The organism is Streptomyces sp. NPDC048415 (genome assembly GCF_040651675.1).
Lineage (GTDB): Bacteria > Actinomycetota > Actinomycetes > Streptomycetales > Streptomycetaceae > Streptomyces.
Genome location: NZ_JBEZKJ010000027.1, coordinates 7,188 through 95,580 on the forward strand (window position 1 = coordinate 7,188; position 88,393 = coordinate 95,580).

Annotated in this window: 79 protein-coding genes and 1 tRNA gene; 27 read left to right on the forward strand and 53 right to left on the reverse strand. The window is 70.5% G+C overall.

The window, feature by feature from the left end; translation table 11 throughout:
- Positions 1-90: 90 nt before the first annotated feature.
- On the reverse strand, positions 91-306 hold the full coding sequence (locus AB0D27_RS19545; protein WP_362509947.1) for a hypothetical protein: 216 nt from the start codon (positions 304-306) through the stop codon (positions 91-93).
- A 160-nt stretch (positions 307-466) separates the two neighbouring features.
- On the opposite strand from AB0D27_RS19545, the gene AB0D27_RS19550 reads away from it, so the two are divergent.
- Entirely contained in the window at positions 467-1,573 is a 1,107-nt protein-coding gene (locus tag AB0D27_RS19550) for a DUF5937 family protein (protein WP_362509950.1), read from the forward strand.
- Positions 1,574-1,577: 4 nt separating this feature from the next.
- Here AB0D27_RS19550 and AB0D27_RS19555 read toward each other — a convergent pair whose 3' ends face one another.
- The 3 genes from AB0D27_RS19555 to AB0D27_RS19565 are packed head-to-tail and all read right to left on the reverse strand — an operon-like array spanning position 1,578 to position 4,186.
- A complete protein-coding gene (locus AB0D27_RS19555) occupies positions 1,578-2,210 on the reverse strand; it encodes an AAA family ATPase (protein WP_362509953.1) in 633 nt (210 codons plus the stop codon).
- A 47-nt stretch (positions 2,211-2,257) separates the two neighbouring features.
- Entirely contained in the window at positions 2,258-2,929 is a 672-nt protein-coding gene (locus AB0D27_RS19560) for a response regulator transcription factor (RefSeq protein WP_362509956.1), read from the reverse strand.
- 51 nt (positions 2,930-2,980) lie between these two features.
- Positions 2,981-4,186 carry a sensor histidine kinase gene (locus AB0D27_RS19565; RefSeq protein ID WP_362509959.1) on the reverse strand — a complete coding sequence of 402 codons (1,206 nt, stop codon included), beginning with the start codon at positions 4,184-4,186 and terminating at the stop codon, positions 2,981-2,983.
- 118 nt (positions 4,187-4,304) lie between these two features.
- On the opposite strand from AB0D27_RS19565, the gene AB0D27_RS19570 reads away from it, so the two are divergent.
- A complete protein-coding gene (locus AB0D27_RS19570; protein ID WP_362509962.1) occupies positions 4,305-5,540 on the forward strand; it encodes an SAM-dependent methyltransferase in 1,236 nt (411 codons plus the stop codon).
- Here AB0D27_RS19570 and AB0D27_RS19575 read toward each other — a convergent pair.
- The gene (locus AB0D27_RS19575; protein ID WP_362509965.1) at positions 5,505-6,656 is read right to left on the reverse strand and encodes an NADH-quinone oxidoreductase subunit D; all 1,152 of its coding nucleotides are present in this window, start codon (positions 6,654-6,656) and stop codon (positions 5,505-5,507) included. The two genes, AB0D27_RS19570 and AB0D27_RS19575, sit on opposite strands and share 36 nt — an antisense overlap.
- Positions 6,657-6,687: 31 nt before the next feature.
- Here AB0D27_RS19575 and AB0D27_RS19580 point away from each other — a divergent pair, with 31 nt between their 5' ends.
- Positions 6,688-7,182, forward strand: coding sequence for a PH domain-containing protein (locus AB0D27_RS19580; protein ID WP_362509968.1), 495 nt, complete (start codon positions 6,688-6,690; stop codon positions 7,180-7,182).
- A gap of 32 nt (positions 7,183-7,214) precedes the next feature.
- Positions 7,215-8,513 carry a PH domain-containing protein gene (locus tag AB0D27_RS19585; protein WP_362509971.1) on the forward strand — a complete coding sequence of 433 codons (1,299 nt, stop codon included), beginning with the start codon at positions 7,215-7,217 and terminating at the stop codon, positions 8,511-8,513.
- Positions 8,514-8,555: 42 nt separating this feature from the next.
- On the opposite strand, the gene AB0D27_RS19590 is transcribed toward AB0D27_RS19585, so the two are convergent.
- The 4 genes from AB0D27_RS19590 to AB0D27_RS19605 form a co-directional block, all read right to left on the reverse strand.
- Entirely contained in the window at positions 8,556-10,079 is a 1,524-nt protein-coding gene (locus tag AB0D27_RS19590; protein ID WP_362509974.1) for a hypothetical protein, read from the reverse strand.
- A 140-nt stretch (positions 10,080-10,219) separates the two neighbouring features.
- Positions 10,220-11,182 (reverse strand): ABC transporter substrate-binding protein, encoded by a 963-nt coding sequence (locus AB0D27_RS19595; protein WP_362509977.1) that lies wholly within the window; start codon positions 11,180-11,182, stop codon positions 10,220-10,222.
- A gap of 32 nt (positions 11,183-11,214) precedes the next feature.
- Entirely contained in the window at positions 11,215-11,895 is a 681-nt protein-coding gene (locus tag AB0D27_RS19600; protein ID WP_362509980.1) for an ABC transporter permease, read from the reverse strand.
- Positions 11,892-12,614: an ABC transporter permease gene (locus tag AB0D27_RS19605; protein ID WP_362509983.1), complete on the reverse strand. Its 723-nt coding sequence runs from the start codon at positions 12,612-12,614 to the stop codon at positions 11,892-11,894. The genes AB0D27_RS19600 and AB0D27_RS19605 overlap by 4 nt, the downstream gene beginning before the upstream one ends.
- A 154-nt stretch (positions 12,615-12,768) precedes the next feature.
- Between AB0D27_RS19605 and AB0D27_RS19610 the strand changes: the two genes are divergently transcribed.
- Positions 12,769-13,929 carry a betaine/proline/choline family ABC transporter ATP-binding protein gene (locus AB0D27_RS19610; protein ID WP_362509986.1) on the forward strand — a complete coding sequence of 387 codons (1,161 nt, stop codon included), beginning with the start codon at positions 12,769-12,771 and terminating at the stop codon, positions 13,927-13,929.
- A gap of 190 nt (positions 13,930-14,119) precedes the next feature.
- Here the strand turns inward: AB0D27_RS19610 and AB0D27_RS19615 are convergent, their stop codons facing one another.
- Entirely contained in the window at positions 14,120-15,241 is a 1,122-nt protein-coding gene (locus tag AB0D27_RS19615) for an alpha/beta hydrolase-fold protein (protein ID WP_362509989.1), read from the reverse strand.
- Between the two features lie 225 nt (positions 15,242-15,466).
- Here AB0D27_RS19615 and AB0D27_RS19620 point away from each other — a divergent pair, with 225 nt between their 5' ends.
- The 6 genes from AB0D27_RS19620 to AB0D27_RS19645 all read left to right on the forward strand — a co-directional run bounded on the left by AB0D27_RS19620 (position 15,467) and on the right by AB0D27_RS19645 (position 20,685).
- Positions 15,467-17,272, forward strand: coding sequence for a phosphatidylglycerol lysyltransferase domain-containing protein (locus AB0D27_RS19620; protein ID WP_362509992.1), 1,806 nt, complete (start codon positions 15,467-15,469; stop codon positions 17,270-17,272).
- Between the two features lie 150 nt (positions 17,273-17,422).
- Positions 17,423-18,346, forward strand: coding sequence for a dihydropteroate synthase (gene folP / locus AB0D27_RS19625; protein WP_362509995.1), 924 nt, complete (start codon positions 17,423-17,425; stop codon positions 18,344-18,346).
- Positions 18,343-18,837: a nuclear transport factor 2 family protein gene (locus tag AB0D27_RS19630; protein ID WP_362509997.1), complete on the forward strand. Its 495-nt coding sequence runs from the start codon at positions 18,343-18,345 to the stop codon at positions 18,835-18,837. The genes folP and AB0D27_RS19630 overlap by 4 nt, the downstream gene beginning before the upstream one ends.
- Before the next feature lie 247 nt (positions 18,838-19,084).
- Entirely contained in the window at positions 19,085-19,444 is a 360-nt protein-coding gene (folB, locus tag AB0D27_RS19635; protein WP_362510000.1) for a dihydroneopterin aldolase, read from the forward strand.
- Positions 19,441-20,052 carry a 2-amino-4-hydroxy-6-hydroxymethyldihydropteridine diphosphokinase gene (gene folK / locus AB0D27_RS19640; protein ID WP_362510003.1) on the forward strand — a complete coding sequence of 204 codons (612 nt, stop codon included), beginning with the start codon at positions 19,441-19,443 and terminating at the stop codon, positions 20,050-20,052. Before folB ends, folK begins: the two co-directional genes overlap by 4 nt.
- 147 nt (positions 20,053-20,199) lie before the next feature.
- Positions 20,200-20,685 (forward strand): DUF3180 domain-containing protein, encoded by a 486-nt coding sequence (locus tag AB0D27_RS19645; RefSeq protein ID WP_362510005.1) that lies wholly within the window; start codon positions 20,200-20,202, stop codon positions 20,683-20,685.
- 66 nt (positions 20,686-20,751) lie between these two features.
- Here the strand turns inward: AB0D27_RS19645 and folE are convergent, their stop codons facing one another.
- The 6 genes from folE to dacB all read right to left on the reverse strand — a co-directional run bounded on the left by folE (position 20,752) and on the right by dacB (position 28,549).
- Positions 20,752-21,357: a GTP cyclohydrolase I FolE gene (gene folE, locus AB0D27_RS19650; RefSeq protein WP_362510008.1), complete on the reverse strand. Its 606-nt coding sequence runs from the start codon at positions 21,355-21,357 to the stop codon at positions 20,752-20,754.
- Positions 21,358-21,501: 144 nt separating this feature from the next.
- Positions 21,502-23,529, reverse strand: coding sequence for an ATP-dependent zinc metalloprotease FtsH (gene ftsH, locus AB0D27_RS19655; protein WP_362510151.1), 2,028 nt, complete (start codon positions 23,527-23,529; stop codon positions 21,502-21,504).
- Positions 23,530-23,718: 189 nt separating this feature from the next.
- Positions 23,719-24,279 carry a hypoxanthine phosphoribosyltransferase gene (gene hpt / locus AB0D27_RS19660; RefSeq protein ID WP_037762199.1) on the reverse strand — a complete coding sequence of 187 codons (561 nt, stop codon included), beginning with the start codon at positions 24,277-24,279 and terminating at the stop codon, positions 23,719-23,721.
- Positions 24,280-24,332: 53 nt separating this feature from the next.
- Positions 24,333-25,454: a tRNA lysidine(34) synthetase TilS gene (gene tilS, locus AB0D27_RS19665; protein ID WP_362510010.1), complete on the reverse strand. Its 1,122-nt coding sequence runs from the start codon at positions 25,452-25,454 to the stop codon at positions 24,333-24,335.
- Positions 25,455-25,647: 193 nt separating this feature from the next.
- Positions 25,648-26,772: a zinc-dependent metalloprotease gene (locus AB0D27_RS19670; protein WP_362510013.1), complete on the reverse strand. Its 1,125-nt coding sequence runs from the start codon at positions 26,770-26,772 to the stop codon at positions 25,648-25,650.
- A gap of 220 nt (positions 26,773-26,992) precedes the next feature.
- A complete protein-coding gene (gene dacB / locus AB0D27_RS19675) occupies positions 26,993-28,549 on the reverse strand; it encodes a D-alanyl-D-alanine carboxypeptidase/D-alanyl-D-alanine-endopeptidase (protein WP_362510016.1) in 1,557 nt (518 codons plus the stop codon).
- Between the two features lie 79 nt (positions 28,550-28,628).
- On the opposite strand from dacB, the gene AB0D27_RS19680 reads away from it, so the two are divergent.
- Both AB0D27_RS19680 and AB0D27_RS19685 read left to right on the forward strand, forming a co-directional pair.
- A complete protein-coding gene (locus AB0D27_RS19680) occupies positions 28,629-29,120 on the forward strand; it encodes an inorganic diphosphatase (RefSeq protein ID WP_168529311.1) in 492 nt (163 codons plus the stop codon).
- Between the two features lie 133 nt (positions 29,121-29,253).
- Positions 29,254-30,912, forward strand: coding sequence for a threonine/serine exporter family protein (locus AB0D27_RS19685; RefSeq protein WP_362510019.1), 1,659 nt, complete (start codon positions 29,254-29,256; stop codon positions 30,910-30,912).
- Positions 30,913-30,922: 10 nt separating this feature from the next.
- Here the strand turns inward: AB0D27_RS19685 and AB0D27_RS19690 are convergent, their stop codons facing one another.
- Positions 30,923-31,945 (reverse strand): VTT domain-containing protein, encoded by a 1,023-nt coding sequence (locus AB0D27_RS19690; protein WP_362510022.1) that lies wholly within the window; start codon positions 31,943-31,945, stop codon positions 30,923-30,925.
- Positions 31,946-32,084: 139 nt separating this feature from the next.
- On the opposite strand from AB0D27_RS19690, the gene AB0D27_RS19695 reads away from it, so the two are divergent.
- Positions 32,085-32,450 (forward strand): YbjQ family protein, encoded by a 366-nt coding sequence (locus tag AB0D27_RS19695; RefSeq protein ID WP_362510025.1) that lies wholly within the window; start codon positions 32,085-32,087, stop codon positions 32,448-32,450.
- An 18-nt stretch (positions 32,451-32,468) separates the two neighbouring features.
- On the opposite strand, the gene AB0D27_RS19700 is transcribed toward AB0D27_RS19695, so the two are convergent.
- The gene (locus AB0D27_RS19700) at positions 32,469-33,239 is read right to left on the reverse strand and encodes a MerR family transcriptional regulator (RefSeq protein ID WP_362510028.1); all 771 of its coding nucleotides are present in this window, start codon (positions 33,237-33,239) and stop codon (positions 32,469-32,471) included.
- A 108-nt stretch (positions 33,240-33,347) separates the two neighbouring features.
- Between AB0D27_RS19700 and AB0D27_RS19705 the strand changes: the two genes are divergently transcribed.
- Complete coding sequence (locus tag AB0D27_RS19705; protein ID WP_362510031.1) at positions 33,348-34,631, forward strand: ion channel protein; 1,284 nt, start codon at positions 33,348-33,350, stop codon at positions 34,629-34,631.
- 68 nt (positions 34,632-34,699) lie between these two features.
- Positions 34,700-36,112, forward strand: a complete 1,413-nt coding sequence (locus AB0D27_RS19710) for a glutamate decarboxylase (RefSeq protein ID WP_362510034.1) — start codon at positions 34,700-34,702, stop codon at positions 36,110-36,112.
- Positions 36,113-36,149: 37 nt separating this feature from the next.
- Here AB0D27_RS19710 and AB0D27_RS19715 read toward each other — a convergent pair whose 3' ends face one another.
- From AB0D27_RS19715 to AB0D27_RS19730, 4 genes are all read right to left on the reverse strand, one after another.
- Complete coding sequence (locus AB0D27_RS19715; RefSeq protein ID WP_362510037.1) at positions 36,150-36,791, reverse strand: PadR family transcriptional regulator; 642 nt, start codon at positions 36,789-36,791, stop codon at positions 36,150-36,152.
- Between the two features lie 24 nt (positions 36,792-36,815).
- Positions 36,816-37,355: a DinB family protein gene (locus AB0D27_RS19720; protein ID WP_362510040.1), complete on the reverse strand. Its 540-nt coding sequence runs from the start codon at positions 37,353-37,355 to the stop codon at positions 36,816-36,818.
- Between the two features lie 252 nt (positions 37,356-37,607).
- On the reverse strand, positions 37,608-39,068 hold the full coding sequence (locus tag AB0D27_RS19725) for an aldehyde dehydrogenase family protein (RefSeq protein WP_362510043.1): 1,461 nt from the start codon (positions 39,066-39,068) through the stop codon (positions 37,608-37,610).
- A 137-nt stretch (positions 39,069-39,205) separates the two neighbouring features.
- Positions 39,206-40,030: a helix-turn-helix transcriptional regulator gene (locus tag AB0D27_RS19730; RefSeq protein ID WP_362510154.1), complete on the reverse strand. Its 825-nt coding sequence runs from the start codon at positions 40,028-40,030 to the stop codon at positions 39,206-39,208.
- A 339-nt stretch (positions 40,031-40,369) separates the two neighbouring features.
- On the opposite strand from AB0D27_RS19730, the gene AB0D27_RS19735 reads away from it, so the two are divergent.
- Positions 40,370-40,888, forward strand: a complete 519-nt coding sequence (locus tag AB0D27_RS19735; protein WP_362510045.1) for an ATP-binding protein — start codon at positions 40,370-40,372, stop codon at positions 40,886-40,888.
- A 92-nt stretch (positions 40,889-40,980) separates the two neighbouring features.
- On the opposite strand, the gene AB0D27_RS19740 is transcribed toward AB0D27_RS19735, so the two are convergent.
- From AB0D27_RS19740 to rpmG, 8 genes are all read right to left on the reverse strand, one after another.
- A complete protein-coding gene (locus tag AB0D27_RS19740) occupies positions 40,981-41,265 on the reverse strand; it encodes a DUF397 domain-containing protein (RefSeq protein WP_362510048.1) in 285 nt (94 codons plus the stop codon).
- Between the two features lie 204 nt (positions 41,266-41,469).
- The gene (locus tag AB0D27_RS19745) at positions 41,470-41,931 is read right to left on the reverse strand and encodes an SRPBCC domain-containing protein (RefSeq protein WP_362510051.1); all 462 of its coding nucleotides are present in this window, start codon (positions 41,929-41,931) and stop codon (positions 41,470-41,472) included.
- Positions 41,928-42,290 carry a metalloregulator ArsR/SmtB family transcription factor gene (locus tag AB0D27_RS19750; protein WP_362510054.1) on the reverse strand — a complete coding sequence of 121 codons (363 nt, stop codon included), beginning with the start codon at positions 42,288-42,290 and terminating at the stop codon, positions 41,928-41,930. The genes AB0D27_RS19745 and AB0D27_RS19750 overlap by 4 nt, the downstream gene beginning before the upstream one ends.
- Before the next feature lie 110 nt (positions 42,291-42,400).
- Positions 42,401-42,787 (reverse strand): VOC family protein, encoded by a 387-nt coding sequence (locus AB0D27_RS19755; protein WP_362510057.1) that lies wholly within the window; start codon positions 42,785-42,787, stop codon positions 42,401-42,403.
- Positions 42,788-42,890: 103 nt separating this feature from the next.
- Positions 42,891-43,124 (reverse strand): 30S ribosomal protein S18, encoded by a 234-nt coding sequence (gene rpsR / locus AB0D27_RS19760; RefSeq protein ID WP_362510060.1) that lies wholly within the window; start codon positions 43,122-43,124, stop codon positions 42,891-42,893.
- Entirely contained in the window at positions 43,124-44,347 is a 1,224-nt protein-coding gene (locus AB0D27_RS19765; protein ID WP_362510063.1) for a GTP-binding protein, read from the reverse strand. The genes rpsR and AB0D27_RS19765 overlap by 1 nt, the downstream gene beginning before the upstream one ends.
- 2 nt (positions 44,348-44,349) lie before the next feature.
- The gene (locus tag AB0D27_RS19770; protein ID WP_362510066.1) at positions 44,350-44,598 is read right to left on the reverse strand and encodes a type B 50S ribosomal protein L31; all 249 of its coding nucleotides are present in this window, start codon (positions 44,596-44,598) and stop codon (positions 44,350-44,352) included.
- Positions 44,599-44,603: 5 nt separating this feature from the next.
- Positions 44,604-44,768, reverse strand: coding sequence for a 50S ribosomal protein L33 (gene rpmG, locus AB0D27_RS19775; RefSeq protein WP_030573688.1), 165 nt, complete (start codon positions 44,766-44,768; stop codon positions 44,604-44,606).
- A gap of 62 nt (positions 44,769-44,830) precedes the next feature.
- Here rpmG and rpmB point away from each other — a divergent pair, with 62 nt between their 5' ends.
- The 4 genes from rpmB to AB0D27_RS19795 all read left to right on the forward strand — a co-directional run bounded on the left by rpmB (position 44,831) and on the right by AB0D27_RS19795 (position 46,729).
- Positions 44,831-45,067, forward strand: coding sequence for a 50S ribosomal protein L28 (rpmB, locus tag AB0D27_RS19780; RefSeq protein ID WP_362510069.1), 237 nt, complete (start codon positions 44,831-44,833; stop codon positions 45,065-45,067).
- Positions 45,067-45,372: a 30S ribosomal protein S14 gene (gene rpsN / locus AB0D27_RS19785; protein WP_362510072.1), complete on the forward strand. Its 306-nt coding sequence runs from the start codon at positions 45,067-45,069 to the stop codon at positions 45,370-45,372. Before rpmB ends, rpsN begins: the two co-directional genes overlap by 1 nt.
- Positions 45,373-45,427: 55 nt before the next feature.
- Entirely contained in the window at positions 45,428-45,934 is a 507-nt protein-coding gene (locus tag AB0D27_RS19790; RefSeq protein ID WP_362510075.1) for a hypothetical protein, read from the forward strand.
- Positions 45,935-46,195: 261 nt separating this feature from the next.
- Positions 46,196-46,729 (forward strand): DUF4232 domain-containing protein, encoded by a 534-nt coding sequence (locus AB0D27_RS19795; RefSeq protein ID WP_362510077.1) that lies wholly within the window; start codon positions 46,196-46,198, stop codon positions 46,727-46,729.
- A 13-nt stretch (positions 46,730-46,742) separates the two neighbouring features.
- Here the strand turns inward: AB0D27_RS19795 and AB0D27_RS19800 are convergent, their stop codons facing one another.
- Positions 46,743-47,918 (reverse strand): DUF2786 domain-containing protein, encoded by a 1,176-nt coding sequence (locus tag AB0D27_RS19800; protein WP_362510079.1) that lies wholly within the window; start codon positions 47,916-47,918, stop codon positions 46,743-46,745.
- A gap of 553 nt (positions 47,919-48,471) precedes the next feature.
- Here AB0D27_RS19800 and AB0D27_RS19805 point away from each other — a divergent pair.
- Together AB0D27_RS19805 and AB0D27_RS19810 are read left to right on the forward strand one after the other, a co-directional pair.
- Positions 48,472-49,218: a Clp protease N-terminal domain-containing protein gene (locus AB0D27_RS19805; RefSeq protein ID WP_362510081.1), complete on the forward strand. Its 747-nt coding sequence runs from the start codon at positions 48,472-48,474 to the stop codon at positions 49,216-49,218.
- Between the two features lie 44 nt (positions 49,219-49,262).
- Positions 49,263-50,954, forward strand: a complete 1,692-nt coding sequence (locus AB0D27_RS19810) for a bifunctional 3'-5' exonuclease/DNA polymerase (RefSeq protein ID WP_362510083.1) — start codon at positions 49,263-49,265, stop codon at positions 50,952-50,954.
- A gap of 322 nt (positions 50,955-51,276) precedes the next feature.
- Here AB0D27_RS19810 and AB0D27_RS19815 read toward each other — a convergent pair whose 3' ends face one another.
- From AB0D27_RS19815 to bldG, 13 genes are all read right to left on the reverse strand, one after another.
- Positions 51,277-54,693: a BTAD domain-containing putative transcriptional regulator gene (locus tag AB0D27_RS19815; protein ID WP_362510086.1), complete on the reverse strand. Its 3,417-nt coding sequence runs from the start codon at positions 54,691-54,693 to the stop codon at positions 51,277-51,279.
- A 298-nt stretch (positions 54,694-54,991) separates the two neighbouring features.
- Positions 54,992-55,897 carry a glycosyltransferase gene (locus AB0D27_RS19820; RefSeq protein ID WP_362510089.1) on the reverse strand — a complete coding sequence of 302 codons (906 nt, stop codon included), beginning with the start codon at positions 55,895-55,897 and terminating at the stop codon, positions 54,992-54,994.
- A 327-nt stretch (positions 55,898-56,224) separates the two neighbouring features.
- A tRNA-Thr gene (locus tag AB0D27_RS19825) sits at positions 56,225-56,298 on the reverse strand.
- Between the two features lie 107 nt (positions 56,299-56,405).
- Positions 56,406-57,986, reverse strand: coding sequence for an alpha/beta hydrolase (locus tag AB0D27_RS19830; protein WP_362510092.1), 1,581 nt, complete (start codon positions 57,984-57,986; stop codon positions 56,406-56,408).
- Positions 57,987-58,091: 105 nt separating this feature from the next.
- Positions 58,092-59,297 (reverse strand): DNA polymerase III subunit delta', encoded by a 1,206-nt coding sequence (locus tag AB0D27_RS19835; protein ID WP_362510095.1) that lies wholly within the window; start codon positions 59,295-59,297, stop codon positions 58,092-58,094.
- A gap of 160 nt (positions 59,298-59,457) precedes the next feature.
- Complete coding sequence (gene tmk / locus AB0D27_RS19840; RefSeq protein WP_362510098.1) at positions 59,458-62,652, reverse strand: dTMP kinase; 3,195 nt, start codon at positions 62,650-62,652, stop codon at positions 59,458-59,460.
- Positions 62,653-62,754: 102 nt separating this feature from the next.
- Entirely contained in the window at positions 62,755-65,568 is a 2,814-nt protein-coding gene (topA, locus tag AB0D27_RS19845) for a type I DNA topoisomerase (protein WP_362510101.1), read from the reverse strand.
- 248 nt (positions 65,569-65,816) lie between these two features.
- Entirely contained in the window at positions 65,817-66,014 is a 198-nt protein-coding gene (locus AB0D27_RS19850) for a hypothetical protein (protein WP_362510103.1), read from the reverse strand.
- A 416-nt stretch (positions 66,015-66,430) separates the two neighbouring features.
- Positions 66,431-67,951, reverse strand: a complete 1,521-nt coding sequence (locus AB0D27_RS19855; RefSeq protein ID WP_362510106.1) for a class I SAM-dependent methyltransferase — start codon at positions 67,949-67,951, stop codon at positions 66,431-66,433.
- Between the two features lie 166 nt (positions 67,952-68,117).
- Positions 68,118-68,711 carry a small secreted protein gene (locus tag AB0D27_RS19860; protein ID WP_362510109.1) on the reverse strand — a complete coding sequence of 198 codons (594 nt, stop codon included), beginning with the start codon at positions 68,709-68,711 and terminating at the stop codon, positions 68,118-68,120.
- 229 nt (positions 68,712-68,940) lie between these two features.
- Positions 68,941-71,346 carry a sodium-translocating pyrophosphatase gene (locus AB0D27_RS19865; protein WP_362510112.1) on the reverse strand — a complete coding sequence of 802 codons (2,406 nt, stop codon included), beginning with the start codon at positions 71,344-71,346 and terminating at the stop codon, positions 68,941-68,943.
- 308 nt (positions 71,347-71,654) lie between these two features.
- Positions 71,655-72,086: an ATP-binding protein gene (locus tag AB0D27_RS19870; RefSeq protein ID WP_362510115.1), complete on the reverse strand. Its 432-nt coding sequence runs from the start codon at positions 72,084-72,086 to the stop codon at positions 71,655-71,657.
- Positions 72,087-72,189: 103 nt separating this feature from the next.
- Positions 72,190-72,543, reverse strand: a complete 354-nt coding sequence (bldG, locus tag AB0D27_RS19875) for an anti-sigma factor antagonist BldG (protein ID WP_037625427.1) — start codon at positions 72,541-72,543, stop codon at positions 72,190-72,192.
- A gap of 80 nt (positions 72,544-72,623) precedes the next feature.
- Here bldG and AB0D27_RS19880 point away from each other — a divergent pair, with 80 nt between their 5' ends.
- Complete coding sequence (locus tag AB0D27_RS19880) at positions 72,624-75,077, forward strand: DEAD/DEAH box helicase (protein ID WP_362510118.1); 2,454 nt, start codon at positions 72,624-72,626, stop codon at positions 75,075-75,077.
- Here AB0D27_RS19880 and AB0D27_RS19885 read toward each other — a convergent pair.
- The 7 genes from AB0D27_RS19885 to ssd form a co-directional block, all read right to left on the reverse strand.
- Positions 75,043-75,588, reverse strand: coding sequence for an Rv3654c family TadE-like protein (locus AB0D27_RS19885; RefSeq protein WP_362510120.1), 546 nt, complete (start codon positions 75,586-75,588; stop codon positions 75,043-75,045). The two genes, AB0D27_RS19880 and AB0D27_RS19885, sit on opposite strands and share 35 nt — an antisense overlap.
- Complete coding sequence (locus AB0D27_RS19890; RefSeq protein WP_362510123.1) at positions 75,585-75,956, reverse strand: TadE family type IV pilus minor pilin; 372 nt, start codon at positions 75,954-75,956, stop codon at positions 75,585-75,587. Before AB0D27_RS19890 ends, AB0D27_RS19885 begins: the two co-directional genes overlap by 4 nt.
- Before the next feature lie 220 nt (positions 75,957-76,176).
- On the reverse strand, positions 76,177-76,347 hold the full coding sequence (locus AB0D27_RS19895) for a DUF4244 domain-containing protein (protein WP_362510157.1): 171 nt from the start codon (positions 76,345-76,347) through the stop codon (positions 76,177-76,179).
- Positions 76,348-76,479: 132 nt separating this feature from the next.
- Positions 76,480-77,262: a type II secretion system F family protein gene (locus AB0D27_RS19900; RefSeq protein ID WP_362510126.1), complete on the reverse strand. Its 783-nt coding sequence runs from the start codon at positions 77,260-77,262 to the stop codon at positions 76,480-76,482.
- A complete protein-coding gene (locus AB0D27_RS19905) occupies positions 77,259-78,110 on the reverse strand; it encodes a type II secretion system F family protein (protein WP_362510160.1) in 852 nt (283 codons plus the stop codon). The genes AB0D27_RS19900 and AB0D27_RS19905 overlap by 4 nt, the downstream gene beginning before the upstream one ends.
- A gap of 14 nt (positions 78,111-78,124) precedes the next feature.
- Entirely contained in the window at positions 78,125-79,471 is a 1,347-nt protein-coding gene (locus AB0D27_RS19910; RefSeq protein WP_362510129.1) for a TadA family conjugal transfer-associated ATPase, read from the reverse strand.
- Entirely contained in the window at positions 79,468-80,562 is a 1,095-nt protein-coding gene (gene ssd / locus AB0D27_RS19915; protein WP_362510132.1) for a septum site-determining protein Ssd, read from the reverse strand. The genes AB0D27_RS19910 and ssd overlap by 4 nt, the downstream gene beginning before the upstream one ends.
- A 574-nt stretch (positions 80,563-81,136) precedes the next feature.
- On the opposite strand from ssd, the gene AB0D27_RS19920 reads away from it, so the two are divergent.
- On the forward strand, positions 81,137-81,970 hold the full coding sequence (locus AB0D27_RS19920; protein ID WP_362510135.1) for an HAD-IB family hydrolase: 834 nt from the start codon (positions 81,137-81,139) through the stop codon (positions 81,968-81,970).
- A 444-nt stretch (positions 81,971-82,414) separates the two neighbouring features.
- On the opposite strand, the gene AB0D27_RS19925 is transcribed toward AB0D27_RS19920, so the two are convergent.
- Complete coding sequence (locus AB0D27_RS19925; protein WP_362510138.1) at positions 82,415-83,239, reverse strand: oxidoreductase; 825 nt, start codon at positions 83,237-83,239, stop codon at positions 82,415-82,417.
- Between the two features lie 101 nt (positions 83,240-83,340).
- On the opposite strand from AB0D27_RS19925, the gene AB0D27_RS19930 reads away from it, so the two are divergent.
- On the forward strand, positions 83,341-84,321 hold the full coding sequence (locus AB0D27_RS19930) for an ATP-binding protein (protein ID WP_362510142.1): 981 nt from the start codon (positions 83,341-83,343) through the stop codon (positions 84,319-84,321).
- Between the two features lie 22 nt (positions 84,322-84,343).
- Here the strand turns inward: AB0D27_RS19930 and AB0D27_RS19935 are convergent, their stop codons facing one another.
- Positions 84,344-85,606 (reverse strand): hypothetical protein, encoded by a 1,263-nt coding sequence (locus AB0D27_RS19935; RefSeq protein WP_362510145.1) that lies wholly within the window; start codon positions 85,604-85,606, stop codon positions 84,344-84,346.
- Between the two features lie 334 nt (positions 85,607-85,940).
- On the opposite strand from AB0D27_RS19935, the gene AB0D27_RS19940 reads away from it, so the two are divergent.
- On the forward strand, positions 85,941-88,310 hold the full coding sequence (locus AB0D27_RS19940; protein WP_362510148.1) for a bifunctional SulP family inorganic anion transporter/carbonic anhydrase: 2,370 nt from the start codon (positions 85,941-85,943) through the stop codon (positions 88,308-88,310).
- Positions 88,311-88,393 lie beyond the last annotated feature (83 nt).

An 88,393-nucleotide genomic window follows, 5' to 3' on the forward strand; every position in this document is an offset into this window, starting at 1 on the left:
TACGTGGAGCGACTGCCCGGCTGAAGGACCCTCCCGGGCCGTACGGGACTTCGTTGGAGCGACTGCCCGGCTGAGGGCGCCTGGCGAGGGTCAGCAGCCGACGTGCGGCCGCCCGTGCAGCCACCGGGCCAGGGCCTCCCGTATCCGCCCATGGGCCGGGCGCCCGGCCACGACCGCCAGGAACTGCCGGTAGCCGCGCATCTCGCGCGCGAGCCGCCAGTCGTGCGTTCCGGGCGCGGGAGGGGCGGCCTCGCCGTGCTGCTGGGCCCGGTAGGTGTCGAGAAGGTACTGCTGGGTGATGCTCATGACGGTGCGCCTTTCGGGACGGGGAGGGGGTCCGAAGGCCTCGCGCGGTCTGCCCCGGTTCTGATCCCAGACTGCGCCCGCCGACGGCGGAAGTCGCCTCGATTGACGGCCGCTGTCAATCGGCGGCGGCGTTGTCAGTGGCGGAGTGCACCATGGGGACATGAGCGTGCACATCGACATCAGCGGGCTGCGACCGGAGCGGATCGCCGTCGTGCCGTCGCCCCTGGCCGAGCTCGGGATGGCGCTGCACGCCCTGGCCGAGCCGGGGCACCACCCCGGCCTGCAGGGCTGGGCGACCGGGGTGACCGCCCGCCTCGACCCCCATCTCGCGGACCGGATGTGCGAGGCCGACTTCCTGTGGCGCACGACGTTCTCGGACCTGTTCCTGCCCTGCGCGGGCATCCCGGGCGGGACCACGCTACCGGGCGCGACGCTCGCCGAGGACCTGGACCTGCTGGACAAGCTGACGGACGAGCAGTTCGTGGACGCCGCGCTGGAGTTCACCTGCGCGCTCCCGTACGGCACGCAGTGCCCGGACGTACTCTGCGACGTGGAGCTGCGCCAACGCGCCCTGGAGCTGGCCGCCGCACGCGGACCGCAGCAACTGCGTTTCAGCCGGCGACTGCTCGACGATCCGCCGCGCATCCGGGCCTGGCTGCGGGAATTCCTGGAGGACTGCGACGAGGCGTTCTTCGCCGACGCCTGGTCCCGGCTGCGCCATCAGCTCGCGGCGGACGCCCGCCACAAGACCGACCTTCTCCGACACAAAGGCGTGGCCGAGGCGCTGGCCTCGGTGTCCCCGGCGGTGGCGCTCGACGAGGCCGCCGGAAGGATCACCATCGACAAGCTGCGCCAAGGCCAGACCGCCATCGGGAACGGTGGTCTCCTGCTCATACCGACGATCCTCGGCTGGCCGCACCTATCGGTGCTGCACCGGCACGGCTGGCATCCGGTGGTCCACTACCCCGTCGGCTCCCCCGAACTCGCGGCACCGCCTTCGGTCGAGCAGCTGACCCTGCGGATGACGGCGCTGTCCCACCCTGTGCGCATGCAGCTCTGCCGGAACCTGGCCCGCAGCATGTACACCACGAGCGAGCTCGTACAGATCCACGGCATGACGGCGCCCGAGATATCCCGGCATCTGGGTGTGCTCAAGAAGGCGGCCCTCATCACCACGCGCCGCCGTGGCCGGTACGTCCTGCACCAGCTGGACGTCGCCGTGGTGGCCCGGCTGGGCAGCGACTTCCTGGAAGCGCTCCTCAGGTAGCCCGTCAGTCGAACCGGATGTGCCGCGCGCTCGTCCACACCCTGCGCAGCCGCCCCCACACCGCCCCGTCGCGGTTCGGCGTGAGCGTCAGGCCCGCCAGTACGGCGATCCGGTCCGCGGTCTTGGCCACCGTCGTGTGGTCGGTCCACAGGTGCTCGGCGAACTCCGGCTCCTTCAGCCGCTCCAGGCAGTGATCGAGCCGGCCCACAGCCCAGCTCTCCCTGCGCAGCGGGGCGTCCTTGCCGGCGACGTACTGAAGGAGGTGACCGAAGCCGCGCTCGCGCAGCCTCTTCAGCACGGTCTCGCGCTCGGCGAGGAGCGCGAAGTGCCGTACGTCATGGCGCAGTTCGCGCAGGCGCCCGACGGTCTCCTCGAAGTAGCCGGGATTCGTGACCGTCATGGGGGCGATGACCACGCCGTCGTGCTTGCTGAGGGCGAGGTCGAGCACCTCGACCACACCCTGCCGCCAGGACGCCAAGTCCTGGAAGTCGCCGCGCAGTTCGGGCGGCAGCATGCGGCGCAGACCGAAACCGGCGTGTTCCGGGTCGCAGACGACGCTGCCGGGCAGCCGTCGCTGGATCTCGTGTGCGGTCTGTGTCTTGCCGCCCCCGAAGGGGCCGTTGATCCACAGGAGCATGCGCAGACCCTAGTGGGCGCGGGTCACGCCCGCGGCACCCGGGGCCGTCAGCCGTGCCCGCCCGCCCGTACCAGCCCCGTCTCGTACGCGAGCACGACCACCTGCACCCGGTCCCGCAGGCCCAGCTTCGTCAGGATGCGCCCCACGTGCGTCTTCACGGTGGCCTCGGACAGAACCAGTCGTGCCGCGATCTCCCCGTTGGACAGTCCCTGCGCCACCAGCACCATGACCTCGCGCTCGCGGTCGGTGAGCCGCTCAAGCTCCTTGTGCTGGGGGTCCTTCCCGGCGTTGGGCAGCATCGGCGCGAAACGGTCGAGCAGGCGCCGGGTGGTGGACGGCGCGACCACGGCGTCACCGCTGTGCACGGAGCGGATGGCGGTGAGCAGCTCGCCGGGGGGCACGTCCTTGAGCATGAAGCCGGACGCGCCCGCCTTCAGGCCGGAGAAGGCGTACTCGTCGAGGTCGAAGGTGGTCAGGATCAGCACCTTCGGCGGGTTGGGGTCGGAACAGATACGGCGGGTCGTCTCCACGCCGTCCAGCTTCGGCATGCGTACGTCCATCAGGACCACGTCGACCGCCGTGGCGCGCAGCACCTGGAGGGCCTCGACGCCGTCGCCCGCCTCGGCCACGACCTCCATGTCCGGCTGGGCGGCGAGCACCATCCGGAAACCGGTGCGCAGCAGCACCTGGTCGTCGACGAGCATCACGCGGATCGCCATCGGGATCCTTTCATGGGGGTACGAATGTGCGAGTAGACGTATGTACAGGTGTCAGTGGGCCGGTTTGAGCGGCAGCAAGGCGCTGATGCGGAAGCCTCCACCGGGACGCGGCCCGGCGTCCAGAGTGCCGCCGACCATGCCGACGCGCTCGCGCATGCCGATCAGGCCGTGCCCCTGCCCGTCGGCGCCGCCCTCCTCGTACAGCTCATGGGGTGCGCCCTTGCCGTCGTCCTCCACGAGCAGTCCGAGGCCGTCGTCGAAGTAGACCAGGCGCACGCTCGCGCCCGTGTTCGGGCCCCCGTGCTTGCGCGTATTGGTGAGCGCCTCCTGCACGATGCGGTACGCCGTGAGTTCTACTCCGCTGGGGAGGGGGCGCGGGGTGCCCTCCACCTTGAAATCGACGGGGAGGCCGGAGGTGCGGCACTGCTCGATGAGGTCGTCGAGCTGCTCGACGTCGGGCTGCGGCACGTACTCGCCGCCCTCCTGGTGCTCGCCGGTGCGCAGCACGCCGAGCAGGCGGCGCATCTCGGCGAGGGCCTGGCGCCCTGTCCCCGAGATGGTCTCCAGGGCCTTCCTGGCCTGGTCAGGGGCGGCGTCCATGACGTACGCGGCGCCGTCGGCCTGGACGACCATCACCGAGACGTTGTGCGCGACGACGTCGTGCAGCTCGCGCGCGATCCGGGCGCGCTCGGCGGCGACCGCCACCTTGGCCTGCGCCTCGCGCTCCTTCTCCAGTCGGGCGGCGCGCTCCTCCAGCTGGGCGAGGTAGGCACGGCGGGTGCGCAGGGAGTCGCCGAGCACCCAGGCGAGCGCGAACGGGACGGTCTGGAAGACCGCTATCAGTACGACACCCAGCGCCCCGGCCTCCCTGTTGGGCCAGCGGATCTGCGAGAGCGTTCCCGCGCACAAACCACCGATCAACGCGAGCCGGGAGGCCCAGCGGGCGCCGTCCGCGGCGACGGTGTAGATGATCACCAGCAGCGCGAAGTCGGCGGTCATCACCTCGACGTCGACGACGATCTGGGCGAGGCCCGTCGCGGCGGACAGGATCAGCATCTTCTCGGGCATACGGCGGCGCAGCGCGACGACCACGCACAGGACCACGGCGATCGGGAACGCCTCGGCGAACGACCCGTGGTGGTCCGGGGCCCCGTTGACGCTCAGGATGTTCACGCCGGTGATCCCGAGCAGGACGACGGCCCAGAAGCTGTCGACCCACGTCGGGTGCCTGCGGAGAAAGTCATAGAGGCGCTGCACGTAACCCAGAGTAGGGAAGCGTGCAGTGTGCAGGGGTCAACCGGAGGATCGATCCGCGACCGGCGCTCGTACTCCCCAAGGTGGAGGCCTCCCGCTCCCTGACGCTTAGCCTGGCCCGGTGAGACGTGAGGCGACGGGCGAGTGGCGAGGTTGGCGCGAGGCGACCGAGGAGGCGCTGTACGGGCCCTCCGGCTTCTACCGCAGGCCCGAGGGGCCCGCAGGGCACTTCCGCACCTCGGTGCACGCCTCCCCGCTCTTCGCGCAGGCCGTGGCCCGGCTGCTGTGCCGCGTCGACGAGGCGCTCGGCCGCCCCGCCCCGCTCGACTTCGTCGACATGGCGGCGGGCCGCGGGGAACTGGTGACCGGCGTCATCGCCGCGCTCCCCGCCGGAGTGGCCTCCCGCGCGCGCGGGTACGCGGTCGAGCGCGCTGATCGGCCCGCCCACCTTGATCACCGGATCGAGTGGCTGACCGAGCCCCCGAAGGGGATCACGGGGCTGCTGTTCGCCAACGAGTGGCTGGACAACGTACCGGTGGATGTGGCCGAGGTGGACTCCGTCGGCGTACGACGTCGGGTGCTCGTCCGGGATGACGGGACCGAACGCCTAGGGGAACCCGTGGGGGAGGCGGACGCGGAGTGGCTGCGGAGGTGGTGGCCACTGCCGTCCGAGACGTCGGCCTCCGAAAGGCGGTCCTCGGAAGAACCGCCGCCCGACCAAAGGCGGTCCTCCGAAGAGCCACCGTCCGACCAAAGGCGACCCCCCGAAGAGCCACCGTCCTATCAAAGGCAACCGTCCGAAGAACCGCCGTCCGACGAAAGGCAGCGCTCCGAAGAACCACCGTCCGACGAAAGGCAACCGTCCGAAGAGCCGTTCTCCGAAGGAGCTCGCGCCGAAATCGGGCGCCCCAGGGACATCGCCTGGGCCTCCGCCGTGTCCGCCCTCGACCGTGGCCTCGCGGTCGCCGTCGACTACGCGCACGTCGCGGGCGGACGGCCGCCCTTCGGGACGCTCACCGGGTTCCGGGAGGGGCGGGAGACGGCGCCCGTGCCGGACGGGTCGTGCGACATCACCGCGCACGTGGCGCTCGACGCGTGCGCGCTGCCCGGAGGGCGCGTGATGACCCAGCGCGCCGCCCTGCGCGCTCTGGGAGTGAGCGGCGCACGCCCCCCGCTCACGCTCGCGTCCACGGATCCCACCGCCTACGTGCGCGCCCTCGCGAGCGCGGGCGCGGCGGCGGAACTCACCGCGCCCGGCGGGCTCGGCGACTTCGGCTGGCTGCTCCAGCCGGTTGGAATTCCAAACGCTTCTCTGGGAGGGCTACTTGTCGATGTCCCCGACCACGAAGAACAGTGACCCCAGGATCGCCACCATGTCCGCGACGAGTGTGCCCGGCAGCAGCTCGGCGAGCGCCTGGATGTTGTTGAACGAGGCGGAGCGAAGCTTCAGCCGGTACGGGGTCTTCTCGCCCTTGCTGACCAGGTAGTAGCCGTTGATGCCGAGGGGGTTCTCGGTCCAGGCGTATGTGTGGCCCTCGGGCGCCTTCAGGACCTTGGGCAGCCGCTGGTTGATCGGCCCCGGCGGCAGCTCCGCGAGCCGGTCGAGGCAGGCGTCGGCGAGTTCGAGCGCGTTGTGCGTCTGCTCCAGGAGGCACTCGAAGCGGGCCAGACAGTCGCCCTCCTGGCGCGTGACGACCTTCAGGGTGTCCTGGAGATCGCCGTACGCGAGGTACGGCTCGTCGCGGCGCAGGTCGAAGTCGACCCCGGAGGCGCGCGCGATGGGCCCGCTCACGCCGTAGGCGTGCACGGTCTCCGGCGCGAGGGCGCCCACGCCCCGCGTGCGCCCCCGGAAGATCTCGTTGCCGAGCACGAGGTCGTCGTACACACCCATCCGCGAGCGCAGGGCCGCGACAGAGGCACGCGCGCGCGTGGTCCACCCGGCCGGCAGGTCCTCCTTGAGGCCGCCGACCCGGTTGAACATGTAGTGCATGCGCCCGCCGGAGACCTCCTCCATGACGTGCTGGAGTTCCTCCCGCTCCGTGAAGGCGTAGAAGATCGGGGTGATCCCGCCCAGCTCGAGGGGGTACGAACCCAGGAACATCAGATGGTTGAGGACACGGTTCAGTTCCGCGAGCAGCGTGCGCGTCCACACCGCGCGCTGCGGGACCTCCATGCCGAGCATCCGCTCCACCGCGAGGACCACGCCCAGCTCGTTCGAGAAGGCGGACAGCCAGTCGTGGCGGTTGGCGAGCATGATGATCTGGCGGTAGTCGCGCGCCTCGAAGAGCTTCTCCGCGCCGCGGTGCATATAGCCGATGACCGGCTCCGCGTGCTGGATCCGCTCGCCGTCGAGCACGAGCCGCAGCCGCAGCACGCCGTGGGTGGACGGGTGCTGGGGCCCGATGTTGAGCACCATGTCGGTGCTCTCCGCGGCGCCGCCGATTCCGACCATGGTCTCCGTCGTAGGAGTCATGGGCACAGTCTCTCGTACGTACGCTTGCCGGATGGAGACGGGGACCATGAAAAACGCCGAGACGGAGCCGGTCTGGACCGGACTGCCTCCGGGGCTGCTCAGGATGCGACGGCTGTTGCTGGTGGTGTGGCTGGGGCTGCTGACGATCGGCGTGGGACTGCTGCTCGGGTTGCTCGCCGGGCCTGCATGGGCGGCCTTCGCGCTGCTTCCGCTCGCCCTGATGACCTGGGGATGGCGCATGCTCGGCCGCAACTGGCGCTCCTGGCGCTACGCCGAGCGCGCGGACGACCTGCTGATCAGCCGGGGTGTGCTGTGGCGCGAGGAGACCGTCGTGCCGTACGGCCGGATGCAACTGGTGGAGGTGACCTCCGGGCCCGTCGAGCGGCACTTCGGGCTCGCGAGCGTCCAGCTGCATACGGCGGCCGCCGCGACCGACGCCTGCATCCCGGGCCTGGACCCGGCCGAGGCGGAGCGACTGCGCGACCTGCTGACCGAGCTGGGCGAGGTCCGATCGGCGGGGCTGTGACGACGCCGTCGCCGGGCACTGAGAAGGCCGTAGTGGCGGAGAAGACGCTGGCAGAGCGGCGGCTGCACCCCGTGACGCCGTTCCGGCGGGCCTGGGCGCCCGTCGCGGTGATCGCCGGGTGGGCCATGCACGACCCCAACCAGGCGCAGGAGCAGCTGACCAGGCTCACGACGACCGCGCTGCTCATCGGGCTCGCCGTGATCGTCCCCTGCGCCACCCTCTACGGCTTTCTGAGCTGGTGGTTCACCCACTTCGCGGTGACCGACACCGAACTGCGGATCCGTACCGGTCTGTTGTTCCGCCGTACCGCGCACATCCGGCTCGACCGGCTCCAGGCCGTCGACATCACTCAGCCGCTGCTGGCGCGCGTCGCGGGCGTCGCCAAGCTGAAGCTGGACGTCATCGGGACGGACAAGAAGGACGAACTCGCATATGTGGGCGAGAGCGAGGCCCGCGCGCTGCGCGCCGAACTCCTCGCCCGCGCGGCCGGTTTCGCGCCGGAGACCGCCCGCGAGGTCGGCGAGGCCCCGGTGCGGCAGTTGCTCCACGTTCCCGCGCGCGTGCTGGCCGTCTCGCTGGTTCTCACCGGCGCCACCTGGGGCTCGCTGGCCGCCGCGCTCGTCGTACCGCCGCTGCTGTGGTTCGCCACCCACAGCGTGTGGACGGTCCTCGCGACCGGGGTACCGCTGCTCGGCGCGGCGGGCGCGAGCAGCGTGGGGCGCTTCGTCGGCGAGTACGACTGGACCGTGGGCGAATCGCCGGACGGACTCCGCATCGACCACGGGCTCCTCGACCGTACGCACGAGACGGTGCCGCCCGGGCGCGTGCAGACCGTACGGATCGTCGAACCGCTGCTGTGGCGGCGTCTCGGATGGGTGCGCGTCGAACTGGACGTGGCCGGGTCGTCGAACTCGGTGCTCGTGCCCGTCGCTCCACGCGAGGTCGCCGAGGCGGTGATCGCGGGGGTGCTGCCGGGGGTGACGGTGCCGTCGGCGTTGTCACGCCCGCCGCGGCGGGCCGGCTGGTGCCTGCCGGTCTGGTGGCGGGGGTACGGGCTCGCCGTCACCGACACCGTCTTCGCGGCGCGTCACGGGCTGCTGCGCCGCAACCTCTCGCTCGTGCCGCACGCCAAGGTGCAGAGCGTACGGCTGACGCAGGGGCCCTGGGAACGCTTCAAGAAGGTCGCCGACGTCCACGTGGACACGGGAGCGGGCAAGACCGTGACGGCGCGGCTGCGGGACGCCTCGGAGGCGGCGGCTCTTCTCGCGTCGCAGGCCGACCGCTCACGAACCGGGCGGCGGGAGGCGCGCCCGGATCGGTGGATGGCTTAGCGCCCGGTCGCCGGTGGCCGGAGCCCCCGAGTGGCGCCTCGTTCAGGAAACCGCGCTCCGTAGTACACCCACGTCGATCTGTTCCGTCTCGTCGTGCGCGGTCAGGTCGATGACCTGACCGACGCCGCGGGAACCCTCGTCCGCGGGCTTGAACCCGGCCTCCGCCTCTGCCTTGTGCAGGGCGAGCGCCTCTTGTCCCACGACGTCGGCGAGGTCCTCGTTCTGTACGGCCTCCAGCGCGGCGGCGGACGACTCCTTCTGCGTACCGAAGAAGTCGAACCCGCCCTCGACCGACGGCCGCCGCACGGGAGCCGCCGGTACGACGGCCACCGCGGTCGGCACGGTGAAGTGCCCGGAGGGCTTGGCGGGCTTGGCGGGCAGCGCGGGGCGGGAAGGCCGGGAGGGCTGGGAGGTCTGGGGGGGCTGGGAGGATTCGGAGGGCTGGGAGGACTCGGAGGGCTTCGCCTCGGCGGCCGCGCGCTCATGCTCGCCGACCGCCTCGGGCTTCCCCGGCGCCTCGCCCGCCTCCGCGACCGGGTCCGCGGACGGCCCCGCCTCGGCGGAACGACCCCTCGGAGGCACGCCGTTCACGGGCTCGTCCTTCACCGCGTCCGACTTCGCCGGATCGGCCGGCGCGGAGGTGTTCGTGGCCTGTGCGGCCGCCGAGGTGTTCGTGGCCTGTGCCGCCTCCACGGGCTCCGTCTCCGGAGCGCCGCTCGCGATTCGGCTGAGCGCCGCGTTGGCCCGCAGGAAGAGCGACGAACCGGTCGGGGAGAAAACCTCGGGAGACGCCGGAGCGTCCGCCGCCAAGGAGGTCGCTGCACCGGTAGAGGCCTCGGAAGGCTCGGAAGGTTCGAAAGGCTCGGAGTCGTCGGAAGGCTCCGAGTCGGTGACCGCCGCCCCGTCGGGCACCCCCGAAGAAGCCACCTCGGCCACATCCGGAGAAGCCACCGCTTCCGGAGAAGTCATCCCTTCCGGAGCCGGAGAAGTCATCCCTTCCGGAGAAGGCATCCCCTCCGAAGAAGACACCTCTTCCGAGGAAGACACCGCCTCCGGCGAGCCCACCGCTTCCGGAGCCGTACGCGCCGCCGGCAGCGCCCGAGTCGGCACCGCCGCCTCTATCGCGAGCTGCCGGCGCCCCTCCAGGGCGCTCGCCCGCTCGGTCTCCGCCGTGGCGTACCGCCGCAGCAGCGCCGCGTGTTCGTTGCGCAGGGCCGCCAACTCCGCGCGCTTGGCGCGCAGCTTGTGCTCGAGCTTCACGCGCAGCTCGCGCGACTCGTCGAGGTCGGTCTCCAGTTCGGCGACGCGCTCCTCGTGACGCCACTCGTCGCTCGCACGCGCGCGCGTGAGGTCCGCGACGCGTTTGCCCGCCGCCGTGTCCCAGCGGCGCATGACGACCGCGCCGACGATCGCCGTCACCGCGGCACCCGCGGCCAGCCCGCGGAGCACCAGCGGCTCCGTGAACAGCCAGGGCCCCACGGCGCAGACGAGCGAGACGCCTGCGATCGCCGAAGGAGGCAGCAGCCTGTGCAAGGGCGGGGAATGGCGGTGACGTCCACGTGGCATGGCCAGAAACTTACCGCGCGTAGGCGAATCTTGGTGGCTCGCCCGGTAAAAACACAGCCACCCCGTTGCCTTCACACCGCAACGGCCCCCGACAGGGCCCGTCGCTTGTCCCCAAGGCCCGCCACTTGCCCGACTTGCCGCTATTTGTTGATCAAACCCTTGGACTCCAGATACTGCTTGGCGACATCCGCCTCCTTCTGGCGCTCCGCGTCGACCTTCCGGTTGAGTTCCACAAGATCGTCAGTGGTGAGCGTGTCGGTGAGCTTCGTGAGCGCGTCGGCTATCTCCTGGCCGCCCGCGTCCTTCGCGTTCACCACGGGCAGGACGTTGTCCGCGTTCTGGAGACCCTTGTCGTCCTTCAGGAGGACGAGGCCGAAGTTCTTCAGCGTCGCGTCCGTGGTCGTCGTCAGCACCAACTGGTCCGTGCCGTTCTTGACCGCCTGCTTGGCCTGCGTCGTACCGACACCCTTGGGGTCGATTCCGGTGATGTCGATTCCGTACGTCTTCTTCAGACCCGGCGCGCAGAATGGCCGCGTCTCGCATTCGTCACCGGCCGCGATCTTGACCTTGAGGCCGGACTTCCCGAGATCCGAAAGCGTCTTGAGGTTGTGCTTCTTGGCGAATTCGGAGCTCACCGCGAACGCGTTCTGGTCGACCGCGTCTCCGGCCGGCAGCACCTTCAGGCCCTTCGGCTCGGCGAGCTTCTTCAGCGCGGCGACCGTGGCGTCGACATCGCTGGAGGCGACCGCCTTCGCGTTCGAGCCGTTCTGCTTCAGGTTGAGGAATTCCGCGAGTGTCGCCGCGTATTCGGGGACGACGTCGATGGCCCCCTTCTCCAGCTGCGGTTCGTAGATCTCGCGGTTCTCGACCGTCTTGATGGTCACGCTGTAACCCGCGTTGCTCAGCACCTGCTTGTAGAGCTCGCCGAGCACCTTCGCCTCGGTGAACCCGGCGGCGCCCACGACGAGTTTGCCCTTGCCGCCGCCCGACGCCTTGTCGGAGCCGTTGTTCTCCAGGCTGTCGCCGCCGCACGCGGCGAGCGTCGCCGTCAGCGCACCCACGGCCACCGCCGCGACCGTCATCCGACGTGTCCTGCTGTTCATCGCTACCCCAATCAAGACCAAGAAGTTGTACGTCAGCGCGCCGCGCCGGCGCGCCCGCGCATGGGGTCGAAGACCCGCCCCGCCATCACCAGCACGCCCTCCACGAGCAGGGCGAGCACCGCCACCAGTAAGGCGCCCGCGACCACCTGGGGCGTGTTCTGCAGGCTGAACCCGGCGGTGATGATCCGACCGAGCCCCCCTTCACCGGCCGATGCGGCGAGCGTCGCCGTGGCGATGATCTGGACGGTGGCGGACCGCACACCGGTCATGATCAGCGGGTAGGCGAGTGGCAGTTCGACCCGTCGGAACAGCTGGCCGCCGCTCATGCCCATGCCGCGCGCGGCCTCGACCACCGACCGGTCCACCTCACTCATCCCGATGTAGGCGTTGGTCAGCAGCGGCGGCACCGCGAACAGCGCCAGCGCGATGAGCGTCGGCAGATCCCCGTGCTCGCCGAGCGGTGTGAGCGTGAGCAGCACGAGCACGGCCAGCGTGGGCACGGCCCGCCCCACGTTGGAGAGGTTGACGGCGAGCGCGCCCCCCTTGCCGATGTGCCCGAGCCACAGCGCGAGCGGCAGGGCGATCAGACAGGAGACGGCCAGCGTGACCCCGCTGAAGTACAGGTGTTCCGCGAGCCGGTGCCAGACCCCCTTCTCCCCTTGCCAGTTGGCACCCGTCGTCAGCCAGTCGTACGCACCCGATATCGCGTTCACGCCGCTTCAGCCACCTTCGCGGAGGCCGGGCGCCGCCGTATTCGGGGGGTACGGGTCGCGCGCACCCAGGGGGTGAGCAGTCGCTGGAGTCCGAGCAGCAGCAGGTCGGCGACCAGGGCGAGCAGCACGCAGATGACGGACGCGGTGAGCACCTGCGCCTTGAAGTCGCTGTGCAGCCCGCTGACGATCAGGGTGCCGAGCCCGCCGTAGTCCACGATGTAGCCCACGGTCGTCAGCGCGACCGTCGAGACCGTGGCGATGCGCACGCCGGCGAGCACCGAGGGCAGCGCGAGCGGCAGTTCGACCTCCCACAGCAGCCGCGCGGGCCCGTATCCCATGCCGCGCGCGGCCTCGACGGCCTCCTCCGGGACGGCTTGCAGACCCGCGAGGACGTTTCGCACCAGGATCGTCAGCGAATACAGGACGAGACCGGTGATCACGAGTGAGGCGGAGAGCCCGAACAGGGGCAGCAGCAGCGAGAACATCGCGAGGGAGGGAATCGAGTAGAGGACCGTCGTCAGACCGAGGATCGGACCGGCGAAGCCGCGGTAGCGCCGGGCGAGCAACGCCAGCGGAAAGGCCACCACCACGCCGATCGCCACCGAGGCCGCCGTGATCCACACGTGCTGCACGGTCGCGTCGATCAGTTCCTGGCTGCGGGAGCGGACGTACTCCCCGCAGATCCAGTCGTTGGACACCAGACAGTTCTGCTCGCTCACCCGCCCCCACCTCCCCCGATGTCCCCGAAACGCATCCGCGAATGCGACTTGCTGGCGACCCTAACCCCCACCACTGACAATGGCCGAGAGTCGCCGTGAGGCCGAAACACTGCCTTCACACAACTCCTGCCGTACCCGGCCACAATGGGGAGCCATGATCCGGTTCGAGAACGTCACCAAGCGGTACGCCGACGGCACGACGGCCGTCGACGACCTGTCCTTCGAGGTCGCCGAGGGGGAGTTGGTCACACTGGTCGGGCCGTCCGGCTGCGGCAAGACCACCACGATGAAGATGGTGAACCGGCTCATCGAACCGTCGAGCGGCCGGATATTCCTGGACGGCGACGACATATCGGCGATCGATCCCGTGCAGCTCCGGCGGCGCATCGGCTATGTCATCCAGCAGGTCGGCCTCTTCCCGCACAAGACGGTCCTCGACAACACCGCGACCGTCCCCCACCTCCTCGGCGTCCGCCGCGCCAAGGCCCGCGAGCGGGCCGCGGAACTGCTCGACCTGGTGGGTCTGGACCCGTCGGTGTACGGCGACCGGTACCCCGAGCAGCTCTCCGGCGGTCAGCGCCAGCGCGTCGGCGTCGCCCGCGCGCTGGCCGCAGACCCGCCCGTGCTGCTGATGGACGAGCCGTTCGGCGCGGTCGACCCGGTGGTGCGCGGGCATCTGCAGAACGAGTTCCTGAGGCTCCAGCAGTCCGTGCGCAAGACCGTCCTGTTCGTCACGCACGACATCGAAGAGGCCGTACGGCTCGGCGACCGCATCGCCGTCTACGGGCAAGGACGTATCGAACAGTTCGACACCCCGTCGGCCGTCCTCGGCGCGCCCGCCACCGACTACGTGGCCGACTTCGTCGGCGCGGACCGCGGTCTGAAGCGGCTGTCCGTGACGCCCATCGAGGAGAGCGACCTCGAACAGCCTCCCGTGGTGCGTCTCGACGACGCGCTGCCCCACAAGCTCGACTCCCGCTGGGCCGTCGTCCTGGACGCGAACGGCGACCTGCACGGCTGGATCTCCGCCGAGCACGCGCGCGTGGGCGGTGGCACGGTCCGCGAGTACGCCCGGCGCATGGAGGCCTGGCTGCCCGTCGGGGCCTCCCTGAAGCAGGCGTTCTCGACGATGCTCCAGCACGACGCCGGCTGGATCGCCGTCATCGACAAGGAGAGCGAGGGCCGTTTCCTGGGCGTCCTCACCCCGGCCCGGCTGCACGAGGCGCTGCGCCGCTCGACGGCCGCGGACGCGCGGGACATCGCGCGCGCGGACGTGGACCTGGAGACGCTGGACACGGTGGTCAGCGGCCGCTGAAGCGTTTCTTTCCAAGCGCGACCCGGCCACCGAAGGGTCTCTTTCCCAGCGCGACCCGGCCACTGAAGGTCTCTTTCCAAGCGCGACCCGGCCGCTGAAATGTTCCCTCCAACCCGGTCGCGGAAGCGTTTGCCTCCAAGCCCAACCCGATCGCGGAAGCGTTTGCCTCCAAGCCCGGGCCGGGCCACCGTCACCGGTCGCTCAACCGCCCGCTGAGCCACTGCAGCGACGCCGGGATCTCCCGCCGCCATGTGTTGAAGTTGTGGCCGCCGCTGTCGAGGATGATCGATGAGATCCGAGTGCGTCCGTTGGACTTCACGAGGTCTATGAACTTCAGCGTGTCCTTGTAGTTGGCCTCGCCCACCTTGCTGCTGCTGACGAGCAGGGAGGTGTTGGGCGCGGGGTTGTTCTTCAGATACCACCGCAGATCGGAGCTGCTCTGCAGTTCCTTGTCACCCTGGAAGAGGTCGCCGGTGGTCCGGTCGATCGGCGCCTTGTAGTACGGCGACAGGCCCGCGCCGGCGGCGTACGCCTCGGGGTGGTGGACGGCGAGCTTCAACGCGCAGTAGCCGCCGGTGGAGTCGCCGATGATGCCCCAACTGCCGGGCTTTTTACCCACCCTGTAATGGGCCGATACGGCTTCGGGGAGGTCCTCGGCGAAGAACGACTCGGTCTGCGGGCCGCCGGGGATGTCCACGCACTCGGTGTCCCGCGGGGGCGCGACGGTCGGCCGCATCATGACGAGGATCATCGGCTGCATCTTCCCGTCCTTGACGAGCCTGTTGGCCGTCTGCGGGTAGTGCAGGCCCTTGATGAGCGCCTCGGCGGTGCCCGGGTAGCCGGTGAGAACGGTGGTGGCCGGGAAAGTGCGGGTGCGGTACTGCGGCTGGAAGTACTCCGGAGGCAGATAGACGTACGCCGGTGTGGCGATGTGCGTCGTACGGCCGACGATGTCGACCTTCTGGATCTGGCCGCCGATCTGCGGCCGGGAGCCGCCCGACACCTTCACCTGCTGCGTGTCGACCACCTGGAGGGGGCCGCCACCCGCGCCGTTGTGGTCGACGACCACGCCCTGGCCGCTCTCCTGGCCGAAGAGGTCCGCCCAACTGGCGTAGAACCCGAACGCCTGGTTGGCGGTGAGGCCGATCGTGGCGAAGAGGGCCACCTGGGTGGCCAGCAACAGCCCGACCCGTCCGCTGACGGCCCGCCAGTTGCGCCGCGCCAGCCGTGGCCACCACCACACCGTGCCGACGAACAGCAGCACGGCGAGCAAGACCGCCAGTACCAGCACCTTGTTGCTCGTGAGACCCATGAGCTGTTCCTGCCTGCGCTTTCTGTCCCCGGCCTGCGCCACTCCTTCGCGAGCGCTTGCCCCGAACTTTCCTTGCCTTTTGAACCGGCTTTCCGGAAGGGAGTGAACCTGTCTCCCCAAGACACCGTCCTAGAGGGCGCAATGTCGCCGGATGCCGGAATGGCACCGGATTCAAGGTCTCTCGCAGAACTACGGGATGCGATGTCTGTCAGGATAGATGGGGAATTGTCGGGCGAGGTTCCGGGCCGAACAGGGGTGATGCGGCGCATACTCCGCGGGCCGCGCCCCGAGGCCGTCCCCGCCCTGGTCGCCAGGGCCTGCACGCTCGTAGGACTCCTGGACATCGCGGCGGGTGTCTTCCCGCGCTTCCGGCGCAGCCGTATGCACGCCATCGCCGAGGTCCTGCCCGGCGCGCTCGGCCCGTTCGCCGCCGCGCTGTCGCTCAGCGCGGGCGTGCTCCTGTTGCTGCTGGCTCACGGGCTGCGCCGCCGCAAACGCCGGGCGTGGCGCGCCGCCGTCGTCCTGCTGCCGGCAGGTGCCGTCGCGCAGTTCGCGTACCGCCACTCGCTCATCGGCGTCGTCATCTCCGCGGCGCTGCTCGCGCCGCTGCTTCGCCACCGGAGTGAGTTCGCGGCACTGCCCGATCCGCGCAGCCGATGGCGCGCGTTGGCCAACTTCGTTCTCATGGGCGCCGGTTCCCTCGTCCTCGGGCTCGTGATCGTGAGCGTCCACGAGAACCGCATGGTCGGCGACCCGAGTCTGGCCGACCGCATCACCCACGTCCTGTACGGCCTGTTCGGCTTCGAAGGACCCGTCGACTACACCGGGCCCACCTCCTGGACGGTCGCCTTCTCGCTCGGCGCGCTCGGCCTGCTGACCGCCGTCACCACGATCTATCTGGCCTTCCGCCCCGAACACCCCGCCGCCCGCCTCACCGAGGACGACGAGACCCGGCTGCGCGCCCTGCTGGACAGGCACGGCGGCCGCGACTCGCTCGGCCACTTCGCGCTCCGCCGCGACAAGGCTGTCGTCTTCTCGCCGAGCGGCAAGGCGGCCGTCACCTACCGCGTCGTCTCCGGAGTGATGCTCGCCAGTGGCGACCCCATTGGCGACGTCGAGGCCTGGCCCGGCGCGATCGAGCGCTTCATGGACGAGGCCAAGGCCCACTCCTGGACACCCGCCGTCATGGGCTGCTCCGAGACGGGCGGCGAGGTGTGGACCCGCGAGACCGGCCTCGACGCCCTCGAGCTGGGTGACGAGGCGGTGGTGGACGTCGGGGATTTCTCCCTGGCCGGGCGCGCGATGCGAAATGTGCGTCAGATGGTGAAACGCATCGAGCGCGCTGGTTACGAGACGCGGGTACGGCGCATCCGTGACCTCGGCGAGGGGGAACTGGACCGCATACGTCGCGCCGCCGAGGACTGGCGCGGCACGGACACCGAGCGCGGCTTCTCCATGGCGCTCGGGCGCATCGGTGACCCGGCCGACAGCGACTGTCTGATCGCCACCGCCCACAAGGCCGACGCGGAACCGGGAGCGTACGGCGACCTCAAGGCCGTACTCCACTTCGTTCCGTGGGGCACGGACGGTGTGTCGCTGGACCTCATGCGCCGCGACCGCTCGGCGGACCCCGGCATGAACGAACTCCTCATCGTGGCCGCGCTCGAGGCGTCCCCCCGCCTCGGCATCAAGCGGATCTCGCTGAACTTCGCGATGTTCCGCTCGGCGCTCGCCCGCGGCGAGAAGATCGGCGCCGGACCCGTGCTGCGCGCCTGGCGGGGCCTGCTGGTCTTCCTGTCCCGCTGGTTCCAGATCGAGTCGCTGTACAAGTTCAACGCCAAGTTCCGCCCGCGCTGGGAGCCCCGCTTCGTCGTCTACGGCTCCTCCCGCGACCTCCCGCGCATCGGCTTCGCCGCCATGCAGGCGGAGGGCTTCGTGAACCTCGCCCTGCCCCGCCTGCTGCGCCGCCGAACCCCGGCTCCGCGCCCCTGCGCGCACGCCGTGGCGGAGCGCGGGGTCAGAGCCGCGTAGGCCCCCGTGGACAGGCCTGAGCGAGGGCCCGACCCGCCCAGCCCTGGGCCCTCGCTCAGGCCGCGCACGGACGCGTGAGCGAATCACTCGGACCGGAGCGGGTCCCCCCGCGGGCGAATCGGCCTCCTCCCGGAGGCCTAGGCTGGACGTATGAGCAATGAGCGCGGGCGCGGCCGAGTCACGGGACTGCCGACGTGGGACCGCTGCGCGGTCATGGGGGTCGTCAACGTGACCCCCGATTCCTTCTCCGACGGAGGCCGCTGGTTCGACACGACGGCCGCGGTCAAGCACGGACTCGGCCTGGTCAGCGAGGGCGCGGACCTCGTCGACGTGGGCGGCGAGTCGACCCGCCCCGGCGCCACCCGCGTCGATGAGGCGGAAGAGCTCAAACGCGTCATCCCCGTCGTCCGCGGCCTCGCCTCCGAAGGCGTCACCGTCTCCGTCGACACCATGCGCGCGAGCGTCGCCGAACGGTCGCTCGCCGCGGGCGCCGCCCTGGTCAACGACGTCAGCGGCGGTCTTGCCGACCCGGCGATGATCCCGGCCGTCGCGGCCGCCGGCGCCCCCTTCGTGGTGATGCACTGGCGCGGCTTCCTGCGGGGCGGGAACGTGAAGGGTACGTACACGGACGTCGTCTCCGAAGTCGTCGACGAGCTGCACGCACGCGTGGAGGCCGTTCTGGCGGGCGGCATCGCCCCCGACCGCATCGTCGTCGACCCCGGGCTCGGCTTCTCCAAGGACCCCGAGCACGACCTCACGCTCCTCGCCCACCTCGACCGCCTGCGCACACTCGGCCACCCCCTGCTTGTCGCCGCGTCCCGCAAGCGGTTCCTGGGCCGCGTGCTGGCCGGCCCGGAGGGCGCCCCGCCGCCCGCCCGCGAGCGGGACGCCGCGACCGCCGCCGTCTCCGCGCTCGCAGCCCACCAGGGCGCCTGGGCGGTTCGCGTCCACGAGGTACGGGCCACGGCCGACGCCGTACGGGTCGCCCGGGCCGTGGAAGGAGCCCGCGCGGCCGGAACAACAACAAAGGGAGCCCGCGCCGCCGGAGCCACGGCCGCCGAGGGAGCCCGGTGAGCGCCCCCCGCACCGACGTCGAGCAGGTCGAACTCGCCAACACCGCCTTCTACGAGGCGATGGAACGTGGCGACTTCGAAGAGCTGTCCTCGCTGTGGCTCGCGCCGCTGGACACGGCCGACGACGACATCGAGGGCAAGGGGGCGGTGGTCTCCTGCGTCCACCCCGGCTGGCCGGTCCTCAACGGCCGCGGCGAGGTGCTGCGCTCGTACGCGCTGATCATGGCGAACACCGAGTACATCCAGTTCTTCCTCACCGACGTGCATGTCTCCGTGACCGGCGACACAGCACTGGTCACCTGTACCGAGAACATCCTCAGCGGCGGCCCCGCCCCCGACGACAGCGACGAGCTCGGCCCGCTCGTCGGCCAGCTGGTCGTCGCCACGAATGTGTTCCGCCGCACATCCGACGGCTGGAAGCTCTGGTCGCACCACGCCTCCCCCGTCCTCGCCGAATCCGGCGAGGAAGAGGACGAGGACACCCCCGGTTGAGTGGGTAGGCGGCCCACAGGGACCAAGAAGTGGTTGGAATCACGTGCCCCGGGGTAGGGGCGGCTACCAGCCCGTGAGCCGCCGTGTTCCCCAGGGGAAACGCCCGGTGAAGCCTCGTGACCTTCACCCGGGCGCGTGCCCCGTGGGCGAGCTCTGTCAGTGCCCGCAGGTAGATTCGTTCGAGGCTGGTGTGCCGACCGCACTCGGTACGCACCGACCCCTACCGACGATTGCAGGAGTGATTCGCGTGGATCGTGTCGCGCTGCGCGGCCTCAAGGCCCGCGGGCACCACGGTGTCTTCCAGAAGGAACGCGAGGAGGGCCAGACCTTCATCGTGGACCTGACGCTGGGTCTGGACACCCGACCGGCCGCGGCCGACGACGACCTGGCGAAGACCGTGCACTACGGCATCGTGGCGGAAGAGGTCGTCGCCGTCGTCGAGGGTGAGCCCGTCGACCTCATCGAGACGCTCGCCGAGCGCATCGCTCAGGCATGTCTGAAGCACGACGGGGTCCAGGAGGTCGAGGTCTGCGTCCACAAACCGGACGCGCCGATCACGGTCCCCTTCGACGACGTGACCGTCACGATCACCCGGAGCCGAGTATGACCGCCTTCTACACCGAGGGTCACAGCGACCCGACCGTACAGCCGGTGCCCGCCTTCGTGGTCGAGCAGGTGGACGCCGCCGACACGACTCTGCAGAACCCCAAGCGCGCGGTCATCTCCCTCGGCTCGAACCTGGGCAACCGCCTGGAGACGCTCCAGGGCGCCATCGACGCCCTGGAGGACACCCCGGGCGTCCGCATCAAAGCGGTCTCCCCCGTCTACGAGACCGAGCCCTGGGGCGTCGAACCGGGCAGCCAGCCGACGTACTTCAACGCGGTCGTGATCCTCAAGACCACCCTGCCCCCCTCCTCACTGCTGGAGCGGGCGCACGCGGTCGAGGAGGCCTTCCACCGCGTACGGGACGAGCGCTGGGGCCCGCGCACGATCGACGTGGACATCGTGGCGTACGCCGATGTCCTTTCCGACGACCCGGTCCTGACCCTCCCTCACCCGCGCGCCCACGAGCGGGCCTTCGTCCTCGCCCCCTGGCACGACGTGGAACCCGAGGCGCAGCTCCCCGGCCGCGGCGCCGTCGCCCAGCTGCTCACGACGCTCACCCGAGACGGTGTCGCGCCCCGAGCCGACCTGGAACTCAGGCTGCCCGAGTAGTCGTTAAGGTCAAGACGACCACAGGCCGGACAACCGTCCAACGGCGGGCTACCGAAGGGGCAACGTGGCTGCGTCTTCCCGGGGGGCAACCCCCGGCCCCCGGCCGGAAAGCCGTGGGCCGGGACAGGCAAGCGCGAGGGGAATCAAGTGAAAGAGCTGCGGATCAGGACGCTGACTGCCGTGTTCGTCGTGGCCGGTCTGCTGTCGTGGGCGGGCGCCCGCCTGTGGAACGCGGTGGGCACGCTTCCCCGTGTCCCCCTGGCCGCCCCCATCGTGCTCGCCCTGATCGCGGTCGTCCTCCTCGCGACGGCCCTCTCGCTGCGCGCCCGTCTCAAGGCCCAGCGCGAGCGACGCCCCGGCGCCAAGGGTGTGGATCCCCTGATGGCCGCCCGCGCGCTCGTCTTCGGCCAGGCGAGCGCCCTGGTCGCCGCCCTGGTCGCCGGCATGTACGGCGGCACCGGCGCGTTCCTGCTCGAATCCCTCGACATCCCCGCCCGCCGCGACCAGGCCATCTACGCCGGACTCTCCGTCGTCGCCGGCATCGGCGTCATAGCGGCCGCCTTCTTCCTGGAACGCGTCTGCAAGCTCCCGGAGGACGAGGACGACCACAGCGGGGCGGCTCCGGCGGCGTAGGCGCGCTCCGGCGCCCATAAGGGCCCCCGCGCCGCTTGAGCGTCAGCGTCAGCGTCAGCGTCAGCGTCAGCGGGCCATGATGAGGCTCATCGCCTCGTTGCGCGTCGCCGCGTCGCGCAGCTGGCCGCGGACCGCCGACGTGATGGTCTTCGCGCCGGGCTTGCGGATGCCGCGCATCGACATGCACATGTGCTCGCACTCCACGACCACGATCACGCCACGCGGCTCCAGGATCTCCATCAACGAGTCGGCGATCTGCGTCGTCAGCCGCTCCTGCACCTGCGGACGGCGGGCGTAGACGTCGACGAGCCGGGCCAGCTTGGACAGACCGGTGATCTTGCCACTGGTGGCGGGGATGTAGCCGACGTGCGCGACGCCGCGGAAGGGCACCAGATGGTGTTCACAGGTCGAGAACACCTCGATGTCCTTCACCAGGACCATCTCGTCGTGCCCCAGGTCGAACGTCGTGGTGAGCACGTCCTCGGGCTCCTGCCACAGCCCCGCGAATATCTCCTTGTACGCCCGGGCCACCCGTCCCGGCGTCTCGCGCAGACCCTCGCGGTCCGGGTCCTCGCCGACCGCGATGAGGAGCTCTCGTACGGCGTTCTCCGCGCGCTTCTCGTCGAATTCGCCGATCGTGCCCTCGCCGTCCAGCGTCACGGGGTCGGTCATCTGGTCCTCGTTCCTGTGGATCTCGCGCGTGCCGGTCGACGCGTCCAAAACATGCGGGCAGACGAAAAGCCGCGCCCCCCAGGCTAAAACCTGGGGGGCGCGGCATTCATTCCGGGCCTGGTGGAGGCCACCGGGAGCCAGGAATCAGCTCTCGGTGCGGTCCTCCGGGGCCGCCTCCGTCGCCGGGACGGACTCCGTCGCGTTGGCGATGGCCGGTGTCGAGCCATTCGCCCCGTTCGTCAGTGACAGCTCCTTGGGGGAGAGCACCGGCGGGCGGGTGGACGGGGTGCGCCGCGAGGAGCCGGTCCACGCGGGGCGGGCCGGGCGCTTGACGATCGGAGCGAAGACCTCAGCGATCTGCTCCTTGCTCAGCGTCTCCTTCTCCAGCAGCTGGAGCACCAGCGCGTCGAGGACGTCGCGGTTCTCGACCAGGATTTCCCAGGCCTCGTTGTGCGCGTTCTCGATGAGCTTCTTGACCTCTTCGTCGACGAGCGCGGCAACCTCTTCCGAGTAGTCGCGCGGGTGCGACATCTCCCGGCCCAGGAAGGGCTCGGTGTTGTCGCCGCCGAACTTGATCGCGCCGAGACGCTCGGTCATGCCGTACTGCGTGACCATCGCGCGGGCCGTTGCGGTGGCCTTCTCGATGTCGTTCGCAGCGCCCGTGGTGGGGTCGTGGAAGACAAGCTCCTCGGCCGCACGCCCGCCCAGCATGTACGCGAGCTGGTCCAGCATCTCGTTGCGCGTGGTCGAGTACCTGTCCTCGTCGGGCAGGACCATCGTGTAGCCGAGGGCACGGCCGCGCGACAGGATCGTGATCTTGTGGACCGGGTCCGAGTTCGGAGATGCCGCCGCGACCAAGGCGTGACCGCCCTCGTGGTACGCGGTGATCTTCTTCTCCTTGTCGGACATGATCCGGGTCCGCTTCTGCGGGCCCGCGACCACACGGTCGATCGCCTCGTCCAGCATGTTGTTGTCGACCAGCTTGCCGTTGCTGCGCGCGGTGAGCAGCGCCGCTTCGTTCAGCACGTTCGCCAGGTCCGCGCCGGTGAAGCCCGGCGTGCGGCGGGCGACGGCCGACAGGTCGACGTCCGGAGCGACCGGCTTGCCCTTCTGGTGAACCTTGAGGATCTCCAGACGGCCCTGCATGTCCGGACGGTCGACCGCGATCTGGCGGTCGAAGCGGCCGGGGCGCAGAAGGGCCGGGTCGAGGATGTCGGGCCGGTTCGTGGCGGCGATCAGGATGACGCCGCCCTTCACGTCGAAGCCGTCCATCTCGACGAGCAGCTGGTTGAGCGTCTGCTCGCGCTCGTCGTGCCCGCCGCCGAGGCCGGCGCCGCGGTGGCGGCCGACCGCGTCGATCTCGTCGACGAAGACGATCGCCGGAGCGTTCGCCTTGGCCTGCTCGAAGAGGTCACGGACCCGGGAGGCACCGACACCGACGAACATCTCGACGAAGTCGGAACCCGAGATCGAGTAGAAGGGGACGCCGGCCTCACCCGCGACAGCGCGCGCGAGCAGCGTCTTACCCGTACCAGGAGGCCCGTACAGGAGCACGCCCTTGGGGATCTTCGCCCCGACGGCCTGGAACTTCGCCGGCTCCTGGAGGAACTCCTTGATCTCCTGGAGCTCCTCGACCGCCTCGTCCGAGCCCGCGACGTCCGAGAACGTCGTCTTCGGGGTGTCCTTGGTGATGAGCTTCGCCTTGGACTTCCCGAAGTTCATGACTCGGGAGCCGCCGCCCTGCATCTGATTCATCAGGAACAGGAAGACGACGACGATGAGGACGAAGGGGAGCAGAGACAGCAGGATGCCGACGAACGGGTTCTGCTTGGACGGCGAAACCGTGTAGCCGTCCGGAATCTGCTTGTTCTGGTACTTGTCCTGCAGAGTGTTGGCCAGGTTCACGCCCTGGTCGCCGATGTAGCTCGCCTGGATCTTTGAGCTGCCGCCGACCTTCTCGCCGTTCTTGAGCGAGACCTTGATGATCTGCTCGTCGCCGGTGGTGATCTTGGCCGACTCGACCTTGTTGTCATTGATCGCCTGGACGACCTGGCCGGTGTCCACCGTCTTGTAGCCGCCGGACGAACCGACGACCTGCATCAACACGACCACGGCAAGGACGGCCAGCACGATCCACATGACCGGCCCACGGAAGTATCGCTTCACGTCCATCCATACGGAGCGGTGCCGCCCCGTCCCTCCTGCCATAGTGAGTTTGATAAAGACTGTTCTTCGGACGGTACCCCAGCATTGTCACCCGAAGCCGCAGGGGACCGCTGGCAATCCCGTCCACGCATGCTCCAACGGCGCGAAACCCGCTGGGGTTCCCGATCCGTCTTACGGAGTCCGGTACCCGGGGGTTCAGCCGCCGTAGACGTGGGGCGCGAGCGTACCGACGAACGGGAGGTTGCGGTACTTCTCGGCATAGTCCAGGCCGTACCCGATGACGAATTCGTTCGGGATGTCGAAGCCGACCCACTCCACGTCGATCGCGACCTTGGCCGCCTCAGGCTTGCGCAAGAGCGTGCACACCTTGAGAGAGGCGGGCTCGCGGGAGCCGAGGTTGGAAATCAGCCAGGACAGGGTCAGCCCGGAGTCGATGATGTCCTCGACGACGAGGACATGCTTGCCCTTGATGTCGGTGTCGAGGTCCTTGAGGATCCGCACCACACCGGAGGACTGCGTGCCGGCGCCGTACGAGGACACCGCCATCCAGTCCATGGTGACGGGGGTGGACAGCGCACGCGCGAGGTCCGCCATGACCATCACGGCGCCCTTGAGGACTCCGACGATCAGCAGATCCTTGCCCGCGTACTCCGCGTCGATCTTCGCGGCCAGCTCAGCCAGCTTCGCGTCGATCTCTTCCTTGGTGATGAGCACCGACTTGAGGTCGGTGCCCATGTCTTTCGCGTCCACCCGCATCACTTTCGGTCGTCCCACCGGCTACCCGTTCCCTCCCCGGAGGGGGGTGGGATTCAGCCTTGCCGAATCACCAGTCTGCCACCCTGGCGCTGAGCGACGACTTTGCCCGGGAGATTGATGGCCCCCTGGCCGCGCCAACCGGTGATCAGCCGGTCGACTTCCTCGATGTGACGGGCGAACAGCGAACCGGCCGGGGCGCCCGCCTCGATGGCGGCGCGGCGCAGGATGCGGCGGCGTACAGCGGGCGGCAGGGCGTAGAGCTTCGCGCACTCCAAGAGACCGGCCGCATCCCGTACGGAGGCCTCGGCCTGGCGGGCCCAGGCGTCCAGGGCGTCGGCGTCGTCGCGGGAGAGCTGGGCCGTACGCGCGAGGGCCCCGACGACGCCCTTGCCGAGGGCCTTCTCCAGGGCGGGCAGACCCTCGTGACGCAGCCGCGAGCGGGTGTAGGCCGGGTCGGTGTTGTGCGGGTCGTCCCAGACGGGCAGCGACTGCACCATGCAGGCCTTGCGTGCGGTCTGCCGGTCCAGGTGCAGGAACGGGCGGCGGTAACGGCCGTCGGCCCCCGAGACCGCGGCCATTCCGGACAGGGAGCGGATGCCCGAGCCGCGGGCGAGGCCGAGCAGGACCGTCTCGGCCTGATCGTCGCGGGTGTGGCCGAGGAGGACGGCGGTGGCGCCATGGCGCTCGGCGGCGGCGTCCAGGGCGGCGTACCGGGCGTCGCGGGCCGCGGCCTCGGGCCCGCCGTCGCGGCCGACGGTGACGGCGATGCACTCGGCCGGGGTCAGCCCCAGCTCGGTGAGGCGCAGCATGACTTCGTCGGCGCGCAGATCGGAGCCGGGCTGCAGACCGTGGTCGACGGTGATGCCACCGGCGCGGATGCCGAGTTTGGGGGCTTCGAAGGCGAGGGCGGAGGCGAGCGCCATGGAGTCGGCGCCGCCGGAGCACGCGACGAGCACGAGCGGCGTCGACGGCTGCTCGTGCGGGGGCTGGGCGGGGTTGGGTGTGCGCCGCGTACCGGGGGCGGGCACGCGCTCCGCGCCCGGGGTGGCGGGGCGCGCAGCGCCTGAGGCGGGCGCGCGCCGGGTGTCGGGGGCGGGCGGGTGCTCGGTGAGGATGTCGTGGAGTACGCGGCGAACCGCCAGGCGTATCGCCGCGACCGCAGGATGGGGACCCATGTCCGGTTCCCTTCATGAAGTTTTCGGGGGGTGAGCCCGAGGTTCGGTCACTCAGAGTGTGTAGATGGTGACAGAACCGGGCCGTTCCCCGAGCATTGCACGCCTACCCATGGCTCACGGTCCCTCGGACGGGTGATTGGAGGGGCGTTCGCCTGCCGTCGGCCGGATTCGTTTCACGACCCTCGCGCAGGGTTCACGACTCCGCCTTGCGGTGCACCCGCGCGACCCAGTCCGCCGGTTTGGCGATCTCCGTCTTGGTCGGGAGGGTGTTCGGGGAGGTCCACACACGGTTGAACCCGTCCATGCCGACCTGGTCGACGACGGCTCGTACGAACCGCTCGCCGTCCCTGTACTGCCTCAGTTTGGCGTCCAAACCGAGCAGCTTGCGCAGGGCCATGTCCAGGCGGGAAGCGCCCTTGGCGCGGCGCTGCTGGAACTTCTCGCGGATCTCGCCCACGGACGGGACGACGGCGGGACCCACTCCGTCCATCACGAAGTCCGCGTGGCCCTCCAGGAGCGACATCACGGCGGTCAGCCGGCCGAGGATCTCCCGCTGCGCGGGCGTCTGCACGATTTCCACCAGGGAACGGCCGCCGTCGTCCTCCTCGGTGTCGGGGCGTCCGCCCGCGAGTGACTGGGCGGCCTCCCGGATGCGCTCCAGGACGGTCATGGGGTCGACCTCGGTCTCCCCCAAGAAAGACTGGATTTCGCCCTCCAAGTGGTCGCGCAGCCAGGGCACGGCGGTGAACTGGGTACGGTGCGTCTCCTCGTGGAGGCACACCCACAGGCGGAAGTCGTGGGGCTGTACGTCGAGTTCGCGCTCCACGTGCACGATGTTCGGGGCGACCAGCAGGAGCCTGCCGCCGCCGTTCTCTCCGGCCGGGAGTTCGCGGGTCGCGGGGGCAAAGGTCTCGTACTGTCCGAGGACCCGCGACGACAGGAACGACAGCAGCATGCCCAGCTCCACGCCGGTGACCTTGCCGCCGACGGCGCCGAGGACGGCTCCGCCCGGGCTGCTGCCCCGCCGCTCGTGCATCTTGTCCAGGAGTGGCTTGAGGATCTCCCGGAACCCGGCGACGTTGGCCCGCACCCAGCCGGGGCGGTCGACGACGAGTACGGGGGTGTCGTGCACGATGTCCTCGCCCATACGAGTAAAGCCCCGGACGTGCTCCTCCGAGGCTTTCGCGTGCCGGCGCAGTTCCGCGACGACGGCGCGGGCCTCGTCGCGGCTCACTTCGGGGCCCGGCCGCACGAGCCGGGTCGCGGTCGCTACCGCGAGATTCCAGTCGACCATCTCGGCACCACCGATGCTCGTCATGCGTCAACCGTACGTGAGCGTGTCCGGCTGCGGTTAGGGGTACGGCTCGCTGGGCGCCCCTGCCGAGGGGCCGACGGTGCCTTTGGTGCCCTTGGGGTGCCGTCGCTTTGGTTCGCACCCGGCGCTGGTGGCTGTGCCCACCCTCCCCCATCGCCCCGCGGGACGACTGCCCGCAGCGGTAGCGGCTGCGGTCCGCCGTCCTCGCGCCCCACTGGACGAACTACCTGCACCCGCACGTCGCCAGGGCTGTTGCCGTGTGGTCCAAGGCCGTGCGGGCCTCCAGGGCGTTCGGGGGATGGGTCTCGTCGGAGGTCAGGAAGGCGAAGGCGAGGAGGCGGCCGTCGGTGTCGACGACCGTGCCGGCGAGGGTGTTGACGCCGGTCAGGGTGCCGGTCTTGGCGCGGACGACACCGGTGGCGGAGGGGTCGTCGGTGTAGCGGGCGCTGAGGGTGCCGGTGAAGCCCGCGATGGGCAGGCCGGTCAGGACCGTACGGAGTTCGGGGTGGGCCGGGTCGCCGGACCTGGCCAGCAGCGCGGTGAGCAGGTCGGCCGACAGCCGGTCGGCGCGGTTGAGGCCGCTGCCGTCCGCGAAGTCGGCGCCGCCCAGCGGGAGTCCGAGCTTCTTCAGCTGCGCGGGGATCGCCTTCGCGCCACCGTCGAAGCTCGGCTGCTCGCCCGAGGCGAGGGCGACCTGGCGGGCCAGGGCCTCCGCGATGTCGTTGTCGCTGTTGGTCAGCATCCGCTCGACCAGGGCGGACAGGGGCGGCGAGGAGACCGAGGCGAGGGCCTGGGAGCGACTGGTCGCCTTCGAGGGGCCGGGGGACGTCGTCTTGATGCCCTGGCCCTGGAGCAGGCCCGCGAACTTGCGGGCCGCGTCGGCCGCCGGATCCCGAACGCGCTCGACCGGTCCGCTGATGGAGTCGTCGGGGCGGGCCTCGTCGACCATCAGGGCGGTGACCTGCGCGAGATTGCCGTTGTTTCCGATGGGGTGCGTCGCGGGACCGGCGTACAGCGAGGTGTCGTACGAGAGCGTCACCTGGTCCATGTGACGGGCCTTCAGGGCGGTCGCCGTGTCGGCGGCGAGGGTCCGCAGGCTCGCCCAGCCCTGGGGGTCCTTATGGGCCGTCAGCGTCGGGTCGCCGCCGCCGACGAGCACGACTTCCCCCGTGTCGGGCTCCAGGACCGTACGCGTCTGGATGCGGTGGTCGGGGCCCGGCGCCGAGAGGGCGGCGACCGCGGTGGCGATCTTCGTGGTGGAGGCCGGGATCTGGACCTCGTCGGCACCCTTGCCGTACAGCCGCTTGCCGGTGGCCACGTCGACGACGACAGCGGTGCGCCGGGCGCCGAGGACGGCGTTGTCCAGGAGCGGGTCAAGGACGTCCGCGAGGGCCTTCTCGGCGGGCGCGGGCATCCTGCCCGAGGAGCCGCCGAGCCGGGGCAGTACGGAGGCCGCACTGGGCGCGGGCTGGGGTGACTTGCGGGACGTATCGGACGTATGGCCGTGATCTATGCCACCCTCACCCTCCCGCGATGCGGCCCAGTCGCGCTCCGCCGTACGCTGACCGGAGGAGTCCCAGGGACCGGCCGCGGCCACCGCCCCGGCCGCGAGCGCCAGGCCCACGGTGGCGGCGACGGCCGTGAGCTGCGGGATCGTGAACTGCACGGGGCGCGGCCGCACGGCTTGAGTGATCCGCGTCACATGCGGTTTCGCCGTCCGCGCGATCCGCAGCACATGCGGTCTCGCGGCCCGCCAAGCCCTCAGCTCTGGCACGACCACCAGCCCCTTTCGCGATCACACACCTGCGTGAGGGACACTTAATCACCAGAACTATGTGTTGATCATGGAGGAGCCACCGGTGGAGTTCGACGTCACGATCGAGATTCCGAAGGGTTCGCGGAACAAGTACGAGGTGGACCACGAGACCGGTCGGATCCGCCTGGACCGTCGACTCTTCACCTCGACCAGCTACCCGGCCGACTACGGCTTCGTCGAGAACACCCTCGGCGAGGACGGCGACCCGCTGGACGCCCTGGTCATCCTGGACGAGCCGACCTTCCCCGGCTGCCTCATCCAGTGCCGCACGATCGGCATGTTCCGCATGACCGACGAGGCCGGCGGCGACGACAAGCTGCTGTGCGTCCCCGCGCACGACCCGCGTGTGGAGCACCTGCGGGACATCCACCACGTGTCGGAGTTCGACCGCCTGGAGATCCAGCACTTCTTCGAGGTCTACAAGGACCTGGAGCCCGGTAAGTCCGTCGAGGGCGCCAACTGGGTGGGCCGTACGGAGGCCGAGGCCGAGATCGAGCGTTCCTACAAGCGCCTCAAGGAGCAGGGCGGTCACTGACCACCCCGTCTTCCGTTCGGGCCGCGCGATCCTGAAGGGGTCGCGCGGTCCGTTCGTGTATCCGTACGCATACTGAGGCATACGGAAGGTACGTACGAGACACGCACGCACGCGAGAGGCTGGGCACGAGCTGGTGGCGGAGCCGGAGGCGGTAGACCGCAAGCCGCAGTCGGACGAGGCGAGGAGTGCCTTCAGCCCGCCTGCCGGTGTGGCGGCGCCAGGGCCCCCGGCGGTCGACGACGAGTCGTCGACGACGTCCGAGTTCGCACTCCCCAAGGGGCTCGACGTGCCGCAGCCGGCCACGGCCGAGTCCGAGGGATCGGCGTTCAGCACGCCGCGCACGTACAGCGCGAAGCACGCCCCGCCCGCCTTCACACCGCCCGCCGGCATCCCCGCGGTGAACCTGACCAAGGACGCACCCTGGCAGGACCGGATGCGCACGATGCTGCGCATGCCGGTGACCGAGCGGCCCGCGCCCGAACCGGTCCACAAGGAGGACGAGTCGGGGCCCGCCGTCCCGCGCGTGCTCGACCTCACGTTGCGTATCGGCGAGTTGCTGCTCGCGGGCGGTGAGGGCGCCGAGGACGTGGAGGCGGCGATGTTCGCCGTGTGCCGCTCCTACGGCCTGGACCGCTGTGAGCCGAACGTCACCTTCACCCTGCTGTCCATCTCGCACCAGCCGTCCCTGGTGGAGGATCCGGTGACGGCGTCGCGGACCGTACGCCGCCGGGTCACCGACTACACGCGGCTCGCGGCCGTGTTCCGGCTCGTCGACGACCTGAGCGACCCGGAGAACGCGATCTCCCTCGAAGAGGCCTACCGGCGGCTCGCCGAGATGCGGCGCAACCGGCACCCGTATCCGGGCTGGGTACTGACCGCCGCCAGTGGACTGCTCGCGGGCGCGGCCTCCGTACTCGTCGGCGGTGACGCCATCGTGTTCGTCGCGGCGGCGCTCGGCGCGATGCTGGGCGACCGGCTCGCCTGGCTGTGCGCCGGGCGTGGGCTGCCGGAGTTCTACCAGTTCACGATGGCCGCGATGCCGCCCGCCGCGATCGGCGTCGCACTCACGGTGGCACACGTCGACGTGAAGGCCTCCGCGGTGATCACCGGTGGGCTGTTCGCGCTGCTGCCCGGGCGGGCGCTCGTGGCGGGCGTGCAGGACGGACTGACCGGCTTCTACATCACCGCGTCCGCGCGCCTGCTCGAAGTCATGTACTTCTTTGTGGGCATCGTCGTCGGCGTCCTGGTAGTGCTCTATTTCGGCGTGAAACTGGGCGCCCAGCTCAACCCGGACACGGCGCTGAACATCTCCGATCGGCCCCTGCTCCAGATCGCCGCGTCCATGCTGCTGTCGCTCACCTTCGCGATCCTGCTCCAGCAGGAACGGGCCACCGTGCTCCCGGTGACCCTCAACGGGGGCGTGGCCTGGTCGGTGTACGGGGCGATGCACTACGCGGGCGGGATCTCACCAGTGGCCTCGACGGCCGTCGCCGCGGGCCTGGTTGGCCTGTTCGGGCAGCTGCTGTCGCGCTACCGGTTCGCCTCCGCGCTGCCGTACACGACGGCCGCGATCGGGCCCCTGCTGCCAGGGTCGGCCACCTACTTCGGGCTGCTGTCGATCGCCCAGAACGAGGTCGACAAAGGGCTGGTGTCCCTCACCAAGGCCGCGGCCCTCGCCATGGCCATCGCGATCGGCGTGAACCTGGGGTCGGAGATCTCGCGGCTGTTCCTGAGAGTGCCGGGCGCGAGTGCGGCGGGGCGCCGCGCGGCCAAGCGGACGCGCGGATTCTGAGGCCCCCGCGTCAGCTCTGCGGGTAGCCCTGGCCCTGGCCGTACGGCTGCTGCGGATAGCCCTGGGGGTACGGCTGCTGGGGGTACTGCTGACCGTGGGGCTCGCCTTGCGGGTAGGCCTGGCCCTGGTCGTAGCCCTGCTCGTAGCTCTGGTCGTAACCCTGGGTGTAGCCCTGGTCCGAGCCGTACTGCTGCTGGTACGGCTCTTGGTACTGCTGCTGGTAGGGCTCCTGGTACTGCTGCTGGGGGTAGCCCTGATCCTGGTTGCCGTACGGCTGGCCCTGGTGCCCGTACGGCTGGTCCTGGCCCTGCTGGATCGGGGGGACGCGCAGCGGCCGTGTGGCGTCGTCCATGACCGGCGGGGCGGCCTGGGTGCGGGGCTGGGCCTGGGCGGGCTCCTGCGGGGGGTTCTTCTTGGCCTTGGAGCGGGCCCTCAGGAACTCGATGGCGATCGGGACCACCGAGACGAGGACGATCAGGATCAGGATCGCCTCGATGTTCTTGTGGACGAAGTCGATGTTGCCCAGCCAGGAGCCGAGCAGCGTGACGCCCGCGCCCCACAGGACGCCACCGATGACGTTGAAGGTGATGAACGAGCGGTACTTCATGCCGCTGACACCGGCGATGATCGGTGTGAACGTGCGCACGATGGGCACGAAGCGGGCCAGGACCAGGGACTTGGGCCCGTACTTCTCGAAGAACTCGTGGGCCTTGACCACGTTCTCCTGCTTGAAGAGGCGAGAGTCCGGCCGGTTGAAGAGCGAAGGGCCGACCTTCTTACCGAAGAGGTAACCCGCCTGGTCGCCGAGGATCGCGGCAAGGCAGATCAGCCCAATGGCCGCCCACAGGGGAAAGTCCATCGCGCCCGTGGTGATCAGCAGGCCGCAGGTGAACAGCAGCGAGTCACCCGGCAGGAAGAAGCCGATGAGCAGGCCGGACTCGGCGAAGACGATGAGGAGCAGGCCCCAGATGCCGAAGTTGTCCAGGAGCGCGTTCGGATCCAGCCAGCTTGGACCGAGGGCGAGCGTCGTCACGGTTCCGGGCTCCTGAGGATTGAGGAAGGTACGGCGGTACGGATCGGCCGGCCAAAGCTATCAACGCAATGTGTCCTCGCCAGGTTCCACCGGTGTCTCCAGGATGCACTGTGCGCCGGCTGGGACAAAGCTGTGATCCATGGGCATCGAAGAATACGGCGGCGGCCAGGGACCTCAGTCGGACGTCCTGGTCGTGACGACGAACGACGTACCCGGCCACCGCGTCCAGCAGGTCATCGGCGAGGTCTTCGGCCTCACCGTGCGCTCCCGCCACCTGGGCAGCCAGATCGGCGCGGGCCTGAAGTCGATGATCGGCGGGGAGCTCAAGGGGCTCACCAAGACGCTGGTACAGACACGCAACCAGGCCATGGAGCGGCTCGTCGAGCAGGCACGCGCGCGTGGCGCCAACGCCGTGCTGATGTTCCGCTTCGATGTGACGGAGGCGGCGGACGTGGGCACGGAGGTGTGCGCGTACGGCACTGCGGTGGTCCTGGCCCGGGAGTAGGCGCCCGGGCCAGGGGACTTACGAGGTGTGCCGGGCGGCGTTCGCGGTGATCGCCTCCCTGAGGTGCTCGGCGAGGCCCGGCCGCATGGAGTCGTAGAACTCCTTGAAGCGCTCGTCGGACACATACATCCCGCCGAGGCACTGGTGGAGCTCGTACGCACACTCGTAGAACCACTTGCAGATGTGCTGCCGGTGCTCCTCGGCCATGTCCATGGCCCGTTCGCCGGTCGGCGGCTCGCCGGTGGCCATCAGGGCGTCGTAGCGCTCGCCCCATGAGGCCATCTCGTCCTGCATGCGCTTCCAGTCGTCCTTGGTGTAGCGGGCGGTACGGCGCTGCGACTCGGCGTACGCCTCCGTGCCGCCCCAGCGCTGCTCCGCTTCCTCGGTGTACTGCTCGGGGTCCTTGTCCCCGAAGACCTCGAACTTCTCCTCGGGCGTGAGGTTGATGCCCATCGTGCGTGCCTCCATGGCGTGCTCCACGGCCGCGGCCATCTTCTGCAGCTTCTCGATCCGGGCGGTCAGCAGTTCGTGTTGGCGGCGCAGGTGCGCGCGCGGGTCTGCCTTTCCGGTGGCCTGATCGTCGAGCAGGGCCGCGACCTCGTCGAGCGGAAAGCCGAGTTCCCGGTAGAACAGGATCTGCTGCAGCCGGTCGAGGTCGGCGTCGCTGTAGCGCCGGTGGCCCGCGTGGCTGCGCTCGCTGGGCACCAGCAGCCCGATCTCGTCGTAGTGGTGCAGCGTGCGCACCGTGACACCGGCGAAACCGGCGACCTGGCCCACTGAGTAGCTCACTTCCGCTCCCTTGTCGGTACGCGCTTCACGATGGGCCCTCACGCGACGTGAGGTGCAAGTCCGAATCCTCGGGATGTTGCGCCCGTTATGCCCGCTTATGGTGAGCCCGTGGCCCAGGACACCGCGCAGCAGACATCCGCCTCCCCGGCGAGCCCCGCGCGAGCCCTGCTGCCGCTGATCCTCCCCGCTCTCGTCGTCGGCGTGGTGGCGAGCCTGCTCTTCCTCGGCGTGAGCGCGCTGGCCGAGCAGCTCCAGGACGTGCTCTGGCAGCACCTTCCCGACGCGCTGGGCGTGGGCCGGTACTCCGTGCTGTGGATGATCGTCGTCCTCACCGCCACCGGCGTGCTGGTCGGGCTCGTGGTGTGGAGGGCGCCAGGACACGCGGGGCCCGACCCGGCGACCCTGGGGCTCGCGGCCGCCCCGATGCCGCCCGCCGTGCTGCCGGGCCTGCTGGTCGCGACCGCGCTGATGCTGGCCGGCGGTCCGAGCCTCGGGCCGGAGAACCCGATCATCGCCACCAACGTCGCGCTCGCTTTCTGGCTGGGACGCAGGTTCGCGCCACGGCTGCCGGGCGGGCTGTGGGCGGCACTGGCCGAGGCGGCCACGATCGGCGCGCTGTTCGGGACGCCGGTCGCGGCGGCGCTGCTCATCTCCGAGGCGCTCGCGGGCCAGCAGCTGAAGGGGCTGCTGTGGGACAACCTCTTCGGGCCGCTCACGGCCGCCGCCGCGGGCGCCATGACCACCACTCTGGTGGCCCATCCCACGTTCGACCTGCATCTGCCCGCGCTGGGCCGGCCCGGCTGGAGCGATCTCCTGGCCGCGCTGGTGATCGCGTCCGCGGCCGCGCTGTTCGGCATGGTCGCGGTCTGTGCCTTCCCGTACGTCCACGCCGCCTTCTCGCGCCTGCGGCACCCCATGGTGGCGCTTCCGGTCGGCGGACTGGTTCTCGGCCTGCTGGGCGCCCTGGGCGGCCATCTCACGCTCTTCAAGGGCCTGGGCGAGGTCGCGGAGCTGGCGCGGCATCCCGACGGCTGGTCGGCCGGGCAGTTCGCCACGATGACCGTGGTGAAGCTGGCGGCGCTGCTCGTCGCCGCGTCCTGCGGTTTCCGCGGCGGCCGGATCTTCCCGTCCGTCTTCATCGGCGCCGCCTTCGGCCTGTTCGCCCACGCGCTGGTTCCCGCCGTCCAACCCGCGCTGGGCGTGTCCGCGGGCGTGCTGGGCATGCTCCTTGCCATCACCCGGCAGGGCTGGGTGAGCCTGTTCACGGCCGCCGTTCTGGTGGCCTCGCCCGCGATCCTCGCCCTGCTGTGCATCGCCTCGCTGCCGGCCTGGCTGCTGGTGACCGGCCGGCCGCAAATGCAACTGCGCGAAGACGGAACCCCGATCCGGTGAACCGCCGGGACGCTCTGATCCGATGAGGCAGTAGGACGCCCCGCCCTTCCGACCCGATGGGAGACCACATGCCGCTCCACCAAGGCCAAGAGAAGCCCGACGAGCACCCCATGTCCGTCAACCCGTTCTTCGGGGAGACCAATCCGGTCAGCGGCATGGTCGAGGCCCCGCCCAAACACCGGCTCCCCGAGGGGCCGCTGCCGCCCACGACCGCGTATCAACTCGTCCACGACGAGCTGATGCTGGACGGGAACGCGCGGCTGAATCTCGCCACCTTCGTCACCACCTGGATGGAGCCGCAGGCCGACGTCCTGATGAGCGAGTGCCGGGACAAGAACATGATTGACAAGGATGAGTACCCGCGCACGGCCGAGCTGGAGCGGCGCTGCGTGGCGATGCTCGCCAACTTGTGGAACGCGCCGAACCCGTCCGCTGTGGTGGGCTGTTCGACCACCGGCTCCAGCGAAGCCTGCATGCTCGCCGGCATGGCGCTGAAGCGACGCTGGACACGGCGGAACGCGGACCGCTACCCCTCCAAAGACGCCCGCCCGAACCTGGTGATGGGCATCAATGTCCAGGTCTGCTGGGAGAAGTTCTGCAACTTCTGGGAGGTCGAGGCCCGCCAAGTCCCCATGGAGGGCGACCGTTTCCACCTGGACCCGCAGGCGGCGGCCGAGCTGTGCGACGAGAACACGATCGGGGTCGTCGGCATCCTCGGCTCCACCTTCGACGGGTCGTACGAGCCGATCGCCGACCTGTGCGCGGCGCTCGACGAGCTCCAGGAGCAGACGGGCCTCGACGTCCCCGTCCATGTCGACGGCGCCTCCGGAGCGATGGTCGCGCCCTTCCTCGACGAGGACCTGGTCTGGGACTTCCGGCTGCCGAGGGTGTCGTCGATCAACACCTCGGGGCACAAGTACGGCCTGGTCTACCCCGGTGTCGGCTGGGCGCTGTGGCGGTCGCCGACGGAACTGCCCGAGGAACTCGTCTTCCGGGTCAACTATTTGGGCGGCGACATGCCGACCTTCGCGCTCAACTTCTCCCGTCCCGGGGCCCAGGTCGTGGCGCAGTACTACACGTTCCTGCGCCTGGGTCGCGCGGGATACCGCGCCGTGCAGCAAACCACCCGCGACGTGGCCCGCGGGCTCGCCGAGCACGTCGAGGCGCTGGGCGACTTCAGACTCCTCACCCGCGGCGACGAACTGCCGGTCTTCGCCTTCACGACGGCGCCCGAGGTGACCGCGTACGACGTCTTCGAGGTCTCCCGGCGCATGCGGGAACGGGGCTGGCTGTTGCCCGCGTACACCTTCCCGCCCCACCGCGAGGACCTGTCGGTGCTGCGCGTGGTCTGCCGCAACGGCTTCTCGAACGACCTCTCCGACCTCTTCGTCGAAGACCTCAGCCGGATGCTCCCCGAACTCCGGCGACAGCAAAGCCCGATGACGCGAGACAGGGAGGTGGCGACCAGCTTCCACCACTAGGGAGCGCTGAAGAAGCCGAGGCCTCCGGCGATCTCGGTCAGCCCCGGTCCCCTGGATGAGGTGTTCCCGTCGCGTACGGGTTGTTCTCGCCCTCCTTGAGGACGCCGACGAAGGGCTCGCCCTCCCCCGCGAACGTGTAGGCGCCGTTCTCGATGCGGGCGATCAGGCCGCGCGTCCACTCGGCGTCGGCATCGGCGGAGTGGACCCAGAGGTTCATGATCTCGCCGATGTGACCGAGCTGTTCCGGGCCGTTCTCGGGCACGTAGTGCTCAGTCACGGCGGACCGCCACTCCTCGATCTTCCGGATCCGCTCCTTCAGGAGCGCCACCGCCTCATCCCTCGGCAGGTCGACGATGAAGCCGATGCCCGCCGACTGGACGTCCATCTTCTGGTCGTACGAGGTCAGCGACTCACGCAACAGCGCCAGGAACTCCTCGGTGCCCTTGTCCGTGATCTCGTACTCGGTGCGCGGCGGACCGCCGGCCGTGGAGGGCGCGATCTCGTGGGCGTGCAGCAGTCCCTGTTTCGCCATGTGCTTGAGGGCGTGGTAGATCGAGCCGGGCTTGGCGTTGGACCACTCGTGCGCGCCCCAGTACTCCAGGTCGTTGCGCACCTGGTAGCCGTGGGCCCGCCCGTGCTGGCGGACGGCACCCAGCACCAGGAGACGGATCGCTGACATGCGGTCCAGGCTATTGCCCCGGCCTCAGCCCGCCTGCTCCCGGGCCACCAGCTCGAAGGCGGTCGCGCCGTCCAGGGACTCGCGGATGATGTCGGCGTGGCCCGCGTGCCGCGCGGTCTCGCGGATCAGATGCAGCGCCAGCCAGCGCATCGAGACCCGCTCCTGCGGCGGGAACCAGGGGTCGTTCGGGAGCGCGAAGCTGTCGTCGAGGCTGGGCACCGAGCGGAAGAACGCCTCCGTCTCGGCGGCGACCTTCTCCCAGTGCTCGAGCTGCGACTCGACGGTCTCGCCGTCGACCAGCACGAAACACTCGTGCCAGTTCGCCTCGTCGCGCTGCACGGTCGGCGGTTCGCCCTTGGCCCGCGCGATCCACCCCTGCTCGGTCTCCGCGACATGCTTGAGCAGCCCCGACAGCGACAGCTCACTCGCACTGGGACGCGACGCCGCCTGCTCCTCGGTCAGCCCCAGCACCGCCCGGCGGATGCCGCCGCGCTGTTCCTCGAGGAAGGACAGCAGCGCCCCGCGCTCGTCGCCCTGAGCCTCCGCCGCAACGTGAGTAACCATGACCGGCCGCCTTTCATCGGGTCCTCTTGCCTGACACCGACGAAGCTACGGGGCCTTGCGGTCAGCTTCTGTCCGCAAGGAGTCTGTCCGCAAGGAGTCGGGCCGCCAACCGGACCGGAGAAGCGGCGCGGCACGGCGGTAGGAACGCTGCCCCCTCACTCGGGCGAGCGACGCCGCGGTCGGGCCGGGAACAGCATGAGCGCGCGGCGCGGCGCAGCAGGCGGTACGGGCACCCGCCCGCAGCGAGGGAACTCAGAACGGGAAGAAGCTTCGTCCGTGCTGGACCGAGATCCACTTCTGGGTGGTGAAGGCGTCGACGGTCGTTTCGCCGTTCAGGCGGCCGATGCCGGAGTGCTTCTCGCCGCCGAAGGGGACGAGGGGCTCGTCGTGAACGGTGCCGTCGTTGACGTGAAACATGCCGGTGTCGATCTGCTTGGCGAAGTTCACGCCGCGCTCGATGTCGCCGCTGTGGACGGCGCCGCTCAGGCCGTACGGGGTGTCGTTGACAAGGCGGACCGCCTCCTCCTCGCCGTCGAAGGGGACGAGGAAGACGACCGGGCCGAAGATCTCCTGCTGGAGCAGGGAGGAGTCGGCGGGGACGCCGGTCAGGACGGAGGGCTCGACCAGGTTGTCGGTCGTCGTGCCGTGGACGAGGGCGGTGGCGCCCTCCGCGATCGCCTGGTCGACGACGCCCGAAATCGCGTCGGCCTGCGAGGAGTTGATGACCGGGCCGATGATGGTCCGGGGGTCGCTGGGGTCGCCGGTCTTCAGCGTCTTGACCTTGGCGACGAACTTCTCGGTGAACTCGGCCTCGACCGACCGGTCCACGAGCACACGGTTGGCGGCCATGCAGACCTGGCCCTGGTGGACGTACCGGCTGAAGACCGCCGCGTCGACCGCGTAGTCGATGTCGGCGTCGTCCAGGACCACCAGCGCGCTGTTGCCGCCGAGTTCGAGGACGGAGCGCTTGAAGTGCGTGGCGCAGACGGTGGCGACATGACGGCCGACCTTGTCCGAGCCGGTGAAGGAGATGACCTTCGGGACCGGGTGCTCGATGAAGGCGTCGCCGATCTCGGCGATGTCGGTGACGACCACGTTCAGCAGGCCGCCGGGCAGGCCCGCCTCCTCCAAGACCTTGGCGACCAGCGTGCCGCCGACGATCGGGGTGTTCTGGTGCGGCTTGAGCACCACACCGTTGCCGAGCGCGAGGGCGGGCGCGACGGACTTGATCGACAGCAGGAAGGGGAAGTTGAAGGGGGAGATGACGCCCACGACGCCCACCGGGACGCGGTAGAGGCGGTTCTCCTTGCCGTCGATCGGCGAGGGGATGATCCTGCCCTCGGGGCGCAGCGCCAGCTGGACCGACTCGCGCAGGAACTCCTTGGCGAGGTGCAGTTCGAAGGCGGCCTTCAGGCGCGTTCCGCCGAGCTCGGCGATGATCACCTCGGTGATCTCCGCCTCGCGCTCCTCGATGACGCGCAGGGCCTTCTCGAAGACCGCGCGACGGGCGTACGCGTTGGTCGCGCCCCATTTCTTCTGGGCGCGCTCGGCCGCGCGGTAGGCCTGATCGACCTCGTCCACCGTGGCTATGGTGATCGACGCCAGCTTCTCGCCGTCGTACGGGTTGAAGTCGATGATGTCCCAGGACCCGGTGCCCGGACGCCACTCGCCGTCGATGTACTGCTGGGCCAGGTCGGTGAAGTAGGACGACATGTGCTCCCTCAATCCCTGTGCTGCCGAAGCAGACATCGCTGCCGAAACAGGCATCCGATCACGGTCTGATCACGCGTCATCGTACTTGTGTTTCAAGGGAGTTGGAGTAGGCCTCTGGAGAGAGCGCAGAGGCGCTTTCAGGACAGCTGGAGCAGCCCCCGGAGCAGGTCGCGGCTCTCCGACAAACCCGGACTGTCCTGCTGCAACTGCTTCAGCGCGCTCTCGTACTGGGTGACGTCCTCGCGCTTGTCGAGGTAGAGCGCGCTGGAGAGCTGTTCCAGGTAGACGACGTCCGACAGGTCGGACTCCGGGAAGCTCAGGATGGTGAAGGAGCCGCTCTCGCCGGAATGGCCGCCGAAGCTGAAGGGCATGACCTGAAGTCGTACGTTCGGACGCTCCGACACCTCGATCAGATGCTGGAGTTGGCCCCGCATGACCTCGCGGTCGCCGTACGGACGGCGCAGGGCGGCCTCGTCGAGGACGATGTGGAACTCCGGGGCGTTCTCCGAGACGAGGTACTTCTGCCGCTCAAGGCGCAGCGCCACGCGCCGGTCGATGTCGGCGGCGGAGGCGCCCTTCATGCCGCGCGCGACGACCGCGTGCGCGTACGCCTCCGTCTGCAACAGGCCGTGCACGAACTGCACTTCGTAGACCCGGATCAGGTGGGCCGCGCCCTCGAGGCCGACATAGGTCGGGAACCAGCTGGGCAGGACGTCGGAGTAACTGTGCCACCAGCCCGCGACGTTGGCCTCTTTCGCGAGCGAGACCAGGGACGTGCGCTCGGCCTCGTCATTGATGCCGTAGAGCGTCAGCAGGTCCTCGACGTCACGCGTCTTGAAGCTCACCCGTCCCAACTCCATGCGGCTGATCTTCGATTCGGAGGCACGGATCGAGTAGCCGGCCGCTTCCCGGGTGATTCCGCGCGCCTCCCGCAGACGCCGGAGATGCGACCCCAGCAGCATCCGCCGCACCACCGAGCCGCTCGTCGACTCCCCAGCGCTCACGTTCTCCGCCTCCCCAACCGTCTTCAAGGGCCGAAGTCTGCCACTAAAACACTTCAAGCAGTACTCGTTCAGTTACGGAAACGGAAAGTAGCCAACGGAGCCGCACAGGAAAACAGCGGCAGACGGGCAACAAGAGGGAAGAAGGTGACAGAAGAAATGAGCAAGAAGTGGTAGAGGAAGGTCCAATTCGGGCGCGTGCACGTGCATCTGCCCTTGCATCTGCTGTACGCATTCGGAACCATGGTCCCCGCGCCACCGCTGCATCGCAACGACCGCGAACACCCGGGAGTGCCTCGCATGGGAACGAATGGATCGACCATGCTCGAACCCTTACGGCAGGGGCTTCCGCCACTCGATCCCGCGGCCGTGTCCAACGCCGCTTCCTGCGCCCTGCCCGCCCGCTACGAAGCGGTGCGCGAGGCACGGCAGTTCACCCGCAGAACGCTGGACCAGTGGGACATCGGCGAGCGTTTCGACGACGTCTGCCTGGTGGTCTCCGAGCTCGTCACCAACGCGCTGCGACACGCGCTGCCCTCGGACACGCCCCGCAAGGACGATCAAGGGCCGCCCGTACGGCTGCACTTGATGCGGTGGACCTCACGTCTGGTGTGCGCGGTGCGCGACCCCAGCCACGACAGCCCGGTCGCGGGCGACTCGGACGACTTCTCGGCGGAGTCGGGCCGCGGCCTCTTCCTGGTCGACTCGTTCGCCGACAGTTGGGGCTGGCACCCGCTCGCCGGAACCCTCAGCGGCAAGGTCGTCTGGGCGCTGTTCCGGCTGCCTCAGCCGGGCCCGGCCGCGGCAACGGCCGAATGACGAACCGCGGCGCTTTTTGGCGCCGCGGTTCTACGCGCGTTACGTGGCGTTGAACAGTCCTCGCGCTCGGTCACGCGGCCCGGCGAGTGTGCTCAGCTCGCTATCAGGTGGTCGAACTCGCCGTCCTTGATGCCCAGCAGCATCGCCTCGATCTCGGCGCGCGTATAGACGAGCGCCGGCCCCTCGGGGAACCGCGAGTTCCGTACGGCCACGTCGCCGCCGGGCAGCCGCGCGAACTCCACGCAGGAGCCCTGCGAGTTGCTGTGTCGGCTCTTCTGCCAGGCCACCCCGTCCAGCGCGGTCGCGGCCATGCCGTTGTACACGTCATCAGCCCTGCCGTTGTACACGTCATCCACGTCGTACACGTCGTGGTCCACAGGTCGCTCCCCGGTCGTGCAGTGGCTGAAGTGGCCATAGATGCAGTGGTCAACTGACCCGGATCATAGCTCTGTTCATGTGCAGATGCATGGGCAGATGCACGTGCACGCGGGGTGGTCCTGCGGTTACAGCTTTTACCTGCGTTTGACTACCGGCTGTCCCTCACCTGACTACGGCCTGCTGCTCAACGGGCCGCAGTCGGTCTACAGCCGGTCCAGCGCCTGCCCCAGAGATCGCAGAACATGCGACCTCCAGCCCCCGTCCATGATCTTCCGCGCCATCATCTGTGCGGGATCGTCCGGATCGAATCCCTCGTGTACTAGGAACAGACGCGTACCGCGGCCCTCGTGTTCCAACGTCCACGTAATGGTCCAGTCCGCAGGACGGCCGGGATCGGCGTCGGCCCACCGGACGCGCAGCATCCGTTCCGCCTCGTAGGCGAGAACGCGCACCTCAACGGTGCCGGAGAAGTTCGAGTTGGGGCGGGGCACGGACGTCAGCAGATACCGGTGGCCGACTTCGAGCCGGAAGTCCTCCGAGCCCGGCATCTGCCACTGGGCGAGCAACTCGGGCTCGGTGAGGGCGCGCCAGACCTTGGCGGGCGGGTGCGGGAGGAACTGATCGACGCGGAGGGTGGTCAGGTCATCCTCTGGAACGGAGTTCATGTCTCGGCATCGTCGGGCATGCGGTCCAGGAGATCGCCGAGGCCCTTGAGCCTGTCGCGCCAGAACCGCTCATACGGATGGAGCCAGTCCTGGACGTCGGCGAGCGGGGCGGCCTCCAGGCGGTAGATGCGCTGTCGCCCGGCACGCTCCTCGGAGACGAGCCCGGCGTCCCGCAATACCCGGAGATGTTCCGAGAGGCTGGGCCGTCGCATGGCGAAGTGGTCGGCCAGGGCCTGGACGGGCTGGGGCCCCTGCTCGCGCAGCAGCCGCAGCACTTCGCGGCGGGTGGCGTTGGCGAGCGCGGCGAAGATCTGGTCCTCGCGAGCCCCGGTGCCGGTCCCGGTCCCGGTAGCAGTCATGGCGCGCTCAGAAGCCTTCCTTCTCCGTGGTCATTCCGTGGCCGTCTTCGTGGTCATTTCCGTGGCCGTCTTCGTGGCCGTCTCCGTGGCCGTCTCGGTCTTTTCCATGGTCATTCCGTGGTCTTTTCCGCGGCCTTTTCCGTGATCAGCATCAGACCGTTGCCGTCCGGGTCGCGGAACGAGGCCATGCGGCCCCATGGAAGGTCGTCGGGGCCTTCCACCGCGACACCCGCGGCCGCGAGCCGCGCACAGTCGGCGTCGACATCGGTCGTGACCAACATGATCCCCCGACTCTCTCCCGGCACGAAACCGCCCATGCCCGGACCCGAGAGCGTGAAGACGGTCTGCGCCCCCTTGGGCGCGACCTGGAGCCAGCGCCCGGGCGGCATGTCCAGGTCGGCGGTGACCTCGAAGCCGAGGACGTCCGCGTAGAAACGCAGGGCGCGGTCCTGGTCGGCGACGGGGAGGGTGACGAAGGAGGCGTGGGTGATGTTCATGCGTAAGACAATAGGTAGGAGCTTCCCTACGAGTCAAGCGTAGGGAAACTCCTACCTATCAGGAGTTTCTCAGCGGTCGGCGGCGCTCAGCTGCTGCCGATGTTCAGCGACTGGAGTACGGCAGCAGCGCCATCTCCCGCGCGTTCTTGATCGCGCGCGACAGCATCCGCTGCTGCTGAGCCGTCACCCGCGTCACCCGACGGCTACGGATCTTGCCCCGGTCGGAGGTGAACTTCCGCAGCAGGTCGGTGTCCTTGTAGTCGATGTACATGATCCCGTCGCGATCCAGCGGATTGGGGCGGGAGGTGACCGGCTTGCGGTCGGTCTTGCGAGGCATCAGGCGTCCAGAAGGGTGTCGAAGGCGGGCGGGAGCAGCTCCCAGGCGGCGCGCCCTGCGGCGTACTCGGTGTCGGTCAACAGGCATGCCTCCAGGAGCAGTTCGAGCCCCTCGCGGTCGAGCCCGGGCGAGGTGAAGACTAGGTGCTGACAGCAGTCGCCGTGCTCGGGGTGCCAGTCGAGCGCCGCGGCGGCGCGGCGCACCGGCGGGACCATCTCCCACGCCGCGTCCGGTAGCGAGGCGAGCCAGGGGCCCGCGTTCTCCACACACAGCGCTCCCCCGGCCGCGTCCCAGTGCAGCAGCGTGTCCGGCCGGTCGGCGAGCCAGAACCGCCCACGGCTGCGCGCGGCGGCGCAGGTCAGGTCCTCCAGCGCCGCGTACAGCCGCTCCGGGTGGAACGGACGGCGCCGGTGCCATACGAGGGTGGAGACGCCGTGCGCGTCGGCCTCGGCCGGCAACAGCGCGCAGGCCGGGTGCTGGGCAGCGGCGGCAGCTTCCACGTCGAACCCGGCGAGCGCGGCTTCGGCCAGCGGCGAGCGTGCCAAACCTGGACAGTCGATGGGGACTTGACGGGCCGTTGGGTGCAGCTGGGCGAGCAGGGCGCGGTCCTCGTCGTCTGCCTCAGCCGAGTCGGCCACGGCGAGGACGGGGGCGTACTCCAGCTGGCGGGCGAAGGTGTCGGCGACCGTACGCTGGTCGGTGGCGGCGGCGGCGAGGCCTCCGTCGGTGAGGTCGTCGCCATTGCCGAGGTACGGGAGCAGCAGCGCCGGGTCGACGGCGGTGATGACGCCGGTCAGTGTCAGGCCGCTCGCCGCCACGACCTCGGCCATGGCCTTGGGCTCGACGGAATCCCACAGTTCGACCACCGCGAGCCGGGTGAGTCCCGCGTCCGCCAGGCGTCGCAGTTCCGGCACCAGGTCCTCGCGCAGGGCGCAGCACGCGCAGTCGTTGACCAGAGGGGTCTCGCCGGCGGACAGGATGCCGGTGCGGTCGCGGATCGTGCGGACGACCGTGCCGTAGGCGGCGGTCGCCGGGTGGTGGGGGGCCGTCGGCGGGTGGGGGGCCGTCGGCGGGTGGGGGGCCGTCGGCGGGTCTCGATGGACCGTCGCCAGGTCGTGGTGGAGCGCGACGCTGCCCGGGACGGCCGTGAGCAGGTGCTCGACGGCCGCCCTACGGGCGTCGGCGTGCAGTCCGCCGACGATCGCGACGGAGAGGTCGGGCACGGTCAGCTCCGCTTTCCGTACCGGCGCTCGAAGCGCTCCACGCGCCCGGCCGTGTCCAGGACGCGCGCGTTGCCCGTGTGGAAGGGGTGACTGACGTTCGAGATTTCGATGTCGACGACCGGGTAGGTGTGGCCGTCCTCCCACTCGATCCTCTTGTCGCTGGTCATGGTCGAGCGGGTGAGGAAGGCATGGTTCGCGGCGCGGTCCCGGAAGACGACCGGGCCGTACGCCGGGTGGATTCCCTCGCGCATGGCGGTCAGCGCTCCTCTCGGAAGTCGACGTGGCGGCCCGCGACCGGGTCGTACTTGCGCAGGGTCATCCGGTCCGGGTCGTTGCGGCGGTTCTTGCGGGTGACGTACGTGTAGCCGGTCCCGGCCGTGGACCGGAGCTTGATGACCGGCCGGAGTTCGTTGCGTGCCATGCTGGTATGTTACTGAAAATGAATCCCATTACCAACTGTGGATCGAGAGAGGTGCGTCACCCTTGTCCGCCCACTGCATGCTGACCGGCGCCCAACCGGGCTTCGGAAACTCCATCTCGCACTCGCACCGGCGTACGTCCCGCCGCTTCGACCCGAACGTCCAGCGCAAGCGCTACTGGCTCCCGGGCGAGGGCCGTCACGTACGGCTGCGGCTGAGCGCGAAGGGCATCAAGACGGTCGACACGATCGGCGTCGAGGCCGCCGTGGCGCGGATCCGTGCGCGAGGAGTGAAGGTCTGATGGCGAAGAAGAGCAAGATCGCGAAGAACGAGAAGCGCCAGGAGACCGTCGCGCGGTACGCCGCCCGGCGGGCCGAGCTGAAGGAGATCATCCGCAGGCCGTCGTCGAGCGAGGCCGAACGGCTCGCCGCCCAGGCCGAACTGCGCAGGCAGCCGCGCGACGCCAGCGCCACCCGGGTACGCAACCGGGACAGCGTGGACGGGCGCCCGCGCGGTTATCTCCGTACCTTCGGCCTCTCCCGGGTGAATCTGCGTGAGCAAGCGCACGCCGGATTCCTGCCCGGGATGCGCAAGTCCTCCTGGTAGCTTGCTGCGGTCGTTCAGGCGACCCCGACATCATCACCATCCTTGGGGGCTTTCAGTGACTTCGGCGACCTTCCCGTCCCGCCAGGCGCGTATCGCGGCCGCTGCCGTGGGTCTGGCGGCGGCGCTCGCGCTGACCGGTTGCAGCAGCAGCGACGACGGCGGCTCCGGCGACCAGTCCGCGAGCCCCAGCGCGTCGGCGACCGCGACGGGCGGCACGGGCGGTGACACGGGGGGCAGCCCGTCCCCCTCGGGCAAGCTGGACGGCAGCTGGCTGGCCACCACGGACGGCAAGGCCGTGGCCCTGGTGATCACCGGCAAGCAGGCCGGGCTCTTCGCCACGGGGGGCACCGTGTGCAGCGGTACCGCCGGTGAGGAGGCGGGCGTGCGGACGATCCACCTCACGTGCACGAACGGGAACAAGGACCGCGCCACCGGCACGGTCTCCCACGTCGACTCCACCTCCCTGCGGATCAAGTGGGCGGGCTTCGGGCAGGAGATCTACACGAAGACCGAGGGCGGGCAGCTGCCGACGGGGTTGCCGACGTCGAGTCTGGGGTCCTGATCGGTTCTCCGGTCACTGGCGGCCGACGATCGGTCTCCGGTCACTGGCGGCCGGTGATCGGTTCTCCGGTCACTGGCGACCGATGATCGGTTCTCCGGTCACTGGCGACCGGCGGAATCCCTCCGGGTTCCGCGGCCCGCCGGTGACCTTGGCTCCTGACGGGCGGGATCACCCGGGGGGTGCGCAACGGCTCGTCCCCCGGTTGCGTGATGATCCATGAGCATCGTCATGCCACCAAGGCCCGACCCCCAGAGGATCCCCATGCGCGCCCTTCCCGTCGTCGCCGCCTTCACCGGCGCACTCACCGCCGCCCTCGCCCTGACCGCCTGCGGGGACGGCGGCGGTGGCGGTGGCACCACCCACAAGACCGCCACGAGCAGCGCTTGCCACATCACTCAGGTGGGCATCCACGTCGGCCCCGCGAACGCCGCTCCGGCCGCAGGCGACACCGGCAACGTTCCGGTCACCCTCACCAACGTCAACTCCCGCACGTGCACGTTGGACGGCTTCCCCGGCATCGAGCTGCAGGCCGGCGGCAGCTCCTGGACCCTCACTCCGGAGAAGGGCGCGAAGGCGCAGAAGCTGACGCTGAAGAAGGACGAGTCGGCCACCTTCACGGTCACGTACGTACGGGGCGAGACCGGCGCCAAGGGCGCCGCCGTCAAGACCATGCGGATCAGCCTGCCCGGACGCCCCGACACGAAGGGCTGGAAGTGGACGTACGGCAATGTCGCCCGGCAGACGGCGGACGTGCTGAACGCCTCGGTGAGTTCCTTCCAGATGGCGGGCGACTGAGTCCTCCCGGGGCTCAGGGGATCGGGCGTCGGCCCTCGACCCGCGCACGGTCCGCCGCCGCGGCGCCCTCCTGCCAGCCGGCCGCGTCACTGACCCCGCGCAGACGGGTGGTCACCGTCTGCGGGAACATCCGGTCCATGTGGTCCGCGACCGCCACGTCGCGGGCCGCCAGCACCGGCAGCAACTCCCCCTCCGTCGCCATCACCTGGCCCTCGGCGGCGAACGCCAGCCGGTCGCCTATCCGGTGCGCGTACGCGGCGAGGAAGGACTGCCGGAAGGTCTTCGTACGTCTGCGGCCGCCCGCCCGTTGGGCCGCTTCCGCCTTGGTCATCGCGGTCGTGGCCTGCACGAGCAGCGAGGTGTAGAGGAGTTCGACCGCCTCCAGATCGGGTTCGAAGCCGACGACCGTCGAGAAGGCGAACGCCTCGTTCCACACCGCCCGGCAGCGGTTCGCGCCCGCCACCGCGTCCAGGAGGACCGCCTTGGCCTGCTCGTACGGCGGCTCGACGCCGATGCGGCAGGCGCCGGGCGCGTCCTTCGCGTGGGTGCGCGCCGCGAGCAGCGCCTCGTCGATACTGTGCCGCGCCATCAGCTCCTGCGCCTTGGCGCTCAGCGCCTCCGCCTCCTCCGGGAACCCGGTCGCCTCTGCCTTCGCGAGCAGGGCGCGGATGCGGGTGAGCATCCGGGAGTGCTGGGGGGCGGTGGCGGCGGACGGCGTCGGTGGTGCCTCCAGCGGCTCGATGGTGGGGAGGCGGAGGAGCAGTCGGTACAGCTTCAGTGCGGCGGTGGCGTACGAGAAGCGGTCGGTTCGGGGGGTTGTCCCGGGCTCGGCAGCCAGGTCCTCGAGCTGGGCCGCCCAGCGCGGGGCGCGCGGCTCGCGGCTCTCGCGGTTCTCGCGGTTCTCGCTCAGGATCAGCGTCGCCACCAGGCTTACGTGTACGTCGTCCAGCTCGCGCCGCACGATCCGTACGACGTCGGCCGGCTGCCAGCCGCGCCGCCAGGCCGCTGCGATGAACTCCTCGCCGCGGTGGGTGAGTTCGGCATCGGATGCGGGGTCGGCGGCGAGCAGCGAGGCACCCGCGTCGAGGGCCGTGTCGGTTTCGGCGTAGAGGGCGGCCTCGAAGGCGCGCTCTACGGTGCCGGGGCCGGGGCTGGTTCCGCTGCCGGGGCCGGGTGTACCGCTGCTCATGCGTCGATCGTGTCATGGGCGTCGCCGGGGTATGGCCGGGCCTGCCCCGCGGACGCCCCGCCTTGGACGGGGGCTTCGCCGCCGGGGTGTTCATCGCCGGTGATGGGGCCGTCGGGGGCCAGGAAGTCGCGGGTGGCGGCGGGCGTGACGTGGCGTGACGGGGGTCGCCTCCGGGCCGGTGGGGGGTCGGGGCCGCGCCGGTACATCCGCCCGCATCCGAACGGATCGACTGTGGGATACCGGGGAGCCGTTCCTTGTGGATCCGTCCGGATGCGGGCATTCGATGTACCGACACGGCCCCTTCCGCCGGGGGGCGGCTGCGGGTGCGTGGCGGTGAAGCGTGCAACAGCCAGTCCGGAGTAAGGAGTCGGGAGTCCGGAGTCCGCCGGGGAGGGAAGCCTCCCAAGGCCTACTTCTCAGCCATCCGGTGCGGAGCGCTTGGGAAGTGGTGCGGAGCGGCATCGGACGGGCTGGAGTGGGTTGGCGGGGGGAATTGGTCGACGTCTGTCAACTTCGGGTTGACGGGGGTCTGGTGTCAACCTACGGTTGACGTATGACGAACCCGCAGGGCATGGCATCCGTACGCCTCGACGACCTCATCGAGGCCATCAAGAAGGTCCACACGGACGCGCTCGACCAGCTCCAGGGGGCGGTGATCGCGGCGGACCACCTGGGCGACGTGGCGGATCACCTGATCGGGCACTTCGTGGATCAGGCGCGGCGTTCGGGCGCGTCCTGGACGGACATCGGCAAGAGCATGGGGGTCACCAGGCAGGCCGCCCAGAAGCGCTTCGTGCCGAAGGCGGAGTCCGACCTCGATCCCAGCCAGGGCTTCGGCCGCTACACCGAGCGGGCCCGCAAGGTGGTCATGGCCTCGCACCACGCCGTCAAGGCGGCCGGCGGCACCGAGGGCCTCCCCGAACACCTCGTGCTCGGCCTCCTTACCGAGCCCGACGCCCTCGGCGCGCAGGTGATCACCGCGCAGGGCGTGTCCCTGGACGCCGTACGCGAGGCGGCCATCGCGGCGCTCCCGCCGGCCGCCGACGAGGTCCCCGAACTCGTCCCGTACGGCCCCGCCGCCAAGAAGACCCTGGAACTCACCTTCCGTGAGGCCCTCCGCCTCGGCCACAACCACGTCGGCACCGAGCACATCCTCCTGGCCGTCCTGGAGTTCGAGAACGGCCATGGCGTGCTGAGCCGCGCCGGCGTCCACAAGGCGGCGGCCGAGGAGCACATCGCGCGCGCGGTCGCGGAGATCGCGAGGGCGCGGGAGGAAGCGGGCGAGGAGAGCGTCGGCTGATCGCGGCGGCGCCATTGTCAGACCTCCCTGCGAGACTCGGAATCATGACCGAGCGCTGGGCTCTCGCGCCGGCCGAGTACGGCGGCGCGGAGGTCGCCCTCCTCGGTCCCGGCGGGCTGCCCTCGGGCCCGGTCCGTCGAGAGCCTGACCTCGTGAAGGCGGTGCGGTCGAGGCCCGAGGTGAGTCGGTGGGTGTGGCGGTCCACGGCCGACGTCTATCCGCGTCTGCTCGCCGCGGGGGTGCGCGTAGAGCGGTGTTACGACATGGAGGCCGCCGAGACGCTGCTGCTCGGGCACGAGGGGCGGCTCGGCGAGCCCCGGTCGGCGGCCGCCGCGCTGGCGAGGCTGCGCGGCGGCCCCGTACCGCCGGATCCGCCGCAGCGCTCAGCCGAGCCCGGTTCGCAGTCCTCCCTCTTCGAGCCGCGCCCCGTTCGCGTACCGCTGCGCGATCTTTTGGAGGTGTACGGGGACCAGCAGCGCCGCCATGACGCCACCGCGCACCCGGAGCGGATGCGGCTGCTGACGGCGGCCGAGTCGGCGGGGATGCTGGTGGCCGCCGAGATGAACGAGGCGGGGCTGCCGTGGAGCGCCGACGTCCACCGCGGGGTACTGCACGAACTGCTCGGCGAGCGGTATGCGGGCGGGGGCGAGCCCCGGCGCCTGGCCGAGCTCACGGATGAGATCTCGGCCGCCTTCGGGAGACGGGTCCGACCCGATCTGCCCGCCGACGTCATCAAGGCGTTCGCGCAGGCCGGGATCAAGGTCAAGTCCACTCGGCGGTGGGAGATCGAGTCGATCGACCATCCGGCCGTGAAGCCACTGATCGAGTACAAGAAGCTGTACCGGATCTGGGTCGCCCATGGGTGGTCCTGGCTGCAGGACTGGGTGCGGGACGGGCGGTTCAGGCCCGAATACCTGCCGGGCGGGACCGTCACCGGGCGGTGGGTGACCAATGGTGGCGGGGCTCTGCAGATCCCGAAGGTGATCCGGCGTGCCGTGGTCGCCGATCCGGGATGGCGGCTGGTCGTCGCCGATGCCGACCAGATGGAGCCCCGGGTGCTCGCGGCGATCTCCCGCGACCCCGGGCTGATGGAGGTCGCCGGTCGCGAGAGCGATCTGTACCAGGCGGTGTCGGACCGGGCCTTCTCCGGCGACCGCGCTCAGGCGAAGCTCGCGGTGCTGGGGGCCGTGTACGGGCAGACGTCCGGTGACGGGCTGAAGAACCTGGCGCTGTTGCGCCGCCGCTTCCCCAAAGCTGTGGCATATGTGGACGACGCGGCGCGAGCCGGCGAGGAGGGCCGGCTCGTACGGACCTGGCTGGGGCGTACGTGTCCGCCCGCGGCCGGTGCCTCGGGCGACGGCGGGGACGAAGCTGGCATCCCGCAGGACGACCCCGCCGAGGACGGGGGCGACCAGGGCTGGGTCCCCGGGTACGCGTCCTCCAACTCCCGTGCCCGGGGACGGTTCGCCCGGAACTTCGTCGTCCAGGGCAGCGCCGCCGACTGGGCCCTGCTGGTGCTCGCCGCGCTCCGCCGCACCTGCGCCGGTCTCGCCGCCGAGCTGGTCTTCTTCCAGCACGACGAGGTGATCGTGCACTGCCCGGCCGACGAGGCCGACATGGTCGTACACGCGATCCGCGAGGCCGCCGATCTCGCGGGGCGGCTCACGTTCGGGGCGACACCGGTCCGCTTTCCGTTCACGACCGCGGTGGTCGAGTGCTACGCGGACGCGAAGTGACGGCACGAGGGTGCCGCCCACGGGGCCGCGACGCGCGGGGTTAGGGCCTGTCCGGCGGATCAGGTCGCAGGGAAGCAAGGGTTCGTGATCGGCGCTGCTGGGCGGGGGATGGTGCGTCCAGATGCAGGGCGGGGGAAGGGCGGCGACGCAGGGCGTCGACAACCGACGACAACCGACGACAACGCGGATGGGGGTTCCCCTCGCGCGGGCGAAGCCGAGCGGGGGGAGGGCGTGCCATCCTCCCCGTCTCCGGCGGCGAGAGCGGCGCAGGTGCGGCGGAGCGCGGCGAGCACCGTCTGCGGCATGATCCGCCGGACAGGCCCTACGTGCGCGCCAGGAGTTCTCTCAACTCCCCCACCACCGGGCTGTCCGTTCCGTCCAGCGCCTCGAGAGCCAGTTCCCACTGCTCGTACGCCGCTTCGGGCTCCCCCCGGGCCCGCAGCAGCAGGCCCCGCTGATGGCGGGCGAGCCCTCCGCTGTACCGGTCGGCGCGGCGGTCGGCGCGGCACAGCAGCAGGTCGCACTCGCGCGCGGCCCGCTCCCCGTCCCCCACCCCGCGCAGTGCGCGCACCAGCCCGAGCCGGGTCTGCGACTCGCCGTGCCAGTCGCCGTGGCTGCCGAGAATGCGCAGGCTCTCCTCGAAGTGCGGTACGGCGGCGGCCGGTTCGCCGAGGGTGAGGTGGGCATAGCCGATGTTGCAGTGCGCCGAGTGCCGCACGATGACGTCGTCCAGCCTGTCGCCGATCGCGAGGCTGCGTTTGTGGTGGTCGATGGCGGCCCGGGCGTCCGTGTGCTCGTAAAGGTTGCCGAGGTGGCTGTAGGTAATGGCCTCCATCTGCGGGTCGCCCAACTCGCGCGAGAATTCGAGGCTTTGCAGCAGGGCCTCGCTGGACTCGGCGTAGCGGCCGAGCCCTTCGAGGAGCATGCCCCGGTTGTTCAGACCCCGCCGCACCCAGGACAGCACGCCGAGCCTGCGCCAGATCGCGAGCGCCTCGTCGTTCAGGGCGAGGGCGTCACTCGCGCGGCCCGTCATGAAGTGCAGCCCCGCGAGGTCGCCGAGCGCGTACGCCTCGGCCGCCTCGTCGCCCAGCCGTCGTGTCGCCCTCAGCGCGGCCTGCAGAAGAGTCTCCAACTCCGCTACTCGGCCGCTGCGTTGAACGTACGGATTGAGCAGGCGCACCAGGACGGGGACGTACGCGCACAGCCCCGCGTACCGCTCCACCAGGGCCACCACGTTCTCCAGCTCCAGGTCGCCCCAGGCGAAGGCCTCCTTCGCGGAGCGGAACGGCGGTGTGGCCGCGACGTCCGCCGCGTGCGGCTTCGGCTGCGAGGCCGTCGGCCGGCTACGGTCCTCCCGGTCGAGTCCCGGCTCGAGAATCGCCTCGAGCGACCGGGCCGCGACTCCGGCATACCAGCGCAACGCCCGCTCGGCCACGGCCGCGGTCTCCCCGCCGGGGGCGGCTGCCTCCATCGGGTCGGCGGCACGCTCCGCCGCCCTCGCGATCTCCCGGGCGAAGTGTCGGACGAGGTCGTGCGGGGCGTAGCGGCCGTACGCCGTTTCCTCCAGGAGGGCGACGTCGACCAGGCGGTCCAGGGCGGCCTCGGCGCGGCGTTCGTCAGTGCCGGTGAGGCGGGCGAGGAGGGGTGCCCCGTAGGCCGGGAGGTCGAGCGCGCCGATGCGGCACAGGGCGAGCGCCGCGTCCCGGTCGGCCTCGCGGTCCGAGGCGCGCAGCGCGTCGTGCGCGACGGCCAGGGACCTGCGCACACTCAGGTCGTCGTACTCCAAGTGGTGCAACCGGCCCTCGGTGGCTGCCAGTTGACCGGCGAGGGCGTCCGGGGTGAGTGCGCGGCGCGCGGCGAGGCGGGCCGCGACGACGCGGAGGGCGAGCGGCAGTCGGCCGGTGAGTTCGACGAGTGGGTGTCCCCGGTTGAGCCCGTCCCTGCGGCCGGAGACCGCGCGGAGCAGCGCCGCGCTGTCCTCGTCCGACAGCGGCGCGAGTGGGAAGCGGTGCGCTCCGTCCAGCGCGGTGAGCGGCGAACGGCTCGTCACGATCACCGCGCAGCCCGCGCCCGCCGGCAGCAGCGGCCGCACCTGCGCGGCGTGCGCCGCGTCGTCGAGCACCATGAGGGTGCGGGTGGGCGCGAGCATCGAGCGCAGCAACGCCGCCGCCGCGTCCGGGTGTTCGGGGATACGGCGGGGCTCCGCGCCCAGGTCGCGCAGCAGCGCGGCGAGCGCCTGCCCTGAGCCGAGCGGCGTCATGCCGGGCGTGGCGCCGTGCAGGTTGACGTACAGCTGCCCATCGGGGAAACGTTCCCGCAGCCCATGCGCCACGTGCAGCGCGAGCGCGCTCTTGCCGACCCCGGCCATACCGCTGATCACGACGACACGGGGCATACCGTCGGTCGCGGAGACAGTCGCGGAGAGAGTCGCGGGGGCGACGGGCACGTCTTCGGGTGGGGGGACAGCGGGCGTGGCTGCGGGCGGGGCAGCTCCGGGCACGCCTTCGGTCGCGGCAGCTCCGGGCATGGCTGCGGGCGGGGCAGCTCCGGGCACGTCTACGGTCGGGGCAGCACCGGGCACGTCTACGGACGGGGCGGCACCAGGCATCCCGTCGGTCGCGGCCACACCAGGCATCCCGTCGGCCACGGCCACACCAGGCATCCCGTCGGCCACGGCCACACCGGGCACGCCTTCGGCCGCGGCGACGTAGGGCATACCGTCAGCAACCGCAGCACCGGGCGCCCCCTCGACCGTCGCGCCCTCAGTCCTCCTCCCCCCAACCACCGCGGGCTCGCCGCCCCGGCGCTCCGGGTCCAGAACCAGCCGCAGCTGCTCACGCAGTTCTCCGCGGCCAGTGAAGTAGGCGGGCGGCGGCGGCAGTTGGGCCGGTCGCGGCGGAGCCGACTCAGCCGGGGCGGCGGCGGCCCGCTCCCGCCCGGCATCCTCGGCGGCCTCCGTCGCTGCCGACGCCCCCGGCGCGTCCCACTCGCGGAGGATCTCCAGATGCGCCTCACGCACCGCGGGGCCCGGTTCGACGCCGAGTTCCTCCACCAGGCGGGCCCGCAGGTCGCGGTGGACGGCGAGGGCCTCGGCCTGTCGCCCGGTGCGGTGCAGGACGAGCATCAGCAGCCGGTGGAAGGCCTCACGGAGCGGGTGCTCGGCGGTCAGGGCGGCCAACTCGGGGGCCAGTCGGTCGAGTCGGGCGGACGTCGGGGCAAGGCGCAGCTCGGCCTCGTACCGCCATTCCAGAACCAGGAGCCGCGCTTCCTCCAGGCGCTGGACGAAGGCGTGGCCGCCGATCTCGGGCGGCAGTCCGCTCAGCGGGGTGCCGCGCCACAGCGCGAGCGCCGCCACGCACGCGCGCAGCGCCCGCTCTCCGTCCCGCTCGGCATGCGCGGCACGTGCGACCGAGGCATGGTGCTCGAAGACGCGGACGTCCAACTCGCCCTCGGCGACCCGCAGGACGTACCCCGGCGGTACGGCGCGCAGCCGGTCCGGATCGTCGAGGAGGCGCCGCAACCGCGTCACATGGTTGTGCAGGGAGGCCTGCGCGGACGCGGGCGGCGCCCCGCCCCACAGCGCGTCCTTGAGTACGTCGACGGAGACGACCCGGCCGGGTTCCAGGAGCAACGCCGCCAGCAGGGCACGCAATTTGCGGCTGCCGATCGACCTGATCTCGCCGTCGGCGTCGTACAGGACCGGCGGCCCCAGCAGCCCGAACCGCGGCTCGTCCCGCATCACGCCCGTCCCACTGCCTTCCCGCGCGACCGCTCGGGCCGTGCCGCTGGCGACTTCGCGCCTTCTTTCGGCGACTTCCCGCCGACCGACTCGTGGCTCACCGAGGAACCGTTGGCCTCATGTTAGCGATCCGTTGGCGTGGCCTGATGTGATCATTCCATCGGATCTGGCCCGACGGTGCGCGCGTACGACGCGTAACTCGGGGGAGCGACGCCGCCGCGGCCGGATCCGGGAACGCGAAAGGCCCTGGTCGTCGGAGGTGAACGACCGGGGCCTTCGTCTGTCCCGGGGCCCGGTGTCAGATGACCGGCGGCCGGCCGAGCCGGGTGAGCCGCCACACCGTGCGCCACCGCATCGGCCGACGCTCGCCGCCGGATTGCCGCAGCCCCTCCACGAAACCGCCGAACCAGGCCCGCAGCCCGCCGACGGACCGAGTCCGTACGAAGGTCAGCAGCATCCAGATCCCCAGGTGCACCGGGATCAGCGCGAGGGGCAGGCGGCGGCGAGTGAGCCAGACCCGGTTGCGGGCGGTCACCCGGTAGTAGATGGCGTGCCGGGCCGGCGAGGTCTTCGGATGCTGGAGCAGCAACTCGGGCTCGTACAGCACGGTCCACCCGGCGTCGATGGCCCGCCAGGCCATGTCGGTCTCCTCGTGCGCGAAGAAGAACTCGGCGGGCCAGTCACCGATCTGGGCCAGCATGGGCATGGACAGCGCGTGCCCGCCGCCGAGGAAGCCGGTGACCGGTCCGCCGCGCATCGGGTCCTTGGCCCCGACCCTCGGCACATGCCGCCGCTGGGTCTCGCCGTTCTCGTCGGCGATGCGGAAGCCGACGATGCCGAGCCGCGGATCACCGGCGTACAGGTCCCGTACGCGTCGCAGGACATCCCCGTCGACCAGCAGCCCGTCGTCGTCGAGTTCGACCACGACGTCGACGTCACCCAGCTCCCGCAGGCGCTGGAGTGCGACGTTGCGCCCGCCGGGGCACCCCAGGTTCTCGTCGACCTCGATGGTGGTCACCTCGCCGGGCAGCCCGAGGCGGTCGCCGAACTCGGGCAGCGGGCAACCGTTCCCCACGATCACGATCCGCGCGGGCGCGACATCCTGCTTGGCCACGGAGGCGAGCAGCGCGTCGACCTCGGCGGGCCGATTCCCCATGGTCACCACAGCGACGGCAACCCGCGGCCCCTCCTCCGCCTGTGACACGACATCCACCCCATCCCGGCCGACAACTGTGCCGCGATGCTAGCCGTTCACCGGAATTCCCCTTTACGTACGCCCCGGCGTACGCCCGGATGACGCGCTCCCCTCCACCTCACATACCCGTACGTGAAGGGGAGATCACAGGGGAGATCACACCTCTTGAAGGACGCCATGTGCCGCATGGGAGCCACCTTCATCCCTCAGCCGGAACCCCGACTGAGACCAGAACTGAGACCAAGGGCAGCCGCCCGGGCCGTGCCCGACGGCGACGCCGCATCAGATAAAGCAAAAGCCCCAGATCACGGCGAGTGAGTTCTGGGGCTTCCACAGAGCCGCCTTCGGGATTCGAACCCGAGACCTACGCATTACGAGTGCGTTGCTCTGGCCATCTGAGCTAAGGCGGCGCGCTGTCCGCACTATGGTGCGATCAGCAACGTCGGTAAGTCTACACAGTTTGGGGGGGTGCTCCGCACGCGCCCCGGGGCGTGCGAGGCCAGGGGGCGCGGCAGGGCTATGAGCAGCGCTTTCCCTTCGCTGGAGGGGTGCCGTGGAGGAGGTAGCGGTCGATCGTGGTGTCGATGCAGCGGCTGCCGCGGCCGTAGGCGGTGTGGCCGTCGCCGACGTAGGTGAGGAGGGTCGCGGAGGAGAGCTGGGAGGCGAGGGACTGGGCCCAGGGGTAGGGGGTCGCCGGGTCGCGGGTGGTGCCGACCACGACGATCGGGGCCGCGCCCTTCGCCGCGATCCGGTGGGGTTCTCCGGTGGGCTTCACGGGCCAGTACGCGCAGTTCAGGGAGGCCCAGGCCAGGTCGTCGCCGAAGACGGGGGACGCCTTCTCGAAGGCCGGGAGCGCCTGCTCCACCTGCTCGGGGCTGGAGAAGGCGGCAGGGAGGTCGAGGCAGTTCACGGCGGCGTTGGCGTACATCAGGTTCGCGTATCTGCCGTCGGCGTCCCGCTCGTAGTAGCTGTCGGAGAGGGCGAGCAGACCCGCGCCGTCCTTGTCCTCCATGGCCGAGGTGAGCGCCTCGCGCAGCTGCGGCCAGGTCGACTGGTCGTACATCGCCGCGATCACCCCCGTCGTCGCGAGCGCCTCGCCCAACTTGCGGCCGTCCGCGTCGCCCGCCGGGATGGGCGCCTTGTCCAGCCGCTGGAAGAACGCCTTCAGGTTCTTGCCCACCTGCTCCGTGCTCGTGCCCGCGCCGCCCAGCGGACAGTCACTCTTGCGCACGCAGTCCTTCGCGAACGACTGGAATGCCGTCTCGAACCCCGCGGTCTGCTGCTCGTTCAGCTTGCGGGCGTCGAGGGAGGGGTCCAGCGCGCCGTCCAGGACCATGCGGCCCACCCGGTCCGGGTAGAGGCCGGCGTAGGTCGCCCCGAGGAACGTTCCGTACGACGCCCCGACGTACGTCAGCTTCCGGTCGCCCAGCGCGGCCCGCAGGATGTCCATGTCGCGGGCCGCCTCCACCGTGGAGACATGCCGGAGCAGCTCGGGCGAGCGCTGCCCGCAGCCCTCGGCGAACTTCTTGTACGCGTCGACGAGTTGCCCCTCCTCCCGCTTGTCGTCCGGAGTCGTGTCCGTCTGGGTGTACCTGTCCATCTGGGGGCCGGTGAGGCACTCGACGGGCTCGCTGCGGGCCACGCCGCGCGGGTCGACCGCGACCATGTCGTAGCGGGCGCGGACCTCCGCCGGGTAGCCGATTCCTGCGAACGACTGCAGGTAGCCGACCGCCGAGCCGCCCGGCCCTCCCGGGTTGACCAGCAGCGAACCGAGCCGCTTGCCCGGCCCCGTGGCCTTCTTGCGCGCGACCGCCAGCCGGATATCGCCCGACGCCGGCTTCGCGTAGTCGAGCGGCGCCTTCATCGTGGCGCACTGGAAGCCCGGTACTCCGCAGGTGCGCCAGTTCAGCTTCTGCCCGTAGTACGGCGACAGCGCCGTGGGTGTCGCGCGCGGCAGCGCGGCCAGTGCCGCGTCCGGCGTCGGCGTCGTCGTGGAACTCCCCGAGGAGCAGGCGGAGATGAGCAGCGCGGTGGCGGCCAGCAGCAGGCCGCTCGCACGGAGGGGCCTGGTCGGCCGAAGGGTGCGCCTGATGTACATCTCGCGAGCGTAACCTTGCGCCATCGATTGATCACCTTCAGTCGCGGATGCGCCTCGTACGGGTGACTCGGTCAACTCGCGGGGCACGATCCCCTCGTGCCGGCGTCAGCCCGACCGCAGCGCCATCGTCATCGCCTCCACCGCGAGCAGCGGGGCCACATTGCGGTCGAGGGCCTCGCGGCATGCGGCGATCGCGTCGATGCGGCGCAGGGTCGACTCCGGCGAGCCGGCGCGGGCCAGCCGCTCCAGGGTGTCCCCGGCCTCCGTGTTGGCGAGGGCCACGCGGGAGCCGAGCTGGAGGGCGAGGACATCGCGGTAGAACCCGGTCAGGTCGATGAGCGCCAAGTCCAGGCTGTCGCGCTGCGTACGCGTTCTTCGGCGTTTCTGCCGGTCCTCGAGCTCCTTCATGACACCCGCGGTGCCGCGAGGCATCCGGCCGCCCTGGGTCGCGCCGAGGGCGGCCTTCAGGTCCTCGGTCTCCTTCACGTCGACTTCCTCGGCGAGCTGCTTGGCGTCCTCCGAAGCGGTGTCGATCAGCTCTTGGGCCGCCTTGAGGCAGCCGCCGATGTCGTCGATCCGCAGCGGCAGCTTGAGGACGGCGGCCCGGCGCTCACGGGCGCGCGGGTCCGTGGCGAGGCGGCGGGCGCGCCCGATGTGGCCCTGCGTCGCGCGCGCGGCGACCGCGGCGACGTCGGGTTCGATCCCGTCACGGCGTACGAGGATGTCGGCGACCGCGTCCACCGGCGGGGTACGCAGGGTGAGCAGGCGGCAGCGGGAACGGATGGTGGGCAGGACGTCCTCGATGGAGGGGGCGCACAGAAGCCAGACGGTGCGGGGGGCGGGTTCCTCGACGGCCTTGAGCAGGACGTTGCCCGCGCCCTCCGTGAGTCGGTCCGCGTCCTCCAGGACGATGACCTGCCAGCGGCCGGTGGCGGGCGACAGCTGGGCGCGGCGGACCAGCTCCCGGGTCTCCTTCACACCGATGGAGAGGAGATCGGTGCGGACGATCTGCACGTCGGCGTGGGTGCCCACCAGGCTCGTATGACAGCCGTCGCAGAAGCCGCAGCCGGGGACTCCGCCCAGCACGCGGTCGGGGCTCACGCACTGGAGCGCCGCCGCGAACGCCCGCGCCGCGGTGGAACGGCCCGAGCCGGGCGGGCCCGTGAACAGCCAGGCGTGCGTCATCTTGGACGCCTCGGGGAGCGGGGTGCCCGCGGCGACCGCCGTGACGAGGGCGTCGGCGTCCCGGGCAGCGGCGGCGAGCTGCTCGCTCACCTTCTCCTGGCCCACCAGGTCGTCCCACACGGGCATGAGGCACCGCCCTTTCGTCGCACTTTGCCTTGCTGCGTCCATTGTGCGGGTCGCCACTGACAATCGGCTCCGGGCGCCCGCGATGAGCGGGCCGGCGCGCACGGCGGCACCGCCTTCACGCCGATGGCGGTCGGCGCGCGCAGCCCCGACCGCCGGAAACTCAGCGGCGGCGCCCGTCCCGCCCCTCGTCCCAGTCGTCGTCCTCACGCGAGCCCAGCAGTTCGTCCGCCAGGGTCGGCAGGTCGTCGAGCGGAGTCTCCTCCGCCCAGTCGGAGCGGGGCCGACGGCGCGGGGTGCCCGCTTCGTCGACCTGGGGCAGCTCGCGCGTACGGTCCACGGAGTCGTCGGACCCCGGCGCCGGGCGCTCATCGCGGAAGAACCCCGGCGGCACCCGATCCGGGGCACCACCAGCGTCAGCGGACGCACCCGCCCCCCGGTCCCGTACCGGAGGCAGTACCGCCGTCTCGTCCGCGGCCCCCGGAGTCACGGGCGGCAGCACCGCCGTCTCGTCCGCCGCGCCCTCGGGCACAGGCGGCTTCGGCAGCTTGGCCGTCTCCTCGACATCACGACGGGCCTCGACATCCCGACGGGCCCCGGAGCGGCCCTCACCGGGCCGCACCGGCGGCAGCACCGCCGTCTCGTCCACCGGCCCACCGGACGCGTTCGACGGCGTCACGACCGGCGTGGGAACCGTCGTCTCGTTGTCGGGCACGGAAACACCCGGAGCCGCAGACGCACCGGCACCGGCAGACGACGCCTGCACCGAAGCCGCCGCGGCAGCCGCCTCCGCCACCCGCCGGGCATCCTCGGCCCGCAGCAGCGCCTCCTCGGCCTTCCGCTGCTTCTCCAGGCGGCGCTCCTCCGCCTCGGCCCGCAGCCGCGCCTCCTCCTCGGCCTGCTTGCGCAGACGCTCCTGCTCGGCGGCGCGGGCCTGCTCCTCGGCCAGCTGACGGACCCGCTCCTCCTCGGCGCGGCGGCGGGCGTCCTCGGCGCGCTGCCGGGCCTCCTCCGCCTGGCGCTCGGCCTCGCGCCGCTGGGCCTCCTCCAGCTCGCGCCGCTTGCGCTCCTCCTCCTCGGCGCGCAGCCGGGCGAGCTGCTCCTGGCGCTCACGCTCCAGCCGCTCCTCCTCGGCCTTGCGCGCGGCCTCTTCCTCGGCCTTGCGCCGGGCCTCCTCCTCGGCCGCCTTGCGGGCCTCCTCCTGGGCCTTCACCTCGGCCTCGGAGAGGGGCAGCATCACGTCGAGGCGGTGCCGGATGACCGTGGTGACCGCCTCGGGCTCCTGCGCGGCGTCGACGACCAGGTAGCGCCCCGGGTCGGCGGCGGCGAGCGTCAGGAAACCGGACCGTACGCGCGTGTGGAACTCGACGGGCTCCGACTCCAGCCGGTCCGGGGCCTCCGTGAACCGCTCGCGGGCCGCCTCCGGCGACACGTCCAGCAGAACCGTCAGATGCGGTACCAGCCCGTCCGTCGCCCATCGGTTGATGCGGGCGATCTCGGTCGGGGACAGGTCACGTCCCGCGCCCTGGTAGGCCACGGAGGAGTCGATGTAGCGGTCGGAGATGACGACGGCTCCCCGCTCCAGCGCGGGCCGCACCACCGTGTCGACGTGCTCGGCGCGGTCGGCGGCGTACAGCAGGGCCTCGGCGCGGTGCGAGAGGCCCGCCGACGACACGTCCAACAGGATCGACCGCAGCCGCTTGCCGACCGGCGTGGCGCCCGGCTCCCGGGTCACGACGACCTCATGGCCCTTGGCCCGGATCCACTCGGCGAGCGCCTCCGCCTGGGTGGACTTGCCGGCCCCGTCGCCGCCCTCCAGCGCGATGAAGAAGCCGTGCGCGGCGGGCAGCTGCGCCGGGTCGTCGCCGCCGCGCAGCGCGTCCAGCAGATCGTGCCGCAGCGGCACTCCGGAGCGGTCGTCGACCTTGGCGAGCACCACCGCGGCGACGGGCAGCAGCAGCGCGCCGACCAGCATCAGCGTGAAAGCGGCGCCGCCGTGCGCGAACACGAACTTGCCGTTCTCCAGGCGGTGCGGGCCGATCCCGGCGGCCACCAGGGGTGCCACGATCGCGCCGAGTGCCACGAAGACCCGTACGACCGCGTGCAGGTGTTCGGTCGTCCGCGCGCGGCGGTAGTCCTCGGCCTCCTGGTCGAGCAGCGCGTGTCCGGTGTTCGCGGCGATGCCAGCGCCGATGCCCGCGAAAGCCACGATCAGCAGCACCGTGGTGACGTCCGGGACGAGCCCGGCGGCCAGCAGCGCTATGCCGGTGAAGGCGATCGCGAGCGAGAGCAGCCTGCGCCGCGACAGTGACGGCAACACGGAGGAGGCCGTGCGGATGCCGATGACGACCCCCCCGGTCAGCGCCAGCACCAGCAGCCCGTACGTCACCGGTCCGCCGCCCAGGTCCTTGGCGTGCAGCACGCAGACGGCGACGGCGGCCGCGATCGCCCCGGCGACCGCGGCGCAGGCCAGCACCAGCAGCGGAATCGCGCCGGTACGTCCTTTGTCGACGGCGGTGCCCGTCTTCGGGCGGCGCAGCCCCTCGAGAGGCGAACGCGCGCGCGGGGTGCGCGCGTCGGGCAGTTCGAGGAACGTCAGCACCGACAGCGAGGCAGCGAACAGTCCGGCCGCGACGTACGAGGCGAGCGCCGCCTGGTGCTGGTCGAACCAGCCGATCCCGGCGCCCAGCAGGTTGTTGACGAGCGAGACGACGACAAGGGTGGCGGCCGCGAGCGGCACCGCCATGAACGCCGTACGCAGGGAGAGGCGTCGCAGCGCGTCCAGGTGGTCCGGCAGCGGGCGCACCGTGGCGCCCTCCGGCGGCGGCACGGGCAGCAGCGCGGGCGCCGCGCTCTCCCGGCACACCGTCCAGAACCGCTCGGCGACACCGACCACGAAGGCCGTGACGAGGAGGACGGCGAGCGCGTCGTCCGGCATCCAGTCGATCCACAGCGGCGCGACGATGAGGAGAGCGGCCCGCAGGGCATCCGCTCCGACCATGGTCCAGCGCCGGTCGAGCGGTCCCTCCTGGGACGTCAGCGACGTGAGTGGCCCGAGGAGTACGGCTCCGAAGAGCAGCGTCGCGAGAACGCGTGCCCCGAAGACGGCCGCCACGGCGAGGGCCACGCCGCGGTAGCCGCCACCGAAGGAGCCCTCGGAGATCGCCGCCTGGAGGGCGAGGACGACTAGGACAAGGAGGGCCAGCGCGTCCGCGACACCTCCCACGAGGTGTGCGCTCCACAACCGCTTCAACTGCGGTTGGTGCAGCAGCGCGCGGACGGCGCGCTCGCGGGAATCCGCGACCAGGGCTTCGTCGGGGGCCGGATTGTGGGCCGTTGGCTGCTCGGCTCGCGTCATCCTGCAAGCCTATCCGGACCCACTGACTCCCCGAAGGGGTGCCCGAACATACGGACGCCCCCACACCAAAAGGTGTAGGGGCGCGCCGTCTCGAGGAGGGTCTCAGCCCTCCGAAGGCGCCGTCTTCTTGGCAGCGGTCTTCTTGGCGGGTGCCTTCTTTGCGGCCGTCTTCGAAGTCGTCGTCTTCTTTGCGGCCGTTTTCTTGGCAGGTGCCTTCTTTGTCGCCGTTTTCTTGACCGCGGTCTTCTTCGCGGTCTTCTTGGCCGGGGCCTTGGCGCGCTTCTCGGCGAGCAGCTCGTAGCCGCGCTCCGGGGTGATGTCCTCGACGCTGTCGCCGGAGCGCAGGGTCGCGTTGGTCTCGCCATCGGTCACGTACGGCCCGAAACGGCCGTCCTTGACCACGACGGGCATCTTGCTGACCGGGTCCTCGCCCAGCTCCTTCAGCGGCGGCTTGGCGGCCGCACGGCCACGCTGCTTGGGCTGGGAGTAGATCTCCAGCGCCTCTTCGAGCGTGATGGTGAAGAGCTGGTCCTCGGACTGCAGGGAACGCGAGTCCGTGCCCTTCTTCAGGTACGGCCCGTAGCGCCCGTTCTGCGCGGTGATCTCCACGCCCTCGGCGTCCTGGCCGACGACGCGCGGCAGCGACATCAGCTTGAGGGCGTCCTCGAGGGTCACCGTGTCGAGCGACATCGACTTGAACAGCGAGGCCGTACGTGGCTTGACGGCGTTCTTGCCGGTCTTCGGGGTGCCCTCGGGGAGCACCTCGGTGACGTACGGGCCGTAGCGGCCGTCCCTGGCGATGATCTGGTGGCCCGAGGCCGGGTCGGTGCCCAGCTCGAAGTCGCCGCTCGGCTTGGCGAGCAGTTCCTCCGCGTACTCGACGGACAGCTCGTCCGGCGCCAGGTCCTCGGGCACGTCCGCGCGCTGGTGGTTCTCGGAGTCCTTTTCACCGCGCTCGACGTAGGGGCCGTAGCGCCCGACGCGCAGCACGATGTCGTTGCCGACGGGGAACGACGACACCTCGCGGGCGTCGATCGCGCCCAGGTCGGTCACCAGCTCCTTGAGGCCGCCCAGGTGGTCCCCGTCGCCGTTCCCGGCCTCGGCGGCACCGGTCGCCTCGCCCTTGCCGAAGTAGAACCGCTTCAGCCACGGCACGGCCTGCGCCTCGCCGCGCGCGATGCGGTCGAGGTCGTCCTCCATCTTGGCGGTGAAGTCGTAGTCGACGAGCCGGCCGAAGTGCTTCTCCAGGAGGTTGACCACGGCGAAGGACAGGAAGGACGGGACGAGTGCCGTGCCCTTCTTGAAGACATAGCCGCGGTCGAGGATCGTGCCGATGATCGACGCGTACGTCGACGGGCGGCCGATCTCGCGCTCTTCGAGCTCCTTGACGAGGCTGGCCTCGGTGTAGCGGGCCGGGGGCTTCGTGGCGTGCCCGTCGACCGTGATCTCGTCAACGGACAGCGGGTCGCCCTGGCTGACCTGCGGGAGGCGGCGCTCGCGGTCGTCGAGCTCGGCGTTCGGGTCGTCCGCGCCCTCGACGTACGCCTTCAGGAAGCCGTGGAAGGTGATCGTCTTGCCGGACGCGCTGAACTCGGCGTCGCGGCCGTCGGCGGCCGTGCCGGCGATCTTCACGGTGACGGAGTTTCCGACCGCGTCCTTCATCTGGGAGGCCACGGTCCGCTTCCAGATCAGCTCGTACAGCCTGAACTGGTCACCGGTCAGACCCGTCTCGGCCGGGGTGCGGAAACGATCACCTGAGGGGCGGATCGCCTCGTGCGCCTCCTGCGCGTTCTTGACCTTTCCGGCGTACGTGCGCGGCTTGTCCGGCAGGTAGTCGGCGCCGTACAGCTGCGTGACCTGCGTGCGGGCGGCGGTGACCGCCGTGTCCGACAGGGTCGTGGAGTCCGTACGCATGTAGGTGATGAAGCCGTTCTCGTACAGCTTCTGCGCCACCTGCATGGTGGCCTTCGCGCCGAAGCCGAGCTTGCGCGAGGCCTCCTGCTGGAGCGTCGTCGTACGGAACGGCGCGTACGGCGAGCGGCGGTAGGGCTTGGACTCGACCGAGCGGACCGAGAAGTCCGTGTTCTCCAGGGCGGCGGCGAGCGCGCGGGCGTTCGCCTCGTCCAGGTGGAGCGTGTTGGCGCCCTTGATCTGACCCAGCGAGTCGAAGTCGCGGCCCTGGGCGACGCGCTTGCCGTCGACGGCCGTGAGGCGGGCGACCAGGGAGGACGGATCGCTCGCGTCCCCGGAGCGGCCGGTGCCGAAGGTGCCGGTCAGGTCCCAGTACTCGGCGGAGCGGAAGGCGATGCGCTCGCGCTCACGCTCGACGACGAGGCGGGTCGCCACGGACTGGACGCGGCCTGCCGACAGTCGCGGCATGACCTTCTTCCACAGGACCGGCGAGACCTCGTAGCCATAGAGGCGGTCGAGGATGCGGCGGGTCTCCTGGGCGTCGACCATGCGCGTGTTGAGCTCGCGCGGGTTGGCGACGGCCTCGCGGATCGCGTCCTTGGTGATCTCGTGGAAGACCATCCGGTGGACCGGGACCTTGGGCTTCAGGACCTCGAGAAGGTGCCACGCGATGGCCTCGCCCTCGCGGTCCTCATCGGTGGCGAGGAAGAGTTCGTCGGAGTCCTTCAGCAGGTCCTTGAGCTTCTTGACCTGGGCCTTCTTGTCAGCGTTGACCACATAGATCGGCTGGAAGTCGTGTTCGACGTCCACGCCAAGGCGGCGCACCTCGCCGGTGTACTTCTCGGGCACCTCCGCGGCGCCGTTGGGGAGGTCGCGGATGTGCCCGACGCTCGCTTCGACGACATAGCCGGGGCCCAGATAGCCCTTGATCGTCTTCGCCTTGGCAGGCGACTCGACGATGACGAGTCGGCGGCCGCCGTGTGCGGTGTCGCTGGTCGGGGACAACTTCGCTCTTCTCTCCGGTCGACGCGGGGATCCTCCCCAGGCCTTGCTCCCGGGGTTCGGGTCATGCTGACGCTGCGGAGTGTGACGGTACATCCCGCCCCCGTGTCAAACGGGAAAAGCCCGCAACGGCCACTCGAACGGTAACCCGACTCCCGCCATTCCTGCCGCCCGGAGCATCCGGCAGCCTTTTTGGGTCTATCCGGAGCGTGACTTCTCAGTTACCGGAGTGCCGGTTCTCACGCGCGGTTTCACACGCGCGTGAAGCACCACACGCCGAGGATCAGCGCACCGGATCCGGCGACGCTCGCGAGCGTCGCCGATGCGACGTGGTTCACATCGTGGGCGACCGGCTCGCCGTGCCGCAGCCGGACCCCGGTCCAGGCCAGCAGTGCGCCTCCGAACAGGGCGAACACCGTCCCCACGAAGATCGCCGGTCCGCTTTCCATCGGTCTGTCCTTCCGCCCCGAGTCCTCAGGTTCGGGAGGCTGGCACGCCCGGGAAGCGCACGTGCGAACCCACGGTGAACGCCGGCCGACCGGCACCCCATGGGGCGCTCAGACCGTGCCGGGCGTCGGCATCTTCCCGGCCGTCTTGTTTTCGTCGACGCGGACCCGGTGCACACGAGTGTGGCGAATCCGTCGTTCCCGTACTCCTCGTCGCGGAGCCGGCCGCAAGTCCTCAGCTCCGATCCGGGCGCCGAACCCGGCTCGAACTTGTCGCCGCAGGGCTTTCCTCCGATGTCGAGAAGACCTCGTCGTACGCGGTATACGCGGCCCCGTGAGGGGCACAGGCCACTCAGGCACGGATACGACTCACCTTCCACGCCGCCAGGGGCCCCTGGGACGCCCGCACGATGGCGCCCCTACCCGGCAGGCTCGATGAATCCCTGCTCCACCAGCAGCCGGATCTGCGCGGGCGTCCGGTCGCGCAGCAACACCGGATCTTCGCCGACCAGTTGGGCGATGGCATCGAGGATCCGGCCCGCGCTCAGCGTGCCGTCGCACACGCCCGCGAAGCCCGCGCCGACCGTGTCCACCTTGGTGGCCCGGCGCATCCCGCGGTTCTGGCGCAGCACCACGTGCTCCGGGTCCTCGGCGCCGGGCAGCCCGACCTGCTCCTGGACCACCTCCGTCACGAGCTTGAAGTGAGCGGCGAGCAGGGCCGCGTCGTCATGCGACCGCAGATAGTCGACGCGGTCGAAGTGCGCGCGCACGCTCTCGCCGAGCGGCTGCTCGACGGGGTGCGGCCACTCCTCGACCGTGATCGAGGGCTCGGCGGCCGCCGCCTTGCGCAGCGTGATCCATCCGAAGCCGACGGCCTTCACCTTGCGCGCCTCGAACTCGTCCAGCCAGGCGTCGTACCGGGCCTGGTAGTCGGCGGAATCGCCGTGGTGGTCGCCCGCGTCTCGCAGCCACAACTCGGCGTACTGCGTGACGTCCTGGACCTCGCGCTGCACGATCCACGCGTCACAGCCGCGCGGCACCCATGACCGGAGCCGGTCCTGCCAGTCCTCTCCCTCCACGTGCTGCCAGTTGGCGAGGAACTGCGCGAACCCGCCCTCGTTGAGCCGCTCCCCCGCCTGCTGAACGAGCGTGCGGCACAGATCGTCCCCGCCCATTCCGCCGTCCCGGTAGGTGAGCCGGGCGTCCGGAGAGATCACGAACGGCGGGTTGGACACGATCAGGTCGTACGTCTCCTCGTCCCGGACCGGCTCGAACAGGGAGCCTTCCCGCAGGTCCGCGGCCGGGGCGCCGGAGAGCGCGAGGGTGAGCGCGGTGATGTGCAGGGCGCGGGGGTTGAGGTCGGTCGCGGTGACGCGTGTGGCGTGCTGCGCGGCGTGCAGGGCCTGGATCCCGGAACCGGTGCCGAGGTCGAGCGCGGAGCCGACGGGCATACGCACGGTGATGCCGGCGAGGGTCATGGAGGCCCCGCCCACGCCGAGTACGACGCCTTCCTCCCGGCTGCCGATACCGCCCGCACCGCCGACGGCGCATCCCAGGTCGGACACGATGAACCAGTCCTCGCCGCCGGACCCGCCGTACGGCCGGATGTCCACGGTTGCGGCGACCTCGTCCCCGCCCGCCCTGGTCAGCCAGCCGCTCTCCAGAGCGTCCTGGACCGGCAGCACGTCCGCCACGCGCGCGTGCGGGACCGGCTGCTGCAGCAGAAAGAGCCGTACGAGCGTCTCCAGCGGCGTGTCCCCGCGGGTCGCCCGGAGCGCGGGCACGGTCTCGCTGCGCGCCAGCGCCGCGTACGCGGGGGCGCCGAGCAGGTCGAGAAGTCCGTCGGCGGTGAAGGAGGCGCCGAGCAGGGCGTCCCGCAGCCGAGCGGCGACGTCCACGCGATCGGACGAGGGCAGGGGTGACAGGCTGGTGTGACTCACGCTTCCCATTGTGTCCGCTGCCGCCGACAGGGGCGTACATCTGTGGACAGCACATGTCGACGCCTGTGGACAGCCAGGTGGGCACCCGCGGACAGCACAGCCGAGGGCCCGGCACGCACGCGTACCGGGCCCTCTCCAGGTTGACGAACGATCGCCCTCCCGGGGATCAGCCGCTGGTGGCCGACGGAGAGGCGGACGCGCTCTTGCAGGACTCCTGCTTGGCCATCGCCTTGCCCACGTCACCCTCCTCGAGCTTCTTCAGCGCGTCGTTCCCGCTCTTGCTCAGCTTGTCGAGCTGGGTCGCGATGCCCTTGAGGCCGTCCGCGAACTTGCCCTGGTCCTTGGTGTTGAGCCCGTCGACCTGCTTCTTCAGGTCGGCGTACGAGGCGGAGATGTCGTTGAGCTCCTTGACCGCGTTGGTCTGCCTCGTCTTGCCGTCGTCGACGTTCGGCGCCCCCGCCTTGTCGACGGCGCTACCGATCGCCTTGTAGGTGTCGGACATGTCCTGGAAGGCCTGCGCGTCCGTCTGCTGGACGGCTTCCGGCGCGCTGTTGTCCGAGGTCTGCTTCTGGATCGCGGCGTTGGCGGCCTCGATCCTCTTGGCCTGCGGCTGCACCGCGTCGCAGACCTGCTTGGCCCAGGAGTTCAGCTTGTCGTTGTTGCCGTTGTCGCTGCTGCATCCCGACAGCGCCAGTACCAGTACCGCACCGCCGGACAGTGCGGCCGCGAGCTTCTTGTTCACCGGATTGGTCCCTTCCATGGCTCTCGGCCCCGGAACATACACGCCAAGTGGGCGACAACTGCGTGCCGAATGTCCGTTAAAACACCTATTACAGCCATTTGCACTAAGAGAGAGAAGGCTCACGGAGAGGGTGTGAACACACACAGGCGGGCGGCCGACACGTCGATACGCGCCGTCCGCCCGCCCGTTGGCTCCGTTTCTGACCAGGCACAAGAGCCCGTACCGAGTCAGACGCGGGACATGTGAGCTATGAAACCACCGCGGGGTCAGGTGATTTGGTCACCCTTTCCGCGTTGCCTTCGTCACCCACGGCGATCCCGCGCCGCTTGGAGACGTACACCGCGCCCACGATCACGAGGAGCGCGAGGGCGGCGATGAGAATCCGTAGACCGACGTTCTTGTCGTCGCCGTAGGAGAACTTGACGACCGCCGGGGCGATCAGCAGAGAGACCAGGTTCATCACCTTCAGCAGCGGGTTGATCGCGGGTCCCGCGGTGTCCTTGAAGGGGTCGCCGACCGTGTCGCCGATCACCGTCGCGGCGTGGGCCTCGCTGCCCTTGCCGCCGTGGTGACCGTCCTCGACGAGCTTCTTCGCGTTGTCCCACGCGCCACCGGAGTTGGCGAGGAAGACCGCCATCAAGGTGCCGGTGCCGATCGCGCCCGCGAGGAACGAGCCGAGCGCGCCGACCCCGAGCGTGAACCCGATCGCGATCGGGGTGAGCACGGCGAGCAGACCGGGCGTGGCCAGTTCGCGCAGCGCGTCCTTGGTGCAGATGTCGACGACGCGCCCGTACTCGGGCGTCTCGGTGTAGTCCATGATCCCGGGGTGCTCGCGGAACTGCCGCCGCACCTCGTAGACCACGGCCCCCGCGGACCGCGAGACCGCGTTGATCGCCAGCCCCGAGAAGAGGAAGACGACCGCGGCGCCCGCGATGAGACCCACCAGGTTGTTGGGCTGCGAGATGTCCATCATCAGGTTCATCGGCGCGCCCGCTCCGGAGACCTTCTCGCCGACGTCGTGCGCCGCCGTCGTGATCGCGTCGCGGTACGAGCCGAAGAGCGCCGAGGCCGCGAGAACGGCGGTGGCGATGGCGATGCCCTTGGTGATGGCCTTGGTGGTGTTGCCGACGGCGTCCAGGTCGGTGAGGACCTGCGCGCCCGCGCCCTGGACGTCGCCGGACATCTCTGCGATGCCCTGCGCGTTGTCGGAGACCGGACCGAAGGTATCCATGGCGACGATGACGCCCACCGTGGTGAGCAGACCGGTACCCGCCAGCGCCACCGCGAAGAGCGCCAGCATGATCGACGTACCGCCGAGCAGGAAGGCCCCGTACACGCCGAGGCCGATCAGCAGGGCGGTGTAGACGGCGGATTCGAGACCCACGGAGATACCGGCGAGGACGACGGTGGCCGCGCCGGTGAGCGAGGTCTTGCCGATGTCCCGCACGGGACGGCGGGTGGTCTCGGTGAAGTAGCCGGTCAGTTGCTGGATCAGCGCGGCCAGCACGATGCCGATCGCGACGGCGACCACCGCGAGGACGCGCGGATCGCCGCTCTTGGCCTTGATCGCCACGTCCGTGACGCCGGCGAGATCGGCGTACTTCCCGGGGAGATAGACGTAGACGGCCGTGGCCACCAGCGCCAGCGAGATCGCCGCGGAGATGAAGAAGCCGCGGTTGATCGCGGACATGCCACTGCGGTCGGAGCGCCGGGGCGCCACCGCGAAGATGCCGACCATCGCGGTGAGTACCCCGATGGCGGGCACGATCAGCGGGAACGCCAGCCCTGAGTCGCCGAACGCCGCCTTGCCGAGGATCAGCGCGGCGACGAGCGTGACGGCGTACGACTCGAAGAGGTCGGCCGCCATGCCCGCGCAGTCGCCGACGTTGTCGCCCACGTTGTCGGCGATGGTCGCGGCATTGCGCGGATCGTCCTCCGGAATGCCCTGCTCGACCTTTCCGACCAGGTCGGCGCCGACGTCGGCGGCCTTGGTGAAGATGCCGCCACCGACACGCATGAACATGGCGATCAGCGCGGCGCCGAGACCGAAGCCCTCCAGGACCTTCGGCGCGTCGGCCGCGTACACCAGCACCACACAGGAGGCGCCCAGCAGACCGAGCCCCACCGTGAACATGCCGACGACGCCGCCCGTGCGGAAAGCGATCTTCATGGCTTTGTGCGAGACGGCGGTGAGATCCTTTTCGGACTCACCCTCCGCCGGGGTCGCTTCCCTGGCCGCGGCGGCCACGCGGACATTGCTCCGTACGGCGAGCCACATACCGATATAGCCGGTGGTCGCCGAGAACGCCGCGCCGATCAAGAAGAAGATCGACCGTCCGGCGCGCTGATTCCAGTCGTCCGCGGGGAGCAGCATGAGCAGGAAGAACACGATGATGGCGAATACGCCAAGCGTGCGCATCTGCCGCCCCAGGTAGGCGTTTGCGCCTTCCTGGATGGCCGTCGCGATCTTCTTCATGCTGTCGGTGCCCTCGCCCGCCGCGAGCACCTGGCGCACCAGGATCCCGGCGACCGCGAGCGCGGCCAGCGCGACGGCTCCGATGACCATCACGATGAGACGGTTGTCATCCGTCAGTACTGCGGCTGCGAAGGTTGTGGGGTGATCAAACTGATGAGGGGTAGAAAGCCCCGCCATTCGTCCTCCTTGACGCCTGTGCTGAGCTCAAGATGTGGACGGATTGTAGGTACCGGAACCTGATCAAAACAGTGCGCGGTAAGCGGAATTAGCCTTCACAGCCTCTTCAGCAAATGATCGACGGGTCCCCATGGAACCCAAATGAGGTAATGCCCCAAAACCGTTGACGCTTGATCAAATAATCGCGTGATTGATCGTGAATTAATTCACGAAAGGGCGGCCGCGCGCGCGGCACACGCAAAAAGAGCCCTGCTGAGCAGGGCTCTTCGGATTTGTTACGACCTGTGGAAGCGGATGCGGTCGGCGTGTCAGGCGAGGACCGTGGCCGACGGCGTGGTGGGCCAGCTCATCCTGATCAGTCCGCCGTTCTCCCCCGCGGTGACCTCCACGTCGTCGACGAGGCCGCTGATGACCGCGAGGCCCATCTCGTCCTCCTCGGCTTCCACATCACCGGGGGAGGCGCCGGGCACCGTCTCACCGGGCGCCGTACGCGGCGCCTCGTCGCCGACCTCGATGGAGAACTGCTTCTCCTCCTCGATCAGCGTCACCCGCACCGGCGCCGAAATGCCGCCGCTCTGGTGCAGTCCGACGGCACGGGTGCAGGCCTCGCCGACGGCGAGCCTGACCTCGTCGAGTACGGCCTCGTCCACTCCGGCCCTGCGCGCCACCGCTGCCGCCACCAGTCGGGCGGTCCTGACGTGCTCGGGCAGCGCGCTGAAGCGGAGTTCAACGGTGGCCATGCATCCCCCTCAGAACTACGGGCGTGCTGTCCAGGGGGCCGGGCCGCGGGCCCGGTCCCCCTACTTCTGCGCACCCGGGCCCAGGGCCCGGGCAGACCGGTGGTCAGTCAGTCGCGTTGACCGCCTCGTCGACCGAGGTGTGAATGGGGAACACCTTGGTCAGGCCGGTAATACGGAAGATCTTCAGAATGCGCTCCTGGTTGCAGACCAGTCGCAGTGAGCCCTCATGGGCCCGGACGCGCTTCAGGCCGCCCACCAGCACGCCGAGACCGGTGGAGTCGAGGAAGTCCACGCCCTCCATGTCGACGACGAGGTGGAAACTGCCGTCGTTCACCAGCTCGACCAACTGCTCGCGCAGCTTGGGCGCGGTATATACATCGATTTCGCCGCCGACCTCGACGACCGTACGGTCGCCGTTAGGGCCGGACACATTGCGAGTCGACAGAGACAGGTCCACGGATCCTCCAGCACCTTGCTATCGAGCGGTCGCCCCATGGGACACCTCGGCAGAGCCCCCTGGACGGTTCGCCAGCCGCGATGGCATTCAATCACTTACCGGCAGGCGTGCACGACGCCTTGGCTCCATTGTCCGTCACGCCAGTGACAGACTCGATGCCGATGGCCAAGAATCACCGATCCGATCGACCCTCGACGGACACCGCTTCCCGCCCCTCGCCGGGCACGGTCCTGGACCGGCTCGCCTCGGGGCCGAGCCGGGCTTCGCGCGTCACTCATACGGAGCACTTGCCCCCGCGGGCGGGTCGCCATGCCGTCTGGCCCGACCGGATCCGAGCGGAGGTCATCGCCGCAGTGCAGGCCGCGGGCATCGAACACCCCTGGGCCCACCAGGCACGCGCCGCCGAACACGCACTGGACGGCGAATCGGTGATCGTCGCCACGGGCACGGCCTCCGGCAAGTCCCTGGCATACCTCCTCCCGGTCCTCACAGCCCTCCTGGACGGCTCCGAGGCCCCGAACGGCCGTGGCGCCACCGCGCTCTACCTGGCCCCCACCAAGGCCCTTGCAGCCGACCAGTGCCGGGCCGTGAAGGAACTTTCACAACCTTTGGGCAACGCCGTACGCCCAGCCGTGTACGACGGCGACACGCCGTTCGAGGAACGCGAATGGGTGCGTCAGTACGCCAACTACGTCCTGACCAACCCCGACATGCTGCACCGGGGGATATTGCCCTCGCACCCCCGCTGGTCCTCCTTCCTGCGCTCTCTGCGCTACGTCGTCATCGACGAGTGCCACACCTACCGCGGCGTCTTCGGCTCCCACGTAGCCCACGTGCTGCGCCGCCTGCGCCGCCTGTGCGCCCGTTACGGCGCGTCGCCCGTCTTCCTGCTCGCCTCCGCGACCGCAGCCGAGCCATCGGTCGCCGCCGGTCGGCTGACCGGGCTCACCGTCGTCGAGGTCGCGGACGACGCCTCCCCTCGCGGTGAACTGGTGTTCGCCCTCTGGGAGCCCCCACTCACCGATCTGCACGGCGAGAAGGGCGCGCCGGTCCGCCGCACCGCCACCGCCGAGACCGCCGACCTCCTCACCGACCTCACCGTGCAGGGCGTGCGCTCGGTCGCCTTCGTACGGTCCCGCCGCGGCGCCGAGCTGATCTCGGTGATCGCCCAGGAACGTCTCGCCGAGGTGGACCGCTCACTGGCCCGGCGCGTGGCCGCCTACCGCGGCGGCTACCTCCCCGAGGAACGCCGCGCCCTGGAGCGCGCCCTGCACTCCGGCGAACTCCTCGGCCTCGCCGCCACCACCGCCCTCGAACTCGGCGTCGACGTCTCCGGCCTGGACGCCGTCATCATCTCCGGCTATCCGGGCACCCGCGCCTCCCTGTGGCAGCAGGCGGGCCGCGCGGGCCGCTCAGGACAGGGCGCGCTGGCGATCCTGGTCGCCCGCGACGACCCGCTGGACACGTTCCTCGTCCACCACCCCGAGGCCCTCTTCGACCAGCCCGTGGAGTCCACGGTCCTCGACCCCGACAACCCCTACGTCCTCGCCCCGCACCTGTGCGCCGCCGCCGCCGAAATGCCTCTCACCGACGATGACTTGGAACTCTTCGGTCCGGCCACCGCCGACCTGCTGCCGCAGCTGGAGGCCGCGAAGCTGCTGCGCCGCCGGACGAAGGCGTGGCACTGGACGCGCCGGGAGCGGGCCGCCGATCTGACCGACATCCGCGGGGAGGGCGGCAGTCCGGTGCAGGTCGTCGAGGCCGACACCGGGCGGTTGCTCGGCACGGTCGACGCCGGCGCCGCACACACGACCGTCCACGAGGGCGCGATCCACCTGCACCAGGGCCGGACGTACCTGGTGCGCAAGCTGGACCTGGAGGACTCCGTCGCGCTCGTCGAGGAGGCCAACCCGCCCTATTCGACCGTCGCCCGCGACACGACATCCATCTCGATCCTGGAGACGGACATCGAAGTCCCCTGGGGCGCGGGACGGTTGTGCTACGGATCCGTCGAAGTCACCAACCAAGTCGTCGCCTTCCTGCGTCGTCGTGTCATCACCGGTGAAGTACTCGGCGAGACGAAACTCGACCTCCCTCCTCGTACGCTCCGTACGCGCGCCGTCTGGTGGACGGTCACCGAGGACCAGTTGGACGCGGCCCGGATCAACCCGGAGATCCTCGGCGGCGCTCTGCACGCCGCCGAGCACGCGTCCATCGGCATGCTGCCGCTCTTCGCCACCTGCGACCGCTGGGACATCGGCGGCGTCTCCATCCCCCTTCACCCGGACACGCTCCTGCCGACCGTCTTCGTGTACGACGGCCACCCCGGCGGCGCGGGATTCGCCGAACGCGCCTTCCACACGGCCCGTTCCTGGCTCACCGCCACCCGTCAGGCCATCGCCTCCTGCGAGTGCGACGCCGGCTGCCCGTCCTGCATCCAGTCCCCCAAGTGCGGCAATGGCAATGATCCGTTGCACAAGCGGGGGGCCATACGACTGCTCACGGAGTTGCTCCGGGCGGCGCCGGAGGGCTGAGCGCCGGAGGTGACTCCGGCTCCTCAAGGGGTGGTCCGGAGTCGGCCGGCCCCGGAGAGCCCACCGAGTCGGGTTCCACCGGCCCTGCTGGTCCCGCCCTGGATCTGACCTCCGCGGCGAACGGTCCCCTGCCGGACGTCGCCGTCACATCCGAAATCTCTCCCTCGACCGCGCACCGCACGAGCCGTGCGCGCTGCGCGCGTACCACCCGGTCGGCCCGGGCGCAGGCCGCCGTACCACCGTCCATCCAGTGGTCCGCCGCGGCGAGCGCCGCCAGGTCGGCGGCCCCCGCCGCCCGGTGCCGGACCACGACGGCCTGCCCCATGGCCAGCACCGCCCCGAACACGACACACAGCACGGCGATGGCCCCGACTGTCCAGACGGTCGCCGATCCTCTGTCGGAGGAACGGGGCCCCGTGCGGTCGAGGCGTCGCCTGCCCTCAGCGAGCCAAAGGGCCGCGTGCGCCCGGGCACACTGAAGTGCCCGCGCGGCCTGCCCGCATCCCTTCATCCGCCCACCGCCCCCACCGTCTCCTCCGCCAGAGCCACGGCCTCGTCGCGCAGCTCCATGGACAACGCGTCGGGACCCGGCGTTCTCGCGACGACCGTGACCCGGACCAGGTCGTCCTCCCGGCTCACCGTGACCCGCGCGCCGCGCGGTGCCGCCCGTCGGGTCGTCGCCAGGACCGTGTCGGGCGGGTCCTGGCGCGCCGCGGCACGGGCGCCCACCCTCGCCGCGTCCGCGCACTGGATCTGCGCGGACGCGGCGAGCAGGGCCCACACCAGCGACATTCCTACGAGGACCAGTGAGGGCAGTACCACGGCGGCTTCGGCGGTCACGAACCCGCCGTCCCGACACCGGACGGGGCCTCTCGCCACCGAGGCCGCACACTCGCCCGGGCCCCTCGCCACCGAGGCCGCACACTCGCCCGGGCCCCTCGCCACCGAGGCCGCACACTCGCCCGGGCCCCTCGCCACCGAGGCCACACGCCCGCCCCAGCCCCTCGCCACCGAGGCCACACGCCCGCCCCAGCCCCTCGCCACCGAGGCCACACGGCCGACCGGGCCTGTGTCCCCCGGAGCCGCACACCCGCCCCGCTCACATCTGGACATTGAGCGCCCGCCCCACGATGCCCTGCAGTTCCTCGCCGACCTGCCCGCTCGTCACGACCTTGTAGAGCGTGGCGGCGAACGCCACTGCCGCGAGCACCCCGACCGCGTACTCGGAGGTGACCATTCCCGCGTCACTCCGCGCCACCAGCCCGCACATCCAGGCCCGCACCCGAGAACGTCCTTGTACGAGACCTCGTACCGTCTTGCGCATTTCAACCCCCGTAGAAGATTCATCCCTGTTGATCACATCGATCGCTTGTCGTCCACCGCGTGCCGTCGACGTCTCCGGTCAGCCACCACCTCCTCGCAGCAACCCGCCGGCCAGCCCGATCACCACGGGCAGCACACCGATCGCGAGGAACGCGGGCAGAAAGCACAGCCCCACCGGCGCGGTGACCATGACGGCCGCCCGGCGTGCTCGTGCCGTCGCCGTGCGCCCCCACTCGGCGCGGGCCTCCCCGGCGAGCCGCCCGACCGGAACGGCCGCCGGTACGCCCGACTCGCCCGCCCGCTCCAGCAGCCGCGCCAACGCCCGGGCACCCGGTATCGACGCCAACTTCCGCCACGCCTCGGCCGGTTCTCCCCCGAGCCGCACTTCCGCCGCGCCCCGTGCCAGCCGCTCCCCGACAAGTCCGCCCAGGGCCTCACCCACGGCCTGGGCCGCCACGACGGGGCTAGCCCCTGCCGCGATACAAGCGGCCACCAAGTCGGCAGCGAGCGGGAGTTGGCGGGCAGCCCGCGTCACGTCGTACTCCTCCACCGGGCCCGGCCTCCTCCGCTGCCGCCACCGCCAGGCCCCGAACCCGGCGGCCAGCCCGACCAGAACCCCGGCGAGGCCCCCGACCAGCAGCCACCCGACGCACACGGCGCCCAGCACCGGCAGCCACCGCCGCCCCACACCCCGCACCTCGAAGCGGCGCCATGAAGGAGCCATCTCCAACGCCAGCAGTTCACCCAGCCTTCTGCGCGCCCTCCGCTCGCGCCGCGCCGCCCCGAACGACCGGACCAGCCACCCAAGTGCCAGCGCCCCGCACATCACTGCCCCCAGCCTGTGGACAACTTCCGTACTCATGCCGTCTCCGCCCCTCTCACGATTCGCAGCGCCCACCAGAGCCCCACGCCCTCCAGCACCCCGCCGACCAGCAGACAGCCCAGTCCGGGGCCGGTATGCAGCAGCACGTGCAGCGGATCGGCGCCCAGCGCGGTGCCGAGCAGGAGCCCCAGGACCGGCAGCCCCGCGAGCATCCAGGCCGTAGAGCGTGAGCCAGCCAACTGCGCGCGTAGATCCGCTCTTTGGTCGCGCTCTGCGCGCAACGCCCCTTCGAGCCGGTCGAGTCCCGCCGCGAGTCCCGCGCCCCGGTCCACGGCGACGCGCCAGCACGCGGCGAGCCCCACCAGCCCTTCGGCCCCGGGCTGCCGTGCCGCTTCAGTGAGCGCGCCGGGGACATCCCCGCCGAACCGCGCGGCCGCCAGCACCACCGGCTGCGCATCGCCGAGCCCGTCCGAGTCCCGCGCGGCCCGCAGCAGCGACTCGCCCGGCTGCCGCCCGGCCCCTACCTCCCCGGCGAGCGCGCCGCACAGGGCGATCACCGCATCGCCCCGTCGTTCCCGTTCGCGCCGCGCCTCCGCGGCCCGCCGCATCCGCCCGAACAGGGGCACCGCGGCCGCCCCGAGAAGAAGCGGCAGCACAGACCCGCCCAGCAGCGCGATCAGCAACCCGGCAACCAGCGACCACCCTTCGGCCCGCAGTCGCCCGCGCAGCCGCCGCCATCCGAGTAGCGCCCTCTCCCATGTCGGTGGACCGGTCGCCACCACCCCGCCGCCCGCACACAGCAGCCGCGCCCGGCGCGCCCCCGAATCCCAGCCGCCCATTACCCAGGCCGCCGCCCCGGCGCACGCCATGGCCGCCCCCACCGACATCTCACCGATCTCCGTCACAACAGCTCACTCCCCTCGCTCCCGTCCTGGAGCAGTCCCTTCAGCCGCTCCCACCCCCGCTCGTAGGCGAAGGCCTCCTCGCCCCACCGCAGCGCCGGCACCGTCACCACCAGCCCCGACGGGTCGCGCTCCAGTACGTGCACCTCGGCGATCCGCCGCCGCCCTGCGCGGTCGCGTACGAGATGCAGGACCACGGAAAGCGCCGCAGCCAACTGGCTGTGCAGGGCGGCCCGGTCGAGCCCGGCGGCGGTGCCCAGTGCCTCCAGGCGCGCCGGGACCTGCGCCGCCGCGTTTGCGTGCACCGTGCCGCAGCCGCCCTCGTGGCCGGTGTTGAGCGCGGCCAGCAGTGAGACGACCTCCGGCCCGCGCACCTCTCCCACCACCAGTCGGTCCGGTCTCATCCGCAGGGCCTGTCGGACGAGTTCCTGGAGCGCGACCAGCCCGACGCCCTCCTGGTTGGCGGGCCGCCCCTCCAGGCGCACGACATGGGGATGGTCGGGCCGCAGCTCCGCCGAGTCCTCGGCGAGCACGATCCGTTCCCCGGCCCCCACCAGCCCGAGGAGCGCGCTCAGCAGCGTCGTCTTTCCCGTGCCCGTGCCTCCGCTGATGAGGAAGGAAAGCCGGGCGTCCAGTAGTGCTCTCAGCACCCGGTCCCCTCCGGGCGGCACCGTCCCCGCCGCCACCAGCTCGTCGAGAGTGAACGCGCGCGGCCGTACGACGCGCAGGGACAGGCAGGTGGAGCCGACGGCGACCGGTGGCAGCACCGCGTGCAGGCGTGTGCCGTCCGGAAGCCGGGCGTCGACCCAGGGGCGGGCGTCGTCGAGCCTTCTGCCGGCCACGGCCGCGAGGCGTTGCGCGAGACGTCGTACGGCTGCCGCGTCCGCAAACGAGACCGCCGTCAACTCCAGGCCTCGGCCCCGGTCCACCCACACCCGGTCCGGCGCCGAGACCAGCACATCGGTCACCGAGGGGTCGCCGAGCAGTGGTTCCAACGGGCCACTGCCCACCAGTTCGGAGCGCAACCGCTCGGCCGTGCCGAGGACTTCGGCGTCCCCGAGCACTCGCCCCTGCTCACGCAGCGCCTGTGCCACGCGCGCGGGCGTCGGCTCCCATCCACTCTCGGCGAGCCATTGCCGTACGCCGTCGAGCAACCCCGTACGCCCGTCCGACACGCCCGCGGGCCCGTCTCGCGGGGCCGTATCAGCGTCCAGCCACCCCGCTGGCCCCGCTCGCGGCCCACTACGCCCGTCCGACCACCCCGCAGCCCATCCCTGCGGTCCAGTTCGCCCATCTCCATCCAGCCCCGCGCCGCAATCCATGCCCGTAGCCCCGTCCCAGCTCATACGCCCCCGCCTTCCACCTGAGCCCGCTTCCAGAAGGCAGTGCAGAACCGCGCGAGTGGCCCCCGCGCCGCTCCGCCGGGTGGGGGACCGCCGTCCAGCGGCGAGGGTTCGGCCGGCACTTCGCCGACCAGGGGCAGGCCGAGCAACTGGGCGACCTGGCGGTCGTCGAGGCCCGGCGCGTAGGGACCGCGCACCGCGACCCGTAGATCGCGCAGGACCATGCCGACCGCGGACGCCACCCGTCCGGCCGCCGCGATCGCGCGCAGTTCGGCGGGGACCACCAGCAGTCCCAGGTCGAGCTGGGCGAGGACCTCGGCGACGCCCTCGTCGATACGGCGGGGCAGGTCGACGACCACCGCGCCGCCGCGCCGCCTGGCGGCGGCCAGGACCGCTCGTACGGCTTGCGGAGGGATGGTGACCGAGTCGCCGCGATCCCAGCTCAGGACCCGCAGCGCGTGCAGTTCCGGCAGGGACTCCTCCAGCGCGCCGCCGCCCACCCGGCCACGGGATGCGGCGAAGGCCGGCCAGCGCAGGCCTTCGGCCGCCTCTCCGCCCAGGAGTACGTCGAGTCCGCCGCCCAGCGGATCCGCGTCCACGAGGAGCGTGCGCCTTCCCTCGCGCGCCGAGGTGACGGCGAGCGCGCAGGCCAGCGTGGAGGCTCCGGCCCCGCCGCGACCGCCGAGCACGCCGACGGTGAGGGCGGGCCGTCCGACGCCCTCGGCCACATCGGCGATGCGGTCGACCAGCCATTGCTCGCCATCGGGCAGCATCAGGACGTGGTCGGCGCCGATCTCGACGGCCCGCCGCCAGACACCCGAGTCGTCCTGATCCCGCCCCACCAGCACCACTCCCCTTCGCCGCGCGGCCCCGCGCACCCGCCGCGCAGCGTCGTCCCCGACGAGTACGAGAGGTGCCGCCTCCCAGCTCCCTCTGCGATCCGGAACCCCGTGATGGACCTCCGGCCTGGCACCCGCGGCCGCGCACAGGCGCAGCAGGTCGTCAAGGAGTTCGGCGTCCTCCGTGACGATCAACGGTCCGCCCTGCCGCCCCTCGGCGGCGGGCGGCCGGTCGTGTGTGATGGCTCCCGCCACGATCTCCAGCCCCCTTCGCTGCTTCTCGCGCGGGGCCCTCTGCGACCCCGCGATTCCCGCTCGTGTGAAGAACCGGCAAGCGGCCTCCATATGAACGGCCGATACGAACCGGCCATACGCGCTCCGCAAACGGAACCGGCCATGAACTCGCCGCGAGCGGTGCGCGTTTGAATCACGGTGCAGCGATCCCGGAAATCGTGCGGATCTTGGTCGAAAACTGTGGACAACTCAGTGGTTGTGAATATCGCCTTCACCCATACCGGTGACCCCTGTGCGACTTCCATAGAGCAGCGTCACGACTACGCACGGTGACGAAGCTGGCGCATGCGAAGAGGCCGGCCTCAACGGTGCCGACAAGGCTCCGAGGCCGCGCAGAAGAGGGAGAAAACCCATCCGGACATGCGACGACCCCCGCCGGGGGGGAGAGCGGGGGTCGTCCCCACGGCCGACTCGGGGGGGGAGGAGTCGGACCGGGTTAGCACGGTCGCGAACGATCCGTGACTTCCATGGTGTACCCGAGAGCCCTCTCAGGCAAACCCACGCGCCTCACCTTACGCCGAATGGTGGGCGGCCTATGCTCGGGCTCGTGGAAAACCACTCCTTGCCCCGCGCAGCGGCCTTCTTTGACCTGGACAAGACGGTCATTGCGAAGTCGAGCACACTCACGTTCAGCAAGTCGTTCTACCAAGGCGGACTGATCAACCGCAGGGCCGCCTTGCGCACCGCATATGCCCAGTTCGTGTTCCTGGCGGGTGGCGCCGATCACGACCAGATGGAGCGGATGCGCAAGTACCTCTCCGCGATGTGCCGCGGATGGAACGTCCAGCAGGTCAGGGAGATCGTCGCCGAGACGCTGCACGACCTGATCGACCCGATCATCTACGACGAGGCCGCGTCCCTCATCGAGGAGCATCACACCGCCGGACACGACGTCGTGATCGTGTCCACGTCCGGGGCCGAGGTGGTCGAGCCGATCGGCGAGCTGCTCGGCGCGGACCGCGTGGTGGCGACCCGCATGGTCGTCGGCGAGGACGGCTGTTTCACCGGCGAGGTGGAGTACTACGCGTACGGACCGACGAAGGCCGAGGCGATCAAGGCGCTGGCCGCGTCCGAGGGGTACGAACTCGCCCGCTGCTATGCCTACAGCGACTCGGCGACCGACGTGCCGATGCTGGAGTCCGTCGGCCATCCGCACGCGGTGAACCCGGATCGCGCACTGCGTCGCGAGGCACTCGCCCGGTCGTGGCCGATTCTGGACTTCCACCGCCCGGTCCAGCTGAAGCAGCGGCTGCCCGCACTGTCCGTACCGCCCCGGCCGGCGCTGGTCGCGGCGGCCGCGATAGGAGCGGCCGCGGCCACGGCGGGGCTCGTCTGGTACGCCAGTCGGCGGCGCGCGACGACAATGTGATCCGCGGCGCCCATGTGTCACGTCACAGTTGAGCGGACAGCACATTCACGCCCGGTTCGCACCTGTTTGAACCTAAAAGTAAAGAAGTACAGTCAGGCCTTCCGCTTCCTCCGAACCTGGAGTACAAAGAAGTTAACGGCCCGCGAGACCAAGGACATCCGAGAGGATCACCTTTAAACGCAACCAAGGCCCCACGGACCCGAGCATGAACACCGGGCACCCACGCGACGTCGACCCGTCGATTACGGGCCAGCCGCACCAGGTGACGGGCAGCAGTTCCCGACCTGATGGGCATATATCGAGGACGCTTGGTAACCCGGTGAGCATGCCAGCGGCGGTACGAGACCTCGTACCGCCGCAACCCTGTTCAGGAAGTTTTTCGCCCTCTTAGGAGAGGGCGATTTTTTTCTTGCGGCCCCTCGTGAAGGGGCATGTGCGAGCCCGCTACGCCGCCCCGCGCTGAAGCGCCTCGCAGACGGCCGTCGACTCCCTGGCCCCCAGCTCAACCGCCGTGCCACAGTGGGCGATCCAGGCCGCCATTCCCTCCGGAGTTCCGGAGACATAGCCCTCCAGAGCCGCCAGGTAGGCCGCGCGACCGAGTTCGGCGTGACCGACCTCCGCCGGGCAGACCGACTTCGGGTCGAGGCCGCTGCCGACCAGGACGATGCGCTCGGCCGCGCGCGCGACCAGGCCGTTGTGGGAGGTAAAGGGACGCAGGGCGAGCAGTTCGCCGTGAACGACGGCCGCCGTGACCAGCGCGGGAGCCGAGCCGCCGGCGATGATCAGCTGTGAAAGGCCCTCGAGCCGGCCGGCGACCTCATTCGCGTCCGGCGGTGGCAGCTCGATGAGGGGCTCGTCGACCGGCTCGCCGTTCTGCCGCGGCCGGCCGACCCCGTCCGCCTTGTCCGCCGCCGCGACCAGGTGCAGCCTTGCCAGCACCCGCAGGGGCGACTGCCGCCAGATGGACAGGAGTTGACCCGCCTCTGCGGTCAGCCGCAGGGCCGCGCCGACCGTACGGGCCTCGTCGTCCCCGCTGAAGTCGGTACGGCGGCGGACCTCTTCGAGAGCCCAGTCGGCGGCGGACAGCGCCGCGGAACCGCGTGCGCCGCGTAGCGCCGCCTCGGACGTGATCTCGTTGCTGCGACGCCGCATGATCCGGTGCCCGTAGACCCGGTCCACCGCCTTGCGGACGGACTCCACGGATTCGGCCACCCCGGGAAGCGAACCCAGGGCCGCGAGCGGATCGGCGTGCGCACCTGTCGTACTCATGAGTACGACATTACGCATCCTTGCGGACCACCCCACGAAGGAGTGGTCTTCTTCACTCCGGCGCGACACTCCATGCAATCACTCCACTACCCTTGGTGAACATGAAAATTGCTTTCGTCGGAAAGGGCGGCAGCGGCAAGACCACCCTGTCCTCGCTCTTCATCCGCCACCTCGCGGCCTCCGGGGCGCCGGTCGTCGCCATCGACGCGGACATCAACCAGCACCTGGGGGCCGCGCTGGGCCTCGAAGAGGCGGAGGCCGCCGCGCTGCCCGCCATGGGTGAACGGCTGCCGCTCATCAAGGACCATCTGCGCGGCTCCAATCCACGCATCGCGTCCGTCGAGGCGATGATCAAGACGACCCCACCCGGCGAAGGCTCACGACTGCTGCGGGTGAGCGAGAACAATCCGGTGTACGACGCCTGCGCGCGCCCGGTGGAACTCGACGGCGGCGCCGTCCGTTTGATGGTCACCGGCCCGTTCACCGAGGCCGATTTGGGAGTGGCCTGCTACCACTCCAAGACCGGTGCAGTGGAGCTCTGCCTGAACCATCTCGTCGACGGCCAGAGCGAGTACGTCGTCGTCGACATGACGGCGGGCTCCGACTCCTTCGCGTCCGGCTTGTTCACCCGCTTCGACATCACGTTCCTCGTCGCCGAGCCGACCCGGAAGGGGGTCTCCGTCTATCGCCAGTACAAGGAGTACGCCCGCGACTTCGGCGTCGCCCTGAAGGTCGTCGGCAACAAGGTGCAGGGCCAGGACGACATCGACTTCCTCCGCGCCGAAGTCGGTGACGACCTCCTGGTGACGGTCGGACACTCGGACTGGGTGCGGGCCATGGAGAAGGGCCGCCCGCCACGGTTCGAGCTCCTGGAGGAGGCCAACCGCCGCTCGCTGCACACCTTGCGGGTCGCCGCTGACGCCACGTACGAGCTGCGGGACTGGGCGCGTTACACGCACCAGATGGTGCACTTCCATCTGAAGAACGCCAGCAGTTGGGGCAACGCGAAGACCGGGGCGGACCTGGCGGCGCAGGTCGACCCCGGCTTCGTACTCGGTGAGGATCTGGTGGCGACGGCTTGAATCGCAGGCCGGCGGGGGGCTGCTACGGCTTGACCGCCGGCGCGCCGGGGACGCCCTTCGGTGCCGGGGCGGGGCGGCCGGAGAGGAAGGACGCCCAGCCCTGCCTCGGGGCCTGGCCGACCTGGAGGCCTCGGAGCTTGTCGAGGGTGGCCGGGTCCTGGGCGTCGAGCCAGTCGGCGAGCTGCCGGAAGGAGACGCAGCGCACCTCGGCCTTGGTGCAGACGCGCTCGACGACCTCGTCGATGGCACGCATGTAGGTGCCGCCGTTCCAGGATTCGAAGTGGTTGCCGATGATCAGCGGTGCGCGGTTGCCGTCGTAGGCGCGGTAGAAGCCCTTGAGCAGGCCGTCACGCATCTGGTCGCCCCAGTACTCCTGCTTGTCGGGATCGCCCTGGGTCTGGGTGCCCGACTGGTTGACCATGAAGTTGTAGTCCATGGTGAGCTGCTCATAGGAGTGTCCGGGGAAGGGCACGAGCTGCATCGACAGGTCCCACAGGCCCCGCTTCTTCTTGGGCCATACCTGGTTGTTGACGCCGCTGGTGTCGTAGCGGAAGCCCAACTGGCGGGCTGCCTTCGTGAAGTTCTTCTGGCCCTCCAGGCACGGCGTCCGGGCGCCGATGAGCTCCTTGTCGTAGTCGAAGGGGAGCGGGGGCGCCTTCTTCATGCCGGTGTTGGTCTTCCAGGACTTCACGAACGACTTCGCCTGTGCGATCTCGCTCTTCCACTCCGCGACCGACCACTCGCCGACGCCGCCTCCGTTGCCGCAGAAGTGGCCGTTGAAGTGCGTGCCGATCTCGTTGCCCTCCAGCCACGCGCCGCTCAGCTGCTTCACGGTGTCCTTGATGCCCTGCTCGTCGTTGAAGCCGATCTCCGAGCTGCCGGGCGAGTGCTGCGGTGGCCGGTACAGGTCGCGCTTGTCCTTCGGCAGCATGTACACGCCGCTCAGGAAGTACGTCATCGTCGCGCTGTTGGCCTTGGCGATCTTCCGGAAGTGCGAGAAGAGCTTCTGGCTGTCCTCGCCGGCGCCGTCCCACGAGAAGACCACGAACTGCGGGGGCCTCTGACCGGGCGTCAGCCGCACGGGTGTGGGCAGTTGGGGCTGGGCACCGGTGTACGCGGTGGAGCCGTCGCCGATCAGGCGGACCGCGCTCTTGGGTGCCGGGGCTCCCGCCGCCTTCTTCGCGCCGTGAGCGCCTTCCGTGGAGTCGGTCGCGCAACCGGCGAGCGCCGTGGCGCAGGCCGCGGCGAGTGCTACGCCCGCGGTGATCCTCTGGGTGACGGCCATCTTCCGCCCTCCTTCTTCCTTCGGTCAGGGCAACGCTGATTAGGGCGTTCTGGGTGATGTACAGCGATTTGTCGACAGCGCCGCCAAGGTCGCACGGGACCGAGAAGGAATAAATACGACAAGCCGATAAAATGCCCCGTTCACCCGAGAGAGTGATTCACTGCCCCATTTGCGCCGATATTCCGCACAAACCCTTTACTCTGCATTACGATCCGTTTACTGAGTGTTGAAAGTCCCGCCGCTTGCACGCCGTGACCCACGGCCGCGATCCCCCGCCCGCTTTGGGCGGGGCCCCCTGTTCCGCGACCGCGCTGCCCCGGAGGAGACGGGAACCATGTCCGCCTGCGTCCCCACCCGCGCCGCCGACTCGACTCGGCCAAGGCGCATCCACAAGCCCCACAGTCCCCAGCCGACCCCGCCCCGCCGATTTCGCATCGCGGGCGCCGATCTGTCGGCCTCGATCGCGGTCTTCCTGATCGCCCTGCCCCTGTCCCTCGGCATCGCCCTCGCCACCGGCGCGCCGCTCCAGGCCGGACTCGTCGCCGCCGCCATCGGCGGACTCGTCGCCGGACGGCTCGGCGGGTCACCGCTCCAGGTGAGCGGACCCGCCGCCGGGCTCACGGTCGTCACCGCCGAGCTCATCCACCGCTACGGATGGCGCACGACCTGCGCCATTACCGTTCTCGCCGGCATCGCCCAACTGGGCCTGGGCTGCCTGCACGTGGCCCGGACGGCGCTCGCGGTCAGCCCCGCGATCGTGCACGGCATGCTCGCCGGAATCGGCGTGACCATCGCCGTCGCCCAGCTGCACATCGTGCTGGGCGGCACACCGCAGAGTTCCGTCCTCGACAACCTCCGTGCGCTGCCGGACCAGTTGGCGCGCGTCCACCCGGCGGCGGTGTCGATGAGCGCGGTGACGCTGACGCTCCTGTTCACCTGGCCGCGGATTCCCGGACGGGTGGGTCGGCTGCTGCGCAAGGTTCCCGCCGCGCTCGTCGCTGTCGCCGGGGCCACCGTGACCGCATCACTCACCGGCCTGACCCTGCCCAGGGTCGACCTGCCCGCCTGGAGCAGCCACGCGCTGGCCGGGCTGCCGGAGGGTCCGGTGCTCGGCATCGCCGCCGCCGTCCTCACCGTGACCCTGGTGTGCAGTGTCCAGTCGCTGCTCGGCGCGGTCGCTGTGGACAAGCTGGTGGCGGGGCGGCCGGAGTCGCAGCCCAGGGTGGGCCGTTCCCACCTCGACCGGGAGCTGCTCGGGCAGGGCGCCGCCAACATCGTCTCCGGCGCGCTCGGCGGACTGCCGGTCGCCGGCGTGGCGGTAAGAAGTTCAGCGAATGTGCAAGCCGGTGCCGTGAGCCGGAACTCCACGATGCTGCACGGCGTTTTCGTAGTAGTTGCCGCGCTGCTGATGGTCCCGATCCTGGAGCTGATCCCCCTCGCATCGCTCGCCGCCCTGGTGATGGCCGTCGGCATCCAGATGGTGTCCCTGCACCACATTCGCGCGGTCACCCGCCACCGCGAGGTGCTGGTCTACGCCGTCACCACGCTCAGCGTCGTTTTCCTCGGCGTTCTCGAGGGCGTGGCGCTGGGGGTCGCCGTGGCCGTCGGCGTCGCCCTGAACCGCCTCGCCCGTACCCGCATCACGCACGATGAGAAGGAAGGTGTCCATTACGTACAGGTAAGAGGGCAGTTGACGTTCCTCGCGGTGCCACGGCTCAGCCGTACCCTGCACCTCGTACCCCAAGGAGCCGGTGCCGTCGTGGAGTTGGACGGCTCGTTCATGGACCACGCGGCATACGAGTCACTGCACGACTGGCAGAACGCGCACGTCGCGCAGGGCGGCACGGTCGAGCTCACCGGGCGGGCCGGAACCCGGATCGCCGAGCCCGCGGGCTCCGCCCACTGCCGCTGCCGACCCTGGACGCCGTGGCGGAACCACCACTGCGAGACCTCCGCCGACCCGCAGTCCGCATCCACTCACGACCCATCGGCCGGCCGGGAAGAGGCGACCGGCGCCACCACACCGAGCGGACATCAACTGGCGCGTGGCATCAGCGCGTTCCAGCGCAACACCGCGCCCCTGGTGCGGGGTGAGCTCGCCCGGCTGGCGCGGGAAGGTCAGCGGCCGTCCCAGTTGTTCCTGACCTGTGCCGACTCTCGGCTCGTCACATCGATGATCACCTCCAGTGGTCCGGGTGACCTCTTCGTCGTACGGAATGTGGGCAACCTCGTGCCGTTGCCCGGAGAGGAGAGCGGGGACGACTCGGTGGCCGCGGCGATCGAGTACGCGGTGGACGTGCTGCAGGTGCGGTCCATCACGGTGTGCGGGCACTCCGGGTGCGGGGCGATGCAGGCCCTGTTGAATGCCGAGCCCGGAGGGGCGCCCACGCCGCTCAAGCGATGGCTGCGGCACGGGCAGCCGAGCCTGGAGCGGATGGTGGCCGAGGACCGGCCGTGGGCGCGGCTCGCCCGGAGAGCGCCCGCCGACGCGGTGGAGCAGCTGTGTCTGACCAACGTGGTGCAGCAGTTGGAGCATCTGCGGGCGCACGAGTCCGTGGAGCGGGCCATGCGGGAGGGTGCGCTCGAACTGCACGGGATGTACTTCCACGTCGGCGAGGCGCAGGCATATCTGCTGGCCGACGGTGACGGGTCCGAGCTGTTCGACCATGTGGGAGTGCCGGAGGATCTGCGGCATCCCGCGTGATCGGACCGTGGTGGGGGGGGGCCCGCGGGCGGGGGGGCGCCCCCCCCCCCCACCCCCCCCCGCCCCGCCGGACGAGCACGAGT

Coding starts and splice junctions, on each gene's coding strand:
- AB0D27_RS19545 (WP_362509947.1), bottom strand. CDS start 306: ATGAGCATCACCCAGCAGTACCTTCTCGACACCTACCGGGCCCAGCAG.
- AB0D27_RS19550 (WP_362509950.1), top strand. CDS start 467: ATGAGCGTGCACATCGACATCAGCGGGCTGCGACCGGAGCGGATCGCC.
- AB0D27_RS19555 (WP_362509953.1), bottom strand. CDS start 2,210: ATGCTCCTGTGGATCAACGGCCCCTTCGGGGGCGGCAAGACACAGACC.
- AB0D27_RS19560 (WP_362509956.1), bottom strand. CDS start 2,929: ATGGCGATCCGCGTGATGCTCGTCGACGACCAGGTGCTGCTGCGCACC.
- AB0D27_RS19575 (WP_362509965.1), bottom strand. CDS start 6,656: ATGACTCCTACGACGGAGACCATGGTCGGAATCGGCGGCGCCGCGGAG.
- AB0D27_RS19580 (WP_362509968.1), top strand. CDS start 6,688: ATGGAGACGGGGACCATGAAAAACGCCGAGACGGAGCCGGTCTGGACC.
- AB0D27_RS19590 (WP_362509974.1), bottom strand. CDS start 10,079: ATGCCACGTGGACGTCACCGCCATTCCCCGCCCTTGCACAGGCTGCTG.
- AB0D27_RS19595 (WP_362509977.1), bottom strand. CDS start 11,182: ATGAACAGCAGGACACGTCGGATGACGGTCGCGGCGGTGGCCGTGGGT.
- AB0D27_RS19610 (WP_362509986.1), top strand. CDS start 12,769: ATGATCCGGTTCGAGAACGTCACCAAGCGGTACGCCGACGGCACGACG.
- AB0D27_RS19615 (WP_362509989.1), bottom strand. CDS start 15,241: ATGGGTCTCACGAGCAACAAGGTGCTGGTACTGGCGGTCTTGCTCGCC.
- folP (WP_362509995.1), top strand. CDS start 17,423: ATGAGCAATGAGCGCGGGCGCGGCCGAGTCACGGGACTGCCGACGTGG.
- folK (WP_362510003.1), top strand. CDS start 19,441: ATGACCGCCTTCTACACCGAGGGTCACAGCGACCCGACCGTACAGCCG.
- folE (WP_362510008.1), bottom strand. CDS start 21,357: ATGACCGACCCCGTGACGCTGGACGGCGAGGGCACGATCGGCGAATTC.
- ftsH (WP_362510151.1), bottom strand. CDS start 23,529: ATGGACGTGAAGCGATACTTCCGTGGGCCGGTCATGTGGATCGTGCTG.
- hpt (WP_037762199.1), bottom strand. CDS start 24,279: ATGCGGGTGGACGCGAAAGACATGGGCACCGACCTCAAGTCGGTGCTC.
- tilS (WP_362510010.1), bottom strand. CDS start 25,454: ATGGGTCCCCATCCTGCGGTCGCGGCGATACGCCTGGCGGTTCGCCGC.
- AB0D27_RS19670 (WP_362510013.1), bottom strand. CDS start 26,772: ATGACGAGCATCGGTGGTGCCGAGATGGTCGACTGGAATCTCGCGGTA.
- AB0D27_RS19695 (WP_362510025.1), top strand. CDS start 32,085: ATGGGCATCGAAGAATACGGCGGCGGCCAGGGACCTCAGTCGGACGTC.
- AB0D27_RS19710 (WP_362510034.1), top strand. CDS start 34,700: ATGCCGCTCCACCAAGGCCAAGAGAAGCCCGACGAGCACCCCATGTCC.
- AB0D27_RS19715 (WP_362510037.1), bottom strand. CDS start 36,791: ATGTCAGCGATCCGTCTCCTGGTGCTGGGTGCCGTCCGCCAGCACGGG.
- AB0D27_RS19720 (WP_362510040.1), bottom strand. CDS start 37,355: ATGGTTACTCACGTTGCGGCGGAGGCTCAGGGCGACGAGCGCGGGGCG.
- AB0D27_RS19725 (WP_362510043.1), bottom strand. CDS start 39,068: ATGTCGTCCTACTTCACCGACCTGGCCCAGCAGTACATCGACGGCGAG.
- AB0D27_RS19730 (WP_362510154.1), bottom strand. CDS start 40,030: ATGCTGCTGGGGTCGCATCTCCGGCGTCTGCGGGAGGCGCGCGGAATC.
- AB0D27_RS19735 (WP_362510045.1), top strand. CDS start 40,370: ATGGGAACGAATGGATCGACCATGCTCGAACCCTTACGGCAGGGGCTT.
- AB0D27_RS19745 (WP_362510051.1), bottom strand. CDS start 41,931: ATGAACTCCGTTCCAGAGGATGACCTGACCACCCTCCGCGTCGATCAG.
- AB0D27_RS19750 (WP_362510054.1), bottom strand. CDS start 42,290: ATGACTGCTACCGGGACCGGGACCGGCACCGGGGCTCGCGAGGACCAG.
- AB0D27_RS19755 (WP_362510057.1), bottom strand. CDS start 42,787: ATGAACATCACCCACGCCTCCTTCGTCACCCTCCCCGTCGCCGACCAG.
- rpsR (WP_362510060.1), bottom strand. CDS start 43,124: ATGCCTCGCAAGACCGACCGCAAGCCGGTCACCTCCCGCCCCAATCCG.
- AB0D27_RS19770 (WP_362510066.1), bottom strand. CDS start 44,598: ATGCGCGAGGGAATCCACCCGGCGTACGGCCCGGTCGTCTTCCGGGAC.
- rpmG (WP_030573688.1), bottom strand. CDS start 44,768: ATGGCACGCAACGAACTCCGGCCGGTCATCAAGCTCCGGTCCACGGCC.
- rpsN (WP_362510072.1), top strand. CDS start 45,067: ATGGCGAAGAAGAGCAAGATCGCGAAGAACGAGAAGCGCCAGGAGACC.
- AB0D27_RS19795 (WP_362510077.1), top strand. CDS start 46,196: ATGCGCGCCCTTCCCGTCGTCGCCGCCTTCACCGGCGCACTCACCGCC.
- AB0D27_RS19800 (WP_362510079.1), bottom strand. CDS start 47,918: ATGAGCAGCGGTACACCCGGCCCCGGCAGCGGAACCAGCCCCGGCCCC.
- AB0D27_RS19805 (WP_362510081.1), top strand. CDS start 48,472: ATGACGAACCCGCAGGGCATGGCATCCGTACGCCTCGACGACCTCATC.
- AB0D27_RS19810 (WP_362510083.1), top strand. CDS start 49,263: ATGACCGAGCGCTGGGCTCTCGCGCCGGCCGAGTACGGCGGCGCGGAG.
- AB0D27_RS19815 (WP_362510086.1), bottom strand. CDS start 54,693: ATGCGGGACGAGCCGCGGTTCGGGCTGCTGGGGCCGCCGGTCCTGTAC.
- AB0D27_RS19830 (WP_362510092.1), bottom strand. CDS start 57,986: ATGTACATCAGGCGCACCCTTCGGCCGACCAGGCCCCTCCGTGCGAGC.
- AB0D27_RS19835 (WP_362510095.1), bottom strand. CDS start 59,297: ATGCCCGTGTGGGACGACCTGGTGGGCCAGGAGAAGGTGAGCGAGCAG.
- tmk (WP_362510098.1), bottom strand. CDS start 62,652: ATGACGCGAGCCGAGCAGCCAACGGCCCACAATCCGGCCCCCGACGAA.
- AB0D27_RS19850 (WP_362510103.1), bottom strand. CDS start 66,014: ATGGAAAGCGGACCGGCGATCTTCGTGGGGACGGTGTTCGCCCTGTTC.
- AB0D27_RS19860 (WP_362510109.1), bottom strand. CDS start 68,711: ATGGAAGGGACCAATCCGGTGAACAAGAAGCTCGCGGCCGCACTGTCC.
- AB0D27_RS19865 (WP_362510112.1), bottom strand. CDS start 71,346: ATGGCGGGGCTTTCTACCCCTCATCAGTTTGATCACCCCACAACCTTC.
- AB0D27_RS19870 (WP_362510115.1), bottom strand. CDS start 72,086: ATGGCCACCGTTGAACTCCGCTTCAGCGCGCTGCCCGAGCACGTCAGG.
- AB0D27_RS19880 (WP_362510118.1), top strand. CDS start 72,624: ATGGCATTCAATCACTTACCGGCAGGCGTGCACGACGCCTTGGCTCCA.
- AB0D27_RS19885 (WP_362510120.1), bottom strand. CDS start 75,588: ATGAAGGGATGCGGGCAGGCCGCGCGGGCACTTCAGTGTGCCCGGGCG.
- AB0D27_RS19895 (WP_362510157.1), bottom strand. CDS start 76,347: ATGTGCGGGCTGGTGGCGCGGAGTGACGCGGGAATGGTCACCTCCGAG.
- AB0D27_RS19900 (WP_362510126.1), bottom strand. CDS start 77,262: ATGAGTACGGAAGTTGTCCACAGGCTGGGGGCAGTGATGTGCGGGGCG.
- AB0D27_RS19905 (WP_362510160.1), bottom strand. CDS start 78,110: ATGTCGGTGGGGGCGGCCATGGCGTGCGCCGGGGCGGCGGCCTGGGTA.
- AB0D27_RS19910 (WP_362510129.1), bottom strand. CDS start 79,471: ATGAGCTGGGACGGGGCTACGGGCATGGATTGCGGCGCGGGGCTGGAT.
- AB0D27_RS19920 (WP_362510135.1), top strand. CDS start 81,137: ATGCTCGGGCTCGTGGAAAACCACTCCTTGCCCCGCGCAGCGGCCTTC.
- AB0D27_RS19925 (WP_362510138.1), bottom strand. CDS start 83,239: ATGAGTACGACAGGTGCGCACGCCGATCCGCTCGCGGCCCTGGGTTCG.
- AB0D27_RS19930 (WP_362510142.1), top strand. CDS start 83,341: ATGAAAATTGCTTTCGTCGGAAAGGGCGGCAGCGGCAAGACCACCCTG.
- AB0D27_RS19935 (WP_362510145.1), bottom strand. CDS start 85,606: ATGGCCGTCACCCAGAGGATCACCGCGGGCGTAGCACTCGCCGCGGCC.
- AB0D27_RS19940 (WP_362510148.1), top strand. CDS start 85,941: ATGTCCGCCTGCGTCCCCACCCGCGCCGCCGACTCGACTCGGCCAAGG.